Source organism: Streptomyces sp. NPDC001709 (assembly GCF_053596375.1).
Map to the genome: position 1 here is coordinate 1 of NZ_JBSFGB010000026.1, position 114,853 is coordinate 114,853.

91 protein-coding genes, 7 pseudogenes and 1 riboswitch (1 of these 99 cut by a window edge) are annotated in these 114,853 nt (G+C 72.8%); of the genes and pseudogenes, 52 read left to right on the forward strand and 46 right to left on the reverse strand.

Translation table 11 applies throughout. The features are described from left to right. Positions 1-96: 96 nt before the first annotated feature. Together ACWC0C_RS31710 and ACWC0C_RS31715 are read left to right on the forward strand one after the other, a co-directional pair. Entirely contained in the window at positions 97-597 is a 501-nt protein-coding gene (locus ACWC0C_RS31710; RefSeq protein ID WP_450867490.1) for a metallophosphoesterase family protein, read from the forward strand. A 23-nt stretch (positions 598-620) separates the two neighbouring features. Beyond that, positions 621-1,211: a GNAT family N-acetyltransferase gene (locus ACWC0C_RS31715; RefSeq protein WP_450867492.1), complete on the forward strand. Its 591-nt coding sequence runs from the start codon at positions 621-623 to the stop codon at positions 1,209-1,211. Positions 1,212-1,227: 16 nt separating this feature from the next. Here the strand turns inward: ACWC0C_RS31715 and ACWC0C_RS31720 are convergent, their stop codons facing one another. The 7 genes and pseudogenes from ACWC0C_RS31720 to ACWC0C_RS31750 all read right to left on the reverse strand — a co-directional run bounded on the left by ACWC0C_RS31720 (position 1,228) and on the right by ACWC0C_RS31750 (position 9,119). After that, positions 1,228-1,866, reverse strand: a complete 639-nt coding sequence (locus ACWC0C_RS31720; protein ID WP_450867494.1) for an SRPBCC family protein — start codon at positions 1,864-1,866, stop codon at positions 1,228-1,230. 22 nt (positions 1,867-1,888) lie between these two features. Beyond that, entirely contained in the window at positions 1,889-2,992 is a 1,104-nt protein-coding gene (locus ACWC0C_RS31725; RefSeq protein ID WP_450867495.1) for an XdhC family protein, read from the reverse strand. After that, positions 2,985-4,115: pseudogene (locus tag ACWC0C_RS31730) on the reverse strand (vWA domain-containing protein); the annotation flags it as partial. The pseudogene ACWC0C_RS31730 and the gene ACWC0C_RS31725, both read right to left, overlap by 8 nt. Positions 4,116-4,501: 386 nt before the next feature. After that, entirely contained in the window at positions 4,502-5,377 is an 876-nt protein-coding gene (locus ACWC0C_RS31735; protein ID WP_449193988.1) for an AAA family ATPase, read from the reverse strand. A 15-nt stretch (positions 5,378-5,392) separates the two neighbouring features. Beyond that, positions 5,393-6,247, reverse strand: a complete 855-nt coding sequence (locus ACWC0C_RS31740) for an FAD binding domain-containing protein (protein WP_450867496.1) — start codon at positions 6,245-6,247, stop codon at positions 5,393-5,395. Beyond that, positions 6,244-8,607, reverse strand: a complete 2,364-nt coding sequence (locus tag ACWC0C_RS31745) for a xanthine dehydrogenase family protein molybdopterin-binding subunit (protein ID WP_450867497.1) — start codon at positions 8,605-8,607, stop codon at positions 6,244-6,246. The genes ACWC0C_RS31740 and ACWC0C_RS31745 overlap by 4 nt, the downstream gene beginning before the upstream one ends. Continuing rightward, positions 8,604-9,119 carry a (2Fe-2S)-binding protein gene (locus ACWC0C_RS31750; RefSeq protein ID WP_450867499.1) on the reverse strand — a complete coding sequence of 172 codons (516 nt, stop codon included), beginning with the start codon at positions 9,117-9,119 and terminating at the stop codon, positions 8,604-8,606. The genes ACWC0C_RS31745 and ACWC0C_RS31750 overlap by 4 nt, the downstream gene beginning before the upstream one ends. A gap of 261 nt (positions 9,120-9,380) precedes the next feature. Here ACWC0C_RS31750 and ACWC0C_RS31755 point away from each other — a divergent pair. From ACWC0C_RS31755 to ACWC0C_RS31765, 3 genes and pseudogenes are all read left to right on the forward strand, one after another. After that, a pseudogene (locus ACWC0C_RS31755) lies at positions 9,381-10,040 on the forward strand (GTP-binding protein); the annotation flags it as partial. Between the two features lie 966 nt (positions 10,041-11,006). Continuing rightward, a pseudogene (locus ACWC0C_RS31760) lies at positions 11,007-12,347 on the forward strand (GTP-binding protein); the annotation flags it as partial. A gap of 74 nt (positions 12,348-12,421) precedes the next feature. Then, the gene (locus ACWC0C_RS31765) at positions 12,422-14,290 is read left to right on the forward strand and encodes a cellulase family glycosylhydrolase (protein WP_450867500.1); all 1,869 of its coding nucleotides are present in this window, start codon (positions 12,422-12,424) and stop codon (positions 14,288-14,290) included. A 66-nt stretch (positions 14,291-14,356) separates the two neighbouring features. Here ACWC0C_RS31765 and ACWC0C_RS31770 read toward each other — a convergent pair whose 3' ends face one another. Beyond that, on the reverse strand, positions 14,357-15,610 hold the full coding sequence (locus ACWC0C_RS31770) for a YncE family protein (protein WP_450867501.1): 1,254 nt from the start codon (positions 15,608-15,610) through the stop codon (positions 14,357-14,359). Positions 15,611-15,761: 151 nt separating this feature from the next. On the opposite strand from ACWC0C_RS31770, the gene ACWC0C_RS31775 reads away from it, so the two are divergent. After that, positions 15,762-16,421, forward strand: a complete 660-nt coding sequence (locus ACWC0C_RS31775) for a TetR/AcrR family transcriptional regulator (protein WP_449193996.1) — start codon at positions 15,762-15,764, stop codon at positions 16,419-16,421. 255 nt (positions 16,422-16,676) lie between these two features. Beyond that, on the forward strand, positions 16,677-17,702 hold the full coding sequence (locus ACWC0C_RS31780) for an alcohol dehydrogenase (protein WP_450867502.1): 1,026 nt from the start codon (positions 16,677-16,679) through the stop codon (positions 17,700-17,702). A 29-nt stretch (positions 17,703-17,731) separates the two neighbouring features. Here ACWC0C_RS31780 and ACWC0C_RS31785 read toward each other — a convergent pair whose 3' ends face one another. After that, the gene (locus ACWC0C_RS31785; RefSeq protein ID WP_450867621.1) at positions 17,732-18,961 is read right to left on the reverse strand and encodes a glycosyltransferase; all 1,230 of its coding nucleotides are present in this window, start codon (positions 18,959-18,961) and stop codon (positions 17,732-17,734) included. A gap of 218 nt (positions 18,962-19,179) precedes the next feature. On the opposite strand from ACWC0C_RS31785, the gene ACWC0C_RS31790 reads away from it, so the two are divergent. Continuing rightward, positions 19,180-21,150: a ricin-type beta-trefoil lectin domain protein gene (locus tag ACWC0C_RS31790; protein ID WP_450867503.1), complete on the forward strand. Its 1,971-nt coding sequence runs from the start codon at positions 19,180-19,182 to the stop codon at positions 21,148-21,150. A 14-nt stretch (positions 21,151-21,164) separates the two neighbouring features. Here ACWC0C_RS31790 and ACWC0C_RS31795 read toward each other — a convergent pair whose 3' ends face one another. Together ACWC0C_RS31795 and ACWC0C_RS31800 are read right to left on the reverse strand one after the other, a co-directional pair. Beyond that, positions 21,165-22,013: a bifunctional 5,10-methylenetetrahydrofolate dehydrogenase/5,10-methenyltetrahydrofolate cyclohydrolase gene (locus ACWC0C_RS31795; RefSeq protein ID WP_450867504.1), complete on the reverse strand. Its 849-nt coding sequence runs from the start codon at positions 22,011-22,013 to the stop codon at positions 21,165-21,167. Positions 22,014-22,038: 25 nt separating this feature from the next. After that, positions 22,039-22,119: riboswitch (ZMP/ZTP riboswitch) on the reverse strand. Positions 22,120-22,209: 90 nt separating this feature from the next. Then, positions 22,210-23,397, reverse strand: coding sequence for a hypothetical protein (locus ACWC0C_RS31800; protein WP_450867506.1), 1,188 nt, complete (start codon positions 23,395-23,397; stop codon positions 22,210-22,212). 60 nt (positions 23,398-23,457) lie between these two features. On the opposite strand from ACWC0C_RS31800, the gene ACWC0C_RS31805 reads away from it, so the two are divergent. Then, complete coding sequence (locus tag ACWC0C_RS31805) at positions 23,458-24,006, forward strand: MarR family winged helix-turn-helix transcriptional regulator (RefSeq protein WP_449194001.1); 549 nt, start codon at positions 23,458-23,460, stop codon at positions 24,004-24,006. A 49-nt stretch (positions 24,007-24,055) separates the two neighbouring features. Here ACWC0C_RS31805 and ACWC0C_RS31810 read toward each other — a convergent pair whose 3' ends face one another. Continuing rightward, positions 24,056-24,421 (reverse strand): nuclear transport factor 2 family protein, encoded by a 366-nt coding sequence (locus tag ACWC0C_RS31810; RefSeq protein WP_449194002.1) that lies wholly within the window; start codon positions 24,419-24,421, stop codon positions 24,056-24,058. 643 nt (positions 24,422-25,064) lie between these two features. Then, complete coding sequence (locus ACWC0C_RS31815) at positions 25,065-25,856, reverse strand: acyltransferase domain-containing protein (RefSeq protein ID WP_450867508.1); 792 nt, start codon at positions 25,854-25,856, stop codon at positions 25,065-25,067. A gap of 245 nt (positions 25,857-26,101) precedes the next feature. On the opposite strand from ACWC0C_RS31815, the gene ACWC0C_RS31820 reads away from it, so the two are divergent. From ACWC0C_RS31820 to ACWC0C_RS31835, 4 genes and pseudogenes are all read left to right on the forward strand, one after another. After that, positions 26,102-27,190, forward strand: a complete 1,089-nt coding sequence (locus ACWC0C_RS31820; protein ID WP_450867510.1) for an S-(hydroxymethyl)mycothiol dehydrogenase — start codon at positions 26,102-26,104, stop codon at positions 27,188-27,190. Continuing rightward, complete coding sequence (locus ACWC0C_RS31825; RefSeq protein ID WP_449194005.1) at positions 27,190-27,819, forward strand: MBL fold metallo-hydrolase; 630 nt, start codon at positions 27,190-27,192, stop codon at positions 27,817-27,819. Before ACWC0C_RS31820 ends, ACWC0C_RS31825 begins: the two co-directional genes overlap by 1 nt. Before the next feature lie 88 nt (positions 27,820-27,907). After that, positions 27,908-28,822 carry an SDR family oxidoreductase gene (locus ACWC0C_RS31830; protein ID WP_450867512.1) on the forward strand — a complete coding sequence of 305 codons (915 nt, stop codon included), beginning with the start codon at positions 27,908-27,910 and terminating at the stop codon, positions 28,820-28,822. 31 nt (positions 28,823-28,853) lie between these two features. Next, positions 28,854-29,641 (forward strand): annotated as a pseudogene (locus tag ACWC0C_RS31835) (SDR family NAD(P)-dependent oxidoreductase). A 98-nt stretch (positions 29,642-29,739) separates the two neighbouring features. On the opposite strand, the gene ACWC0C_RS31840 reads toward ACWC0C_RS31835, so the two are convergent. After that, on the reverse strand, positions 29,740-30,642 hold the full coding sequence (locus ACWC0C_RS31840) for a LysR family transcriptional regulator (protein WP_450867514.1): 903 nt from the start codon (positions 30,640-30,642) through the stop codon (positions 29,740-29,742). A 70-nt stretch (positions 30,643-30,712) separates the two neighbouring features. Between ACWC0C_RS31840 and ACWC0C_RS31845 the strand changes: the two genes are divergently transcribed. Both ACWC0C_RS31845 and ACWC0C_RS31850 read left to right on the forward strand, forming a co-directional pair. Continuing rightward, on the forward strand, positions 30,713-31,363 hold the full coding sequence (locus tag ACWC0C_RS31845; protein WP_449194009.1) for a maleylpyruvate isomerase family mycothiol-dependent enzyme: 651 nt from the start codon (positions 30,713-30,715) through the stop codon (positions 31,361-31,363). 113 nt (positions 31,364-31,476) lie between these two features. Continuing rightward, entirely contained in the window at positions 31,477-32,172 is a 696-nt protein-coding gene (locus ACWC0C_RS31850; RefSeq protein ID WP_450867516.1) for a L,D-transpeptidase family protein, read from the forward strand. 19 nt (positions 32,173-32,191) lie between these two features. On the opposite strand, the pseudogene ACWC0C_RS31855 reads toward ACWC0C_RS31850, so the two are convergent. Further along, positions 32,192-32,545: pseudogene (locus ACWC0C_RS31855) on the reverse strand (gfo/Idh/MocA family oxidoreductase); the annotation flags it as partial. Positions 32,546-32,548: 3 nt separating this feature from the next. On the opposite strand from ACWC0C_RS31855, the pseudogene ACWC0C_RS31860 reads away from it, so the two are divergent. Together ACWC0C_RS31860 and ACWC0C_RS31865 are read left to right on the forward strand one after the other, a co-directional pair. Further along, positions 32,549-33,358: pseudogene (locus ACWC0C_RS31860) on the forward strand (ROK family protein); the annotation flags it as partial. A 99-nt stretch (positions 33,359-33,457) separates the two neighbouring features. Next, positions 33,458-33,652 carry a hypothetical protein gene (locus ACWC0C_RS31865; RefSeq protein WP_449194012.1) on the forward strand — a complete coding sequence of 65 codons (195 nt, stop codon included), beginning with the start codon at positions 33,458-33,460 and terminating at the stop codon, positions 33,650-33,652. Positions 33,653-33,741: 89 nt separating this feature from the next. Here ACWC0C_RS31865 and ACWC0C_RS31870 read toward each other — a convergent pair whose 3' ends face one another. Further along, the gene (locus tag ACWC0C_RS31870) at positions 33,742-35,127 is read right to left on the reverse strand and encodes a S1 family peptidase (RefSeq protein WP_450867518.1); all 1,386 of its coding nucleotides are present in this window, start codon (positions 35,125-35,127) and stop codon (positions 33,742-33,744) included. Between the two features lie 748 nt (positions 35,128-35,875). Then, a complete protein-coding gene (locus ACWC0C_RS31875; RefSeq protein ID WP_450867519.1) occupies positions 35,876-36,706 on the reverse strand; it encodes an SAM-dependent methyltransferase in 831 nt (276 codons plus the stop codon). A gap of 163 nt (positions 36,707-36,869) precedes the next feature. Here ACWC0C_RS31875 and ACWC0C_RS31880 point away from each other — a divergent pair, with 163 nt between their 5' ends. Together ACWC0C_RS31880 and ACWC0C_RS31885 are read left to right on the forward strand one after the other, a co-directional pair. Continuing rightward, positions 36,870-38,048: a MalY/PatB family protein gene (locus ACWC0C_RS31880; RefSeq protein ID WP_450867520.1), complete on the forward strand. Its 1,179-nt coding sequence runs from the start codon at positions 36,870-36,872 to the stop codon at positions 38,046-38,048. A 43-nt stretch (positions 38,049-38,091) separates the two neighbouring features. After that, complete coding sequence (locus tag ACWC0C_RS31885) at positions 38,092-38,478, forward strand: PPOX class F420-dependent oxidoreductase (RefSeq protein ID WP_450867521.1); 387 nt, start codon at positions 38,092-38,094, stop codon at positions 38,476-38,478. A gap of 21 nt (positions 38,479-38,499) precedes the next feature. Here the strand turns inward: ACWC0C_RS31885 and ACWC0C_RS31890 are convergent, their stop codons facing one another. The 5 genes from ACWC0C_RS31890 to ACWC0C_RS31910 all read right to left on the reverse strand — a co-directional run bounded on the left by ACWC0C_RS31890 (position 38,500) and on the right by ACWC0C_RS31910 (position 45,587). Further along, complete coding sequence (locus tag ACWC0C_RS31890) at positions 38,500-41,259, reverse strand: alpha/beta hydrolase family protein (protein ID WP_450867522.1); 2,760 nt, start codon at positions 41,257-41,259, stop codon at positions 38,500-38,502. Between the two features lie 187 nt (positions 41,260-41,446). After that, positions 41,447-41,866, reverse strand: a complete 420-nt coding sequence (locus ACWC0C_RS31895) for a Zn-ribbon domain-containing OB-fold protein (protein WP_449194018.1) — start codon at positions 41,864-41,866, stop codon at positions 41,447-41,449. A 159-nt stretch (positions 41,867-42,025) separates the two neighbouring features. Further along, positions 42,026-42,763, reverse strand: a complete 738-nt coding sequence (locus tag ACWC0C_RS31900; RefSeq protein ID WP_450867523.1) for a TetR family transcriptional regulator — start codon at positions 42,761-42,763, stop codon at positions 42,026-42,028. 140 nt (positions 42,764-42,903) lie between these two features. Further along, positions 42,904-44,190 (reverse strand): cytochrome P450, encoded by a 1,287-nt coding sequence (locus tag ACWC0C_RS31905; protein ID WP_450867524.1) that lies wholly within the window; start codon positions 44,188-44,190, stop codon positions 42,904-42,906. 47 nt (positions 44,191-44,237) lie between these two features. Continuing rightward, a complete protein-coding gene (locus tag ACWC0C_RS31910; RefSeq protein WP_450867525.1) occupies positions 44,238-45,587 on the reverse strand; it encodes a glutamine synthetase family protein in 1,350 nt (449 codons plus the stop codon). 289 nt (positions 45,588-45,876) lie between these two features. Here ACWC0C_RS31910 and ACWC0C_RS31915 point away from each other — a divergent pair, with 289 nt between their 5' ends. The 10 genes and pseudogenes from ACWC0C_RS31915 to ACWC0C_RS31960 all read left to right on the forward strand — a co-directional run bounded on the left by ACWC0C_RS31915 (position 45,877) and on the right by ACWC0C_RS31960 (position 56,639). Then, positions 45,877-46,065: a ferredoxin gene (locus ACWC0C_RS31915; RefSeq protein WP_450867526.1), complete on the forward strand. Its 189-nt coding sequence runs from the start codon at positions 45,877-45,879 to the stop codon at positions 46,063-46,065. Positions 46,066-46,068: 3 nt separating this feature from the next. Beyond that, positions 46,069-47,277 (forward strand): NAD(P)/FAD-dependent oxidoreductase, encoded by a 1,209-nt coding sequence (locus ACWC0C_RS31920; protein WP_450867528.1) that lies wholly within the window; start codon positions 46,069-46,071, stop codon positions 47,275-47,277. A gap of 12 nt (positions 47,278-47,289) precedes the next feature. After that, positions 47,290-48,102, forward strand: a complete 813-nt coding sequence (locus ACWC0C_RS31925) for an acetoacetate decarboxylase family protein (protein WP_450867530.1) — start codon at positions 47,290-47,292, stop codon at positions 48,100-48,102. 124 nt (positions 48,103-48,226) lie between these two features. Further along, positions 48,227-49,687 (forward strand): aldehyde dehydrogenase, encoded by a 1,461-nt coding sequence (locus ACWC0C_RS31930; protein ID WP_450867531.1) that lies wholly within the window; start codon positions 48,227-48,229, stop codon positions 49,685-49,687. After that, entirely contained in the window at positions 49,680-50,618 is a 939-nt protein-coding gene (locus ACWC0C_RS31935; RefSeq protein WP_450867532.1) for a 3,4-dihydroxyphenylacetate 2,3-dioxygenase, read from the forward strand. The genes ACWC0C_RS31930 and ACWC0C_RS31935 overlap by 8 nt, the downstream gene beginning before the upstream one ends. Before the next feature lie 19 nt (positions 50,619-50,637). Continuing rightward, on the forward strand, positions 50,638-51,483 hold the full coding sequence (locus ACWC0C_RS31940; protein WP_450867534.1) for a fumarylacetoacetate hydrolase family protein: 846 nt from the start codon (positions 50,638-50,640) through the stop codon (positions 51,481-51,483). Between the two features lie 673 nt (positions 51,484-52,156). Continuing rightward, a pseudogene (locus tag ACWC0C_RS31945) lies at positions 52,157-52,744 on the forward strand (TetR/AcrR family transcriptional regulator); the annotation flags it as partial. Between the two features lie 180 nt (positions 52,745-52,924). Next, the gene (locus ACWC0C_RS31950; RefSeq protein WP_450867535.1) at positions 52,925-54,385 is read left to right on the forward strand and encodes an APC family permease; all 1,461 of its coding nucleotides are present in this window, start codon (positions 52,925-52,927) and stop codon (positions 54,383-54,385) included. Between the two features lie 65 nt (positions 54,386-54,450). After that, entirely contained in the window at positions 54,451-55,941 is a 1,491-nt protein-coding gene (locus ACWC0C_RS31955) for an aldehyde dehydrogenase (RefSeq protein ID WP_450867536.1), read from the forward strand. Beyond that, complete coding sequence (locus ACWC0C_RS31960) at positions 55,938-56,639, forward strand: gamma-glutamyl-gamma-aminobutyrate hydrolase family protein (RefSeq protein ID WP_450867537.1); 702 nt, start codon at positions 55,938-55,940, stop codon at positions 56,637-56,639. The genes ACWC0C_RS31955 and ACWC0C_RS31960 overlap by 4 nt, the downstream gene beginning before the upstream one ends. Before the next feature lie 7 nt (positions 56,640-56,646). Here the strand turns inward: ACWC0C_RS31960 and ACWC0C_RS31965 are convergent, their stop codons facing one another. Beyond that, positions 56,647-57,219: a MarR family winged helix-turn-helix transcriptional regulator gene (locus ACWC0C_RS31965; protein ID WP_450867538.1), complete on the reverse strand. Its 573-nt coding sequence runs from the start codon at positions 57,217-57,219 to the stop codon at positions 56,647-56,649. Positions 57,220-57,433: 214 nt separating this feature from the next. Between ACWC0C_RS31965 and ACWC0C_RS31970 the strand changes: the two genes are divergently transcribed. Then, positions 57,434-58,276, forward strand: coding sequence for a hypothetical protein (locus ACWC0C_RS31970; RefSeq protein ID WP_450867539.1), 843 nt, complete (start codon positions 57,434-57,436; stop codon positions 58,274-58,276). On the opposite strand, the gene ACWC0C_RS31975 is transcribed toward ACWC0C_RS31970, so the two are convergent. After that, a complete protein-coding gene (locus ACWC0C_RS31975; RefSeq protein ID WP_450867541.1) occupies positions 58,263-60,680 on the reverse strand; it encodes a polysaccharide lyase 8 family protein in 2,418 nt (805 codons plus the stop codon). The two genes, ACWC0C_RS31970 and ACWC0C_RS31975, sit on opposite strands and share 14 nt — an antisense overlap. Before the next feature lie 150 nt (positions 60,681-60,830). Between ACWC0C_RS31975 and ACWC0C_RS31980 the strand changes: the two genes are divergently transcribed. Then, positions 60,831-61,469 carry a peptidoglycan-binding protein gene (locus ACWC0C_RS31980; RefSeq protein WP_450867542.1) on the forward strand — a complete coding sequence of 213 codons (639 nt, stop codon included), beginning with the start codon at positions 60,831-60,833 and terminating at the stop codon, positions 61,467-61,469. 297 nt (positions 61,470-61,766) lie between these two features. Next, a complete protein-coding gene (locus ACWC0C_RS31985; protein WP_449194258.1) occupies positions 61,767-62,240 on the forward strand; it encodes a flavin reductase family protein in 474 nt (157 codons plus the stop codon). 279 nt (positions 62,241-62,519) lie between these two features. On the opposite strand, the gene ACWC0C_RS31990 is transcribed toward ACWC0C_RS31985, so the two are convergent. The 5 genes from ACWC0C_RS31990 to ACWC0C_RS32010 all read right to left on the reverse strand — a co-directional run bounded on the left by ACWC0C_RS31990 (position 62,520) and on the right by ACWC0C_RS32010 (position 70,623). Next, the gene (locus tag ACWC0C_RS31990) at positions 62,520-64,970 is read right to left on the reverse strand and encodes a SpoIIE family protein phosphatase (RefSeq protein WP_450867544.1); all 2,451 of its coding nucleotides are present in this window, start codon (positions 64,968-64,970) and stop codon (positions 62,520-62,522) included. A 138-nt stretch (positions 64,971-65,108) separates the two neighbouring features. Continuing rightward, the gene (locus ACWC0C_RS31995) at positions 65,109-65,489 is read right to left on the reverse strand and encodes a hypothetical protein (protein ID WP_449194036.1); all 381 of its coding nucleotides are present in this window, start codon (positions 65,487-65,489) and stop codon (positions 65,109-65,111) included. Between the two features lie 350 nt (positions 65,490-65,839). Next, entirely contained in the window at positions 65,840-66,757 is a 918-nt protein-coding gene (locus tag ACWC0C_RS32000) for a MurR/RpiR family transcriptional regulator (RefSeq protein WP_449194037.1), read from the reverse strand. A gap of 78 nt (positions 66,758-66,835) precedes the next feature. Next, on the reverse strand, positions 66,836-68,623 hold the full coding sequence (locus ACWC0C_RS32005) for an ArnT family glycosyltransferase (RefSeq protein WP_450867546.1): 1,788 nt from the start codon (positions 68,621-68,623) through the stop codon (positions 66,836-66,838). 92 nt (positions 68,624-68,715) lie between these two features. Beyond that, on the reverse strand, positions 68,716-70,623 hold the full coding sequence (locus tag ACWC0C_RS32010; protein ID WP_450867547.1) for a phosphatase PAP2 family protein: 1,908 nt from the start codon (positions 70,621-70,623) through the stop codon (positions 68,716-68,718). Between the two features lie 301 nt (positions 70,624-70,924). On the opposite strand from ACWC0C_RS32010, the gene ACWC0C_RS32015 reads away from it, so the two are divergent. Then, a complete protein-coding gene (locus ACWC0C_RS32015; RefSeq protein WP_450867548.1) occupies positions 70,925-72,754 on the forward strand; it encodes a hypothetical protein in 1,830 nt (609 codons plus the stop codon). A 6-nt stretch (positions 72,755-72,760) separates the two neighbouring features. Here the strand turns inward: ACWC0C_RS32015 and ACWC0C_RS32020 are convergent, their stop codons facing one another. Beyond that, positions 72,761-73,423, reverse strand: a complete 663-nt coding sequence (locus tag ACWC0C_RS32020) for a nucleoside/nucleotide kinase family protein (protein ID WP_450867549.1) — start codon at positions 73,421-73,423, stop codon at positions 72,761-72,763. 85 nt (positions 73,424-73,508) lie between these two features. On the opposite strand from ACWC0C_RS32020, the gene ACWC0C_RS32025 reads away from it, so the two are divergent. Both ACWC0C_RS32025 and ACWC0C_RS32030 read left to right on the forward strand, forming a co-directional pair. Then, positions 73,509-74,249 (forward strand): beta-phosphoglucomutase family hydrolase, encoded by a 741-nt coding sequence (locus ACWC0C_RS32025; protein WP_450867550.1) that lies wholly within the window; start codon positions 73,509-73,511, stop codon positions 74,247-74,249. After that, a complete protein-coding gene (locus tag ACWC0C_RS32030) occupies positions 74,246-76,618 on the forward strand; it encodes a glycoside hydrolase family 65 protein (RefSeq protein ID WP_450867551.1) in 2,373 nt (790 codons plus the stop codon). Before ACWC0C_RS32025 ends, ACWC0C_RS32030 begins: the two co-directional genes overlap by 4 nt. Before the next feature lie 20 nt (positions 76,619-76,638). On the opposite strand, the gene ACWC0C_RS32035 is transcribed toward ACWC0C_RS32030, so the two are convergent. Then, a complete protein-coding gene (locus tag ACWC0C_RS32035; protein WP_450867553.1) occupies positions 76,639-77,532 on the reverse strand; it encodes a M48 family metalloprotease in 894 nt (297 codons plus the stop codon). Continuing rightward, positions 77,529-77,912, reverse strand: a complete 384-nt coding sequence (locus ACWC0C_RS32040) for a BlaI/MecI/CopY family transcriptional regulator (RefSeq protein WP_450867554.1) — start codon at positions 77,910-77,912, stop codon at positions 77,529-77,531. Before ACWC0C_RS32040 ends, ACWC0C_RS32035 begins: the two co-directional genes overlap by 4 nt. A 167-nt stretch (positions 77,913-78,079) precedes the next feature. Between ACWC0C_RS32040 and ACWC0C_RS32045 the strand changes: the two genes are divergently transcribed. The 4 genes from ACWC0C_RS32045 to ACWC0C_RS32060 all read left to right on the forward strand — a co-directional run bounded on the left by ACWC0C_RS32045 (position 78,080) and on the right by ACWC0C_RS32060 (position 82,326). After that, positions 78,080-79,564 carry a hypothetical protein gene (locus ACWC0C_RS32045; RefSeq protein ID WP_450867624.1) on the forward strand — a complete coding sequence of 495 codons (1,485 nt, stop codon included), beginning with the start codon at positions 78,080-78,082 and terminating at the stop codon, positions 79,562-79,564. Beyond that, entirely contained in the window at positions 79,561-80,508 is a 948-nt protein-coding gene (locus tag ACWC0C_RS32050) for a lysylphosphatidylglycerol synthase domain-containing protein (RefSeq protein WP_449194046.1), read from the forward strand. The genes ACWC0C_RS32045 and ACWC0C_RS32050 overlap by 4 nt, the downstream gene beginning before the upstream one ends. Before the next feature lie 76 nt (positions 80,509-80,584). Continuing rightward, complete coding sequence (prcB, locus tag ACWC0C_RS32055; protein ID WP_450867556.1) at positions 80,585-81,439, forward strand: proteasome subunit beta; 855 nt, start codon at positions 80,585-80,587, stop codon at positions 81,437-81,439. 59 nt (positions 81,440-81,498) lie between these two features. Further along, the gene (locus tag ACWC0C_RS32060; protein ID WP_450867557.1) at positions 81,499-82,326 is read left to right on the forward strand and encodes a COG4705 family protein; all 828 of its coding nucleotides are present in this window, start codon (positions 81,499-81,501) and stop codon (positions 82,324-82,326) included. Between the two features lie 6 nt (positions 82,327-82,332). Here the strand turns inward: ACWC0C_RS32060 and ACWC0C_RS32065 are convergent, their stop codons facing one another. Genes ACWC0C_RS32065 through ACWC0C_RS32085 form a run of 5 tightly spaced genes read right to left on the reverse strand, consistent with a single transcriptional unit; the run spans position 82,333 to position 86,369 of the window. Beyond that, complete coding sequence (locus ACWC0C_RS32065) at positions 82,333-83,706, reverse strand: sensor histidine kinase (protein WP_450867559.1); 1,374 nt, start codon at positions 83,704-83,706, stop codon at positions 82,333-82,335. Then, a complete protein-coding gene (locus ACWC0C_RS32070) occupies positions 83,703-84,380 on the reverse strand; it encodes a response regulator transcription factor (RefSeq protein WP_450867560.1) in 678 nt (225 codons plus the stop codon). Before ACWC0C_RS32070 ends, ACWC0C_RS32065 begins: the two co-directional genes overlap by 4 nt. Before the next feature lie 26 nt (positions 84,381-84,406). Next, on the reverse strand, positions 84,407-85,090 hold the full coding sequence (locus ACWC0C_RS32075; RefSeq protein ID WP_450867562.1) for a phosphatase PAP2 family protein: 684 nt from the start codon (positions 85,088-85,090) through the stop codon (positions 84,407-84,409). A 5-nt stretch (positions 85,091-85,095) separates the two neighbouring features. After that, positions 85,096-85,707, reverse strand: a complete 612-nt coding sequence (locus ACWC0C_RS32080; protein WP_450867564.1) for a phosphatase PAP2 family protein — start codon at positions 85,705-85,707, stop codon at positions 85,096-85,098. Beyond that, positions 85,704-86,369: a DedA family protein gene (locus ACWC0C_RS32085; RefSeq protein WP_449194052.1), complete on the reverse strand. Its 666-nt coding sequence runs from the start codon at positions 86,367-86,369 to the stop codon at positions 85,704-85,706. The genes ACWC0C_RS32080 and ACWC0C_RS32085 overlap by 4 nt, the downstream gene beginning before the upstream one ends. A gap of 212 nt (positions 86,370-86,581) precedes the next feature. Between ACWC0C_RS32085 and efeU the strand changes: the two genes are divergently transcribed. The 4 genes from efeU (at position 86,582) to ACWC0C_RS32105 (ending at position 91,801) form a co-directional block, all read left to right on the forward strand. Continuing rightward, entirely contained in the window at positions 86,582-88,612 is a 2,031-nt protein-coding gene (gene efeU / locus ACWC0C_RS32090) for an iron uptake transporter permease EfeU (RefSeq protein WP_450867565.1), read from the forward strand. Between the two features lie 56 nt (positions 88,613-88,668). After that, positions 88,669-89,940, forward strand: coding sequence for an iron uptake transporter deferrochelatase/peroxidase subunit (efeB, locus tag ACWC0C_RS32095; RefSeq protein ID WP_450867566.1), 1,272 nt, complete (start codon positions 88,669-88,671; stop codon positions 89,938-89,940). 157 nt (positions 89,941-90,097) lie between these two features. Further along, positions 90,098-91,255, forward strand: a complete 1,158-nt coding sequence (locus ACWC0C_RS32100; protein ID WP_450867567.1) for a HoxN/HupN/NixA family nickel/cobalt transporter — start codon at positions 90,098-90,100, stop codon at positions 91,253-91,255. 69 nt (positions 91,256-91,324) lie between these two features. Continuing rightward, positions 91,325-91,801, forward strand: a complete 477-nt coding sequence (locus tag ACWC0C_RS32105) for a DUF5709 domain-containing protein (protein WP_450867568.1) — start codon at positions 91,325-91,327, stop codon at positions 91,799-91,801. Between the two features lie 102 nt (positions 91,802-91,903). On the opposite strand, the gene sthA is transcribed toward ACWC0C_RS32105, so the two are convergent. Beyond that, complete coding sequence (gene sthA / locus ACWC0C_RS32110) at positions 91,904-93,289, reverse strand: Si-specific NAD(P)(+) transhydrogenase (protein ID WP_450867625.1); 1,386 nt, start codon at positions 93,287-93,289, stop codon at positions 91,904-91,906. 154 nt (positions 93,290-93,443) lie between these two features. Between sthA and ACWC0C_RS32115 the strand changes: the two genes are divergently transcribed. After that, positions 93,444-94,577 carry a molybdopterin-dependent oxidoreductase gene (locus ACWC0C_RS32115; RefSeq protein ID WP_450867626.1) on the forward strand — a complete coding sequence of 378 codons (1,134 nt, stop codon included), beginning with the start codon at positions 93,444-93,446 and terminating at the stop codon, positions 94,575-94,577. Positions 94,578-94,697: 120 nt separating this feature from the next. Here ACWC0C_RS32115 and ACWC0C_RS32120 read toward each other — a convergent pair whose 3' ends face one another. Then, positions 94,698-94,904, reverse strand: coding sequence for a hypothetical protein (locus ACWC0C_RS32120; RefSeq protein ID WP_449194057.1), 207 nt, complete (start codon positions 94,902-94,904; stop codon positions 94,698-94,700). A 153-nt stretch (positions 94,905-95,057) separates the two neighbouring features. Here ACWC0C_RS32120 and ACWC0C_RS32125 point away from each other — a divergent pair, with 153 nt between their 5' ends. Both ACWC0C_RS32125 and ACWC0C_RS32130 read left to right on the forward strand, forming a co-directional pair. Next, positions 95,058-96,899 (forward strand): glycoside hydrolase family 15 protein, encoded by a 1,842-nt coding sequence (locus ACWC0C_RS32125; protein WP_449194058.1) that lies wholly within the window; start codon positions 95,058-95,060, stop codon positions 96,897-96,899. A 90-nt stretch (positions 96,900-96,989) separates the two neighbouring features. Then, positions 96,990-97,223 carry a hypothetical protein gene (locus ACWC0C_RS32130; protein WP_449194059.1) on the forward strand — a complete coding sequence of 78 codons (234 nt, stop codon included), beginning with the start codon at positions 96,990-96,992 and terminating at the stop codon, positions 97,221-97,223. A 93-nt stretch (positions 97,224-97,316) separates the two neighbouring features. On the opposite strand, the gene ACWC0C_RS32135 is transcribed toward ACWC0C_RS32130, so the two are convergent. Both ACWC0C_RS32135 and ACWC0C_RS32140 read right to left on the reverse strand, forming a co-directional pair. Further along, positions 97,317-100,055, reverse strand: a complete 2,739-nt coding sequence (locus ACWC0C_RS32135; RefSeq protein ID WP_450867570.1) for a SpoIIE family protein phosphatase — start codon at positions 100,053-100,055, stop codon at positions 97,317-97,319. Positions 100,056-100,138: 83 nt separating this feature from the next. Beyond that, positions 100,139-102,637: a SpoIIE family protein phosphatase gene (locus ACWC0C_RS32140; RefSeq protein ID WP_450867571.1), complete on the reverse strand. Its 2,499-nt coding sequence runs from the start codon at positions 102,635-102,637 to the stop codon at positions 100,139-100,141. A gap of 117 nt (positions 102,638-102,754) precedes the next feature. On the opposite strand from ACWC0C_RS32140, the gene ACWC0C_RS32145 reads away from it, so the two are divergent. After that, positions 102,755-102,880, forward strand: coding sequence for a hypothetical protein (locus tag ACWC0C_RS32145; RefSeq protein ID WP_450867573.1), 126 nt, complete (start codon positions 102,755-102,757; stop codon positions 102,878-102,880). Positions 102,881-102,920: 40 nt separating this feature from the next. Here ACWC0C_RS32145 and ACWC0C_RS32150 read toward each other — a convergent pair whose 3' ends face one another. Genes ACWC0C_RS32150 through ACWC0C_RS32160 form a run of 3 tightly spaced genes read right to left on the reverse strand, consistent with a single transcriptional unit; the run spans position 102,921 to position 105,184 of the window. Beyond that, entirely contained in the window at positions 102,921-103,640 is a 720-nt protein-coding gene (locus ACWC0C_RS32150) for a 2-phosphosulfolactate phosphatase (protein WP_450867574.1), read from the reverse strand. Positions 103,641-103,669: 29 nt separating this feature from the next. Continuing rightward, a complete protein-coding gene (locus ACWC0C_RS32155) occupies positions 103,670-103,954 on the reverse strand; it encodes a DUF1232 domain-containing protein (RefSeq protein ID WP_450867575.1) in 285 nt (94 codons plus the stop codon). 54 nt (positions 103,955-104,008) lie between these two features. Further along, positions 104,009-105,184 (reverse strand): hypothetical protein, encoded by a 1,176-nt coding sequence (locus tag ACWC0C_RS32160; protein ID WP_450867576.1) that lies wholly within the window; start codon positions 105,182-105,184, stop codon positions 104,009-104,011. 345 nt (positions 105,185-105,529) lie between these two features. On the opposite strand from ACWC0C_RS32160, the gene ACWC0C_RS32165 reads away from it, so the two are divergent. The 3 genes from ACWC0C_RS32165 to ACWC0C_RS32175 all read left to right on the forward strand — a co-directional run bounded on the left by ACWC0C_RS32165 (position 105,530) and on the right by ACWC0C_RS32175 (position 107,615). Further along, entirely contained in the window at positions 105,530-105,925 is a 396-nt protein-coding gene (locus ACWC0C_RS32165) for a PadR family transcriptional regulator (protein WP_449194262.1), read from the forward strand. Next, positions 105,922-106,923 (forward strand): hypothetical protein, encoded by a 1,002-nt coding sequence (locus ACWC0C_RS32170; protein ID WP_450867578.1) that lies wholly within the window; start codon positions 105,922-105,924, stop codon positions 106,921-106,923. The genes ACWC0C_RS32165 and ACWC0C_RS32170 overlap by 4 nt, the downstream gene beginning before the upstream one ends. Before the next feature lie 83 nt (positions 106,924-107,006). After that, on the forward strand, positions 107,007-107,615 hold the full coding sequence (locus ACWC0C_RS32175; RefSeq protein WP_450867579.1) for a hypothetical protein: 609 nt from the start codon (positions 107,007-107,009) through the stop codon (positions 107,613-107,615). Positions 107,616-107,704: 89 nt separating this feature from the next. Here the strand turns inward: ACWC0C_RS32175 and ACWC0C_RS32180 are convergent, their stop codons facing one another. Further along, positions 107,705-109,069: an FAD-dependent oxidoreductase gene (locus tag ACWC0C_RS32180; RefSeq protein WP_450867580.1), complete on the reverse strand. Its 1,365-nt coding sequence runs from the start codon at positions 109,067-109,069 to the stop codon at positions 107,705-107,707. 231 nt (positions 109,070-109,300) lie between these two features. Here ACWC0C_RS32180 and ACWC0C_RS32185 point away from each other — a divergent pair, with 231 nt between their 5' ends. Then, entirely contained in the window at positions 109,301-110,359 is a 1,059-nt protein-coding gene (locus ACWC0C_RS32185) for an NAD-dependent epimerase/dehydratase family protein (protein ID WP_450867582.1), read from the forward strand. A 23-nt stretch (positions 110,360-110,382) separates the two neighbouring features. On the opposite strand, the gene ACWC0C_RS32190 is transcribed toward ACWC0C_RS32185, so the two are convergent. Then, positions 110,383-112,674 carry an NlpC/P60 family protein gene (locus tag ACWC0C_RS32190; protein WP_450867583.1) on the reverse strand — a complete coding sequence of 764 codons (2,292 nt, stop codon included), beginning with the start codon at positions 112,672-112,674 and terminating at the stop codon, positions 110,383-110,385. 370 nt (positions 112,675-113,044) lie between these two features. Between ACWC0C_RS32190 and ACWC0C_RS32195 the strand changes: the two genes are divergently transcribed. Beyond that, positions 113,045-114,853, forward strand: partial view of a DUF1996 domain-containing protein gene (locus ACWC0C_RS32195; RefSeq protein WP_450867628.1) — the 5' portion only. Its footprint extends 165 nt past the window's final position; only the first 1,809 of its 1,974 coding nucleotides appear in the window; its start codon is at positions 113,045-113,047; its stop codon lies off the right edge, out of view.

The following is a 114,853-nucleotide window of genomic DNA, read 5'->3' on the forward strand; positions in this document are numbered from 1 at the left end:
TCGCCTGGCTGATCGAAGATGTCGCGGTCCTCGACTCGAACGGCCGGAAGTGCATCTGCCCCACCGGAACCGTTAGCAACGGATTAGGCTGATCGCGTGCGCCTCCTGCTCATGTCCGACACACACCTGCCGAAACGGGCCAAGCGGCTCCCGGACGCGCTGCTGGCCGAACTGCCGCGCGCGGACGTCGTGTTCCACGCCGGGGACTGGGTCGACACCGCCACCCTGGACCTGCTGGAGAGCCACAGCCGACGGCTCATCGGGGTCTACGGCAACAACGACGGCCCGGAGCTGCGGGCGCGGCTCCCCGAGGTGGCCTACGCCGAACTGGGCGGCCTGCGCTTCGGCGTCGTGCACGAGACCGGCCCCGCCCAGGGCCGCGAGGCCCGCTGCGCCGCCCGCTTCCCCGGCCTCGACGTGCTGGTCTTCGGCCACAGCCACATCCCCTGGGACACCACCGCCCCGACCGGCCTGCGCCTGCTCAACCCCGGCTCACCGACCGACCGGCGCCGCCAGCCCCACTGCACGTACATGACCGCGGTGCTCACCGACGGCGCCCTCACCGATGTGACCCTGCACCGGCTGCCGCAGCGGTAGCGGGGCCGTGGCATCATCCCGGGATGATCAACAGCTCCGGCATACCCGCCGTCGTACCCGCGGGCCGCATGGCTCACCGCACGCAGCCCGTCCTGCGCCTGACGGCCGGCCTGGAACTGCGGCCCTGGCGTGCCGCGGACGCGGGCGCGTTGCTCGCCGCCGGGCAGGATCCGGCCATCTGGCAGTGGAACCTGTTCACCGTCGACGGCCTGGACGAGGCCCGACAGCGGATCGCGCGCATGCACGAGCGGTGGCGGGCGGAGACCGGTGCCGTGTGGGCCGTGGCCCGGCCGGACGGCCCCGCCGTCGGGCTCATCGGGCTCAACGACGTCGACCTCGCGGGTGGCAGCACCGAGCTCGTCTACTGGCTGCTGCCCGAGGCGCGTGGTGGCGGGGTCGCCGTGGAGGCGGTGCGGCGGCTGGGGCGGTGGGCCCTGGACGACCTGGGTCTGCACCGCCTGCGGTTGTGCCACTCCACGGCCAACCCCGCGTCGTGCCGGGTGGCCGAGAAGGCCGGGTACGCGCTGGAGGGCACCCAGCGCAGTGCTCTGCTGCATGCCGATGGCTGGCATGATCAGCATCTGCATGCGCGTGTTCAGGGTGACGTGGGGTGACGTGAGGGCCCGCGGGTCACCGGCGCCGAGTGGAGTGGCGCCCTCGCCGCCGCAGCAGCCGTGTCGTCGCCCATGCCAGTACGGTGACCGCCGCCGCCACGCACGCCGCTCGCTTGGCCACGGGCAGCCCGGCCGTGCGCAGGAGGTCGAGCGGCGCCGGCTCCAGCCCTTCCCACGACTGCGGTTGCTCCTCGGCGGTCGTCACCGGTGTCGGCTCGGCCAGCCTTTCCGCCAGGCACGCCGCGAACTGGCCCACCAACCGGTCGCCCACCTCGGCCAGTACGCCCCGCCCGAATTGAGCCGGGCGGCCGGTCACCGTCAGGTCGGTGTGGACCGACACCGCCGTGCCGGCATCGTGTTCGGCCAGGGTGCCGGTGACCGTCGCCCTGGCCGTGCCCTGCCCCCGGGTCTCCCGGCCGTTCGCCACGAGCACCATCCGGTGGGCCGGCTCGTCCTGCTCCTCGAAGACCGCCGTGCCCCGGTAGGCGACGGTGACCGGGCCGACCTTGACCTTCACCGAGCCGGTCACGGTCTTGCCGTCGTAGTCCTCCACCACCGCGCCCGGCAGACAGGGCGCGACCCGTTCGATGTCGAGGAGTGCGTGCCAGGCGTCGTCGACCGGGACGCGGACCGTGAACTCGTGGTGCAGCTCCATGACGTGCTCCTTACCGGCCTCGTCAGGCGGCGGACGGGTGGATGGCTCCGGCGGTGCCGGTCAGGGGCGCGCCGCTGCCGCCCCAGCGCAGGGCGACGATCTCGGCGGCGACGGAGACGGCGACCTCCTCGGGTGTACGGGCCCCGAGGTCGAGCCCGAGCGGCGAGCGCAGCCGGGACAGCTCCGCCTCGGACAGACCGGCCTCGGTGAGCCGTTCGCGCCGCTCCTCATGGGTGCGCCTGCTGCCCATCGCCCCGATGTAGGCGGCCGGGCGCCGCAGGGCCTCCTCAAGCAGCGGCACGTCGAACTTAGGGTCGTGGGTGAGGACGCAGATCACCGTGCGGTCGTCGGTGACCGTGCCGGCGAGATAGCGGTGCGGCCAGTCCACCACGACCTCGACGGCCGCCGGGAACCGTTTGGGCGTGGCGAAGACCGGGCGGGCGTCGCACACGGTGACCCGGTAGCCGAGGAAGTCGCCGATGCGGGCCACCGCGGCCGCGTAGTCGATCGCGCCGAAGACCAGCATGCGCGGCGGCGGTGCGAACGACTGGAGGAACACGGAGACGGCGTCCTCACGGCGTTCGCCGTGCGGACCGTAGTGCCGCAGGACCGATGCGCCGAGCGCGAGTTCGCCATGCGCGTCGGCGGTGACAGCGGCATCGAGGCCGCTCGCGCCGAGCGTGCCGGTCGCCCGGTCCGGCCAGACGGCGAGCGTGGCGCCGCGCGGCGCGGGTCCGTCCACCACCGTGGCCACGGTCACCGGCTCGCCCGCGGCGACCGACGCGGCGACCGCGCCGAACGCCGGGTCCGTCGCGGGAGTCACCGGCCGTACCAGCAGGGTGATCTCACCGCCGCAGGTGAGCCCGACCGCGAACGCGTCCTCGTCGCTGTACCCGAAGGTCGCAAGGCGCGCCTCGCCGCTCGCCACGACCTCCTGCGCGAGCTCGAACACCGCCCCCTCCACACAGCCCCCGGACACGCTCCCCACCACCTCGTCGTCCGGGCCCACCGCCATCGCGGCACCGGGGCCGCGCGGCGCGCTGCGGCTGACCGCGACGACCATGGCCAGACCGAACGGGAACCCGGCCGCGTGCCAGCGCGCCAGCGCCGGCAGAATCTCACGCACGATCCGCTCCTCTCTCCGGCGCCTCACCGGCCCGGGCGCCGCGCACCACCGCCGCCAGCCGCTCCAGCGCCGCCAGGCTGTGCCCCTCGACGAAGGCGTCCACACTGGGCAGCGCCGCCGCCATCCCCGCGGCCAGCGGGGCGTAACCGGGGCGGGCCTTGCGGGGGTTCGCCCAGACCACCTGGTGGGCGAGGGCGTGCAGCCGCCGCATCTGCTGCCCGAGCAGCTCCGGATCGCCGCGCTCCCAGCCGTCCGAGAGCAGCACCACGATCGCGCCGCGCGCCATTCCGCGCCGGCCCCAGCGGTTGAGGAACTCGCGCACCAGCTCGCCGAGCCGGGTGCCGCCGCGCCAGTCGGGCACGGCCGCGGCCACCGCCTTCATCGCCAAGTCCGGGTCCCCGTACGAGAGTTCACGGGTCACCCGGGTCAGCCGGGTGCCGATGGTGAACACCTCCGTGCGGCCCGCGCGCACCGCCGCGTGCGCGAACCGCAGCAGCGCGTCGGCGTACGGCGCCATCGAGCCGCTCACGTCGACGAGCAGCACCACCCGGCGGGGCCGCTCCACCCGCGCTTGCCGCCGCAGCCGGGCCGGTTCCCCGCCTCGGCGCAGCAACTCCCGTACCGTGCGCCGCGGATCGACCTCGCCGCGCCGGGCGGGCCCGCGCCGCGCCGAGCGACGCGCCTGCCCCCGGAGCGCGAACGCGGCGAGCAGCCGCCGCAGTTGGTCCCGTTCGGTGGCGTCCAGCGCGGCGAAGTCGCGGTGCCGCAGCACCTCGGCCGAGCTGGCGAGCGCGGCGGCCGGAGGTCCGGGTGGTTCGCCCTCCCCCGGCGCACGCGGGCCCGGTGCCGCTTCCCGGGCGACGAGCCGCAGCCGGGGCGGGGGAGCGGTGCGTACCGCGCGCGTGGCGCCCTCGCCGGAGCGCCCGAAGTACGCGGCGAACACCCGCTCGTACCGCTCCAGGTCGTCGTGCCCGCCGCACAGCGTCGCCCGGCCCGCCCAGTACACGTCCGCGCGTACCGCGGGCCGCAGGGCGGCCACGGCACGCAGGAACGCATACAGCCGCTCGGAACTCGCCTCGACCCCGGCCGCCCGCAGCGCCCGCACGAACCCGACCAACACGGCATCCACCGCGAGCGGTACAGCCTCCGCGCCGAGGCGCTCGGCACCGACCCCGAGCCGTTCGGCGTCCGCCGGGGCACACTCGCTGTCCGCTTCGAACGGCGCGGTGTCCGGCGCGGGGCGTTCGCGGTCCGCCCCGAGCGGTTCGGCATCCTGCCCGGGCCGTTCGGCGTCCGCCGGGGGGCGTTCGTTGCCCGCCCCGAGCGCTTCGGCGTTCGTCCCGGGCCGTTCGGCGTCCTTCCCATGCCGTTGGGAATCCTGCCCATGCCGTTGGGCATCCTGCCCGGGCTGTTCGGCATCCTTCCTGGGCCGTTCGGCGTTCTCTTCGTGTCGTACGGCGTCCGGTCCCGGCGGGCGGTGTGCACCGTTGCCGCCCCTGCCCACCGCGCTCACCCGCCCCGGGCCGCGAGGACCGCCGCGAGATCGAGCCCCCGTGCCCGGTCCGTGTCCTCCCGGTACTTCAGCACTGAGCCCAGCGTCGCCACCGCCAGCTCGGCGTCCACCTCGCTCGCCCCGAGCGTGTCCAGGGCCTGGGCCCAGTCCAGGGTCTCGGCCACGCCGGGCGGTTTGAGCAGGTCCGCGCCCCGCAGCGCCTGCACCAGCGCCGTGACCTGTTCGGCCAGCCGCGCCGACACCTCCGGCAACCGGCGCCGCACGATGGCCAGTTCGCGGGCGAAGGAGGGATGGTCGAACCAGTGGTACAGGCACCGACGCTTCAGCGCGTCGTGCACCTCCCGGGTCCGGTTCGAGGTCAGGACGACCACCGGCGGGTCCTCGGCGCGCAGCGTGCCCAGCTCCGGGATCGTGACGGAGTACTCGGACAGCAGCTCCAGCAGGAACGCCTCGAACTCGTCGTCCGCCCGGTCGATCTCGTCGACGAGCAGCACCGACGGCTGGGTCTGCAGGGCGCGCAGCAGCGGCCGGGCGATCAGGAACCGCCGGTCGTACAGCTCGCTCTCCAGCCGGTCCGCGTCCGTCACCCCGGCCGCCTCGGCGGCACGCAGATGCAGCAGCTGGCGCGGGAAGTCCCAGTCGTACAGCGCCTGCGAGGCGTCGATGCCCTCGTGGCACTGCAGCCGGATGAGCGGCGCGCCGAGCGCCTCGGCGAGGGCGGAGGAGAGCGCGGTCTTGCCCACGCCCGCGTCGCCCTCGCAGAACAGCGGCCGGTGCAGTCTCAGGGCCAGGAAGCAGGTGACGGCCAGCCCTTCGTCGACGAGGTACCCCGTCTCCTCCAGGCGGGCCCGCACCTGCTCCGGGTCGTCCATCCCGATGATCGGCGCTCACCCCATTCCGGTCGCGGCCAGCACCGCCCGCCGGGTCAGCACCTGCGCGAGGTGTTCCCGGTACTCCGGTGAGGCGGACACGTCCCGCGTCGGCCGGGTGCCCTCGGCCGCCGCCTCCGCGGCCCGGGCCACGGCCTCGGGGTCTCCCGCACCGGACAGCGCGTCCTCGGCCGCCGCGGCCCGCAGCGGGGTCGAGCCCATGTTGGTCAGCCCGATCCGGGCCTCGGCGATCCGCCCGTCGTCGCGCCGTACCAGCGCCGCGACGCCGACGATCGCCCAGGCCTGGGCGACCCGGTGGAACTTCTCGTAGTGGAAGCCCCAGCCGTCCGTCTTCGGCACCCGTACCTCCACGAGGAGTTCGTCGGGTGCGAGCGCGGACTGGAGGTAGTCGACGAAGAACTCCCGGGCCGGGATCGTGCGCTGGCCGTCCGGCCCGGCGGCGACGAGTTCGGCGTCCAGGGCCAGCACCACCGCGGGCAGGTCCCCGGCGGGATCGGCGTGCGCCAGCGACCCGCCGAGAGTGCCGCGGTGCCGTACGGCGGGGTCGGCGACCGTGGCCGTGGCCTCGGCCAGCAGACCGGCGTGCCGGCGCACCAGCGGGTCGCGGATCACGTCGTGGTGCGTGGTCATCGCGCCGATGACGAGCGCGTCGCCGTCCTCGCGGACCCCGCGCAGCTCCGGGATCCGGCCGACGTCGACGACCAGTTCGGGGAAGGCCAGCCTGAGCCGCAGCAACGGCAGCAGGCTCTGCCCGCCGGCCAGCACCTTCGCCTCCTCGCCCGCGTCGGCGAGCGCGCGCACCGCCTCGTCGACGCTCGCCGGACGGGCGTAGTCGAATGCCGCGGGAATCATGCCGACGCCTCCTTCACCGCTCGCCAGACCCGTTCGGGTGTGCAGGGCATCCGCACGTCGTGCACACCGAGCGGCCTCAGCGCGTCCACGACGGCGTTGACGACGGCGGGTGTCGACGCGATCGTCCCCGCCTCGCCCACGCCCTTGACGCCCAGCGCGTTCGACGACGCCGGTGTCTCGGTCCGGTCGGTCACGAAGTCCGGCAGGTCGGGCGCCGACGGCACGAGGTAGTCGGCCAGGGTGCCGGAGAGCAGGTTGCCCTCGTCGTCGTACACGGCCTCCTCGTACAGCGCCTGCCCGATGCCCTGCGCGATCCCGCCGTGCACCTGCCCCTCGACGATCATCGGGTTGACGACCCGGCCGACGTCGTCGACGCAGACGTACGACCGGATGCGGGTGCGCCCGGTCTCCGTGTCGACCTCGACCGCGCACAGGTGGGTGCCGTGCGGGTAGGAGAAGTTCTCCGGGTCCACGACGTGCTCGGCGTTGATGGTGGGCTCGACGCCATCGGGCAGGTCGTGGTTGGTGAACGTCTCGAAGGCGATCTCCTGGATGGTCTTACGGGCTTCCGGCGAGCCCTTCACGGAGAACACGCCGCCGCTGAACTCCAGGTCCTGCTCGCTCGCCTCCAGCAGGTGGGCGGCGACCTTCCGGGCCTTCTCGACGACGGTCTTCGACGCCCGGTGCACCGCCTCGCCGCCGACGGCCAGCGACCGCGAGCCGTAGGTGTCCATGCCCTGCGGGGCCGCCTTGGTGTCGCCGTGCACCACCTCGACGTCCTCGAAGGGCACGCCGAGCACGTCGGCCGCGATCTGGCTCCAGCAGGTCTCGTGGCCCTGCCCGTGCGGGCTGGTGCCGGTGACCACCTCGACCTTGCCGGTGGGCAGCATGCGGATGCTCGCCGCCTCCCAGCCGCCGGCCCCGTACCTGAGGTCGCGCAGCACCCGGCTCGGCGCCAGTCCGCACATCTCGGTGTACGTCGACACGCCGATGCCCAGCCGCACCGGGTCGCGGCGCTCGTTGCGCTTGTTCTGCTCGGCGCGCAGGTCGTCGTAGCCGAACAGGGCGAGAGCCTTGTCGGTGGCCGCCTCGTAGTTGCCGCTGTCGTAGGTCAGTCCGGCAATCGTGGTGTACGGGAACTCCTCGTGCCGGATCCAGTTGCGGCGTCGCAACTCCACCGGGTCGAGGCCGAGTTCGGCCGCCAGCTCGTCCATGATCCGCTCGATGGCGAAGGTCGCCTCGGGACGTCCGGCGCCGCGGTAGGCGTCGGTGGGCGTACGGGTGGTGAAGACACCGGTGCAGGTGAACTCGTAGGCGTCCATCTTGTAGATCGCCGGGTACATGAAGGCGCCCAGGATCGGGATGCCCGGGGTGACGAGCATCAGGTAGGCGCCCATGTCGGCGAGCAGGCCGACTTTCAGGCCGAGCAGCCTTCCCTCGCGGGTGGCGGCGATCTCGACGTCCTGGATCATGCCGCGGCCGTGGTGGGTGGCGAGGGCGCCCTCGGAGCGGGACTCGGTCCATTTCACCGGCCGGCCGAGCTTGCGGGCGACCGCGAGCGCGAGGGCCTCCTCGCCGTACACCTGGAGCTTGGAGCCGAAGCCGCCGCCCACGTCGGGTGCGATCACCCGGAGCTTCTGCTCGGGGACGCCGGTGACCACCGAGAGCATGACGCGCAGGATGTGCGGGATCTGGGTCGCCGAGTAGACCGTGTACTCGCCGGAGGCGGCGAGCGGGGTGACCACGACCGCCCGCGGCTCCATCGCGTTGGGGATCAGCCGCTGCTGGTGGTAGCGGCGTTTCAGGATCACGTCGGCGCGGTCCCGCACGGACTCGAAACTCTCGCCGGTGGCAAGCGGCCAGGTGTAGCAGCGGTTGGTGCCCTTGCCGGCGTGGACCAGCGGGGCGTCCGGTGCCAGCGCGGTCTCCAGGTCGAGGACCGGGGGCAGCGGGTCGTAGTCGACCTCGATCGCCTCCAGGGCGTCGGCGGCCGCGTACCGGTCCCGGGCCACCACGACCGCCATCGGGTCGCCCGCGTAGCGGACCTCGTCGACGGCGATCGGCGGGTGGTCGGGCAGCACGATGTCCTCGGTGACCGGCCAGGCGCAGGGCAGCGAGCCGAGCCCCTCGGCGAGGTCGGCACCGCTGAACGCCGCGATGACACCGGGGCGTTCGCGGGCGGGGGAGACGTCGACGCGGGTGACGCGGGCGTGGGCCATCGGGCTGCGCAGGATCGCCAGGTGCAGGAGGCCGGCCACCTGGATGTTGTCGGTCCAGTTGGTCTGGCCGGTGATCAGCCGGGCGTCCTCCTTGCGCAGCCGGCGGCGCCCGACCTCGCGTTCGACTGCCTGGTCGGTCATGCCGTGACCTCCGCGCCGACCTGTGGTTCCGGTGCGGGGGCGGCCTGATGGGCCCGCTGTCCGGACGCGGCGAGCACCGCGCGGACGATGTTCTGGTAGCCGGTGCAGCGGCAGAGGTTGCCCTCCAGGGCCTGGCGGACCTCGTCCGGGCCGGGATGCGGGTTCTCGCGGAGCAGGTCGCGCGCCGCCATGATCATGCCCGGGGTGCAGTAGCCGCACTGCAGAGCGTGCTGTTCGTGGAACGCCCGCTGCAGCGCCGTCCACTCGCCGTCCTTCGCGAGCCCCTGGACCGTCGTCACCTCGCACCCGTCCGCCTGGACGGCGAGCACCGAGCAGCTCTTCACGGTCGCCCCGTCCAGGTCGACCGTGCACGCTCCGCAGTTGGAGGTGTCGCAGCCGATGGGGGTGCCGGTGAGGCCGAGGCGGTCGCGCAGGTAGTGGGCCAGGAGGAGACGGGGCTCGACGTCGTCCTCGTACGTCGTGCCGTCCACGTTCACCGAGATGTGGGTCATGTGCCCTCCAGACCATGCGGGAGAGGGTTTTCAGCCAGGGATTTTCAGCCTCCGGACGTGATGTAGGTCACCCTACGACCGCGCTCTGGTCGCGGCGAGTGCTGCGAGGGGCTTTCGTTGAGTGTTAATCCATTGCCGCTCGGTGCCGGGGTCTGCTGCACTGCGCGATACCCGTTGTCACACAGAGAGGACCAGCGATGCGCGCTGCGTGCATGTCCGCCCAGGAAGGAATCCACCCCGTGCCGAAGGACATCACGCTCAGTGCATCTGCTCAATCTCGGAATTCTCGCCCATGTCGACGCCGGTAAGACCAGCCTGACCGAACGGCTGCTGCATACCGCCGGAGTGATCGACGAGATCGGCAGCGTCGACGCCGGCAGCACCGCCACCGACACCCTCGCGCTGGAGCGGCAGCGCGGCATCACCATCAAGTCCGCGGTCGTGTCGTTCCCGCTCGACGGTGTCACCGTCAACCTCATCGACACCCCCGGTCACCCCGACTTCATCGCCGAGGTCGAGCGGGTGCTCGGCGTGCTCGACGGCGCCGTCCTGGTGGTCTCGGCCGTGGAAGGCGTCCAGGCGCAGACGCGGGTGCTGATGCGGACCCTGCGGCGGCTGCGCATCCCCACCCTGGTCTTCGTCAACAAGATCGACCGCCGCGGTGCCCGTGACGACGCCGTCCTCGACCAGATGGCCCGCCGTCTGGCCGTACCGCTCGTCCCGATGGGGAAGGCCGCCGGCCTCGGCACCCGGGCCGCACGCTTCGTGCCCGGCCTCGGCCCGGCCGCGCTCGACGCGCTCGCCGACCACGACGACGACCTGCTCGCCGCCTACCTCGACGGCGGGGTGCCCGACGCCCGCATGCACGCCGCCCTGGCCGCCCAGACCCGGCGCGCGCTGGTCCATCCGGTGTACTTCGGCTCCGCCATCACCGGAGCGGGCGTCCCCGAGCTGATCGCCGGCATCGAACGGCTCCTGCCCACCGCCGACGGCGACCCGGACGGCCCCCTGTCGGCCACGGTCTTCAAGGTCGAACGCGGCCCGGCGGGGGAGAAGGTGGCCTACGCCCGCGTCTTCTCCGGCACCTTGCACGTCCGCGACCGAGTCCCGTTCGGGGTCGGGGAGAGGGACGGGGTCGGGGAGAGGGACGGGGGCGGGGAAGGGCTCGGGGAGGGCACGGTCGCCGATGGCCGGCCACAGGACCGGGCCACCGACGCCCGGGGATCGGAGCGGACTCCCGAGGGGTGTGATCACGGCCGGGCGCGGATCCGGGACGTCGACGGCCGCTCGAAGGACCCCGCTGCCAACCTCCGGTCAAGGGACCGGGCCCCTGACGGCGCCGGGGAGGCCCGGACCACCGACGATCCTGCGCGGGGGCTGGCTGCGGATGACCGTGGGCGAGGTCCGGCCACCGTTGGCCGGGTGCGTGGTCGAGCAGTCGACGGCCCTGCGGCGGGCCGGACGGTCGACGATCGTGGGCGAGGTTCGAGTGGCGACGGTCGGGTGCGTGGTCGGGCTGCCGATGGTCGCGCGGAGGGGTGGGACTCCGAGGTCCGGGGCGCGGGCCGGGTAGCTCACGCTGGTGGGGGTGGTCCTGTGGAGGTCCGGGGTGGCGGTGCGGAAGGTCGGGTAGTTGACGGCCCCGCGGTGGGCCGGACCGCCGAAGGCCGCGCGGAGGGGCGCGGTTCAGGGGCCCGGGGGGCAGGTCGGGTGACCCCCGCTGGTGCGAGTGGTCGTTCGGAGGGTCGGGGAGTCGACGGCCCTGTGGAGGGCCGGACGGTCGACGGTCGTGGGCGAGGTTCGAGTGGCGACGGTCGGGTGCGTGGTCGGGCTGCCGATGGTCGCACGGAGGGGCGGGACTCCGAGGTCCGGGGCGTGGGTCGGGTGGCCCGCTCTGGTGGGGGCGGTCCTGCGGAGGTTCGGGGCGGTCCTGCGGAGAGCCCGGCCGCCGATGGCCGGGTGTGTGAGGGGCGGTCCTGCGGGGGGCGGGGTGTCGGCGGGCCGGTGGAGGGTCGTGGCCCCGGCGGGCGTGCGGCGGCTGTGGAGTCCGGGGGGCGTCGGGATGGTGAGGTCCTCAACCGGGTTTCGGAGGGGCGCGGTGACAGCGGCCGGTCGTCGGGGCGGGTTACCGGGATCAGTGTGTTCGAGCAGGGCGCCGACGTGCGGCGGGACAGTGCCGGCGCTGGGCGGATCGTCAAGGTCTGGGGGCTCGGCGGGATCCGGATCGGGGACGCGCTCGGCGTGCCCCGGGCGGTGTACCGGCACCACTTCGCGCCGCCCACTCTGGAGACCGTCGTCGTCCCCGGCCCCGGCATCGACCGGCGCTCCCTGCACCTCGCGCTCACCCAGCTCGCCGAACAGGACCCGCTCATCGGGGTCCGGCACGACGAGCTGCGCGGGGAGACCTCCGTGTCCCTCTACGGCGAGGTGCAGAAGGAGGTCGTCCAGGCGACCCTCGCCGAGGAGTACGGTCTGCGGGTCACCTTCCGCGAGACGACGACCCTGTGCATCGAACGGCCGGTCGGCACCGGGCACGCCGTGGAGTTCAACAAGAAGGACCCCAACCCCTTCCTGGCCACGGTCGGCCTGCGCGTCGAGCCGGCCCCACCCGGCGCGGGCGTGGAGTTCCGGCTGGAGGTCGAGCTGGGCTCGATGCCGTACGCCTTCTTCAGGGCCGTGGAGGACACCGTCCGCGAGGCACTCGGCCAGGGACTGCACGGCTGGCAGATCCCCGACTGCACGGTGACCATGACCCACTCCGGCTACTCGCCCCGGCAGAGCCACGCCCACCAGGGCTTCGACAAGAGCATGTCGAGCACCGGTTACGACTTCCGGGGCCTGACCCCGCTGGTCCTGACCGAGGCGCTGCGCCGGGCCGGCACCCTGGTGCACGAGCCCCTGCACCGCTTCCGCCTCGAAGCCCCGGCGGACACGCTCGGCGCGCTGCTTCCGGTGCTCGCCCGGCTGGGCGCCGTACCGGAGACCTCCGGCGCGCTCGGCGCGGCCTGCGTGCTGGAGGGCACGGTGCCGGTCGCCCGGGTGCACGAGCTGGAGCAGCGGCTGCCCGGACTCACCCGGGGCGAGGGGGAGTTGGAGACGGTGTTCGACCACTATGCGCCGGTCACCCGGGGCCCGGTCCCGGAGCGGCCGCGTACCGATCACAACCCGCTGAACCGGAAGGAGTACCTGCTGAACGTGATGCGCAGGGTGGCGGACCGGACCGGGTGAGCTGACTGATAGTCAACTTACTTGTGAGTCAGGTGTTATTGACGCTGTCCGGGCCGCGCCGGACTGTGGTGGACATGCCGAATATCCGGGTGCGTCTGCTCGTTGTTCTGGTCGTCCTCTGCGGATTCCTGACGGTGGCGGGCCTGCCGCCCGCCACCGCCGCCGTCCCGGCCCTCCCCGCCGATTCCCTCTGGTTCGACGGCGCCCCGCTCACCGTGCAGGGCGGCCGCTTCACCGATGGCCAGGGGCGTGAGATCGTCCTGCGCGGCTACAACGTCTCCGGTGAGACCAAGCTGGAGGAGCACGGCGGTCTGCCCTTCGCCTCCGTCGCCGACGCCCGTAGGTCCGCGACCGCGCTCCGCGCCCTCGGCGGCGGGAACACGGTCCGCGTCCTGCTCTCCTGGGCGCACGCCGAACCCGTGCGCGGCCAGGTGGACACCGGCTATCTGGCCGCCGTCACCGAGCAGATGCGCGCCTTCCTGGACGCGGGCATCCGCGTCTTCCCGGACTTCCACCAGGACCTGTACTCCCGCTACCTGTTCACCAGCGGCAGCTGGTACACGGGTGACGGCGCCCCCAAGTGGGCTGCGGATGGCGGGAGTTATCCGGCCGAGTCCTGCGGAATCTGTCTCTTCTGGGGTCAGAACATCACCCAGAACGCGGCCGTGCAGAAGGCGCAGTACGACTTCTGGCACAACGCCTACGGCCTCCAGGACGCCTTCCTCACCACCGCCCAGACCACCATGACCTACCTCCAACAGCATCTGAGTGGAGCGGAGTTCGCCGGGATCGCCGGCTTCGACCCGTACAACGAGCCCTACGCGGGTACCTACGATTCCGGGCAGGCCTCCCGCACCTGGGAACGGGGCCTGCTGTGGCCGTTCTACGAGAAGTTCCGCGCCCGCATGGACGCCGCGGGCTGGCAGGACAAACCCGCCTTCGTGGAACCCAACCTCTTCTGGAACGCCAACATCTCCACCCAGAAACAGGAGGGCGGTCTGCTGGACGCGGGCACGCTCGGCCCGCGCTATGTCTTCAACACCCACTTCTACGACCAGAAGGCCATCTCCGGCATCCTGATGTGGGGCAAGGCCGCCGACGGCCAGTACGCCTCCGACTTCGCCACCGTCCGCGACCGGGCCGTGACCGCCGGCACCACGGCCGTGGTCAGCGAGTTCGGCCACCCGCTGTCCGGCACGGTGTCCGACAAGGCGCCGACCGTTCTGAAGGCCATGTACCAGGCGCTCGACTCCCGTGTTCCCGGCGCCAGTTGGTGGACGAACCCGGCAGCCTCCGGCCCGGTGCTCTCCGGCACCCAGTGGCAATGGGACCTCTACAGCGGCCGCCACCACGAGCTGATGAACGGCAACCCCGACAAGGTCCTCACCTCCGGCGACGCCTGGAACGACGAGGACCTCTCCGCCGTGCATCTGGACGACTCCGGGAACGTGACCCCGCGTCAGGACGCCCGCCTGCTGGACCGCCTCTACCCGTGCGCCACGGCCGGTACGACCCTCGCCTTCACCTACGAGGACCGCTCCCGCGACGGCTCGACCACCCTCACGTGGAACCCGGTGCCGTCCTCGCTGCCCAATGTGGCGAAGCTGGTCGGCACCGGCCAGTACGGGCTGCTGGTGTGGCGCTCCGGCGACGGCACCGCGCCCACCGAACTGCACCTGCCGGCGTCCTTCCCCACCGCGTCGACCACCGTGGTCTCCGACCTGGGTACGGCCTACGCCCCGCCCGCCTACACCGGCGCCGCCACCCCGGTCGCCGTCGCCCCCGAGCCGGGCGGTACCGGCAGCCGCCGGTTGCTGCTCACCGACACCGACTCCGGGGCCCCGCATTTCGCGCTGGTGACCAACGGGGCCACGGCGCCCTCGGCCGACCTGCTGAGCGCGGCGAGGTCCGAGCTGGCCGCGTGGGCGGCGGCGCACTTCTGAGGCTCGGTGAGCAGGAGCCGTACGGCCCCCGGGAGGAGTGGGGTCACCCCGGAGACCGTACGGCGCTCAACTCCCGGTCGGGCCCGTCCAGTCGGCCTGGACGTGCCCCAGCCGGACGCGCTGCGGATGGTCGCCGACCGGCACGGACAGCGCCTTCTGACCGGTGGCGAAGTCGATGGCCGTGACCTGGTCGGCGCCGGCCTCGGAGATGATGCAGTCCTTGCCGTCGCCGCTCACGGTCGCCCAGTACGGCGTCGACGCGGTGATCAGCGGGCCGACGTCGAAGGAGGCCCGGTCGACCACGGTGGCGTAGTTGTCCATCGTCCCCGCGACACACAGCTTGGTGCCCTCGGGGTTCATCGAGATGCCGTGGTGGCGGGAGTCCAGCAGCCAGGTGGTGCGGTCCGGGTTCGTCCCCGGGTTCTCCGGCAGCGTCTTCACCCGGGTGATCTTGTCCGTGGCCACGTCGTACTCCAGGAAGCCGTTGAAGAACGACACCTGGAAGTACAGCTTGGACCAGTCCGGCGTGAAGGCGGCGGGCCGGACCGCGTCGGAGAAGTCCTTCAGTCCGACCGCGTCCAGCCGCTGCCGCATGTCGATGGTCCTGACCTGCTTGAACGTAGCCGCGTCGACCACGGTGATGTGGCGGTCGCCCTTGGTCCAGTCCCAGGCCGGGGCGTCGAGGGAGGTGGTCACCTCGCCGATGGACATGTTCCAGATGTACCTGCCGCCGTTCGTGAAGAAGTTCTCGTGCGGCTTGTCGCCGGTGCCGAACTCGCCCAGTTCCTTGCCGGTGTCGATGTCCAGCACCTGCACCTTGTTCGCCGTCGAGGCCGAGACGGCGACGCGGCTGCCGTCGGGCGAGACCGCCATGTGGTCGGCGCGGTAACCGGCCACCGGGAAGCGCCAGTTGACCTTGTCCGTGGCCAGGTCGATGGAGACGACGTCGGCGAAGCTGGGCCGGGAGACGACCACGGACTTTCCGTCGGGCGTGGAGTACATGTCGTCCGCGTACTGGTCGTGTCCCTCGCCGACCTCGTTGCGGATGGACGTGTAGTAGATCCACTTGATCGGGTCGGCGTTGATCTCCGCCAGCCGCTGTGCCTTGTCGGGGATGACGTTGATCCGGCCGACCTTCGCGAAGTCGCCGGAGGACTTGATGACATCGGCGGTGCCGTCCCAGTTGTTGCCGACGAACAGCACCTCGCGCAGGCCGCCGGAGGCGCCGCCCGCGGCGGAGGCGGCGGTCGTCGGGGCGGCGACGGTCAGGGCGAGGGCGGCGGCCACGGAGCACAGGTGCCTGGTTCTGGAGGCAGGCATGACTGCTCTCTTTCCTCGGGGGAGCGTGCGGGGAATCTGAACACGGGCGCATTCACAGTGAACTTACTGCAAAGTAAGGACCGAACCGCCTTCGCGACAAGATGTGTGCACGACAAGATTGGGTGACCGGTGGGCGGACGGAGGGGGAAAGGTGACGGGCAGGCTCAAGGCGCCGACGGGCCGCTACGGCGGCCGGTCCGCCGAGGAACGGCAGGCCGAGCGGCGCCGGCGTTTCCTGGACGCCGCCCTGGAGCTGTTCGGCGGCGCACCCGGCTACCGGGGGACGACGGTCGCCGCGCTGAGCCAGGCCGCCGGCCTGTCGACCCGCCAGTTCTACGAGGAGTTCCGCACCCTGGAGGACGTCCTCGCCGCGCTGCACCTGGAGGTCAACGGCTGGGCCGAACAGGCGGTGCTGGACGCCCTCGCCACGGCGGACGGTCTGCCGCTGGCCGAGCGCGCCGCCGTGCTCTTCCGGGCCTACGCCCGCGACGTCACCTGCGACCCGCGCCGCATCCGCATCGCCTTCGTGGAGATCATCGGCGTCAGCCCCCGCCTGGAGGAGCAGCGCCTGGCCCGCCGGGCCCGCTGGATCGACCTCATCCGCGCCGAAGCGGACGCTGCCGCGTCGCGCGGGGAGGCGGCACCGCGTGACTACCGCCTCGCGGCAACGGCCTTCATCGGCAGCGTCAACGGCCTCCTGCACGACTGGAGCACCGGCTGGGTGGACGCCACGCTGGACGAGGTGGTCGACGAACTGGTGCGCCTGCTCCTCGGCATACTCCGCCCGGAGGACTGGCGCCCACCGACGTGACCCCGCACCCACACCGGCCGATGCCATGACCGCGTGCCCACGACGCCCGCCCTCCGCGTGCCCGCGACGTCCGCACGGCGCGACCGAGGCGTCACGTCGACCGCTTGTCGGCACTACCGAACGCATCGCCCCAGGTCAGCGGTGGGTGGTGTGGCTCGGCGCGCGGGATTGGGGTGGAGCTGGTCTGCTGGTGCGGGGGCCGTCGTACCCGTGCTCCGGAGCGGGGCGGGCACACCGGGAGACGCAGGAGTGCAGATGAGTACTTATCGAGTCGCGCAGGTGCGGGCCGCGGGTGGCCCGTTCGAGCTGGCCGAGCGGGACGTACCGGAGCCCGGGCGCGGCCAGGTGCGGATCGCCGTCGAGGCGTGCGGCATCTGCCACAGCGACGCCATGTTCGTGAACGCCGCGGTGCCGGGCGTGACGTTCCCGGAGGTGCCCGGGCACGAGATCGCCGGGCGCGTCGAAGCGCTCGGGGCGGGCACGCAGGACTGGGGCTATCAGGCCGGTGACCGGGTCGCGGTCGGCTGGTTCGGCGGCAGCTGCGGGCACTGCACGCCCTGCCGGCAGGGCGACTTCATCGTGTGCGTCAACATGAAGACCCCGGGGTGGGCCTACGACGGCGGATTCGCGGAGAAGGTCATCGCGCCCGTCGACGCCCTGGCCCGGATCCCCGACGGGCTCGCGGCGAGTGACGCCGGACCCATGGCCTGCGCGGGCGTGACCACGTACAACGGGCTGCGGCGCAGCTCCGCCCGGCCCGGGGACCTCGTCGGGGTGCTCGGCATCGGCGGACTCGGGCACCTCGGGGTGCAGTACGCGGTGGCGATGGGCTTCGAGACCGTGGCGATCGCCCGCGGCGCGGAGAAGGCCGACTTCGCCAAGCAACTGGGCGCCCATCACTACGTCGACAGCACCTCCGGCACCCCGGTCGCCGAGGCCCTGCAGTCCCTCGGCGGCGCGAGCGTCGTGCTGGCAACGGCCGGGAACTCCGAGGCCATCACCGCCACCGCGGACGGTCTCGCGCCGCGCGGCGAGCTGGTCGTCATCGGCGCGGATGCCGAGCCGATGGGCATCACCCCGTTCCAGCTGATCATGGGCGCCCGGGTCGTGCGCGGCCACCCGTCCGGCACTGCCCAGGACGTGCAGGACACCATGGAGTTCAGCGCCCTGCACGGCATCCGCCCCATGACCGAGACCGTGCCACTGGACCGCGCGGACGAGGCCTACCGGAAGATGCTCTCCGGCAAGGCCCGCTTCCGGATGGTGCTCACCAACGGCTGAATCCCGGCTGGCCGGCTCCGGCGGACGCGTCAGCCGCCGAGCCGGTCCAGTGCCGCCAGTACCGGGGCCGCGCCGTCCTCGTCGCGGATGCGGGCCCCCAGAGCGCGTGCCCGCTCCCGGTACGCCGGCTCACGGGTGGCCCGTACCAGCGCCGAGGCCAGGGCGTCCACGGTCATGCGGCGCAGCGGTACGACGTCCGGGGCGACCCCCAGCGCGACCAGCCGGGCGGACCAGAACCCCGCGTCGAACTGGACCGGCACCGGCACGGCCGGCACCCCGGCGCGCAGCCCCGCCGCGGTCGTCCCCGCGCCCGCGTGGTGAACCACCGCTGCCATCCGTGGGAAGAGCAGCGCGTGCGGCACGTCGCCGATGGTCAGCATGTCGTCGCCGTCGCCCGCGAGCCCGCCCCACCCGCGCTGGATCACCCCGCGCAGCCCGGCCCGCCGCAGCGCCGCGACCACCTGCGCACTCAGCCGGCCGGCGTCCGGCACCGTGGCGCTGCCCAGCCCGACGAACACCGGCGCCGGACCGGAGTCGAGGAACTCCCGCAGAATGCCCGGGAGTTGCGTCTCCGTGTCGTACGGCCACCAGTAGCCGCTCACCGTGAGGCCGGCCCGCCAGTCCCGGGGCCGGGGCACCACGAGGGGGCTGAAGCCGTGCTGCACCGGCCAGTGCCGCCGCTCCCGGGCCCGCCGCGCGGCACCGGCCCGCACCGGAGGCAGCCCGAGCCGGGCGCGCACCCCGGGTACGGTGGCCGCGAAGACGTGCTCCACGGCGAGGCTCACACCGTGACCGGCGAGCCTGTTGGCCGTCCCGCCCCAGCGGCCGCCGCCGAGCACCGCGGGCGCGAACTCCCCCGTGGCGGCGATGGGTTGCAGATACACGCCCATGCTCGGCACCCGCAGTCCCTCGCCGATCGCGTGCCCGAGCGGGGCAAGCGACGCGGACAGCAGCAGGACCTCGGCGTCCCGGGCCGCCGCGAGCAGGTCCTCGGTCATCCGCCCGACCAGCCGTCGTGCCAGATCCACCACCCGCAGCAGCTTCCCGGCGCCGCCGGCACTGCGGTGCAGGCCCCGGCCGCGCGGGGACTCCAGCACCGCCAGGGGGTCGACCGGCAGTGCGTGGAACCGTACGCCGGAGCCCGCCACCAGCGGCTCGAAGCGGGCGTGGGTGACCAGGGTGACCTCGTGCCCGGCCCCGGCGAGCCGGTGCCCCAGTCCGGTGTAGGGGGCCACATCGCCCCGGGATCCCGCCGACATGATCGCAACGCGCACGACGGCCAGTATGTCGGTATTCCGCCCCGCGCGGACCCAACAACCCGGCCACAGCGGCGGGTTCACACCTGTCGCAGCCGTTGACTTGAACCTCGGGCGGCTCTACGGTCGGCGCGCAGTGTGTTCGGTTCACCGATCCATGTTCGAGATACCGATCAGCGATGTCGATCTGCTGGAGTCCCGTTCCGCTCGCGGAGGCGCCGATGTACCCCCCACCCCGTCCGATCGCCGAAGCCGTCGTACACCGGCGTCGCAACGCCGCCGTACGCGCGCTCGTCCTGGCCCTCACCGTGGCCGCCGCCCTGCTCTTCGCCCAGCCTGGTCCGGCCCGCGCGGCGACGGGCCGTCAGATCCCCGTGCCCACCGCGCCGATGGGCTGGGCCTCCTGGAACAGCTTCGCCGCGAAGATCGACTACAGCGTCATCAAGAAGCAGGCCGACGCGTTCGCGGCGGCCGGACTTCCGGACGCCGGATACAAGTACATCAACATCGACGAGGGCTGGTGGCAGGGCACCCGCGACAGCGACGGCAACATCACCGTCGACACCGGTGAGTGGCCCGGCGGCATGAGCGCCATCGCCGACTACATCCACAGCAAGGGCCTGAAGGCCGGCATCTACACCGACGCCGGCAAGAACGGCTGCGGCTACTACTACCCGACCGGCCGCCCGGCCGCCCCGAACACCGGCAGCGAGGGCCACTACGACCAGGACATGCTCCAGTTCTCGAAGTGGGGCTTCGACTTCGTCAAGGTCGACTGGTGCGGCGGCGACGCCGAGGGACTGGACGCGGCGACGACGTACAAGGCGATCAGCTCCGCCGTCGCCAAGGCCGCCGCGACCACCGGCCGCCCGCTCACCCTCTCCGTGTGCAACTGGGGCAAGCAGAACCCCTGGAACTGGGCGCCGGGCCTCGCCCCCATGTGGCGGACCAGCACGGACATCATCTACTACGGCAACGCGCCCTCGCAGACCAGCATGCTGTCCAACTTCGACCAGGCCCTGCACCCCGCCGCCCAGCACACCGGCTCCTACAACGACCCCGACATGCTGATGGTCGGCATGCCCGGCCTCACCGCCGCGCAGAACCGCACCCACATGGCCCTGTGGGCGATCTCCGGCGCCCCGCTGCTGGCCGGCAACGACCTCACCACCATGTCCGGCGAGACGGCGGCGATCCTGAAGAACCCCGACGTCGTCGCCGTCGACCAGGACCCGCGCGGCCTGCAGGGCGTCAAGGTCGCCGAGGACACCACCGGACTCCAGGTCTACGGCAAGGTCCTCTCCGGCACCGGCAACCGGGCCGTCGTCCTGCTCAACCGCACCTCCGCCGCACAGGACATCACCGTCCGCTGGTCCGATCTCGGCCTGACCGGCGCTCCGGCCACCGTGCGTGACCTGTGGGCGCGGCAGGACCTCGGGTCGTACGCCACGAGCTACACCACCCGTGTACCGGCGGGCGGCTCGGTGATGCTCAAGGTGAGCGGCACCGAGACGGCGGGCGGCGATTACAGCGCAACCTCCACCGGCCATTACACGGGCGTGAGCGCCGCGAGCACCGGCCTGAACGTGGTCGACATCGCCTACACCAACACCGGCTCCACGGCGGTCGCCGGCACACTCCAGGTCAACGGGCAGACGGCGACCACGGTCTCCTTCCCGCCGACCGGCTCGGCCCAGGGCACGGTCTCGGTCCAGGCCGATCTCACCAAGGGATCCGCCAACTCCCTCACCCTGACCGGCGGTCCGGCCCTCGGCGCCCTCACCGTCAGACCCGTCCCGGGCACCGACGGCACCCTGCTGGTCGGCAAGCAGTCCGGCCGCTGTGCGGACGTCTACGACAACACGATCACCAACGGTACCCAGGCCGAGCTGTGGGACTGCAACGGCGGAGCCAACCAGGCCTGGACATACACCTCCCGCAAGGAGCTCGTCGTCTACGGCGACAAGTGCCTCGACGCCTACAACCTCGGCACCACCGACGGCACCAAGGTGGTGATCTGGGACTGCAACGGCCAGGACAACCAGAAGTGGACGGCGAACGCCGACGGCAGCCTCACCAACGTCCACGCCGGCCTGTGCCTGGACGCGTACGACGCCGGTACCGGCAACGGCACGTCGCTGGTGCTGTGGAGCTGCAACGGCGGCGCCAACCAGAAGTGGTCCAGGACCTGACCGGGGCTACGTGATCACACGCCGAGCTGCCGGGTGGCGGCCTCGACGGTCTGCTCCAGCAGGGTGGCGATCGTCATGGGTCCGACACCGCCCGGCACCGGCGTGATCAGTGAGGCCCGCTCCACGGCGGAGTCGAAGTCGACATCGCCGACGTTGCCCGGGTTGTAGCCCGCGTCGATCACGACGGCGCCGGGCTTGATGTCCTGACCGCGGATCAGCCGCGGCCGGCCCACGGCGGCGACGACGATGTCCGCCTCGCGTACGGCCGCCGACAGGTCCCGGGTGCGCGAGTGGCAGTACGTGACGGTCGCGTCCCGCGCCAGCAGCAGCATGCCCACCGGCTTGCCGAGGATCGCGCTGCGGCCCACGACCACGGCGCGCTTCCCCGCGGGGTCGACGCCGTACTCGTCCAGCAGCCGCAGGATGCCGCCGGGCGTGCAGGAGACGAAGCCCGGCAGGCCGAAGCTCATCGTGGCGAAGGAGGCGAAGGTGACGCCGTCGACGTCCTTCTCCGGCGCGATCGCCTCGAACGCGGCCCGCTCGTCGAGCGAATCGCCCACCGGGTGCTGGAGCAGAATGCCGTGCACGGCCGCGTCGGCCGACAACTCCCGCAGGGTGCCGACCAGTTCGCCGGTGGAGGTGGTGGCGGGCAGGGCCACGTGCCGGGAGGCGATCCCCGCCTTGCGGCAGCGGTTCTGCTTCATGCGGACATAGGTCACGGACGCCGGATCTGCACCGACGAGCACGGTCGCGAGACAGGGCGCGGTGCCGGTCCGTTCGGTCAGCCCGGCTGCCTTCTTCGCGGTGTCCTCGACGATACGGCGGGCGAGGGCGGTGCCGTCCATGAGACGGGCCTGGGTCATGCTGCACACTCCTGAGCTGGATCGACTCTCTCGCCCAGGCGCGCGGCATCCACCACGGACCGCTCCCCGGTGGTACTCCACCTCAGCGCCAGTCACGGCCCGGGTACAGCCTAACCGAGGGCGCGTATGGCTCTCGGGCCCCGCCCACCGGGGTCGGTGCGGCGGGGCCCGGTGTCATGAGCGAGCCGCGGTGCCGTCAGGCCTGGGCGTCCGGTACGGAGGCCTTCGCGGCCGGGCCTGTGGGGCGTGCGGGTGCCTTCGGGGTCGGGCCTGTCGGGAGGGGGGCCTCCAGGGGCGGTGCCGGCAGGTCCTGCGTGGCGGGGGCAGCCGCCGCCCGGGCCGGGACCGCCGGGGCTGATGGCGCCGCGTCTTGTGAGGCGGGGTTGGGTGTTGCTGTGTCCGGTGCCGCCGGCGCGGATGCCGCTGGGTCCGGCGCGGTCGGCTCCGGTGTTGGTGTGTTCGTTGCGGCCGGGCTTGGTGTCGGTGTGGTCGTTGCTGCCGGGCTTGGTGTCGGCGTGTCCGTCCTGGTCAGGACCGGAGTCGGTGTGTCCGTCCCGGCCGGGCCCGGTGCCGTGGGGTCAGCGCCGGCCAGGAACGCGGCCGCCCCCGCCCGCAGCCGGTCGGCGCCGATGGCCTCCGCCCAGCGGACGATCTCCGTGGCCAGCGCCGCCGCGCCCGCCTCGTCGCCCGTGTCCCGGGCCAGTACCGCGAGCAACAACTGCTGGGAGAGGGTGCCGCGTACGGCGCCGGCCCGGGCGCCGAGCGCGGTGGCCCGCCGCCAGCGCTCCTGGGCCCGCTCGTGGTCGCCGGAGTCGTGGTCCTGGTCCCCGAGGTGCCGCAGCGCCTCGCGGGCCAGCAGATCGTCGGTGCCGTCCTCCCCGGCATGCAGGGCCCGCGCATAGTGCCCGGCGGCGGCCGTACGGTCGGCGAAGTGATTGTCCGCGATCAGCCCGCGGTAGTGCGCCGCCCAGCCCCGGCGCACCTCGTCCGGGGCCGCGTCGTACAGGTCCCGCGCCCGGTCGCGCAGGGCGGCGAGCGCCTCGGGATCCTTGCCCGTAGGGCCGATGTGCAAGGTACCGGCGACGTGGAGCAGCCGGGCGTAGGTGTGTCTGAGCCGGAGGAAGCCGGTGTCCCAGTCGCCGTCCGGGAACTCCCGCTCGGCCGCCTCGATCCGGGCGGCCGCGGTGTCGGTCCCGGCGAACCAGTCCCGGTCCAGGGCGACTTCGGCGCGGGCCCGGACGAGCCGCGCGCGGTCGGCGGGGTCGTCGGCGGTGACCGCGTCCAGGAGCAGCGCGGCCCGCTCCCAGCGGCCTGCGGTGCTCAACTCACGTGCGGCGCGGAGAAGTTGGTCGACATCCACGAAAGCGTGTGCGGCATGTGTCATGTGCGGCAAAGTAATTATCCGAAAAATGATCCACAAGAAAACTACTGCGGGAGGCAGGCAGTGCAGGACTCGGTGGACCGGCATGTGGCCGTCTGGGCGCGTGAGCTGGACTGGCTGGACCCGGTACGGGAGGCCATCGCCGCCCGGCTGATGATCGTCGCCCGGCACGCCTCGCAGGCCCGCCGGGAGGTGCTGGACGCCGACGGCCTGAAGTACTGGCAGTACAAGGTCCTGCTGACGCTGCGCAGGTCGGGGCCGCCGTACGAGTCCAGTCCGTCCCTGCTCGCCGAGCGGCTGGGGCTGACCAGGGGCGCGCTGTCGGCCCGGCTGGGCCCGATCGAGGAGGCGGGTCTGATCGCGCGGACCCACGAGACCGGCGACCGCCGGCGCGTGCGGGTCCGGCTCACCGAGGCCGGCCACGCCGCCTTCGAGGCACACGCGGCAGCGGAGGACGCGGGCGAAGGCGCGCTGCTCTCCGTGCTGACCGAAGCAGAGCGCACGACACTGGCAGACCTGCTGCGGAAGCTGGTGCTCGCCGTCGAGGGCGAGCCCGGGGCAGCCGTCCCAGGCTCGCCCGAGCCGAGAAGGTCCAGGTCAGCCGGGAGGTGACCTGGACCCTCGCGAATCTCCTTCCGGCGCCTGTCATGCCGGCGGGTGCCTACTCGTCCCAGGCCTGGATGATCAACTGGTCGGCTATCTTGCCGTCCCGCAACGTGACCATCGACTCGGCGAGGACCCGGGTGCCGTCCCCGTACTGACAGGACTCGGTGAACGCGGCGTGATCACCCTGCACGACGCACCGGTCCAGCTTGTGTGTCATGTCGCGGCTGTAGATGTCGTCCAGCAACTCGGCGATCTGGCCCCGGCCGCGCAGGACGGTGGGGTGGCTGGGCTGGTGGTTGTGGTCGACGATACGGATCTCCGCGTCGTCGGCGTAGAGCGACAGAAGGGTGTTCCCGGTGTTCCCTTCTATGCCCCGGCGCAGTGTCTCGGTGTCGAAGGCGGAACCTGTCGCGCTGCCCATCGTGACCTCCTTCGGGCGCCTGCGGCCCGGCGGGGCGCGGACCGCGCGAACTCCCACCCTCAGACTCCTCCGGCCCGCCATCCACGGCAAGCGCAGCCCAGGGGCTCCGCCGTGCGCAGGGCACGGGCCCCGCGGGTCCCCGGACAGGTGCGCGCCCTGAGCCGGACGAGCCGCACCCGATCACCGCCCTCGTGGCACCCCTGACGGACGAGCCCGCCAGCCGCCGGCCGTCACGGCCCAAGCCACTCATGCCCGTGGGGGCCGTCCTGGCCGAGGAGCACGCACATGGGGGTCGTCCTGGCGTGGGGCGCCGCGCGTGAGGGTGGTTTCGGCTGTGGGCGCGGACGTGATGGTCGTCCTGGCGGAAGGGCAGGCACATGGGGGCGGTCCTGGCATGGGGCGACGCGCGTGAGGGTGGTCTCGGCCGTGGGCACGCACATGATGGCCGTCCCGGCATGCGGCGACGTACACGAGGGTCGTCCTGGCATGCGGCGACGCACGCGAGGATCGTCCCGGCCACGGACATGGCGGTCGTCCCGGCATACGGCGACGCACATGAGGGCCGTTCCGGCATGCGGCGCCGCACAGGGGGGCGGTACCGGCCCCCGTGCCCGGACTCGGGAATTCCTCCCGGCCGCAGTCCTCAGCCCGGCGTGGCTCCGGGGTCGAGGCTCGGGCCCGAGCGTAGTGCCGCCCAGTCGCGGGACAGGGCGAAAGCCGAGGTCGTGCCGTCCGGAAGGTGGTCCGGGAGGCAGCGCGGGAGCAGGCGGGTGAGCCGGTCTCCAGGGCCCAGTTCCAGCCAGTTGCGGACCCCGTCGTGGTGGAGTATCTCGACGGTCTCCGCGAAGCGCAGCGGCGCACGCCGCACCCAGAACTCCGGCTCGGCGGTCTCGGCGCCCACCGGGCGGGCGGTGACGTCGCAGACGAGCGGGAGACGCGGCGCACGCGGGTGGAGTGTGGCGAGGGTACGGCCGTAGGCGTCGAGGATGCCGTCCAGCCGGGAGGAGTGCGGCGCCGGGTCCGCCGGGCCGTCCAGGAGGCGGGCCAGGGTACCGGCCGCGTGGCAGGCGTCCGCCAGGGAGAAGACGCCCGCGGCGTACGCGGCGGCCATCCGCCCGGCCGCCTGCCCGAACACCACGTCCGGCCGCACCCCCCAGCTGCCCAGCAGCCGGTACTGCGCCACCTGAAGCGCGAAGACCGCCGGCCCGGCGAACGACTCCCGGCCCAGCAGCGCGGCCGTACGCGTGCCGGCGCCGGCGAACATCACGCATTTCAACGGGAGTTCGAGATACGGATCGAGACGCGCGCAGATGTCGTCCAGCGCGTCGGCGAACACCGGGAATGCGTCCAGGAGTTCACGCCCTGTTCCGGGGCGCGGTGCGGCACCGCCCGAGAAAAGGAATGCGGTACGTCCATTGCGGCCTTCGATGGGCATGCCCCCATTGAGGCATGGTCAGGCCGAAGCACACACCAGGCAAACTCATGCACCCTGCAAAAAGATTGCCATCATGGAATGACGTTATTCGATCAAATTCTTACCAGAGGGAGGTGTATTTCTTACGGAGGAATCACGCCCGGCCGGTGGCCGGAAAGATCCGCGGTGCCCGTCGTGGTCCGCCCCGCTGCCGATCGGTCGCGCGTAGGGTCGGCAGCGAAGACAATCGAGGAAGGGGCCAGACCGTGGCGCAGGAAGTACGCGGCGTGATCGCACCGGGGAAGGACGAGCCGGTCCGGGTCGAGACGATCGTGGTGCCGGATCCCGGGCCCGGCGAAGCCGTGGTGCGCGTCCAGGCCTGCGGTGTCTGTCATACCGATCTGCACTACAAGCAGGGTGGCATCTCGGACGACTTCCCCTTCCTGCTCGGTCACGAGGCCGCCGGTGTCGTGGAGTCGGTCGGCGACGGCGTGACCGACGTGGCACCCGGCGACTTCGTCGTCCTCAACTGGCGTGCGGTGTGCGGTGCCTGCCGGGCCTGTCTGCGCGGTCGCCCCTGGTACTGCTTCAACACCCACAACGCCCGGCAGAAGATGACCCTCGCGGCCACCGGGCAGGAGTTGTCCCCGGCCCTCGGCATCGGCGCGTTCGCCGAGAAGACCCTCGTCGCCGCCGGCCAGTGCACCAAGGTCGACCCGGCCGTCTCCCCGGCGGTCGCCGGCCTGCTGGGCTGCGGCGTCATGGCCGGGATCGGCGCCGCGATCAACACCGGTGGCGTCGGCCGCGGTGACTCCGTCGCGGTCATCGGGTGCGGCGGCGTCGGCGACGCGGCCATCGCCGGATCGAACCTCGCCGGCGCGGCGAAGATCATCGCCGTGGACATCGACGACCGCAAGCTGGACAAGGCCCGCACCCTGGGCGCCACCCACACCGTCAACTCCAAGGAGACCGACCCGGTCGAGGCGATCCGCGAGCTGACCGGCGGCTTCGGCGCCGACGTCGTGATCGAGGCGGTCGGCCGCCCGGAGACGTACAAGCAGGCCTTCTACGCCCGCGACCTCGCCGGCACCGTCGTCCTCGTCGGCGTCCCCACGCCCGAGATGAAGCTCGAACTGCCCCTGCTGGACGTCTTCGGCCGCGGCGGCGCCCTGAAATCGAGCTGGTACGGCGACTGCCTGCCCTCCCGCGACTTCCCCATGCTCATCGACCTGCACCTGCAGGGCCGGCTGCCGCTCGACGCGTTCGTCACCGAGACCATCCAGCTCGACGAGGTGGAGAAGGCGTTCGAGCGGATGCACCACGGCGACGTGCTGCGCTCGGTGGTGGTGCTGTGATGACCGTACGCATCGAACGCCTCGTCACCTCCGGGCAGTTCACCCTCGACGGCGGCACCTGGGAGGTCGAGAACAACGTGTGGATCGTCGGCGACGAGCGTGAGGTGATCGTCATCGACGCCGCCCACGACGCCGATGCCATCGCCCGCGCCGTCGACGACCGCCGGCTGATCGCCATCGTGTGCACGCACGCCCACAACGACCACGTCAACGCCGCACCCGAACTCGCCGACCGCACCGGCGCCACCATCTGGCTGCACCCCGACGATCTGCCGCTGTGGAAGACGACCCACCCGCACCGCGACCCCGACCGGCACCTCCTCGACGGCCAGGTCATCGAGGCGGCCGGCGCCGACCTGACCGTGCTCCACACCCCCGGCCACGCCCCCGGCGCCGTCTGCCTCTACGACCCCGCGCTCGCCACCGTCTTCACCGGGGACACCCTCTTCCGGGGCGGCCCGGGCGCCACCGGACGCTCCTACTCCCACTTCCCGACGATCATCGACTCCATCCGGAACAAGCTCCTCACCCTCCCGCCGGAGACCAAGGTCCTCACCGGCCACGGCGACCCCACCACCATCGGCGCGGAAGCACCCCACCTGGACGAGTGGATCAGACGCGGACACTGACACCAGGCCGGCAATCCCGACAGAGGATGTCCGGCTTTCCCGTGACAGTGGACGGCGACAGCAGTTCACAGCACACGGGAGGCCGGACATGTCAGGACCACTCAAGGGCAAGGTGGCGCTGGTCGCGGGTGCGACCCGGGGCGCCGGACGCGGCATCGCCGTGGAGCTCGGCGCGGCCGGCGCCACCGTCTACGTCACCGGCCGCAGCACACGCGAGCGCCGCTCGGAGTACGACCGCCCCGAGACCATCGAGGACACCGCCGACCTCGTCGACGCCGCCGGCGGACACGGCATCGCCGTCGCCACCGACCATCTGGATACCTCCGCCGTACAAGCCCTGGTGGACCGCATCGACGGCGAACAGGGCCGCCTCGACCTCCTCGTCAACGACATCTGGGGCGGCGAGAGACTCTTCGAGTGGGACACACCGGTCTGGGAGCACAACCTCGCGGGCGGCCTCAGACTGCTGCGGCTCGCGGTCGAGACCCATGCCATCACCAGCCACTTCGCGCTGCCGCTCCTGCTGCGCCGGCCCGGCGGCCTGGTCGTGGAAATGACCGACGGCACCGCCGACTACAACCGCGACACCTACCGCGTGAACTTCTTCTACGACCTCGCCAAGGCCTCCGTCCTGCGCATGGCCTTCGCCCTCGGCCACGAGCTCGGCCCGCGTGGCGCCACCGCCGTCGCCCTGACCCCGGGCTGGCTGCGCTCGGAGCTGATGCTCGACGCGTACGGCGTCCGCGAGGACAACTGGCGCGACGCCCTCGCCCGCGCACCGCACTTCGCCATCTCCGAGACCCCGCGCTTCGTCGGCCGCGCCGTCGCCGCGCTGGCCGCAGACCCCGACGTGGCCCGTTTCAACGGGCAGTCGTTGTCCAGCGGCGGGCTCGCCCAGGAGTACGGCTTCACCGACCTCGACGGCAGCCGCCCCGACGCCTGGCGCTACCTGGTCGAGGTGCAGGACGCGGGCAAGCCGGCCGACGTCAGCGGATACCGCTGAAAGGACGCCCGCGGGACCGTACGGTCAGCCCATGACCGATCACACCCGCTTCGCAGGACACGGAGTTCTCGTCACGGGCGCGGCCCGCGGTATCGGCGCCGCCGTCGCGAGGAGGCTCGCCGAGGAGGGTGGGCAGGTCCTGGTCACCGACCAGGACCTGCCCGAGGCCGAGCGGACCGCCGCCGGTCTGCGCCAACAGGGCCTCACCGCCGAGGCGTTGGCGTGCGACATCGCCGACCGCGCCTCGGTGGAGGCGGCCGTCGCCCACGCCGTCGCCGCGTTCGGCTCGCTCGACGTGCTGGTCAACTGCGCCGCCCACTGCACCCGGACGTCCCGCTCTTCGAGGACGACCCCGACGACGCATGGGCCCTCGACCTCGACATCACCCTCACCGGCGCCTACCGCTGCTGCCGCGCCGCCCTGCCCCACCTCGCCGCCTCCGGGCGCGGCGCGATCGTCGGCATCGGCTCCGTCAACGGCCTGCAGGACTTCGGCAACCACGCCTACAGCGCGGCCAAGGCCGGCTTCGGCTCGCTGACCCGCACCCTCGCCGGGCACGCGGCGGCCCGGGGCGTGCGGGTGAACCTCGTGGTGCCGGGCACGGTCCGCACCTCCGCGTGGGAGGGGCGGGAGGACGAACTCGACGCGATCCGCACGCTGTACCCGCTCGGCCGGATCGGCGAGCCCGAGGACATCGCCGCCGCGGTCGCCTTCCTCGCCTCCCGCGACGCCGCCTGGATCACCGGCACCACACTGGTGGTCGACGGCGGACTCACCGCGGTGAACACCGGCTTCCACGCAGCAGCGCGGCACCGGTGAGCAGACGGGAATGTGACGACAGGCCCTAGGGGCGCGGGGAACCGCGCGAGCGACCACGACGTACCCGCACCCGGCCATGGTCAGAGCCCCCACAGCGCTCAGCCGCCCCCGCCCATCCCCTTGCGCAACCGTCCCAGAAGTTCTCCCGCCGCCGGAGTCATCGGCCCTTCCGCGCGCCAGGCGAGGGCCACTCGGCCGCGTGCGCCCGGGGCGTCGACAGGCAAGGTCGTGAGGCCGGTCCGGTGGCCGAGGCCGGGCAGCAGCGCGACCCCCAGGCCGCGAGCCGCCAGCCGGCACAACGCGTCCGGCGTCGCCGCCTCGAACGCGACATGCGGGCGGAAGCCGGCCTCGGCACACAGCCGTTCCAGGACACCGCGCATCCCGGTCCCGTGCGGCAGGCTGATCAGCCGGTGCCCGCGCAGGGCCGTCGGCGGAACGGCGCCGGCACCGTCGAACTCCACGAGCAGGGCATGCCCAGGGACGGCCGCCACGACCAGCGGCTCCTCGATCACCACGTGCAGAGCGACGCCCGGCGGTGGAACCTCCTCCGCGACGCCGACGACCGCGAGATCCAGCTCGCCCCGGCGCAGCGCCGCCAGCATCCGGTCCGAGGTGTCCTCGATGAGGGTGACCTCCACCTGAGGATGCGCGTCGTGGAAGACCGCCAGCTGCCCGGACACATCGAAGGCGTGCGCGAGGGTGCCGGGGACGAGACCGACGGCGACCCGGCCGCGCAGCAGCCCCGTGTACTCCTCCACCGCCTGCCGCACCCCGTCGACGGCCGCGAGCGCCGCCCGCGCATACGGCAGCACGGCCTCACCCACCTCCGTGAGCCGCACCGAGCGGCCCGAGCGGTCCAGCAGCGGCTGGCCCAGCTCCCGCTCCAGCTGCCGTATCTGCGCGCTCAGCCCGGGCTGGGCCAGATGCAGCCGTTCGGCGGCCCGGGTGAACCCGGCCTCCTCCACCACCGTCACGAAGTACCGCAGCTGCCTCAGCTCCATAACGGATCATGCTAGATGCGAGAAGGATCATGTCTTGGACTTCCGGCCGCGGGGTCAACACCCTGGGTGCATGGGGAAAGCAGCACGCAGCACAGCAGACCGGGCCACCCTGGCCACCACCATCGCCGCCGAGCGCCGAGAACTGGCCGATCTCTTCGAGGCGTTGACACCCGAGCAGTGGAACGCGCCCAGTCTGTGCGTGGGCTGGCGGGTGCGGGAGGTCGTGGCGCACATGTCGATGGGGTTCCGCTACCCGACGGCACAGGTACTGGTGGAACTGGTCAAGGCGCGTGGCAGCCTGAACCGGATGACCGACCGGCTCGCCCGCCGAGACACGGCCGCCCACCCGGACGCCGTACTCGCCGGGTTCCTGCGCACCCACGCCCACCACCCCTGGACGCCCCCGGTCGGCGGTCTCGCCGCGGCCCTCGGGCACGACGTCGTGCACGGCCTGGACGTCATCGTCGCCCTGGGACTGGACCGCGCGGTGCCCGAGGACCGGCTGCGGATCCTCCTCGACGCCGTCGACCCGCGGGCCTTCCGGCTCTTCGGTACCGACCTCACCGGCGTACGGCTGTGTGCGGACGACCTCGACTGGTCCTTCGGCTCGGGCGCGCCGCTGTACGGCCGCGGCCAGGACCTGTTGCTGGTCGCCTACGGCCGCAGGCTGCCCGCCGGTCGGCTGCGCGGTGACGAAGTTCACCGTTTCGTCACAGACTGACCGGAAACACAACCCCCACGCCTCCGCGCAGGTCTAGTAGTCCGAGATCGCGGGCATCGCGCAGGGGAGCACCCGGGGCAGGCCCTGGGCGAACAGGGGAGAAGGGGTTGCAGATGGGGGACAAACGCAGACGGGGCGTCGTCGCGCTGGGCGTGACGGGACTGGTGGCGCCGCTCACACTCGCCTTCACCGCGGCACCGGCCCAGGCCGCGAGCTGCACCACGCAGACGGGGCCGTATCAGAAGCAGGTGGAGAAGTTCCTCGGCCGGCCGGTCGACGGCAAGCAGTCCGGGGCCGACTGCCAGGCCATCCAGGCCTTCCAGAACAAGCACGGCATCACGCCCGCCATCGGCTATGCCGGGCCCGTCACCTGGGGCGTGATGGACCTGATGAACAAGCAGAAGGCCGTGGGGAACGACCCCAACAAGGACGGCGCGTGCCCGGTCGACAAGGGCCGGATCGCCTGTGTGAACCTCACGCTCCAGCTGAGCTGGATCCAGGACGGCAAGAAGCTCGTCTACGGACCGGTCCCCGTGCGCACCGGCCGCAAGGGCTACACCACCCGCACCGGCCTGAAGAAGATCTACTGGCGGGACATCGACCACGTCTCGACCGTCTACAACGTGCCGATGCCCTACAGCCAGTTCTTCGACGGCGGCCAGGCCTTCCACTCGGTCAACCTGAGCATGTGGAACCCGCCGGGCTCGCACGGCTGCGTCAACATGACGACCAAGGACGCCAAGGCGTACTGGTCGCTGCTGAGGACGGGCGACGACGTCTTCGTCTACGGCCGCAAGCCGGGCACCTGAGCCGTCGCCGCCCGGGCCGTCACGCCTCCGGCGCGTCCCCGAAGTCGGGGATCGCGAGCCGGACCCCGCCCTGCCGCGCCGACTCGTGCGCGATGATGCCCGGCAGGGTGTAGCGGGCGGCCACCCACGCGTTCACCGAGGGCAGCGAACGAGTGTTGACCGCGGTGACGAAGTCGTCCACGAGGAAGTGATGGCTGCCCTCGTGGCCGTTGTGCAGCCGGTCGAACTCCCAGGGCAGCCTGGAGCGGTCGTGCACCGGCGCCGACCCCGAGGTGAAGGAGGCCCGCAGCTCCGGCGCGATGTGGGCCAGGGACGGATCGCCGGGCGCCGGCGTCGGCTTGGGCTCCAGCAGCTCGCTGATGTCCTTCACCCCGCCACGCACGACCCGGGCGCGGTCGCCGCACTGCTCGCGGAGATGGCCGCCGAGCTGGCCGAGGGCCACCCCGCCCCGGCGGGCATCGGCATCGGCGCCGGCGGCCTGGTGCGCGAGCGTGCCGTGGTCGCGGAGTCGCCGTTCCTCGGCTGGCGGGATGTGCCGCTCGCCACACTGGTCCAGGAGCGCACCGGGCTGCCGGTCGTCGTGGAGAACGACGTGGCCGCCCTGGTCGAAGCCGAGACCTGGTTCGGCGCGGGCCGCGGACTCGACCGCTTCGCCGTCCTGACCATCGGTGCCGGTATCGGCTACGGGCTGGTGCTGGGCGGCAGACGCGTGCCGTTCGCCGAGGACGGCCGCGGCTTCGGCCGGCACTGGATCATCGACCCGCACGGTCCGCTCACCCCCACCGGGGAACGCGGCAGCGCCGTGTCGTTGCTCACCATCCCCGCCATCGAGTACCAGATCCGCGCCGCCACCGGCCGCGACACCACCTACGAGGAGATCCTCGCCGGCGCCACCGCCGGCGAACCCATGGCCGCCCGGGTCGTCCACGAGGCCGCGCGCGCCCTCGGCATCCTGGTCGCACAGATCGCCAACTTCGCGATGCCGCAGAAGATCCTGCTCGCCGGAGAGGGTGTCGGCCTGATGGATGTGGCCGGGAACACGGTCCACGACACCATCCGCGCCCACCGGCATCCGCACGCCGATCCGGTAGGCCTGGAGACGAAGGTCTCCGACTTCCACGACTGGGCGCGCGGCGCCGCCGTGCCGGCGATTCAGGTGCTTGTACTGGGTGAGGGCCGGGTGTGAACTCCCGCCTCACGCTTGACACATTGACGTGATGAGTACCACGTCCGAAATGCCCGTATCACGTGTACTTACTCACAGCGCCTTCACGATGATCGGCATATGCTTCACAGCATGTCCACCACTGTTGAAGCCGCCCCCGAGCGCTCTGCGCGATCGGCCGCGGAGGTCAACGAGGAGATCAGGGCCCTGTGGCGCCGGTCGGGCGGGACACTGACCACCGAGCAGCGCGCGCAGTACCAGCGCCTCGTGATGGAGTGGGCCGCCGCGACCCCAAGGTCGCAGCGGGCGGCCTGACCGACCTCGCGCCCACCGCGCCGCATTCCTCCAGGGCACCCGTGAAAACACGGGTGCCCTTCGTATGTCGGCTGCGGGCCGCGGGCTCGTCAGCCCCAGGTCGCCGAGTAGTACCGCTGATAGGCCTTGCGGTCCTGCTCGGCCCGGATGTAGCGGGTCGCGACCAGGGCGATCAGACTGCCCGCGATCACCAGCAGCCCGGGACCGATGTTCCGGGTGTCCGTCAGCCGCGCCAGCAGCGTCTGCCCCTGGGCCCCCGTCACCGGCGCCGAGGAACCCGGCGAGGCCGCGCTCGGCGCCACCGCGCCCTGTGCCGCCGGGGCGGACGACGCGGGGGAGGGGCCGGCGTTCTGCGCGGCGGCGCCGGCGTTCCGCGCCGACACGATCAGCTTGACGTTCAGCGCCGTCAGCGCCTTCGTCACCGGTTGGAAGAACGTCGTCCCGCCCGTCGTGCAGTCACCGCTGCCGCCCGAGGTGACACCGAGCGCGATCCCGTCGGAGAACATCGGACCGCCGCTGTCGCCGGGTTCGGCACACACGTTGGTCTGGATGAGTCCGGTGACCGTCCCCTCGGGGTAGTTGACGGTCGCGTTCAGCGCGGTGACCTGGCCGTCGTGCAGGCCGCTGGTGCTGCCGCTGCGGAACACCCGCTGCCCGACCGCCGCATCGGCGAGCCCCGTGATCCGCACTCCGTTGCCGCCGCCGATCGCGACGACGTCGGCGCCGTCACCGGCCTTGCCGGAGGCGTACTGCACGAGCGAGAAGTCATTGCCGGGGAAGGTGCTGCTCACCGTCTGGCCGAGCTGCTGGTTGCCCTGGTTGTCGGCGAACCAGGTGGATCCCGTGGGACCGCAGTGACCGGCCGTGAGGATGAAGTCTCTCTGCCCGTTGGTCACATTGAACCCCGCCGAGCAGCGGCCGCCGGTCGACAGGATCGGCTGGGCGCCGTTCAGCCGCGTGGTGAACGTGCCCTTCGTACGCTCCATCCGCACGAAGCCCCCGATCCTCGCGGCGACTTGGCTCATCCGGGACCAGTCGCCTGCGGAGACCGTGCTGTCCGCGCTCACCACGACCCGGTTGGTCCGGTAGTCCACCGCCCACGCCGTGCCCGCCACACGCGGTGCCGAACGCAGCGTGGCCGTCGCCGACTTGAGCTCGTTCATGCTGTGCGACACGACCTTCGCCTCGGCCCCCGCGCGCCGGACCTCCCGCGCCGCCGCCTGGTCGGTCACCGCCACGACCGGCCGCCCGTCGGCACCGATCCAGTTGCCCGCCGTGCGCCCCGTGCCGAGCCGCGTCACCAGCGCGGCGCCGGTGTCCCCCGCGCCGGCGGCCTTGGAGAGCGGTCTTGCGGCAGCCGGAGGTGACTCGCTCGCCATGGCCGCCTGGGTGACCATCACGCCGCCCAGGAGGAGTCCGCCGACCGCCGCCAGGCGTGTCACCCGCCTGACGATCCGTCGTCGTACGTGCCGCATGTAAGGGCTCCCGAAGCCGAACCGAACGCACACCGCCCGAACCGGCGGCGCGAGACCCTCGGGTCGTAGAGGGCCCACACGTCCATACGCGGCTCGGGGCCGCGGCGTTCAGCGACAGCGGTGATCTCGACCGGCCGGGGGTCGGGGCCTTGTGGGTGTCTTGGGCCGGGGCTTGGTTCTCGTGGGTGTCTTGCGCTGGGGTCTGGGTCTTGTGGGTGTCTTGGGCTGGGGCTTGGTTCTCGTGGGTCTCGTGAGCCGGGGTCCGGTTCTCGTGGGTCTCGTGAGCCGGGGTCCGGTTCTCGTGGGTCTCGTCCGCCGGGTCTCGGTTCTGGCGGGACCCTGTCCGCGCGGATCCCGGTTCTGGCGGGACCCTGCCCGCCCGGCCCTGGGTCTCGCGGGATCTCGCTCGCCCGGACCTGGCTCTCGTGGGTGCCGTCCGCCGGGACCCGGGTCTTACAGGTCCCTCCCGCCGGGACCCGAGGTCCCGCGGGATCCCGTCCGCGCGGACCTGGTTCTGGTGGGACCCTGCCCGCCCGGACCCGGTTCTGGTGGGACCCTGCCCGCCCGGCCCCGGCTCTGGCGGGACCCCGCCCGCGCGGACCCGCTCTGGCGGGATCCCGCCCCGCGCGGACCTGCTCTCGCGGGACCCCGCCCGTGCTCAGTTCTTGGGGGCCTCCGGTCCGGGCTCAGCTCTTGCGGGGGCCTCCGGGGCCGGGCTCAGTTCTTGCGGGGGCCTCCGGGGCCGGGCTCAGTTCTTGCGGGCCACCCCGCCGAACATCGCGACCTCCTCCGGCTCGCCCCCGTGATCGTGTTCCGGGCGCCAGCGCGAGCAGGACACGACCCCCGGTTCCAGCAGCTCCAGACCGTCGAAGAACCGGGCCACGTTTTCGGGCGTGCGCTGGGTCAGCTTGGGGGTGCCATGCTCGTTCCAGAACTTCACCGCCTCGTCCACGTCCGGCATGGACGGGTGGGTGACGGTGTGCGACAGCACCAGATGGCTGCCCGCCGGCAGCCGCTCCGTCAACCGCCGTACCAGACCGTACGGGTCCTCGTCGTCGCCGATGAAGATGACCACGCCGAGCAGCATCAGCGCCACCGGCTCGCTGAAGTCCAGTGTCTTCGCGGCGTGTTCGAGGATCGCGTCGACGTTGCGCAGATCCTGGTCCAGATAGTCGGTACGGCCCTCCGGCGTGCTCGTCAGCAGGGCACGCGCGTGCGCCAGGACCAGCGGGTCGTTGTCGACGTACACGATCCGTGACTCGGGCGCGATGCGCTGGGCCACCTCGTGCGTGTTGTCGGCGGTGGGCAGCCCGGTGCCGATGTCCAGGAACTGCCGGATGCCCACCTCACCGGCCAGATGGCGCACCGCGCGGCCGAGGAACAGCCGGTCGGCGCGGGCGTACTCCCCGATACCCGGGTGCAGTCGGCGAATCTGGTCGCCGGCCGCCCGGTCGACCTCGTAGTTGTCCTTGCCGCCGAGCCAGTAGTTCCAGATCCGGGCGGTGTGCGGCTGGCCGGTGTTGATGCGGGCGCGCAGCGACACCGCCACGTCGTCGGTGGCTGCCGGGTTGTCGGTCACGTGGGTCAGCTCCTGGATACGGGTGAATGCCTGATGCGGATGAATGCCCGATGAGGGTGATGCACCGTTCAAGACGCAATCTAGACGCCCGAGTTGATCTCCGCCGCCCGTCCCGGCGTTTCCGCTCGTTCCCGCACCCCCACGGCCTCTTATGGTGAGCCCCATGACCAGCATCCCGCACACCGCTCCCGGCGAACCCGACCCGCTGCGCGCCCTCGGCCTGGAGCAGCTGCGCCGTCGTACGAGCATGAAGTGGCGCACCTACCCCGAGGACGTGCTGCCCTTGTGGGTGGCCGAGATGGACGTGCCCCTCGCTCCAGCCGTGGTCCGTGCCGTCACCGACGCGCTCGCCCTCGGCGATACCGGCTACCCCGCCGGCACCGCCTACGCCGAGGCGCTGGCCGCGTTCGCCGCCGCACGCTGGAGCTGGGACGGGCTCGCCGTCGAGCGCACCGCGATCGTTCCGGACGTGATGCTCGGAGTGGTCGAAATGCTCAAACTGGTCACCGGGCCCGGCGATCCGGTGATCGTCAATCCGCCCGTGTACCAGCCGTTCTTCCAGTTCATCACGCACATGGACCGCCGGGTGGCCGAGGCCCCGCTCGGCGCCGACCTCCGGATCGACATGGCCGCGCTGGAGGAGGCGTTCCGGGAGGCGACCGCCGGCCGCGGCCGCGCCGCCTACCTGCTGTGCAGCCCGCACAACCCCACCGGCACCGTCCACACCGCCGCTGAACTGGCCGCCGTCGCCGCCCTCGCCGAGCGGTACGGCGTCCGGGTCGTCGCGGACGAGATCCACGCCCCGCTCGTCGCCCCCGGCGCCACCTTCGTGCCGTACCTGAGCGTGCCCGGCGCCGAGAACGGCCTGTCCCTGATGTCGGCCTCCAAGGGCTGGAACCTGGCCGGTATCAAGGCCGCCCTCGCCCTGGCCGGACCCAAGGCCGCCACCGACCTCGACCATCTCCCGGAGGAGGTCGGCCACGGACCCAGCCACGTCGGCGTCATCGCCCACACCGCCGCCCTGCGCGATGCCACCGGCTGGCTGGACGCCCTGCTGGCCGGTCTGGAGGCCAACCGGAGCCTGCTCGCCGACCTGCTCGCCGAACACCTGCCCGGCGTCCGCGCGTACCCAGCCGAGGCCACCTATCTGGCCTGGCTCGACTGCCGCGCCCTCGGCCTCGGCGACGACCCCGCGCAGATCTTCCTCGACCGCGGCCGGGTCGCCCTGAGCTCGGGCCCGCTCTTCGGCACCGGCGGCGCGGGGCACGTACGCCTGAACCTGGCGACCTCCCCAGGGATCCTCACCGAGGGGGTACGGCGCATGGCGGCGGCCCTGGGATGACCGGGCAGGGCCCGTGAGCCGCCGGCCTCCTACACTGCCGGGCATGGACGACACGCGGCTGGACCGGCTCGGCTCCGGCAAGTACCTGCTGGTGACCAGCTACCGCAAGAACGGCACCCCGGTCCCCACCCCGGTGTGGGTGGTCCGGGACGGTGACACCCTCGGTGTCTGGACGGCCGCCGACAGCTTCAAGGTCAAGCGGATCCGGCGCCGTGCCGACGTCCTCGTCGGCCCCTGCGACCTGCGCGGCAACCCCACCGGCGACCCGCTGCCGGCCACCGCGCGGATCACCGACGCCGCCACCACCGCCCGCTACCGGAACCTCATCGCCCGCAAGTACGGCATCCTCGGCCGCCTCACCCTGCTGGGCAGCCGGATGCGGCGCGGCCTGGACGGAACGGTCGGGATCCGGGTGACCCTCGCCGAATGAGGGCCACCCGGAACCGGTGCGCTAGGACGCGTCCAGCACCGAACCGGACAGCACCAGCCCGTCGGACCTCGGCTCGCCGGTGTTCATGTCCACCTGCTGGAACCGCACCGACTCGGCCGGCTCCCGCACGCCGTCCTTGACCGTGGGCACGGTGATGTCCACGCTCGTCCGCCCCGCCTGGATCTCCACCCACAGGTAGATGCCGGCCTTGGACAGCGGACGCTCCGGGTCGGGCTTCGCCCCGGCGGTCTCCTGCAGCCAGCGCGCCGAGACGTCCTTGGTGGACAGCTCCGGCCCGGTGCCCGGCACCACCGTGAACATCGCGTTCATGTCCACGTCGACCGCCTCCGACAGGGACAGCCGCCAGGTCAGCGACTTCCCCTCGGAGACCCGGTCGGCGACCGGCGTGACGGTCATCGCAGGCGCCGGATCGTCGTCGTGGACCGTGATCCCGCCACGGTAGGAGCCGACGACCGCACCGCGGACCGCCTTGACCAGGACGTCGTGCGACACGTCCAGGCCGTAGCGCGTGTTGCCCTTCACCTCGACCGGCACGTCGATGTCGTGACCGCCCGGACGCACCGTCACCAGCCGCTCCGCGGCCTTCCCCGTGGCCGGGTCCATGACATACACCCGGACCTGTCCGCTGCCGTGGCCCGTCACCCGCACCGGAACACGGTAGGTGCGCACACCCGAGTCGCCCTCGTTCACCGTCATACGGCCGACGTCCACGCGGGGCAGCGCGGCCGCCCGCGCGGCCGGGGTACCGGGACGCCAGCCCCACGCGTCCATCAGCCAGGCCTGCCCGGACGCCGAACGCGGCGTCAGCTCGAGGGACTTGACCGAGCCGAGCGAGAACCCGGCGCGAGTGGCCGCCGCCAGCGGCACCCGGAACTCGCGCGCCCAGTACGACGCGGTCCGCCCGCTGCCGGGCAGCCCGTCGGCACGGATCCGGCCCAGCTTCGCCGTACGGCCGCTTGTGTCGGTGAGGGACACGTCGAGCTGCGTGCCCTTGGAGTTCGGCGGCACGAACAGCCGCAGCGTCAGCGCCTTGGAGCCCGACAGCGACACCGGCTGCCGGACGCTCACCCGCGCGGGCGTGCCGGCGCGGGTCCAGCGCAGCGCGATCGCCTGCCGGCCGGTCTCCCGGCCGGCTTCCCACTGCGCGAAGTGCGGCGACGCTCCCGCCGCACGCTGCCCCAGACAGGCCTTGCCCGGGCTGGGGTTGACCGCGTCGCACAGCCGGGCGCCGGTCACCGACACCCCGCCGTCGGGCAGGAACCCGGCGCCCCGGCGCGCGCCGACGGCATGGCTGAGGACCCGTGCCGGGTCCGCCGACGGAGCCCGCCGCCCGGAGCCGTCCAGCAGCGGTCGCACCCGGTCGTCCCCGCCCACGAACAGCCGCGCGGCGGCCGCGATGTACGTCGACCCGGCCCGGTGCTGCTGGTCGGCCGTGAGCCGGGTCGCAGCGTGCTTGTTGCACACGGCGTCCGGGTGCCGCGGGTCGTCGGAGAAGTCGTCCTCGGAAGGCGCCGCCGACTGCCCCGGCGTCCACTCGGAGTTGAAGAAGTTGTGGTCGGCGCCGATGACGTACACGGCACTGTGCAGCGCGCTGCCGTTGCTGACCGCGCGGGTGCCGTCGACGTACACCTCGCCCTGCAGGTCGGAGACGTCACCGTCGCAGCCGGGCAGGATCGTCACCGAGGGCACGTCGGGCACCGGGTTCTGACCGAAGACGGTGGGGCCGATGAGGACCATGCCCCGGATGGTCCAGCGGACCGGGCCGTGATAGCCGTCCTGGTCGGCGGGCGGCGGATAGAGACTGTCCAGGGCCGCCCGGTTGACGCCCTCGCCGCCCCGGGAGTGCCCGACGAGCAGCACGCGGGACAGGTCGGCACGCGGTGACCGGCGTACGGCCGGCGGTGCGGTCTCCGGGTGCGCGGCCCAGTCGGCCCAGCGGGCCAGGTGCTGCCGTACCAGTGAGGAGCGGGCCTCGGCGCCGCCGTCCTCGGCCGCGAAGTCCTGGCCGTTGATGCCGTTGGCGGAGATCGAGACGGTCACATAGCCCTGCGAGGCCAGGAGCCGCTGGTCGCGCAGGTAACCGCGGTGGCTCGGCACGGGCTTCGTACCGGCCTTGCACGGCCACTCGCCGGTGATGTCCTGGCCCTGGTAGCAGGTGTAGTGGCGGCCGTGCAGGAACAGCGCGAGCGGGCGCCTGCCGGACGCGTCGACGGGGGCGACGACCACCCCGCGCATCTCCACGGGAGCGGGGAAGCCCGGCAGCTTGACCGACTTGAGGTCGTACTCGCCGGTCCTGGTCCGGTACGGGCCGGCCTTGCCGGGATCGACCTCGTTCGCCGGCAGCGGGGCCGGCGGCCGGGCCGCGGAGGTGGTCCCGGTGGCGTTCGGCTGGTCCAGCCGCCGTCCGCCGGACCACACTTGGAGCCCGTGCAGCTCACCGGCCCGCTGTCCGTCCAGCGGCAGCCGGAAGGTGTGCCCGTCCGCGCCGGGCCGTGGCACCCCCAACAGGTGCTCGCCCGAACGGAATTCGACCCGCGCGTCGCCCATCGGCACCGGCCGGTCCGACCGCCACACCAGCTGCGGCTCCGACCGCCCGCCGGCGATCCGCCAGCCCGGCGGCAGCGGAGTACCGCCCTCCCGGGCGGCCGATATGCCTTCCTGTAAGCGTGGTTGAGCCTGTGCGACTGCCGCCCCTGGGGATGCTCCCGCCACCGCGAGCAACGCGGCGGCGGTCACCCATATGCGCCGGGCACGGACCACTTTCTCCTCCTCCAGCCCCGACCTCGGGCGTCCCGGCCGTCCCGGGCGCCCCTCGATCCCGGAGGACGGAAGGCGCGGTCCATGGGTTGCCTGTGCAGGAGAAGTGAACGATCACATGGGTGATCAGCGCATTGTCCGGCGCTCGCGTCAGCCGTCCTGTGCCGCTCGCGTCAGCCGTCTCGTGCCGTCAGGTCCAGGCGCTGCGGTACGACTCGTCCAGCAGCTGGAAGACCGGTTCGCCCCGCACCGGGTCCTGGGTGGTGGACAGCCGGACCCGGTCGCCGCTGTGGATGCCGACCGGCGGGCCCATGACCCGGCCCCGCACGACGAACCCCTCGGCCATCTCCACCAGCGAGACATTGCGCGCCGCGGGCGTGTTGCGGTGCACCACGGTGGAGTGCCGGACCGTCCCGACGCCCTCGCTGCGCTCCGTGCGCAGCTCGCTGCCCTGGCACACCGGACACAGCAGCCGGTGGTACATCGCGGTGCCGCACCAGGTGCACCGCTGGAAGTGGATGGCGTCCCTGGAGTCCACGGAGACGGGATCGAGCACACCCGCCGCGGAGCCGGCCGCCGGATACGAGGCGTTTGCTGAGTGGTGGTACACGCTGGTCAACTCCCTGCGCTCGGCCGGAATCCCGCGTGTCCGGCGCGCACCGGGCACACGCGTGCGCGGCGGCCGTGCCACCGTGCACGGCGACAGAGTATGGCACTCAGTGTCACTCGTAAAGGCACTCCGTACCCCCAATTTATGGCCAGGGGTGCGTCAGCCGCGGCCGAGTGCCGCCTCCAGCTCCTGCACCACCCGCCACAGCGGGGCGTCCCGGCGGGAGACGAGCACGATCACGTCGTCGGGATGGCCGGCCCCTGTCAGGCCCACGGGGGTGGGTGCCGCCGCCGCGGGCTCGGCGCTGCGCCCGAACGTCGTCTGCACATATCCGAGTGCGTGATCCACCGCCGCGCCCGCGTCGCCCAGGCCGTCCGAACGCAGCCAGAAGCGCAGGGCGTTGTTGTGTGCGGCGACGACCGCCGCCGCGATGACGTCCGCCCGCAGCGTCCCGTCGGGCCGGCCCGCGAACCGGGCGCGCAGATACTCGGCGAGTGCGCGCTCGTAGCGCCAGACCACCGACAGCTCGTAGGCCCGCAGGCCCGGCACCTGCTTGGTGAGGCGGTAGCGCTGCACGGAGAACGTCGGGTTCTCCGCGTACATCCCCAGCACCAGCCGGGCCGCGTCGCACACCCGCCGCACCGGTTCGTGCTCCTCGGCGCTCGCCGCGAGGAAGGCGGTCATGTCGGCCAGGCAGCGCTCGTGGTCGGGGAAGACCACATCCTCTTTCGAGGGGAAATAACGGAAGAACGAACGCCGGCCGACCCCGGCCAGGGCCACGATGTCGTCCACGGTGGTCTGCTCGTACCCGCGTTCCAGGAAGAGCCGGAAGGCCGCCGCGACGAGGGCCTCCCGCATCGGCGGCTTCGCGGTCGGCGCGGCGCTGCTGGAGCTCATGAAGGGGAACGTAGCACCCGGACGGGTCCACTGACACTCAGTGCAGCGCGAGTGGGCTCTCGGGGGAACTGAGTGCTGTGCGAGCGTGCGGACGACACGGTCCGTACCGAGCCCGCCTCGGACTGTGACGTTTCCCGCCCTCAAGCCAGGGTGACCTCGACCGGCAGCCTCTTGATGCCGTTGACGAAGTTCGAGCGGACACGGGGGACCTCACCGGTCAGACGGATGTCCGCGAGGCGCGGGATCAGCTCCTCGAACATGATCCGGATCTCGGTGCGGGCCAGCAGATTGCCCAGGCACAGGTGCGGGCTGCCCTTGCCGAAGGTGACGTGGTCGTTGTGCCGGCGGGCCACGTCGAAGTCGTACGGATTGACGAAGACCTCCTCGTCGCGGTTGCCGGAGGCGTACCACATGACGACCTTGTCGCCCTCCTTGATCCGCTTGCCGCCCAGCTCGACGTCGCGGGTCGCGGTACGGCGGAAGTGGTAGACCGGGGAGGCCCAGCGCAGGAACTCCTCCACGGCCGTGGGGATCAGGGACGGGTCCTCCTGGAGGCGGGCCAGCTGCTCGGGGTGCTGGAGCAGGGCCAGCATGGAGTGGGTGATGGTGTGCCGGGTCGTCTCGTTGCCGGCCACGACCAGCAGCAGGAAGTAGTTGTCGAAGTCCCGCGCGGACAGCGGGACGCCGTCGCGCGGGGTGGTGTTGACCAGCCGCGACACCAGGTCCGTGCCGTTGCCGCCGCGCCGCTGCCGGGCCAGCTCCCGCCCGTAGGCGAAGACTTCGAGCGAGGCCGGGGAGCGGAACGGCAGGTCCCGGTACTCCTCGCTCTCCTCGCTGTGCAGCAGCACGTCCGCGTAGTCCGGGTCGGTGTTGCCGATGATGCGGTTGCCCCAGTCGATGAGCTGCTGGTTGTCCTGCGGCGGCACGTCCAGCAGCCGGGCGAGGACGTTGATCGGGAAGTCGGCCGACACCTCCTTGGCGAAGTCGAAACGGCCCTTCGCCAGAGCCGCGTCCAGCGTCTTCGCGGTCAGACCGCGCAGGAAGTCGCCGTAGCTGTTGATCACGCTCGCCCCGAACTGCCGCTGGATCACGCTGCGCAGCGCCCGGTGCCGTACGCCGTCCAGCTCCAGGATGGAGGCCCGCTTCTTGATCTGGTCGTCGTCCAGCTCCTCCAGGTTGACGAACCGCGTCGAGGTGAACGTCTCCGCGTCCCGGTCGACACGGGCGATGTCCGCGTGCCGGGTGACCGCCCAGAAGCCGGAGTTGGGTGCCTGCTCCGGCTGCCAGTGCACGGGGTCCTGGTGGCGCAGGGTGTGGAACATCCGCCACGGGGTGACCCCGTCGGTGAAGTTGTCGAGGTCGGCGAGGTCGACGTCCCCGAGGGGCATCGGCTCGTGCGCGGCCGCGGTGGGGGTCTCGGTGGTCATGGGGTGGCTCCTGGGCGTCACGTGGGGTGTCGATGGGGCTGGCCGGGTCACAGGTGGTAGGCGTACTCGGTGAACTCCCAGTCGGTGACGAACCGTTGGAAGCGCTCGACCTCGTCGCGCTTGTAGGAGAGGAAGGAGGCGGTGAAGTCCTTGCCGAGGATCTCGGTCAGGGCGGTGTCCGCCTCCAGCGCGTCCAGCGCGGCGGACAGGGTCGTCGGCAGCATGGCCGACCTGGCGGTGTCGTAGCCGTAGCCCTCCAACGGGGCCGGGGGCGCCTCGCCGGCCAGCACACCCAGCAGGGCGGCGGCGATCGTGCCGGCGATCGCGAGGTACGGGTTGGCGCTCGCGTCGCCGAGCCGCAGCTCCATGCGGGCGCCGCTGCCGCGCTCCGGTGGGATGCGCACCATGGCACTGCGGTTGTCCAGCCCCCAGTCGATCAGCCAGGGCGCGAGGGTGTCCGGGCCGAAGCGCTTGTACGAGTTCACCGTGGGGTTGAGCAGCGCGGCCAGGGCCGGGGCGTGCGCGAGGACGCCGGCCACGGCGTGGCGCGCGGTGGGGGAGAGGCCGTACGGCCCCGCCGGGTCGTCGAAGGCGTTGCGGCCCTCGGCGTCGTCGCACGACAGGTGCAGGTGGAAACCGGAGCCGCCGCAGTCGTTGAACGGCTTGGCCATGAAGGTGGCCAGCCGGCCCTCGCGGCGGGCCAGCTCCTTGACCGCGGCCTTGAAACGGAAGGCGCGGTCGGCGGCCGACAGGGCCGCGGAGTGGACCAGGTTGATCTCGAACTGGCCGGCGTCGAACTCGTGGTTCCCGCTGAGCACGCCGATGTTCAGGTCGCGCACCTGGCGCAGGGTGCGCAACAGGTGGTTGTCGGGGTCGGCGCGCAGTCCGGCGGTGTAGACGACACCCGGTTCCCGGGCGTACCGGCGCCAGCCGCCGCCGGGGGCCGGTTCGCACAGGTAGTACTCCAGCTCCGGTCCGACGATCGGCCGCAGCCCGTGCTCGCGGCAGCGCCCCAGGACCGTGCGCAGCAGGTCGCGGGGTGACTCGGGGGCCGGTGACCCGGTGGCCGGGTCCACCACCTCCGCGAGACAGGAGGCGACGCCCGGCTCCCACGGCAGCGCGGTCAGCGTGTCGAGATCCGGCCGTACGGCGATGTCGGGCAGCCCCGCGTCCAGGCCACCGCTGACCGGGACGACGTCCCCTTGCGGACTGGTGTGGTAGACGGCCCGGCAGAAGGCCAGCCCGTGCTGCATGGCCCGGGGCAGTTCCCCGACCAGGACGTCGCGAGCCCGCTCGGTGCCGATCAGATCGGGATAGGTCACCCGGACGACATCGATGCCGTCGGCGGCGAGCCGGTCCATGTGGCGGCGGACTTCCTGCTGGTCATGAGCGCTCACCGGGGTCTCCTGCGGCGGATAGGGGCACCTCGGTCCCGGACGGCGCCCGGCTCGTTGTTTGACGCCAAACGGTAGGGAGCGCTGTGCCGTACCGCAAGGTTTCGGCAGCAAGAATTTATCCATCCGGATAGGTATTGACCCGGGGGTGGTGGCTGCCTACCTTGTTTGAAGCCAAACGAGTTCCGGGGGCGGTCACCGCCCCCGGTTGGCCGGGGCCCTTCCTGAGCCGGTCGGGCCCCACTTCGCCCCTCTTCGCTCCGCGACGCCCTCACCCTCAGGAGGACCGGCCATGCAGGTCGTCGTCGACATGAACAAGTGCCAGGACCACGGCCAGTGCGTCTTCGCGGCACCCGACGTCTTCCGGCTCGACGCCGACGGGCGCCTCGCCTATGTCGCCGACCCCGACGACGCCCTGCGCGACGAGGTCGAGGCGGCGGCCGACGTCTGCCCGCTCCAGGCCATCCGGATCGAGGACTGACCGATGAGCGGTCGTATCGTCGTCGCCGGCGCCTCCATGGCCGGTCTGCGCGCCGCCGAACAGCTGCGCGCGGCCGGCTGGACCGGCACGATCACGGTGGTCGGGGACGAACCCCACATGCCGTACAACCGGCCCCCGCTCTCCAAGGACGTCCTGGCGGGCCGGGCCCCCTTCGAGTCGCTCGCCTTCCGGCCCCGCGCGAGCGTGTCCGACGTGGAGTGGCGCCTGGGCCGCAGGGTCGCCGCGGCCCGCCTCGCCGAGCGGGCCGTCCAGCTCGACGGCGGCGAGGTGCTCTCCTACGACGGACTGGTCGCCGCCACGGGCATGCGGCCCCGCCGCCTCGGCTGCCCCGGACCACTCGCCGGCCGCCACACCGTGCGCACCCTCGCCGACGCCCAGGGCCTGCGCGAGGCACTGACCCGTCCCGGCGCCCGGGTGGTCGTGGTCGGCGCCGGTTTCATCGGCTGCGAGGTCGCGGCCACCGCCGTCGGACTGGGCGTCGCCGAGGTCACCGTCGTCGATCCGCTGCCGCTGCCCATGGTCGGCCCGCTCGGGGAACTGCTCGCCCGGGCGCTGCTCGAGCGGCACGCGGCGCGCGGGGTGCGGTTCCGGCTCGGCACCGGGGTGCAGGCTTTCGCGGGTGATCGGACGGTCACCGAAGTGATCCTGGACGACGGTTCGGTCATCAGGGCGGACGTGGTGGTCGAATCGGTCGGTTCGATCGCCAACACCGAGTGGCTGGACGGCAACGGACTCGACCTGACCGACGGCGTCCGCACGGACGAACTGTTGCGGGCCGGCGGCCGCGCCGAGGTGGTCGCGGTGGGCGACGTCGCCCGCTTCCCCAACGCCCGCTACGACGGTGCCCCCCGCCGGGTCGAGCACTGGTCCATCCCCACGGACACCGCCAAGCACGCGGCGAGGACCCTCGTCGCCCATCTCCTCGGCCAGGACGCCGAGTTGGCGCCCTTCGCACCCCTGCCCACCTTCTGGAGCGACCAGCACGACTTCCGGCTGCAGTCCTTCGGCGCGCCCGCGCTCGGCAGGGACGACGTGCGGATCCTCGACGGCGAGCCGGACGGTGACGTGGTCGCCGGCTACCACTCGGCCGGCCGCCTGACCGGCGTCGTCGCCCTCGGCGGCCCGGCCGCCGCGTCCGCCGCCGCCCGGTACCGCGCCGAACTGCTCAGGCAGCCCGCCCTTACCGCCTAAGGAACCCCCGCCATGACCAGTGTCCGTGGTTACTTCCATCCCAAGACGGCGAGCGGCGCCTCGTCGCTGATCCCCGCGCCGCCATGGCGCTACTCGGGGGACCTGCTCACCGTCGAATACCGCACGGATCCCTCGCGGGTGCGGGAACTGCTGCCCGAACCCTTGGAGCCGGCGGATGAGGATCCCGGTGCGGTTGCGCTCATCTGGGCCGACTGGCAGTCGTGTTCGGCGTCGGGGGAGGAACTCCTGGACCCCGTGCGCTCCCAGTACAAGGAGGCGTTCGCGGTAGTTCGCTGCAAGTACCGCGGCCAGACGTACTCGCGATGCGTCTATATCTGGGTCGACAAGGACTTCGCGATCGCCCGCGGGCTGCACCAGGGATATCCGAAGAAGCTCGGCTCCATCCACCAGACGCGGCCGCACCCGTACGGGCCCGCTCCGCGGATCGAGGCGGGGGCGCGGTTCGGGGCGACGCTCGCGGCTGCCGACCGGCGGTTGGCGCAGGCCGTGGTCACCTTGCGGGAGCCGTCGGAGACCAACGGGTTCGTCAACGGGCATCCCATGGTCCATCACCGCTGGCTGCCCTCGATCGAGAAGGGCAAGGGGCTCGTGCTGGACGAGTTGATCGAGTCGGGGGCGGCCTCCTTCGAGGGAGGTCGGCCATGGGTCGGCGACGCGGAGTTGGAGTTGTTCGAGGCGCCGACGGAGGAGCTGGCGCGGCTGGAGGTCCGGGAGCCGATCGCCGCGTACTACCGGCAGGTGGGCGTCGTGTGGGACGGCGGACGTTTGTTGGAGTCCGGCACGTCGGGAGCGTCGGCCGAGTGAGGTCGTCGTCGGCCTGTGGGTCGTCGTGGGCTGGTCGCGCCCCGCGGCGCAGCCGCACATCGATACAGCCCCGCACCACTTCGGGGCGCTGCCCCACCCCCCTCGTCTCAATGGGAGCCCTCTCATGACCGACAAGATCACCGTCGCCGGCGTCTCCGTCGACACCCGGCACTGGATCGGAGGCGAGCGCGTTGCCTCCGCCTCTGCCTTCACCGATCACTCGCCCATCGACGGAACAGCCCTCGGCGACATCGCCCGCGGTGGCCCCGCCGAGGCCGACGCCGCCGTCGCCGCCGCCAAGGCCGCCTTCCCGGCCTGGGCCGCCACCCCCCGCGCCGAACGCGCCCGCATCCTGCACGCCATCGCCGACGGCGTCGAGAAGCGGCTCGAAGAACTGGCGATCGTCGAGACCACCGACAACGGCGCACTCCTGCGCTCCCACCGCCGTGGCGTCATGCCCCGCGTGGCCCACAACTTCCGTTTCTTCGCCGACTGGTTGCTCCGGCTGGACCACGAGGACTTCGAGACCCGCGGGCACACCAACCACGTCAGCTGGGACCCGGCAGGGCCCTGTGTGCTGATCACGCCGTGGAACTCCCCGCTGATGCTGGCCACCTGGAAGGTCGCCCCGGCCCTCGCCGCCGGCAACAGCGTGGTCCTCAAGCCCGCCGAGTGGTCGCCGCTGACCGCCTCCCTGCTCGCCGACATCGCGGCCGAGGCGGGACTGCCCGCCGGCGTGCTGAACGTCGTACAGGGCTACGGCGCCGAGATCGGGGACGCCCTCACCTCGCACCCGGACGTGCGCCGGATCAGTTTTACGGGATCGGTGCCGACCGCCCGCCGTATCGCCGCCTCGGCCGCCGCGAACCTGACCCCGCTCAGCCTCGAACTCGGCGGGAAATCACCCCTGTTGGTGTTCGCCGATGCCGACCTGGACCTCGCTGTGGACCTCGCGGTGGAGCAGTACGACAACGCCGGGCAGGTCTGCCTCGCGGCCACCCGGATCCTCGTCGAGGAGTCCCTCGCGGGGGAGTTCACCCGGCGGTTCGTGGCGAAGGCGAGCGCGCTCGTCCAGGGCGACCCGCGAGACGAGGGCACCGACATCGGGCCGAACATCCACCCGCGCCAGCTGGAGAAGATCGACGGATTCGTGCGGCGGGCGGTCGCCGCCGGGGCCCGCGCGGTCATCGGCGGGCACCGCGAGGACGGCCAGTACTACGCGCCGACCCTGCTCACCGACGTCGCCCAGGACTCGGAGATCGTCCAGGAGGAGGTCTTCGGGCCCGTCCTGACCCTCCAGACCTTCGCCACCGAGGAGGAGGCCGTCCGCCTCGCCAACGACACCCGCTTCGGGCTGGCCGCCACCGTCGCCACCGGCGACCGCGAGCGCGCCGAACGCGTCACCGCCCAGCTGGTCGCGGGCACCGTCTGGGTGAACTGCTTCTTCGTCCGCGATCTGCAGGCACCCTTCGGCGGCTCCCGCCTCTCCGGCGTCGGCCGCGAGGGCGGCACCTGGAGCTTCGACTTCTACTGCGACCTGAAGAACACCGTCACCGCCCCGAGGGGATGGAAGGACCATGGGTGAGATCGTCGGGGCGGGCCTGCTCGCCCACGTCCCCACCATCGTGCTGCCCGAGGCCGAACGCCTGGCACTGAACGAGGGCAAGGAGATCACCCTCGTCACCGGCCTGAGGCAACTACGCGAGGATGTCTTCGAACACGACCACTACGACACCGTCGTCGTCCTCGACTCGCACTGGGCCACGACCGTCGAGTTCGTCGTCACCGCCCAGGCGCGCCGGGCGGGCCTGTTCACCTCCGAGGAGCTGCCGCGCGGCATGTGCCGCATGCCGTACGACTTCCCCGGCGACCCCGAACTCGCCCACAACATCGCGTCGTTCGCCGACGAGCACGGTACCTGGATCACCGCGATCGACGACCCGTACCTGCCGATCTACTACGCCACCATCAACCTCTGGAAGTTCCTCGGCGAGGGCCTTCCCGGCAAGCGGTGGGTGACCATCGGCGTCTGCCAGACCGGAGACATGGAGGACCACCTCCGGCTCGGCCGCGCACTCGCCGACGGCATCGCCGCCACCCCGGGCCGCCGGGTGCTGCTGATCGCCTCCGGCGCCCTCTCGCACACCTTCTGGCCGCTGCGCGAGCTGCGCGACCACGAGTCCGGCGACCCGGTGCACATCTTCACCCCTCAGGCGCGCGCGGCAGACGAGGAGCGCATCGCCTGGTTCAAGGAGGGCCGCCACGACAAGGTCCTCGGCACCATGGACGAGTTCTGGAAGGTCAAGCCGGAGGCGAAGTTCTTCCACTACCTGATGATGGCCGGGGCCCTCGGCGAGCAGGCCTGCACCGCCAGGGGCCGCCAGTACGGCGCGTACGAGAACTCCGTCGGCACCGGACAGGCGCACCTCTGGTTCGACCGCCCGGCCGACGGCTGGACCGGCACCGGCCTGCCCGCCGCCGCCCCGTCCCCGCGCACTCCGCACAGCCGCGCCTAGCCGTATCGAGGAGCCCCTCATGCCCGAATACCGCCGCATCCTGCTCGACGGAGCACCCGTCCAGGTCACCGTCGACGGCGAGGAACTCGTGGCCCCGGACGGCCGCCGCGTCAAGATCGAGAACGCCCGGCACCTCCCGCCGGCCGTCCCCTCCAAGATCATCGCCGTCCACCTCAACCACCGCAGCCGGGTGGAGGAGTTCCGGATCGAACTGCCCGACACCCCGACCTACTTCCACAAGCCGACCTCCTCGCTCAACTCCCACCGGGGCGCGATCGTCCGGCCCGAGGGCTGCAAGTGGCTCAACTACGAGGGCGAAGTGGCCATCGTGATCGGGCGGACCGCGCGGAACATCTCCCCGGCCGAGGCCGGGGAGTACATCGGGGGCTACACGATCGCCAACGACTACGGCCTGCACGACTTCCGCGACACCGACGCGGGCTCCATGCTCCGGGTCAAGGGCTCCGACACGCTCTGCCCGCTCGGCCCGGGCCTGGTCACCGACTGGGACTTCCACGGCAAGCGGCTGCGGACCCACGTCAACGGCGAGGTCGTACAGGACGGCTCGACCGACGAGATGAAGTGGGACATGCACTACCTCGTCGCCGACATCGCCCGCACGATCACCCTCCACCCCGGAGACGTGCTGCTGTCCGGCACCCCCGCCAACTCGCGGCCCGTCCGGCCCGGCGACGTCGTGGAGGTGGAGGTGGAAGGGCTCGGCCGGCTCACCAACCACATCGTCACCGGACCGACCCCGATCCGGACCGACGTCGGCGCGCAGCCCACCGAGTCCGAGGAGGTGCTGTCCACCGCCCTCGGCGGCGACTGGGAGTTCCGGGGGATCCGGGCCCCACGCCGGTGAAGCACGGACCCGCGCCGCGAGGCCGGCGGGTAGGGTCGCCGCCATGACCGACTCCGCCGAGCCCCCGCAGGCAGCGCCCGAGCCCGCACGGGCCGACGCTCCCCAGGCCTCGCAGGCCGGCGCGCCCCAGGCCTCGCAGGGCGCCGCCTCTCCCGACGGCGGGCTGGGCGACGCGCACGGTGCTTTTGCGGACTGTGTGGGGGGTGACGCTTCTCGGGCTTTGGGGGGCGGTGCTCCTTTCGACGGTGGGCGGGGTGATGCTCCTGCGGTCGCGCGCGGTGCTTTTCCGGATCATGTGAGGGGTAACGCTTCTCAGGCTCTGCGGGGCGGCGCGCCTTACGACCGGGGGTGGGGTGACGCTCCTGGGGCCGCGCACGGCCCCTCTCACGGCCGCGCGCGGGGTCACGCGCACGACCGCGCGGCTGGCATTCCCAAGGCCTCGCGAGGCGGCGCTCACGACCGAGCGCAGGAGGAGACTTCGGGGACCACGCAGGCCGAGAGTCCCGGTACCGCACAGGAGGAGACTCCGGGGACCACGCAGGCCCAGAGCCTCGGTACCGCGCAAGCCAAGGCTCCCGGTACCCCGCAGGCCAAGGCTCCCGGGACCCCGCAAGCTGAGGCCTCCGGTACCCCGCAGGACGGCGTCTCCGAGGGTGCGCGGGGACGTCGGCCGCGGCCCCACAAGCGGCTCGGCTACGGCGAGGGCCGTGAGGCTCTGCTCAGGGCCGCCGTGCGGGTCGTCGGGCGTCGTGGGCTGCGGCATCTGACCTATCGGGCCGTCGCCGAGGAGGCGGGGGTCACCCACGGGCTGGTCGTGCACCACTTCGGTTCCCGGGACGCGCTGATCGAGGAGTCCCTCGCCCACGCGATCCGCGTCAGCCTCAGCAGCAGCCTGCTGGAGCCCGGCACCGGCCGGCCCGAGGACTTCGTCAGCGGTCTGACGGACATGGTGGAGGAGGACGCGGACGGGCAGGCGTACCAGTACGAGCTGCTGCTGGAGGCCCGTCGCCGCCCGGAGCTGCTGCCGCAGGTCAGGGGGCTCTACGAGGAGTACTTCGGCGCCTCGTGGCGCGAGCTGGACCGGATACTGCCCAAGGGCGTGAGCCCGGCCTTCAACCGGCTGGTCTTCGCCGCCCTCGACGGTCTCGTCCTGCACCAGCTGACCGGCATCGCCGACCGCGCGGACACCGAGGCCGCCCTCGCCGAGCTGCGCTCCCTCCTGCGCGACCTGGGCGCGCGCCCGCCCGCCGACCACGACTGAGCGTGCCCGGCACGACAGCCCCCGTCGCGGCCGTGGCGGGGGTTCGTCGTGTGATCCCACAGTCCCCGTCCGGCCCGTGAATTCCCTGCCGTGACCCCTTGCCATGTGGATAGTTCCGGCTCACCATGAGGCAACTCGTTTGGCTCAAAACGAAACCTCTCCCCTCAGCAGGTGATCCGAGTGGACAGTCAGACGGTCGACGTACGCCCCCGGGCCGGAGAGGCCCCCCAGCCCGCAGGAACCCTCAAGCGCGACGCCCTGGGAGTCCTGGGCATCCTGTTCTTCGTCCTCTCCGCCCAGGCGCCGCTCACCGGCATCGCGGGCGCCGTCCCGATCGCCGTAGCCCTCGGCAACGGCCCCGGCGCCCCGGCCGCCTACGCCGTCGCAGGCGCGGTGATCCTGCTCTTCTCGGTGGGTTTCGTGGCCATGGGCCGGCACGTGGTGAACGCGGGCGCCTTCTACACGTACATCGGCAAGGGCCTGGGCCGGACCACCGGCAGCGGCAGCGCCGCCGTCGCCCTGTTCGCCTACTGCACGGTCCAGGCCGCGATGTACGGCCTGTACGGCTACACGGTGGCCGGCCTGGTCGAGCACCACACCGGCATGCACGCGGCCTGGTGGGTCTGGGCCCTGATGACCATGGCCGTCGTCCAGGTGCTGGGCGCCGCCGGCATCGAGCTCGGCGCCAAGGTGCTCGCCGTGTTCGTGCTCGCCGAGTTCGGCATCCTGCTCGCCTTCGCCCTGGTCACCCTGTTCAAGGGCGGCGGCCCCGAGGGCCTCGGCGTCACCGGCACCTTCTCGCCGAGCGCGGTCCTGCAGGGCGCCCCGGGCGTGGCCCTGATGTTCGCCGTCGCGTCGATGTTCGGCTTCGAGGCCACTGCGATCTACGGCGAGGAGGCCCGCGAGCCCCACCGGACTGTCCCCCGGGCGACCTATCTGTCGGTCGCCGTGGTCACCGGCTTCTTCGCCTTCACCTCGTGGATGCTCGTCTCCTCCTACGGCGCCTCCAAGGTCGCCGGGGCCGCGGGAAAGGCGCTGGCCGGCGGTGACTCCACGGTGTTCGTCTTCGCGCCCATCGCGCACCTCTTCGGCGGCTGGGCGAACGACGTGCTGCCCGTCCTGCTCGGCACCTCCCTCTTCGCCGGCGTCCTCGCCTTCCACAACTCCGCCAACCGCTACCTGTTCTCCCTCAGCCGCGAGGGCCTGCTGCCCGGCCGGCTGCGCTCCCTCAACCGGCGCCAGTCGCCCTGGGCGGCCGGCGTCGTACAGACGGCGATCGCGGTGCTGCTGGTGATCCCGTTCGCCCTCGCGGACAAGGACCCCGTCCTGACCCTCTTCTCCTGGTTCAGCGGCGTCGGCGTCCTCGCCTGCATGCTGCTGTACTTCCTGACCTCCCTCTCCGTGATCGTCTTCTTCCGCCGCGAGCGCCTCGACACCCGCCGCTGGAACACCCTGGTCGCCCCCGCGCTCGGCGCCCTCGGCATCGCCGCCGTGATCTGGGTGATCCTCGCGAACCTCACGACCCTCATCGGCGGTGACGCCACCACCGCGACCTGGCTCGCCGCCACCGTCCCCGCGGTACTGCTCCTCGGCGCCGCAACCGCGCGCCTGGTCCGCCCCCGGACCGCCGCCGACCGCTGACGCACCATCGCCGGGCCCGGCCCCTGCGCGGCGGCCGGGCTCCCCTATCCCTGGACAGGAACACCATGCTGGACGTCACCCATGACGAACTGCTGCGCCGGGCCAAGGCACTCGCCCTGCCGGTACAGCACCACATCGACGGGACGGGCGAACCCGGGGGAGGGCGGACCTTCGCGGTCGTCTCGCCCCGCGACGGACAGACCCTCGCCGACGTCGCCGACGCGGGGCAGGCCGAGGTCGACCACGCCGTCGCTGCCGCCCGCCGCGCCTTCGACTCCGGCCCCTGGCCGCGGCTCGCCCCCGCCGAACGCGGCCGCGTCCTGCTGCGCATCGCCGAACTCCTCGAAGAACAGCGGGAACAGCTCGCCCTCACCATCACCCTGGAGATGGGCAAGCCGATCACCGACGCCCATGACATCGAACTGCGCGCCGCCATCCGCACGTTCCGCTGGTACGGCCAGCTCGCCGACAAGCTCACCGACGAGTCCCCGCACACCGCCCCCGACGCCCTCGCCCTCGTCACCCGCGAACCTGCGGGTGTGGTCGGCGCGGTCGTCCCCTGGAACTTCCCGCTCACGCTGGCCGGCTGGAAGGTGGCACCGGCACTCGCGGCCGGCTGCACCGTCGTACTGAAGCCGTCCGAGTCGTCGCCGCTGTCGGCGCTGCTGCTGGGCCGGATCGGCACGGAGGCCGGACTGCCGCCGGGCGTGCTCAACGTCGTCACCGGCGACGGCCCCACCGCCGGCCGCGCCATCGGCCTGCACCCGGACGTCGACGTCCTCGCCTTCACCGGCTCCACCGCGGTCGGCCGGCACTTCCTGCGCTACTCCGCCGACTCCAACCTCAAGCGGGTCTGGCTCGAACTCGGCGGCAAATCACCCAACATCATCCTGCCCGACGCCCCCGACCTGGACCGGGCCGCCGCGACGGCCGCCTGGGGCATCTTCTTCAACCAGGGCGAGATGTGCACGGCGCCCTCCCGGCTCCTCGTGCACTCCTCGATCGCCGAGCGCGTCACCGAGGCGATCGTCCGCCGCGCCCGCGAACTCCGCGTCGGCGACCCGCTCGACCCGGCCACCGAGATGGGCGCCCTCGTCGGCGCGGCCCACCTCGACCGCGTCCTGGACCACATCGCCACCGCCGACGCCGAAGGCGCCCGGCTGCGCACCGGCGGCACCCGCACCCTCACCGGTACCGGTGGCAGCTACCTCAGCCCGACCGTCTTCGACCGGGTGGGCCCCGCCATGCGGATCGCCCGCGAGGAGATCTTCGGACCGGTGCTCGCCGTCCTGCCCTTCGACGACCTCGACGAGGCGGTACGGCTCGCCAACGCCACCGAGTACGGCCTCGCCGCCGGCCTGTGGACCTCCGACCTCACCACCGCCCACCGGGTCTCCCGCGCGCTCAAGGCGGGCACGGTGTGGGTCAACTGCTACGAGGAGGGCGACCTGACCGTCCCGTTCGGCGGCATGAAGCAGTCCGGCAACGGCCGCGACAAGTCCGCGCACGCCCTGGAGAAGTACACCGAGCTCAAGACGACCTGGATCCAGCTGTGACCCGCCCGCTGATCGCGATCCCCGCCCGCTTCTGCGCCACCACCTCCGCCCTCCGGTACGCCGCCGAGGTCACCGCCCGCGCCCTGATCGAGGCCGTCTGGCGGGCCGGCGGCGAACCCGCGAGCATCCACCCGGCCGACACCGGCACCGCCGCCCGGCTCGCCCGTTTCGACGGCGTCCTGCTCCCCGGCGGCGGCGACCTCGCCCCGCACCGCTACGGAGCCACCACCACCCACCACAGCGTGTACGACGTCGACGAGGTCCAGGACACCTTCGACCTGCAAGTCGCCCGCGCCTGCCTGGACTCGGCCGTTCCGCTGCTGGCCGTCTGCCGGGGCATGCAGGTCGTCAACGTGGCCCTCGGCGGCACCCTGGAGCAGGACATGGGCGGTCCCGACCGCGAACACCGCCATCGCGTGCACCCGGTACGGATCCGGCCCGGCACCCTGCTCGAACAGGCCGCCGGCGCCGAGAAGGCGGACGTCTCCTGCTACCACCACCAGCGCGTCGAACGCCTGGGCCACGGCCTGACCGCCACCGCCACCGCCGCCGACGGCACGGTGGAGGGCCTCGAACTCCCTGGTGCGCGAGGGTGGTTCACGGCCGTGCAGTGGCACCCCGAGGACACGGCAGGGGAAGACTCCGCCCAGCAGGGCCTGTTCGACGCGCTGGTGCGCGCCGCACGCGACCGCCGCTGACGGTCTGTCAGGTACGGGCGCGCCGCCCACTGCGCCGGGGCGCCGGCTCGGCGCCGCCGAGCAGGTCCCGGCGGCGCTCCTCGCCGTGCTCCTCCACCTGGAGGACGACCCGCCGCAGCCCCTCCGCGAGGCTGTGGCACTCGGCGTCGCTCAGCCGCGCGGTGACGAACGCCTCCTCCTCGTTGAACTCCGGGAACACCCGCCGCATCAGGTCCTCGCCCTTGTCGGTGAGGCTCAGCAGCACCAGGCGGCCGTCGTCCGGATGCCCGGCCCGGCGCAGCAGCCCGCGCGACTCCAGGGTGCGCGCGACCCCGGTGAGCGTGCCCTTGGAGATCCCGGCCTCCTCGGCGACATGCCGGGTCTCCGACTCGCCCCACACCCACACCACCCACAGCACGACGAACGCCGTCCAGGTCAGGTCCGAGCCGCGCAGCACCGAGTTCTCCAGGTGCTGCCGAACCGCCGAGGCGGCCCGGTAGATATTGGCCACGGCGGCCATCTGCGCGCGGCGGATCGGGACGCCGCCGAGCTTGGCGGAGGCGAGCCGTTCGGCTTCGGTGATGGATCGCTGGCCGGGCACGGGCGCTCCTCGGGTCGCTGAGCGTGACTCCCGCGGCCGGTGCCGCGCCACGGGAGATCGTTCGGGATCAAATTGTACGAGGGTCCAGGCCGGGGACGGGGGCGGCAGCGCTCCGGCGTAACCTTTCTGCAGCCGCTGCCGATCTGCACGGCTGCCGACCCGGCCGCACCCCGACCCGCTGCCGCCGCGGCCGCACCGCCCGAGGAGACCCCGTATGCCCTCCGCCCGCCCCCGCCTGCTCTACGTGACCGACCTGGCGTACGAGGCCCGCGGGCGCCGCTACTGCGACGAGGACATCTTCCTCACCTCCCGGCTCCGCGCCCGCTTCGACCTCGCCCTGTGTCATCCCCTGGACGCCGCCGCGCTGATGGACGGCTTCGACGCGGTGGTCGTCCGCAACAGCGGGCCCGTCCTCGACCACCAGCGCGCGTACGACGCGTTCCGCGAGCGAGCGCTCGCCACGGGGGCGCGGGTGTACAACCCGCTCACCGGCAAGGCGGACATGGTGGGCAAGCAGTATCTGCTCGACCTGAGCGCCGCCGGCTTCCCCGTCATCCCGACGGTCGGCCGCGCCGCGGACCTGCACCTGCTGCCGACCGCCGGCCGTTACGTGGTCAAGCCCATGCTCGGCGCCGACTCCCTCGGCCTGCGGATCGTCCCCGCCGGCCAGGTGGCCGCGCTCGCCACCGGCGACGTCCTGATCCAGCCCTGCGTCGACTTCGCACACGAGGTGTCCTTCTACTTCGTCGACGACGACTTCCAGTACGCCCTGTACGCACCCGACCCCGAGCGCCGCTGGGAGCTGAGGCCCTATGCGGCCACCGCCGCCGACCTGGAGTTCGCCCGGCGTTTCATCGACTGGAACGACCTCGGCCACGGCATCCAGCGCGTCGACGCCTGCCGTACCCGCGACGGTGGCCTGCTGCTGGTCGAACTGGAGGACCTGAACCCCTACCTGTCCCTCGAGGCCCTCCCGGAGGAGGCCAGGGACGCCTTCGTCGCCGCGTTCACGGCGTCCCTGGCCCGATTCGCGCAGGGGGCGCTCAGCCCAGCCTGACGATGACCCGCTGGGTGGCCCCCGCCGTGCCGGTGAGGTCGCCGAAGGCCAGCGTCAGCGTGGAGCCGGTGGCCGCCGAGGCGAGCGTGGCCGGCGCGGATGTGACCGCGTCGACCGCCCGCCGCCAGGTCAGGGTGAGACTCGTGCGCATGCGCATCGGATCGCTCACCGCGATCACGGCGGTGCCGTCGGCCTTCTCGCTGATCATCACGGAGCACGGATCGCTCGCGGTGAGCGTTCCGACCGTTCCGCCCAACCAGAAGTTCACCCCGGTGAAGCCGAGCGAGGCCACGAAGACGCCCTGCCGGCTGTCGGTGTTGGCGAGCACGGTCAGCCACTTCGTGTCCGCCGCCCGGGCCTGCGTACGGGCCGCGGTGGCGCCCGGCAGCAGGAGGTAGGCGTACGTCGCGTTCGCCGGGTCGATGCCGTGGTCGACGTACACCGTCAGGTACTTGCGGTTCAGGACGGTGGCCGAGCCGCCCTTGTTGATCGTGCTCCAGCTGCCGTCGCGGGCGTCGCGCAGTGCGCGCACCGTCGCCCCGCCGGGGAAGACATAGCCCCCGTGCCCCCCGATGTGCGCCCACTTCGCGTCCGTGAGCGTCGCCGACCAGGGGTAGGCGGCGGGCTGGACCGTGGCGTCGACGGTGAAGGGGGCGCCGCCGGTGGGGCCGAGGTTGCGGTTCTCGACGGTCGTCTCCACGGCCGTGCCGTCGGTACAGGTGATGCCCGCGCCGAGGCAGACGATCGTGTCGTCCAGGAAGAACCACGACTTCTTCGCCGCCAGTGTCGACTGCAGGCCCTTGAGGTGCTGCCCGACGGCGGCCCGCTGTCCGTCCGTCGTCCCGCCCACCCATGTCACGTCCGGCTTCGCGGCGCCCCAGTCGCCGCCGGCCGCGTCGGCCAGCGCCTTGCGCGAGACGGTCGTACCGGGCAGCCGGTAAGGGTCGACGGTGGGCCAGAAGGCATCGCTGTACTGGCCGTTGGCGAAGCTGTCGCCCCACCAGTAGAGCATCCCGGACCCGGTGTGCCAGCCGCGCAGATTCTCCCCGTTGCCGGTCTCGTAGTACGTGATCCTCTGGTCCGCCATGCTCAGCGCGGCCGCCCAGCCGGGTCTGCGGTGCGTGGCCCGCCCCATGGAGGGGAACAGCCGGTGCCCGGCCGGCTCGGCCGCCGCCGTCACCGCGCCGTCGTCCTGAACCCCCTGGAGCCGGGCCAGATGCGCCAGGCTCAGCACCGGGTCGGCGAGCGGCGGGCTGTAGTAGTCGCGCTGCATCCAGCCCTTCACCAGAGCACGCCAGCGGGCGTTCTCCGCCGTGCTCGCGCCCCGCCCGAGCAGCACGATCGACGCCAGGATCGGATGGCCGCGCAGATGGTCGTCCTGCTGGATGTGCTTCGGGTCCGCCGCCGAGAGCCCGCGGCTGATCGCCCGGCCCGCCACGCCGTCCATCACCAGGCCGTTGTGGAGGAACGGCGCCCAGGCGTGCTCCACCGCGTCGAACACGATCTGCCGGTTCGGGTCCGTCACCTCCCAGCCGGACCCCGCCAGCAACGCGAACAGCAGGCCCAGCCCGCCCAGCATGACCGAGCCGTACGAGCCGGTGTACGGCACCGTGGTGTGCTGGATGAACGAGCCGTCGGCGTACAGACCGTCGCCGGAGGTGACGTACGGGAACACGGGGGAGAGGGCGTCACGGGCCAGCGCCACCTTGGCCGCGCTCGCCCCGACGACACCGCGCAGCGCCAGCACCCGGCACAGATCGACCCGGTTGGCGCCCGTGCTCGTCCCGCTGTAGCTCGCCACGGCCGAGTCGGGCACGAAGTGGTCGACGGCGGCGAGGTAGCGGGCGATCCGCGCGGCCGACAGGGCGTCGTACATCAGCACACAGATGTCCAGCAGCGCCTGCGGGGCGCCGATCTGCCAGCTGTACCAGTTGCCGTACCAGGTCTGGTCCGCGTTGTAGACGTCGTCGTGGAGGTGGTCCAAGCCGGTGAGGATCGCGTCCCGCAGATCCGCGTCGCCGGTCAGGCCGGTACCGGGCTGGCAGTAGGCCTGCGCGAGCGTGCTCAGGCGGGTGTAACTGGTGTTCATCCTGCCCGAGTAGCCGACCGACTCCTGGTCGGTGTCCGGATCCGGATCGGCGTAGACCAGGTCGGGCCACAGGGAGCCGGCTGCGGGGGCCATCGTGGCCCGGTACTGGTTCGCCGTCGTGCCCAGGTCGGCGAGTCGGCCCTTGAACGGTTCGGCGGTGGGGTCGAACCCCTCACCGAGGATCAGGGTGCGCCACTTCGCCCGGAGCGTCGCGAACTCGTCCGACGCCGCGGCCGCCCGGGTGCCGAGACCCAGGGCGACAGCGGTTCCCGAACAGACGGCCAGAAACCCACGGCGTGACCAAGGAGTCATCATGGCGGCGCTTTCTAGCACGCGCTTTCTCAAACCCTCAATACCTCTTACCGAGTTTCGCGTTTCGAACGCTTGAGAGGGGGCGCCGGTCGCGCTGAACGGCGGCACCCCCGTCGTCGTATCTGAGCACGGGGACGACGGAAGGAGAGCCAGGTGCCGATACCGCCCGATCCCGAACAGCCGCGCTCCGGGCCGGTCCTGGAACCCATCCGGGTGCTGCGGCCCCGCCGTTTCGACGCCCTCGCGGAGCTGATGCGCGAGATGGAGACCGTCCCCGCGCAGACGGCGCACACCGACGAGGCGGAGACGCAGGAACTGCCGCCGGTACCGCCGCCCCGCACCACCGCGTACCTGCGCAAGGCTGCCGTCGCCGGGGCCGTGGCGGCCGCCGCTCTGCTCGGCTTCGGCTGCGCTCTGCTGCTCCCCGGCCGCCAGCAGGCCGCCGCGGCCCCGGCGCCGCACCGTCCGGCGACCACCGCCCCGCCCGCCACCACACCGGCACCGACCCCCACCGCATCCCTCGCACCCCCCGCCACCACCGACCCCGACGGCCCCGGCACCCTCCGCCAGGGCGACACCGGCCCCGAGGTCACCCAACTGCAGAAACGCCTGCTGCGCGTCCCCGACGTCTACCGCGGCGGCTCCACCAGCGGCACGTACGACGCCGACCTGACCGCGGCCGTGGCCCGGTTCCAGCTCTGGTACGGCATCAGCGGGGACGAGACCGGCGTCTACGGCAACGACACGCGCCGCGCGCTGGAGTCACGGACTAGCCTCGGCGACGATTCATGACCGACACGCGGGGAACACCGGGAAGCGGCGAGGGCCGTCCCGGCCCTCCCGGCGTGCCCCGAGGCCGGGCCGGGCCTGGGCGGCGGACGGGAGCGCGGTGCCATGACGGATGCGGACGGTACGGCGAGGATGACGGGCTCGGGTGGTGTGGCGAGTATGGCGGGCTCGGGTGGTGAGGCGGGGACGACGGGACCAGGAGGTGTGGTCGGTATGACGGACCTCGACGGCGCGCAGAGCGCGCCCAGTACGGCGGGAGTCGGCCCGGAGGCCGGTGTGGGTGTCGGCCGCGAGGCCGGCATGGACCGCTTCTTCGGTCGGCTGAACCCCGACATGTGCGTGGTCACAGCCGTGGCCGACGGTGAGCGGGCCGGGTGCCTGGTCGGCTTCGCCTCGCAGTGCTCGGTCCGGCCGCCCCGGCTCGCCGTGTGGCTGTCCAAGGCCAACCACACCTATCGCGTCGCGCGGGCCGCGCACCACCTCACCGTCCACCTGCTCACCCGCGACCAACGGGCCCTCGCGGAGCTGTTCGGTGGCGAGACCGGCGACGAGACCGACAAGTTCGCCGGCCTGGAGTGGACGGAGGAGGACGGCGGGGCGGTGGTCCTGCGGGACGCGGCGGCCTGGTTCGTCGGCGCCATCCTGCACCGCACCGACGGCGGCGACCACGTCGGCTTCGTCCTCCACCCGGTGCGCTGGGGCGAGGGGCGCGCCGGGGCGCTGCTGCGGCTGTCCGACGCGGGCGGCATCAAGGCCGGTCACCCCCTGGAGTGAGCTGGTTCGGACGCCGGGCAACACCGCGCGAGAGTCATTGCCAAGGTGGTGCTCCGGCCTCATCATGGGCGGTCCGCGGCCGACGGCCGCGCGGTCCGTCGCACCACGAACGAAAGCCAGCCCGATGACCGGCTCCCGCATCCCGGGCCTGCTCGCGCCCGCCGTGTTCCTGCTGGCCCTGATCGTCGGCGTGTGCTGGTACTGGAGACACCGGGACGACGACGACTGATCCGGGCCCGGCCGCCGGACCGTCACCACGTGCCCGCGCGCCGCCGAGCCCTACAGGGCCATGCCCGCCGTGCCCGCCGTCTCTGTCGTCTCCGTCGCGTCCGCCCCGCCCCGCGGCATCCTGATGTCCAGCACGCACACGTCGTCCCGCCGCTCGTCCGCGAGCATCGTGGCGAGCAGCGCGTCCACGGAGCCGTAGTCGCCGCGGCCGTGCACACGCACCGCCTCGGCGAGCCGGTCCAAGCCCGTGTCCAGGCTCTCGCCGGGGCGCTCGACCAAGCCGTCGGTGTACAGCAGCAGCCGGTCCCCGGGCTCCAGGCGGAGTTCCGCCGACGCGAAGACCGGGGTCGCGCTCGCGCCGAGCAGCATGCCGTCGGGCCGGTCGAGGTAGCGCACCTCGCCGTGGCGCACGAGCAGCGGGGGCAGGTGACCTGCCTGCGCCCAGGCGAGGACCTGCCGGTCGGGGTCGTAGCGGCCGATCACGAGGGTGGCGGTGGTCTGGGGGTCGCGCGAGTGCAGCAGGAGGAAGTTGAGCTGTGCCAGCGCCCTGGTCAGCGAGGAGCCCGTGGTGACCATGCCCTTGGCGGTGAAGCGGAGCTGGGCCATCGTGGCCACGGCGTCGACGCCGTGGCCCGCCACGTCACCGACCACGAACAGCGCGTCGTCGTCGGGCAGTTCGATGGCGCTGAACCAGTCGCCGCCCACATGGATGCCGGACTGCGCGGGCAGGTACGCGACCTCGACGCGCAGCCCGGCGAGCAGCACCGGTTTGCTCGGCAGCGGCAGCAGGGCGTGCTGCAACCGGGCGGCCAGGGCCCGCTCGGCCTGCAGGATCCCGCGCTGCAGCAGCATCGCCCGCTCGCTCTCCACCAGCGCCAGTTCGGCGCTGCGCTGCGGGGTGAGGTCCTGGACGAAGCCGTGCACCTCGACGGTGGTGCCGTCCTGTGCCGTGACGGCCTCCGCGACCAGCCGCAGATGGCGGACGCCCTCGGTCCTCTGGATGCGGAAGGGCACATCGAACGGCCGGGCGTGGCGCATCAGTTCGGCGATCGCGTGGGTCAGCGGACCCGCGTCCTCCGGCACTGCCAGGTCCGGCAGCCGTTCCAGGGCGAGCGGCTGCTGCGCGGGGGCCCGGCCGAGCACGGCGTACGTCTGCGCGGACCAGGAGGTCTCCTGGGTGAGCAGGTTCCACTTGGCCCAGCCGAGGTTGCCGAGCCGCTGCACATCGGCCAGGCGCTGTTCCTGCCGGTCCGCGGGGTCCTGCCGCAGCCAGGTGACCAGCAGGCCCCCGCGCAGCGGGGCGGCCCGTACCGAGTAGGTGGCGGTCACGGGCACCTCGCCCACCACGTCCTGGTGGACGAACGGCTCGCTCTCGAACGGCACCCCGGTCTCCACGGCCTGAAGGCAGCCCTGCCACAGTGGCTCGTCCGCGACCCACGGACAACACTCCAGGAGCTGCCCGCCGGTCATCTCCCGGCCGGTCCGGCCGAATGCGTCGACCGCCTCCGAGGAGGCGGCGTCGATGCGGTAGTCCGCCACCTCGCCGGAGGCGGCGCGCAGCGGGGTCAGCAGGACCGCCGCGCCCGGCAGCGCGTCGAACACCGCCTGCACGGTCTCGGCGGCGCCTTCGCCGGTGCGTTCGCGGGGTGGATCGAAGGCGCGCAGCCGGCCCGCGCAGAGCCGGGCCACGGCCCGCAGCAGCTCCCGTTCGCGCGGCGCGAACGGCCCGTCGCGCCGGCGCAGCACGCCCAGCGCGACGCGCGCGGTGTCCGCGGCCGGCACGGGCAGCCAGGCCCGGCTGGGCCAGCGCTCCGGCGGATCCCCGAGCAGCAGATACCGGTCGCGGTTCGTGGCCGGGTCCTCCAGCCACCGCGGCTCGCCGGACCGCAGGGCGTCCAGCGCGGCCACCTGGGTGACCGGGGGGAGATGCCGCCACTGCGCGGCGAGGGTCGCGTCGAGGCCGGCGTGCCCGATCAGTTCGAGCCCGCCCTCGGGGAGTTGCTCGTACAGCAGCACGGCGTCGGCGTCCGCCTGCGGCGCGAGGTGGTCCAGCAGGCATCGGGCCAGCTCGTGCGGTGTGCCGACACAGACCAGGTCCCGGCCGATGTGCCCGAGTATGCGTGCGAGTTCCACCGTGCCGGTCTGGGCGGCCTCCCAGGAACCGGCGGCCGGCGGTTCGGCGGGGACCGGCCGGGTGCCGGGCGGCTGCTCCTGCGGCGGCGGCAGGGCGCCCAGGGTGAGCCAGCACTGTTCGAGGAGCGTGCGGTTGCCGTCCTCGGCGCGCCGTACCAGCTCCGCGTGCGCGGCTTCCGGTGTACAGCCTGTGACGGCCATCAGCACGCCTTTGGCCCGCTCCAGGACCGCCGAGGTCGCGGCGAGATCCCGCAGCCGTTCCAGCTCCGCGCGCTGCCGGGCCACGACCTTGGCCAACGCCGCCACATCGGAGCCGGCGGGGTCCACCGGGTGCGCGCGTTCGCTCGTCACGCGACGAGCATGGCACATACGGGGCCGTTCGCTCGCGCGTCTGCCGGTCCGGCTCCATACCAGCTGCTCACGGGCTTCGTACGACCGCCCGACGGGACCCGCGAGCCGTCCGGACGAGGGGGAAGGCGGTGCGGTGCCGTGCCGCCGGCCGGCGGATCAGCGGGCCGGGCCGCGTCCGGCCAGGGCCTCGCTGACCGCGCGGACGCTGCGGGCGATGTGCTGCAGCTGCATGACCTCGGCGGCATACAGCTTGATCGTGTGCTCGATGACCGACTCGGGCAGTCCGAGCATCGGCAGCTCCGCCCGCGCGGTCTGCAGCGCCGTCCGGGCCACCCGTATCTCCTGCTGGACCTGCAGCTGGGCGTGCCGGGCGAGCAGAACGGGGTGGCGGATGAGGGCCGGATAGCTGGCGTAGCGCGCGGGGATCAGCTCGCGCAGCCACTTGGCCGCCGAGCGTTCCCAGTCGTACGAGCCCGGGGTCTTGACCTGGCAGGGCCAGTCGGGGCTGATACGCGTGCTGGTCAAGGTCATGATCATCGCTTCCGGTGTGCGGCGTCGTGAGGGTGTCCGACGGGGTGCGGGGCGGCCCCGGCCTAGGGGATGGCCGGGGCCGCCACGGGCGCGTCGCGCAGACGGCGCGCCCCGGTACACCCCGGGCGCCGACGTGGGTAGGAGACGGCGGCTGGGGGTGTCCGTGCGGAGGCCCCGGGCGTCGGGGGCCGGCGCCGCGCGGAGACGTGCGTACGCATGGGCGGTCCGTCGGCTTTCTCGGGGCGGTGGTGCGAGCAGTATTTATATATGCCGTGCGCTTTGCAAGCCGTATGAAAACATTCATGCGCGCTTGGTGGCGGATCATCCCCTGATCGTCCCCGCATGGGTGGACCGGATCAGTCCTTCTGGAAGAAGTGGTGCTGGTCGGAGAGCTGTTCGTACTTCTCCAGGCGGGCCTGGGTGCGCTCCGGATCGGCGTCGGTCATGGCCTGCAGCAGCGCGGCGGCCATCACCCCGGGTGCGGCGTAGGAATCGAAGACCAGGCGGGAGCCGGTGCCGGTGGCGAAGGTGACGTCGGCCTCGTCGGCCAGCGGCCCGAGCGCGAGGTCGGTCACCAGGGCGACCTTCAGACCGGCGCCGCGCGCCACCCGGACGGCCTGGATCGTCTCCTGGGAGTGCCGGGGCATGGCGAAGGCGAGCACCCAGGTGCCGCCGGCCTCACGGCACTGCATCAGCGTGTCGTAGGCCACACTGCCGCCCCGGGTGACCAGCCGCACATCGGGGTGGATCCGGCGGGCGGCGTAGCCGAAGTACTCGGCCAGCGACTCCGAGATCCTGAGGCCCAGCACGGTCAGCGGGGTGGAGCGGGACAGCTCGCGGCCGATCCGGATGATCTGGTCGGGATCGGCGAAGTCGCGCCGCAGGTTCTCCAGGTTCTCGATCTCGGCGTCCACGGCCGCCTGCAGCTCGTTGGCCCGGTTCTCCTCGCCAGGACCGCCGGCCAGGCTGCTCAGCGCGATCGACTGGAGCTTCTCGCGCAGCGCGGGATAGCCGCTGAAGCCGACGGCGCCGGCGAAGCGGGTGACCGAGGGCTGGCTGACGCCGACCCGGTCGGCCAGCTCCGTGATGGACAGGAACGCGGCCTCGGTGATGTGCTCGATCAGGTACTGGGCGATGCGGCGCTGCCCCGGCGACAGACGAGGGCCGTCGAAGAGTTCCCTCAGCCGGGAGGTCGGGGAGGCCTCGGCCGTGGGCACGGTCTTGCCGGACGTGATCGCTGAAGCCTGTGCGCGCGCCTGCTGCGGCGAGGGCACGGGTCCGCCTCCTTTGTCTGCCACAAGCACTCAACATAGCTCACCCACCGTCATGACCAGGGGGTTGAGCAGGAGGTTTCAGCGCCGGAAGAGGCTGATCGAATGGCCCACTTCGCCGACCGGCCGGCTGCTGCCGACCAGCTCGGCGAGCCGTCCGCGTGCCTTGGCGAGGGCGGAGTCCGACACTACCAGCAGCCCGTGCACCCGATCCGCCGGAACGGTGCGCGGATCGGCGGCGCGGATGCCGTAGTACGACGGCACCCCGCTGCCCTTGTACACCAGCCACACCCGCTCGCCCGGATACCGCTGCCGGAGCCGGTCGGCGAGCCGGCCCAGGTCCTGCCCCCAGTCCACGTTGGAGTCGTGCAGCAGCCGATGGGTGCGGGCGGGGCCGCCGAAGGCCTCGTTGGAGTACGGCAGGTAGTACGGGAACGTCCGCAGCGAACTCACGGCCGTGAACAGCACCAGTACGGCCGTCGCGGCGGCCGTCCAGCGCCGGCCGGGCCGGGGCACACAGGCGGCCGCTACCGCGAGGAACATCGGCACGAACAGCGCGTACCTCGTCCCGAAGTCCCGCGATCCCGTCATCGCCGCCGCGAGCAGCAGCGCGGGCGGCAGCAGCAGGTACGGCGCCGCGGGCCGCAGCCGCCGTACCGCGAGGACCGCCACGGCACCGGCCGCACCCAGCGCCAGCAGCCCGAGCGGCGTCTTCACCAGCAGGGCGGCGGGCAGGTAGTACCAGAGCGTCCCGGTGTACAGGTGCCCGAACAGATACCCCTGCCACGGATACCGCTCCAGCCCGAACTGCACCCGCATTCCCGCCCGGTAGGCCTCGGGCACCGGCAACAGATCCACCAGCCGGCCATGCAGTCCGTGCAGGGCCGGGACGGGCTCGGCGGGCGAGAACCGCAGCCGCGGATCGACGGCCAGATACGCACCCCACACGACGGCGACCGCCACCAGCCCCACGAGAACCGCCCCGGCGAGCGCCGCCCACGCCTTCCGGCGCCGGCTGCCGACCGGGCCCGCGAGCGCGGACAGTACGTGCCGCCCCCGGCCCGCACTCGCGTCCGGCCGCCCCCGGACCGTATGCGCGTCCGCCTCCCCCGTCCGTGGCGTCTGCCGCCCCCACCCCCCGGCAAGGGCCGATACCGCGGCCAGCCCCATCAGTACCGGGACCGCCGGCAGGGTGTTCATCTTGGTTGCGACGGCCGCCCCGAGGGCCGCTCCGGCGAGCGGGAGGCAGGGCAGGGGGCGCCGGCGTGCGCGCCACGTCAGCCAGGCCGAGGTCAGTACGAAGCCGGCCGCCGGCATGTCCAGGGTGGCCAGGGAGCCATGTGCGATCAGGTCGGGCGAGACGGTGTACAGCGCGAGCGTCACGAGACCGCCCACCGTGCCCGTCAGTTCACGGGCGAACGCGAAGGCGACCAGCCCGAACAGCAGCGTCAGCGCGATCACCGGCAGCCGAGCCCACAGCATCACACGCCAGGGGTCGTTGCCGGATTCGTACAGCAGATGCCGGCCCACGTCCCCTTGCGTGCCGGTGTACGACGGGTCGTAGTGCGGGTCGGCCACCGCCACACCGGCCGCGATCAGCAGTTTGCCGAGCGGTGGGTGCTCGGGGTTGTAGCGGATCCGGTGCTCGTGCAGGTAGTCGACCGCCGTCGCGACGTACACCGGCTCGTCGATCGTCGGGGTCTGCTGGACGGCCGTGGTGATCATCGCCGCGGCCATCTGGGCGAGCAGCAGCGCCACCAGAAGGGGCACCAGGCGGCGCCGGTGCCGGTGCACCCCGGCGAACGGGCCGGCCGGTGCCCCGGCGGGAGCCGGCCGGCTGAGGACCAGGTGCTGTTCGCGCGCCATCATCCGCCCCGCGGTGGCACCGGCCGAGGGGCGACGGGAACGGTCGTGGGCCTGATCATGGCCCTACTGTCGCACCGCTCCCGCCGCCCGCGGCGTCACCGCTTCACGAGTCGTACCGACAGACCTTCTGCCGTGTACACGGGTACGGCCCGCAGCAGGCCGGAGTTCACCTCGATCCGGGCGAACCGGCCGCGCAGCCGGGGCACGTCGACGACCGGCAGGGTGCTGCCCTCGGCCGGCGGCCGCTCGGTGTCCAGCCGCAGCGACAGCACCGCCGTATCGCCCAGCACGGCCAGGTGCCGGGCCGTCAGCGGTGCCTTGCCGCCCGCGCGCAGGGTGACCTGGAGCGCGCCCGCGTCCTGGGCGTACGCGCCGCGCACCCGCAGCCGCCCGGCCACCCGCAGCGTGCCGTCCGTGACCCGCACGTCCCCGTGGCCGAGGGCGTCCGCGCAGCCGGCGACCAGCGTGCCCTCGGTCACCACCGTCCCGCCCGTGTAGCGGTTGCGGCCGGTCAGCGTCAGGGCGCCGGTGCCGCGCTTGGTCAGACCGCCGCGCCCGTCGATGTCGTTGCGCCAGGCGTCGGCGGCCGAGAACCCGTCGGCCTCCGCGTCCAGCGTGACGCTGACGTCGGAGTCGAAGGCGCCGTACCCGTCCGCCGCGGCGAACAGGTTCAGCCGGCCCCACTGCTCGAAGCCGTCGAGGAGCACATACCCGGAGGGCAGCCCGGTGGTGCGCAGCACCTCGCGGCGCTGATCCGCCGTCAAGTACGGCAGCCGGGTCTCCAGCAGCACCTCCGCGCCCTTCGGCACGGTCAGCGGCAGCTCGCGGCCCTGCCGGGTGAGCACATAGGTCAGCCGGGGCCGGACCGCACGCGCGTTGGCCTCCCGGTCGGCGTACGGGTCGGTGCCGGCGTGCGCGCAGTCGTACAGCGTGTCGGCGGTGCCGCCGGTCCGTTCGGTGAAGTAGGCCAGGGCCTGGGCGCGGGCGGCGGCCTTCAGTCCGGCGTTGGCCGGGTCGGCGAGTGTGGCCGCGGCGAGCGCGGTGGCCATGATCCGGCCGCCGATGACGTCCACGGGGTGGTGCATGCCCGCCACGATGCGGGTGTGGCTCAGCTCGAAGGCGCGGGTCACCAGCTCCTGGAAGCGCTCGGGCACGGCGTGGGCGTAGGCCAGCGCGGCCAGGTGGAAGGCGTTCGTGTGACCGCTCGGGAAGCCGCCGTCGTCGGCCGGGGAGGTGCCGCGCTGGCGCAGCAGCTGCGGCGCGACCACGACCTCGGAGGCGTACACCGGGAAGCCGAACGCGTCCGTCCTGCCGGTGTCGACGACCTCGCTGTCCTCGGTCAGGCGCCACGGACGCGGGTACTGGCAGGCGTACTTGGCGGGGTTTGCGGAGGCGTACGGGCCGCGCACGGTGTCGACCAGCTCGGCGACCTTGCCGAGCGCCGAGTCGTGGGCGCCGGCACCGAGCGCCGAGCCCGCCGGGGCGTCCGCGGGCACCGCGTCGCTGACGGTGGTCGCGGGCGTGCCGTCGGGTGCGCTCGTGATCGACGTGACCGCCTTCGCGCCCGCCCTGTAGAGGTCGGCGAGCGGGCCGAGACCGGCGATCATCGCGTAGCTCTGGTGCTGGCGGTCGTAGACGAACGCCTCCTTGGCCTGCTCGTCGGTGCGCCGCGCCGTGCCCCGGGCGCAGTAGCGCAGGTCGGCGCGCAGCACCTCCGGGCGCAGCGGGGCGCCGGTGTTCCAGGCGGAGCCGGTCTTCCACACCTGGGTGAAGCCGCCGAGGATGCGGACCACCGCGTTGGTCTCGGGCGTGAGGTTCGGCAGAACGTTGCTCTTGTAATCGTCCACGAACGCGGCCGGCGCGGTCGCGGCCTTCGCGTCGGCCGCCGGCAGCCAGGCGGCGACGGCCGGAGCGGCGAGCACGCCCGCCGACGCGGCCAGCGAGGTCTTGAGGAAACCGCGCCGGTCCGGCACGGAGGAGGGGTGCCCGGCAGATGACGGCATGCCTGTGCCTCTCAGGAGTGGTCCACGGCAACGCCCGGCGGGATGTGCCGACTTGTGCGGTCCCGTGGAGCAGCGGGGAGAAGAAGTTGAATGGCTGAATATCTAGGGCGGGGGTGTGTCCCGTCGGGGAGGCCCGGGTGATCTCCGGATGGTCGGCGGGTGAACGCGGGGCGCGCGGCGCACAGAATCGGCCTCGGTCTCACAGGAACGAACGTGCGGCCTGCCGGAAGAGACTGGTGGAAGGTCTTCCGGGGGAGGCTGCCGGAAGGCCTGGCACCACCGGAACGAAGGGCTGAACCGCGTGCGACTGCCCTACCAACGCGGCCCGCTGCACGACCTGCCGGACGCCCCCCGGGCGTACGACGCTGTCCTCGCCGACATCACCGAGCAGGCCCTCGCCCGCATCACCCCCGAGGGCAACCTCGAACACCCCGCCGCACATGACGACATCGGCGACACCTCCCTCGGCGTCACCTCGCTGCTCGCCCTCGCCTGGCAGCGCGGCAAGGACCCCCGGCTGCCGGAGGCGGTCCGCCGCAGCCTCGCCTTCCATCTGCGCGAGCGCGTCTACACCGAGGACAACCCCGGCTACCCGAACCTCAAGGCCGTCAACTCCGGTCTGCCGTACGCCCGTTACGTGCTCCGGGCGGGCGCCCATCCGATCGGCGACTGGCCCAGCACGGTCTGGGCGCTGCTCCAGGCGGCCAACGTCCTCGACGCGGCCGACGGCCTCCTGGACGACGCACAGCGGGCACAGCTGAGGCGGACGGCCCACGGATACTGGCGCTGGCTCACCGAGGCCACCTTCTTCAACCCGCAGGCGGCCGGCAACCAGGCCATCGGCTGTGTGGTCGGCGGCCTGATGCTCGCCCGCCACCTCCCCACGGATGAGGCCGCATCGGTCCGCTCCCGCGCCCTTGCCCTGTACGCCGACGGGATCCGCGCCCACCGGGTCCGCGACCGGGACGCCCTGCTGCCGCCCGAGCACGGTGGCGCCTACGACAACAACTACGGCCCGATCTCCCTGTCCTTCCTGGCCCAGGCCCACCGGGTCAGCGGAGCGGAGGTCTTCGCCGAGGACGGCGACACCCTCGCCCGCTACATCGACGCCCGCCTGACCTCCGGCGGCTACGACCAGGGCGGTCCCCGCTACAGCGAACAGCACTCCGGCTTCGAATCCGTCCTGGGCCTGCGCTACTTCAGCGCGCGCATCGGCTCCGACCTGGGCCGCTACCGGGGCGACACCCGGTGGGGCCGGCACGCGGTCCAGCGCGACGGCCGCATCGACGGGCACTTCGCGTTCATGCTGGTCTGGCAGATCCAGGACACCACCCGCTGGCACCGCACCCCGTCCGCCGTACCCGTCCGGCACCAACTGCGCCTGGGGTCGGTCTCGGTGGCCTTCGACAGCCGGATGACCCCCTCCCTGATCGAGGCCGCCGGAACCTACTACCTGCCTGCGGCCGTGCGCCGCCAGCACGGGTTCGGGCCGGTCACGGACGGCTTCCTGCTGTGCCGCCCGATGGGCGAGCCCCGGGTCCGGGACGTGCGCGCCGGCGGGCTCGCGGCGAAGCTGGTGACCAAGCCGGTCGTCGGCCGCGACCACGTCCTGCGCCATGTGCGCTCGCTGTACGTCACCGACGGCACGAGCCTGTGGGTGACGGTCGCGGTCGAGCGGCTCGACGGGGCGCCGTACCTGCTGTCCGGGCTGCCGTACGCCGCCGACGACGGCGACCGGGTGCGCCGTACCGCCGACGGGGAGGTCGCCTCGGCCGGCGGCCTGCGGCTCACGCACCCCACGGACACCGGGCCCGACCACTTCGACGCGCGCGCCGAACTCACCCAGGAACAGGCGGCGTTCGCGCTCGCGGCGGATCCGCGTGGTTACGGCGATCCCGACGAGGGCTGGCGGCACCTGGTGTCCTCCAGCGCGTTCGAGGCCGGGCCCGCACCGGGCGCACCGGAGGGGCTGCACGTCTTCGCGGTGCGGTACGGGCCGGGCGGGGCGTTCGCGCCGGTGTGCGAGGAAGGCACGGACGGGCTCACCGTACGCACGGAGGCGTTCACCGCGGTCGTCGGCGCGGTGGCGGGAGACAGCCGTGGGGAGCCGTCCCTCACCCTCCACCGCTGAGCGTCGTCAGCGCTCGGGGAACACCGGCGTCGGCAGGGCGCCGACCGGCACCACCAGGTCCGCCCTGTATCGCGTCTGCGCCACCAGGTCGGCATTGCGCTGGTCCGTGCCCCGTACCCAGGCCACCGCTGTCTCGTGGTCCTTGCCGAACTCCTCGTGCCGGGCGATCAGCCGGCGGATCCGCTCGTCCTCGTCCATAGCGCAGAACCACACCTCGTCCAGGCAGGGCCGGACCCGGGCCCACGAACCCTCCGTCAGCAGCAGGTAGTTGCCCTCGGTCACCACCAGCCGGGCGGCCGGGGGCACCGGGATCGCGCCCGCGAGCGGCTGCTCCAGCACCCGCTCGAACCCGGGCGCGTACACCACGTCGTCGGTGTCCTCGTGCAGCCGCCGCAGCAGCGCCGCGTACCCGGCCGCGTCGAAGGTGTCCGGGGCGCCCTTGCGGTCGCGGCGGCCGAGCCGGTCCAGCTCGGCGTCGGCGAGATGGAAGCCGTCCATGGGCACATGCGCGGCCCAGGGCGGCCCGTCGGCGTTCAGGGCCCGCACCAGGCGCTCGGCGAGGGTGCTCTTGCCCGCACCGGGGCTGCCCGTGATGCCGAGCACGGCACGGCGGCCGTCCCGGACGAGGCCACGGGCACGGTCGAGGAGGTCGTCGAAGGTCAGCGGCACACGGCAGAGTGTGTCACCTGGGATTCGCGCACTGTGTGGCGTGTGCCACTCAATGGACCGCGCCCCATGGGGAACAGTGCTGGGTATGACTCAGCTCGGTCTGCCCGACGGAATCCAGGCCTGTCTGTTCGATCTCGACGGGGTCGTCACCAAGACGGCCGTCGTGCACGCGGCCGCCTGGAAGGAGACCTTCGACGCGTTCCTGCGGGACTACGCGGGGGAGCGGGGGCGGCCGTTTGACGCGGTCGCCGAATACGACGAGTACGTGGACGGCCGCCCCCGCGCCGACGGCGTCCGCGCCTTCCTCGACTCGCGCGGCATCCAGCTGCCCGAGGGCACCCCCGAGGACCCACCGGAGGCACGAACCGTGCACGGCCTCGGCAACCGCAAGAACGTCCGGCTGCTGGAGCGGATCCGCACCGGCGGCGTGGAGGCCTACGAGGGCACCCTGCGCTATCTGGAGGCGGTCCGCGCCGAGGGGCTGCGCACGGCGATCGTCTCCTCCAGCGCCAACTGCAGGGATGTGCTCCGCGCCGTCGGCGCCGAGTACTTCTTCGACGTACGGATCGACGGCGTGGTCGCCGCCGAACGGCACCTGCCGGGCAAGCCGCACCCCGACACCTTCCTCGCCGCCGCCCGCGACCTGGGCGTCGATCCGGCACGGGCGGCCGTCTTCGAGGACGCGCTGGCCGGCATGGAGGCGGGCCGCGCGGGCGGCTTCGGGTGCGTCGTCGGCGTGGACCGTGTGGGCCAGACCGAGGCGCTGTACGCCCATGGCGCGACCATGGTGGTGAAGGACCTCGCCGAGCTGGGAGGAAAGCAGTGATCACCGACCGGTCGTACAGTGTGGAGCCGTGGGCCGTACGGGAGACCGCCCTCGACCTCGGCGTGCTCGCCCAGAGCGAGTCGGTGTTCGCGCTGTCCAACGGGCACGTCGGCTGGCGCGGCAACCTCGACGAGGGGGAACCGCACGGCCTGCCCGGCAGCTACCTCAACGGCGTGCACGAGGTGCACCCGCTGCCGTACGCGGAGGCGGGTTACGGCTACCCGGAGTCGGGCCAGACGGTCATCAACGTCACCAACGGCAAGATCCTCAGGCTGCTGGTGGACGACGAGCCGTTCGACCTGCGCTACGGCCGGCTCGTCGCCCACGAGCGGATCCTGGACCTGCGCCGCGGGGTGCTGGAGCGGACCTGCGAGTGGACCTCCCCGGCGGGCTCCACGGTCCGGGTGCGCTCGACCCGGCTGGTGTCGCTGACCCAGCGCGCGGTGGCCGCGGTGGCGTACGAGGTGGAGGCCGTCGGCAGCCGCAGCCGGGTGGTGATCCAGTCCGAGCTGGTCGCCAACGAGTCCCTGCCCGAGTCCAACGGCGACCCGCGCGCGGCCATGGCGCTCCAGTCGCCGCTGGAGCAGGAGGACCACTTCTCCTCCGGCAGCCGGCTGCGGCTGGTGCACCGCACCCGGCGCAGTGGCCTCAGGGTGGCCGTGGCCGCCGACCACGTCGTGAGCGGCCCCGAGCGCACCACCACACGCAGCGAGAGCGGCAGCGACGTGGCCCGGCTGACGGTCACCTCGGTGCTGGAGCCGGGGCAGACGCTGCGGGTGGAGAAGCTGGTCGCCCACGGCTGGTCCGGCACCCGCTCGCTGCCCGCGATGGCCGACCAGGTCGACGCCGCGCTCGCCGCCGCCGCGCACGACGGCTGGCAGGGTCTGCTCGCGGACCAGCGGGCCTGCCTGGACGACTTCTGGGCCCGCGCGGACGTCGAGGTGGAGGGCGACGAGGAGGTCCAGCAGGCGGTCCGCTTCGCCCTGTTCCACGTGCTGCAGGCGGGCAGCCGCGCCGAGCAGCGCGCCATCCCGGCCAAGGGCCTGACCGGCTCCGGCTACGACGGGCACGCCTTCTGGGACACCGAGATGTTCGTGCTGCCCGTGCTCACCCACACCGCGCCCGCGGCCGTCGCCGAGGCGCTGCGCTGGCGGTACAACACCCTGGACGAGGCGCGTGAGCGGGCGGCCCAGCTGGGGCTCGGCGGGGCCGCGTTCCCCTGGCGGACCATCGCGGGACCGGAGGGTTCGGCGTACTGGCCGGCCGGCACCGCCGCCTTCCACGTCAACGCCGGCATAGCCGACGCCGTCGTCCGGTACGTCGAGGCCACCGGCGACACCGAGTTCGAGCGCGAGGCCGGCGTGGAACTGCTGGTGGAGACGGCCCGGCTGTGGCGCTCGCTGGGCCACCACGACGCGCACGGCGTCTTCCACATCGACGGCGTCACCGGACCCGACGAGTACAGCGCGGTCGCCGACGACAACACGTACACCAACCTCATGGCCAGGCAGAACCTGCTCGCCGCGGCCGACAGCGCCGAACGCCATCCGCGCGAGGCGGCGCGGCTCGGCGTGGACGAGGAGGAGAGCGCGGCCTGGCGGGACGCCGCCGAGGCCATGTGCATCCCCTACAACGACGAACTCCGCGTCCACGAGCAGCACGCCGGGTTCACCCGCTACCAGCGCTGGGACTTCGCCGGCACCCGCCCCGAGCAGTACCCGCTGCTGCTGCACTTCCCGTACTTCGACCTCTACCGCAAGCAGGTCGTCAAGCAGGCCGACCTGGTGCTGGCCATGTACACCTGCGGCGACTTCTTCGACACGGGACACGGCACGGAGGGCCAGGAAGGCGCGGAGCAGGTCGCCCGGAACTTCGCCTACTACGAGCCGCTGACCGTACGGGACTCCTCCCTGTCGGCGTGCTGCCAGGCCGTCATCGCCGCCCAGGCCGGCCATCTGGACCTCGCCTACGCCTACACCACCGAGGCGGCCCTGATGGATCTGCAGGACCTGGAGCACAACACCCGCGACGGGCTGCACATCGCCTCGCTGGCCGGTACGTGGATGGCGCTGGTGGCGGGCTTCGGCGGGATGCGCCGGGACGGCGAGCGGCTGCGGTTCGCCCCGCGCCTGCCTGACCGGCTGAGCCGGCTCGCCTTCAACGTCGAGTTCCGCGGCCGGCGGCTGCGCGTGGACATCGGCGCGGACAAGGCGACGTACGCGCTGCTGGACGGGCCGCCGCTGACTCTGCTGCACCATGGGGAGCGCCTCACCGTGCACACCGACGAGTCGGCCGTGCGGGCCGTGCCGCCGGTGGTCCGGCGCCCCGCCCCTGAGCAGCCGCTGCATCGGGCCCCGAACGGGGGCTGACGAACGCTGAGTTGCGCGGCTCAGTTCAGCGCGCCGGACAGCTGCCGCAGCAAGTCGCCCGTCGCGTCGGCGGCGAGCAGGGCGGCAAGGGTGCCCAGGAGGAGGACGGCCGCCGCGGCGGGCCACAGGCGCGGCGGCGGGCTGGTCTGCAGGGCCGCGATACGGCGGGTGACGGCCCGGTCGGTGAAGTGCAGGGCGCAGGCGGTGCGGCCCCGGCCGGCGGTGAGCGCGGCTCGCGCCAGTGCCCGGGCGGTTGTCCGCCGGTCGCCGACCGCCGACGCCGCCTGCTCGTCCGCCCAGCGCTCCACCAGAAACGTGACCGCCGTACGCACCGGATCCAGCAGGGGGTCGGCCGCCGCCGCGAGCGTCGCCGCCGTGACCAGCGGGCCGTGCCGGTGCGTGAGATGGGCGCGCTCGTGCGCGAGCAGCACGCGCCGCTCGGCGGGGGCGAGAGCGCTCAGCATGGCCGAGGTGACCAGGATCCGGCCGGGCCGACCCGGGATCGCGAAGGCCTGCGGCACCTCGGAGGCGGCGACGATCAGCTCGGTGTCCGCCGGATGCCCCGAGCACAGCCGCCGCAGAAGCCGCCGCGCGCACCGCTCGGCCCGGACCGCCCGGTACACCCGAAGGGCGATCACCACCAGCGCCAGACAGGCCGCGAACCCGATCACCTCGGGCACCGGATCCGTGACCGTACGCCCGTCCTCCCGGGCCTCGCGGATCACCGGCGGCGCGTCCCCGAGCAGTGCCGTGGCCAGCAGGACCAGCGACCAGGTCGTGGCCGCGGCGGTCAGCACGGCGGCCGAGGTCAGCACGCGCGCGGCGAGTGCCGGAGCGACCCGCCGGGCGATCAGCGGCCCGACCACCGACAGCAGCAGGGACAGCACCAGCGGGCTGTACACGTCGAACCTCATGCGCCGCCTCCGGCCAGCAACTCGCGCAGCGCCCGCTCCTCCTCGGGGCTGAGCCCGGTCACGAACTGCTGGAGCGCGGCGATCGGGTCGGGACCCCGGTCCAGGGCCTGGTGCATCGCCTCGGCGGTCAGCTCGGCGGCGTTCTTCGCCGGCCGGTACGCGCCGCGCCGCCCGTCGGCGTCGCGCAGCACCAGCCCCTTGTCGTAGAGGCGTTTGAGGATGGTGTGCACCGTGTTGTAGGCGAGTGCGCCGTCGATCTCGGCCTGGATCTCCGCCGGGGTCAGCGGCCGCTCGGTGGCCCAGAGGGCGGCCAGCACCTCGCTCTCCAGCTCACCGGCGCTGCGCCGTTCCGCCCTGCCGCGGGACCCTGTGCCAGCCATGCCCCAACCTTACAGCGCGTAGTGCCATCGGCCGGATGGCCCCATCCTCCCCGCACCGGGCAGGGATTCGGGGTAGTTTGACGGTGTTTTCGCCCGACTCCCGTCGTCGGCCCTACAGGTTGTAGGGTGGCAAGGGCCTCCGCATGCCGCGGGGCAGAGGGGTGATGATGGCCGGCAGCGCGCATGCCACATTCGCCGGAATCCGGCGCTCGCGCCCACAGCGCACGCCCGACGGCACCCGGCCGGTCCGTACCACCGCACCGCTCGCGGCCGTCGCCGCCGCCTTCACCCTGGCCCAGCTGCTCCTCGTCCGGCCCGGATTGGGCCTCGGCTGGGACGAGACGGTGTACGTCAGCCAGGTCAGCGCCCACGCTCCGGCGGCCTTCTTCAGCGCACCCCGCGCCCGGGGCGTCTCCCTGCTCGTCGCGCCCGTCGCCTCCTGGTCGTCCTCCACGGCACTGCTGCGGAGCTACCTCGCGGTCCTGTCCGGCCTCGCCCTGTTCCTGGCCCTGCTCGCGTGGCGCTTCCTGTTCCCGGCCCGCGTCCTCGCCCTCGCCGGCGCCCTCTTCGCCTCCCTGTGGGTGACCCTGTTCTACGGCCCGCAGGCCATGCCCAACTACTGGGTCGCCGTGGGCGCCCTGGCCGCCGTCGGCTGCTTCCTGCGGGTCCGCGGCGGCGCCGGGCGCTCGCCATGGTGGGGTCTGGCGGCCGGCACCGCGCTCATGGCCTGGATGCGGCCCATGGACGCCGTCTGGGCCGTCCTGCCGTTCCTCGCCCTCGGCCTCGCCCGCCGCCACTGGCGGGCCCTCGCGGCCCTGCTCGCCGGGCTCGCGGCCGGCGCCGCCGAGTGGGTGATCGAGGCGTACGCCGGCTACGGCGGTCTGCTGCGCCGGCTGTCCGAAAGCTCGGCGATCCAGGGCGGCCTCGGCTGGCACCTCGCCGTCGTCGACCAGCTGCGCGGTCTCGGCGGCCGGGCACTGTGCCGGCCCTGCACCGGCGAGCTGCCCAACCCCGTGGTCGCCGTCTGGTGGTTCGTCCTGCCCCCGCTCGCCGTGCTCGGTCTCGCCGTCGCCGCCCACGCCTGGCGTACGGCGGCCACGCTGCTGCCGCTCGCCTGCGCGGCCACCGCCGCCTTCCCCTACCTCTTCATGATCGGCTACGCGGCTCCGCGCTTCCTGCTGCCGGTCTACGCCCTGCTCGCGCTCCCGGTCGCCGACGCCCTGTGGTACCTCGTCACCGCGCCGCGCCGACCCTGGCGCCCGGTCGTCGCGACGCTGGTCTGCCTCGGGCTCGCGGCCCACCTCGCGGTGCAGCTCGCGATCCTGGTGCACACGGTGGACGGCGCCACCGCACAACGCACCGGCTGGTCCCGCACGACCGTCGTCCTGCACCGGCTCGGCGTCCGCCCGCCCTGTCTGCTCACCGGCGGCGACGCCATCCCCCTCGCGTTCTACGCCGGCTGCGCCTCGGCCTCGACCGCCGGGCACAACACCAACACCACCGAGAGGGGCATCGCCCGCACCGCCCGGCGGATTCCGGTCGCCGTACTCGTGTCCGCCGGCTCCCGGCCGCCCGGATACGCCCGCGACTGGCCGGCCGAGCCCTTCGACGGCGGGCGGCTGTACTACTCCGTGCCGGGGAGCCGCCGATGACGTCACCGGCCGAACTCACCGCCTCCCTCGGCCGGCGCCGCGCCTACTGGCACGCCGGCTTCCTGTGCGCCGTCCTCCTCGGCGCGGTGTACCTGGCCCGCCGGCACTGGGCCGTGGTGGAGAGCGGCGCCGGGCGGCTGGCCGGCGCCGACCAGGGCTGGCTGCTGCTCGGCGCGACGGCGGCCCTGTGCACCTGGGCGGCCTCCGCGCTCGCCCAGCAGGGCGCGGTCGTACGACGGCTGCCCGGACCCCGGCTGGTCGCCGCCCAGTTCGCCGCCTCGGCCGCCAACCACCTGCTGCCCGCCGGGCTCGGCGCCGGCGCGGTGAACCTGCGGTTCCTGATGCGCTGCGGACTGCCCGCCGGCCGCTCGGCCAGCGCCCTCGCCGTCAAGGCCACCGCCGGGGCGGCCGTCCGCCTGGCGCTGATCGCGCTGCTCGCCCCGGCCTGCCCGGGCCTGCTGCACCCGCCGCACCTCACCCCGACAACGCTCGCCGTCGCCCTGGGCACACTCCTCCTGCTCGCGGCCCTGCCGGCGACCCCCTGGTGGGCGCGCTGCCGCCGGGCCCTGTCGGCCGTGCTGGCGGACCTGCGCGCCCTGCACGGCTGCCCGGCGCGAGCGGCGGCCCTGTGGGGCGGCTCGCTCGCCTTCGCCGGGCTGCACTGCCTGGTCCTCATCGCCGTCACCCAGGCGATCGAACTGCCGCTGCCCCCGCTCCAGGTGGCCTTGCTGTACCTCGCTGCCAGCAGCGCCGCCGCCCTGCTGCCCACCCCCGGCGGCCTCGGCTCCCTGGACGCGGCGCTCGCCCTCGCCCTCACCGTCTCCGGTGCCCCCGGCGCGGCCGCCGCCTCCGCCGTGCTCGGCTACCGGCTGCTGACCGTGTGGCTGCCGCTGCTTCCCGGCCTGCTGGTACTCGGGGTGCTGGTGCGACGCAAAGCACTGTGAGGGAGGGGGAGTTTCCCGCGCGCCCGCCGCAGGTAGGAGTCGGATGTCGCGTGCCACCACACGAGGGGGAGAAGCCATGTCCGGGAACGACACAGCGGGGCTGCCGAGCGAGGCGTTCTTCATACCGGGAACGTCGTCCTTCACCGAGTTCCTGGCCGCCCACCGCCCCCGCCTGCTGCCCACCGCACCCTCGTCGCCCGCCCGCGCGGGGACGGCCTGCGACCGGTTTCCGCACGGCACCACCGTTCTCGCCCTCACCTACCGCGACGGCGTGCTGATCGCCGGCGACCGCCGGGCCACCATGGGCAACCTCATCGCCCAGCGCGACCTGGAGAAGGTGCACCCCGCCGACGACTTCACGGCCGTCGCCTTCGCCGGCACCGTGGGCCTCGCCGTCGAGATGGTGCGGCTCTACCAGGTCGAGCTCACGCACTACGAGAAGATCGAGGGCATCCCGATGACCCTGGCCGGCAAGGCGACCCGGCTCGCGGCCATGATCCGGCAGAACCTCGCCCAGGCCATGCAGGGCCTCGCCGTCGTCCCGCTGCTCGCCGGGTACGACCTCACCGCGCCCGGCGGCGGACGCGGCCGCATCTGGGGCTTCGACGCGGCAGGCGGCCTGTACGAGAAGTACGACTTCCACGCCGAGGGCTCCGGCTCGCCGTACGCCCGGGGCGCCCTGAAGAAGCTCTACCGGCCGGACCTCACCCGGCGCGAGGCCGCCCTCACCGCGCTCCAGGCGCTCTACGACGCGGCGGACGACGACTCGGCCACCGGCGGCCCCGACCTGCACCGCCGTATCTTCCCCGTCGTCAGTGTCATCACGGCGGACGGCTTCGAGCGGCTGCCGGAGGCGGAGACCGAGGAGCTGAGCCGGGAGATGGTCGGGCAGCGCGCCGCCCGCCCGGACGGACCACACGCCACGCCCTGACCCAGGGCGGCGGCGGGCGCTCAGGATGCGTTCAGGTTCCGCTTGGCACCGTCGGCACCATGACATCAGAGACCTCTCCGACCACGGTGGCCGCCACCGGCATCACCGCGCCCGGCCGCCGTGTCCGCTGGAACAAGGTGCCCGAAGTCACCGTCTACTTCTGGGTGATCAAGGTGCTGTGCACGACGGTCGGTGAGACCGCCGCCGACCTGCTGAACGAGAAGGCCGGCCTAGGCCTGACCGGAGTGTCGCTGCTGATGAGCGCGCTCCTCGCGGTCGTGCTCGTGGTGCAGTTCCGCACCAAGGCCTACCGCGCCGGCGTGTACTGGCTCGCCGTCGCGCTGATCAGCGTCGTCGGCACCCTGGTCAGCGACAACCTCACCGACAACATGGGCGTGGCGCTGGAGACCACCACGACCGTCTTCACGACCGCCCTGGTGATCGTCTTCGCCGCCTGGTACCGCACCGAGCGCACCTTGTCGATCCACCACATCGACACCACCCGCCGCGAGGCCTTCTACTGGCTCGCCGTCCTGTTCACCTTCGCGCTCGGCACCTCGGCCGGCGACCTGGTCGCCGAGAAGATGGACCTCGGCTACTGGATCTCCGCCGTGCTGTTCGCCGCCGCCATCGCCGCGGTCGCCATCGCCCGGTTCGCGCTCGGTCTCAACGCCGTGTGGAGCTTCTGGATCGCCTACATCCTCACCCGGCCGCTCGGCGCCTCCGTCGGCGACTACCTCTCCCAGCCCACCGGCGACGGCGGCCTGGGCCTGGGCACCGTGGTGACCAGCGCCCTGTTCCTCGCCGTCATCCTGGGCCTGGTCGTCTTCCTGATCGTCACCCGCAAGGACGTCTCCGAGCAGCGGCCGGCCGAGCAGGCCGTCTGACGTTGCTCATCCGGCGGGCAGGGTGACCACGAACCGCGCCCCGGGCCCGTGCCCGGGGTCGTGGGACACCTCGCCGCCGGCGGAGCGGGCCAGGCGCCGGGCGAGCGACAGCCCCAGGCCCGCCCCGCCGTGCCCGTCACCGGGATCGGCCCGCTTGCCGGGCTGGAAGAGCAGGTCCGTGAAGGCCGTTGGCACGCCCGGCCCGTCGTCCGTCACCTCGACCCGTATCCCTCCGTCCGACCGGCACGCGCTCAGCGTGACCGTCGTACGGGCGTAGCGCACGGCGTTGGCCAGCAGCGGGCTGACGATCCGTTCGAGGAGCGAGGGCTGCACCCCGGCCGTGAGCGGCCCCGGGCCGTCCGCTACGACGACCCGCACCGGATCCGGGGCGTCCACGCAAGCGGACAGGCGACGCAACACCGTCGGCACGTCCGCGGTGCCGGGCGCCGTCGGCACACCCTCGCGGGCCTCGTCCAGCAGGGTGTCGCACATTCTGCGCATCGACTGCGCGGCCTCCGCCATGACCTCGTGGGAGGCGCGGGTCTCGGCGTCGGAGCGGGGCCTTGCGCCCCACCAGTCCAGTTCGGCCACGATCCGGCTCAGCGGGGTGCGCAGTTCGTGGGACAGCTCGCCGGTCAGCTGCCGCTCGTGGCGCAGCACCGCCCGGATCCGGTCCAGCAGGGAGTCCAGCGAATCGCCGAGCGCGGCCAGTTCGGCCGGCCGGCCACGGCCCGCGAAGCGCTCCTGCGACCCCACGGCGCTCCACTGCGTCGCCTGGTCCGTCATCGTGCGCACCGGCCGCAGCGCCCGGCCCACCGCCAGCCGGGTCAGCGCATAGGTGCAGGCGAGCATCACCGCGTCCAGCGCGAACGAGCCCAGCATCAGCGTCTCGGCCGAACTCCGGTACGGCCCGAGGTCCAGGGCCGTGACGACGGTGGCCCGAGCCGCCGCACCGGGCACCGGCTCCGCGCACAGCCGTATCGCATCCGGGCCGTGCACCGTGGCACAGCCGGGCCGGCCGCGCGCGGCCAGGGCGTCGGCGGCCCGCGTGAGGGCGCCGGCGCCGGTCGGCGGCCGTTCCAGCAGTCTGCCGCCCGTGTAGATCCAGGCATTGGTGTCCAGGAGCCGGTCGCCGGAGGTCTCCAGCACCCGCACCCGGCCGCGCCGGGTGTCGACAGTCGTGGCGACGGCCGCCGCCCGGGTGCGCAGCTCGTCGTCCGCCTCCCGCTGGAGGCGGTGGCGGACCACGGTGTTGAAGGCGACGGTGAGGATCACCATCAGCAGCGCGGCGGTGGTCAGCGCGACCAGGGAGAGCCGGCCGCGCAGGGTGCGGGGCGCGAGCCGGACGAACAGCGCCGGGGTGCGTGCGAAGAGGCTCATGTCAGGCGGTGGCCGATCCCGCGTGCGGTGGCGATGGTCCGCTCGCTGCCCGCCGTGCGCAGCTTGCGCCGCAGCCGGGTCAGGTACTGGTCCAGCGTGTTGTCGCTGACCTGCGCTCCCTCCGGCCAGCCCGCGCGGACCAGATCGCGGCGGCGCACCAGCTCCCCGCCGGCCGCCGTGAGCGCCGCCAGCAGCCGGAACTCCGTCGGGGTGAGATCGACGCGCCTGCCCTGCACGGTGGCGCTGTGCCGGACCGCGTCCAGCACCAGCCCGTCCGCGACGGCGGACGCGGCCGTGGGCGCGGCCGGGGGCGCGGCCCGGCGCAGGGCGGCGCGCAGCCGTGCGGCCAGCTCGGCGAGGTGGAACGGCTTGGGCAGATAGTCGTCGCCGCCGGCCGAGAAGCCCGACAGCCGGTCCGTGATCCCGTGCCGGGCCGTCAGGAAGACGACCGGGGCGAGGAAGCCGCCCGCGCGCATTGCCTGGCAGACGTCGCGGCCGTCCGCGTCGGGCAGGCCGATGTCCAGCACGACGGCGGACACGTCCGGTGTCGCCAGCCGCAGGGCGGTGGCGCCGTCGCCGGCGCAGACCGTGTCGAAGTCCTCGTCGTGCAGACCACGGCGCAGCACGTCACGCAGGGCGGGATCGTCCTCGACGATGAGGATCCTGGGGCGCATGTCTCTCCACCGGCCGGCCGGCCGTGTCACTCGGGGGGTGAGGTGCCCGGCTCCGGGGCACGGGGAACGTATCGCCCGGGCAGCCACCGGGCCGCCGCGCAGACGAAGACACCGAGCCAGCCGACGGCGAACAGCCAGCCGCCGAGCACGTCGGTGAACCAGTGCACGCCCAGGAAGACACGGGTCAGCCCGACCCCCGCCCCCCAGCACGCGACCAGCAGGCACAGCACGGTCCGGCCCTTCGGGGCGCGCAGACACAGGCCCAGGATCAGCAGCCCGGCCGTCAGCGCGGCCGTGGTGGTGTGCCCCGAGGGGAACGACCAGCCGGAGGCGTGTGTCTGCCAGCCGTCATGCGGCGGCCGGGCCCGGCGGACCAGGTCCATCAGGCCGTAGCGGGCGGCCTGGCCGGCCCCGAGGCAGGCCACGCCCAGCAGCGCGGCCACCAGCCGCTGCCGCGCGGTGCGGCCGGCGATCAGCCCGGCCAGGACCACCAGGACGTACGGCACGACGCCCGTGCCCGTGCTGGTCAGTCCGCGGGCCACCGCCACCGCCATCGGCGGGCGGTGACCGACGGACCAGGACAGCAGCCCCTGGTCCAGGTAGAGCGGGCCGCCCTGGTCGCTCACCACCACCGCGGCCAGCACGGCGAACGCCATCCAGGCGCCCAGGGCCACCATGCCCGCCGGGTCGGCGAGGCCTCTGGGCCTCATGCGACTCATGCGGTTCCGGACATCAGCATCGGGCGGATCCAGGTCCCGGACAGCCGGCCCGCCAGGCCCTTCGGCCACCGCCGCAGGCCGGTCATCGCCAGGAAGCCGACCAGCCCGCCGACGACCGCCCCCGCGACGACGTCGTGCGGGTAGTGCACCCCGACCCAGACCCGGGAGGCCGCCATGGCGAGCGCGCACACCGACGCCACGGCCCCCAGCCGCCGGGAGACGAAGAACAGGGCGACCGCCGCGGCGAAGGCGACCGCGGTGTGATTGCTCGGGAACGACCAGTCGCCCCGCGCGGGACACGCCTCCAGTGTGCGGAAGGCCAGGCCCCGGCACGGCCGGTCCTCGGCCACCAGTGGCTTCACCGCGCTGTTCACGGCGAACGCCACGACCACCGCCACCGGCACGGTCAGCGCCGTAAAGGCCGCGGTCGCCCCGTCCCGGCGGGCCCGCCACCAGCCCACGATCATGAGCAGCGCGAACACCGCCAGGCCGTACGCCGACCACACGGCGATCGTGCCGTCCAGCCAGCCGGGGGAGTGGTGGGCGAGGTCCACCACGTCTATGTAGAGCGGCCCGTCGACGTGCGAGGCGGAGAGCGTGTCCGTCATCCGCCGGCCTCCTCCTTGGCCGCCTTCCGGGAGCGCAGCACCTCGGCGGCGAGCGGGAGGAGGGAGACGGCGACGATCAGCGCGATCACCGGCAGCAGGTACTTGTCGACGTTCGGGATCGAGGAGCCCAGCGCGTAACCGCCGAGCGTGAGACCGAGGCTCCACACGAGCCCGCCCGCCACCTGCCAGAGGGTGAAGGTCCGGGCGGGGACACCGAGCGCGCCCGCCATCGGGTTCAGCACCGTGCGCACCACCGGGACGAAGCGGGCCAGCACGATCGCCTTCGCGTGGCCGTACCGCTCCAGCAGCTCCTCGGCGCGCTGCGCGCCCTCGCGCAGTTTCGCCGACCGGGTGCGGGCCAGCAGCGTGCCGCCCGCCTTGCGGCCGAGCACGAATCCGCACTGCGAGCCGGCCAGGGCGCCGACGGCCGCCGCGACGAGCAGCGGTCCGAGCGACAGGTGCACCCCGCGGTCGGACGTGCCCGTGCACAGCAGGCCCGCCGTGAACAGCAGGGAGTCACCGGGCAGGAAGAACCCGATCAGCAGGCCCGTCTCCGCGAAGAGCACCACGCCGACGCCGAGCACGCCGAAGGCGGCGAGCAGGGAGTGGGCGTCGAGCACGTTGACCGCGAGCTGCGACGCCAGGTGGGGGGAAGCGGCCATCGCCGTACGCCCTTTCCATCGAGTTCCTCGACCAGATCCGACTACACATTTGTAGACGGTCTATCGGCCTGTAGACGAACGGAGAGTGGCGTTCGTTCCCGGCCTTTACCTGTCCATTGCCGCTTTGTGACCGGCTGACTACATGGACGTAGCCATGATGGTCCGCGAAGGTAAGGCATGCCTTCACTAACTAGCAGGGAGGGCAGCAGGGCATGTGGGACGACGCGTTTCCGAGTTTCCTGATCGGACTGAGGGAGGGACTCGAAGCCGGACTCATCGTCTCCATCCTGGTCGCCACCCTCGTCCGGGCCGAGGCACGCTCGCGTCTGCCCCAGGTGTGGACGGGCGTGCTGGCCGCCGTCGCCGTCGCCATGAGCTTCGGCGCGGTGCTCACCTTCACCGCCGCGTCCATGCCGCAGACCGCCCAGGAGGCGTTCGGCGGCACCCTCAGTGTGATCGCCGTCGCGTTCGTCACCGCCATGGTGTTCTGGATGCGCCGCTCGGCCCGCAGCCTCTCCGGCGAGCTGAAGGAGAAGGTGACCGGCGCGCTCGCCATGGGCTCCGGCGTGCTGATCCTCACCTCCTTCCTCGCGGTCGGACGTGAGGGCCTGGAGACGGCCCTGTTCCTGTGGACCACCGCGCGGGCGGCCGGCGAGTCGGCCGGACCGCTGACCGGCGCCGGCATCGGCCTGGTCCTCGCGACGCTCCTGTGCTGGGGCCTGTACCGGCGGGTCCTGAAGATCAACCTGACGAAGTTCTTCACCGCCACCGGCGCAGTCCTGATCGTCATCGCGGCCGGCGTCCTCGGCTACGGCCTGCGCGACCTCCAGGAGGGCGGCGTACTGCCCGGGAAGGCGGCCTACGCGGTCGACCTCGCGAGCAGCGTCGACGCCGGCTCCTGGTACAGCACCCTGATCCAGGGCGTCTTCAACCTCACCCCGACCATGACCTGGTTCCAGGTGGTGGCCTACGGCGCCTACCTGGCCGTCGTGATGACCCTGTTCGTGCGCGGCGTACGGGCCACGGGCCCGAAGCCGGCGAAGGAACACCCCGCCCGCGAGCCGAAGGCCGGGCGGTCGGAGCGGCGCCGTCCCGTCTGGGTGGTGCCGGCCGCCGTGGTCGCCGTACCCGCCGTGATCGCCGGACTCGTCGTCGCCCTCTCCCGGCCCAAGCCCGCCGGCGACCAGACCGTCGCCGTCTCCGAGACCGAGTGCGGCAAGGGCTTCACCGCGCCCAAGCCGGGCCGCCAGACCTTCCAGATGCAGAACACCGGCGGCAAGACGTCCGAGGTGTACCTGATCGACCCGTCGACCAGCGCGGTCTACGGCGAGATCGAGGGCCTGGCCCCCGGCACCACCCGCGACCTCGTCGCCACCGTCGCCGGCGGCACCTACGCCTGGCGCTGTGTCCCCACCGGCGGCAAGGCCGTCACCTCCAAGTCGGTGACCGTGAGCGGCGGCGGCGCGGCCAAGCCGGTCGTCCCCGTCTCCGAACAGGACCTCGCCGCCCCCCTGAAGGCGTACAAGACGTACGTCGAGCAGGGGCTGGACACCCTCGTCGCCCAGACCCACACCCTGGACGACGACATCGAGCACGGCCACCTGGACAAGGCCCGCACCGACTGGCTCACCGCCCACCGCACCTATGCCTCCCTCGGCGCCGCCTACGGCACCTTCGAGGACTTCGACCAGAAGATCGACGGCCGCGCCGACGGACTGCCCGACGGCGAGAAGGACAAGGACTTCACCGGCTTCCTCCGCCTCGAGTACGGCCTGTGGCACGGCCAGTCCGCGGGGGACCTGACCGCCCCCGCCCGGCAGCTCGCGACGGACGCCGCAGGGCTGCGCAAGGCCTTCCCGAGCCAGGACTTCGACCCCGGCGACCTGCCGCTGCGCGCCCACGAGATCCTGGAGAACACCCTCCAGTTCGAGCTGACCGGCGACACCGACGAGGGCAGCGGCACGAACCTCGCCACCGCCGACGCCAACCTCGCCGGCACCCGCGAACTGCTCACCGTCCTCAAGCCGCTGCTCACCAGCCGTGCGCCCCAGCTGCTCCCGACGGTCGACGCGGACATCGCGCGCGTGCAGAAGCTCCTGGACGCGGCTCACGACGGCGACCACTGGACCCCCGCCGACCAGCTCTCCGCGAGTGACCGGCAGCGACTGAACGGTGCCACCGGGCAGCTGCTGGAAGACCTCGCCCCCGTCCCGGACCTGCTCGAGATCCGGAAGTCCGCCTGATGACCGAAGCCCGCCCGACGAAGTCCGCGCACCCGCACCCCGAAGGGAACCCCGCGATGTCCACTGCCGAACCGTCGGCCTGCCCCGTCGGCCCCGCCCGCCGCTCCTTCGTGCGGACCGCCCTCGGTGCCGGTGCCGCCGGAGCGGTCCTGGCCGGCGGCGGCTTCGCCCTCGGCGAGAGCGGTGGCACCGCGCAGGCCCAGCCCGCGGGCGCCGACAGCACCGCCAAGGTCCCCTTCCACGGGGCCCACCAGGCCGGCATCATCACCCCGGCACCGGCCGCCGCCACCTTCGTCTCGCTCGACGTCATAGCCGACGACCGCAAGGGCCTGACCGATCTGCTGAAGACCATCACCGAGCGGGCCCGGTTCCTCACCTCCGGCGGCAGCCCCACCGACCTCGGTGTCGGCGCGCCTCCCTCCGACAACGGCATCCTCGGCCCCGAGGTCCCCTCCGACGGCCTCACCGTCACCGTCGGCGTCGGCGCCTCCCTCTTCGACGACCGCTACGGCCTCGCCGAGGCCAGGCCCGCCCGGCTCACCCCGATGCGGACCTTCCCCAACGACAACCTGAACGCGGCCGAGTGCCACGGCGACCTGTCCCTGCAGATCTGCGCCCAGAGCACGGACACCGTGCTGCACGCCCTGCGCGACATCGCCCGGCACACCCGCGGCGCCATGCAGATCAAGTGGCGCATCGACGGCTTCCAGAACGCCCCGCGCCCCACCGGCGCCCAGCGCAACCTGCTCGGCTTCAAGGACGGCATCGCCAACCCGGACGTCACCTCCGCGCGCGAGACCGACAAGCTGATCTGGGTCGGCGCGGGCCAGGGCGAGCCGGCCTGGACCACGGGCGGCAGCTACCAGGTCATCCGGATCATCCGGATGCTGGTCGAGTTCTGGGACCGGGTCTCGCTCACCGAGCAGGAGAAGATGTTCGGCCGCCGCAAGGACACCGGCGCCCCGCTCGACGGCGCCAAGGAGACCGACATCCCCCAGTACGCCAAGGACCCGCACGGCACCGTGATCCCCGTGGACGCCCACATCCGGCTCGCCAACCCGCGCAAGGCGGAGACCGACAGCTCCCGCATCCTGCGCCGCGGCTACAACTACGACCGGGGCGTGGACAACGTCGGCAACCTCGACATGGGCCTGGTGTTCTGCTGCTACAACCAGGACGTCAAGCGCCAGTTCGAGGCCGTGCAGACCCGGCTGATCGACGAGCCGCTGGTGGACTACATCTCCCCCACGGGCGGCGGCTACTTCTTCGCCCTGCCCGGTGTCCGGGACGGCAAGGACTGGCTGGGCAGCGGGATGCTGTCGGCCTGACCGGTCTTCCGCGCCAGGGTCCGGCCTTTCCCATTTCTTTCCCCTGTCCGCGGGAAAGGCCTGCCACCCGTTGTTGCACATGAATTGCAACTACGGGAAGATGGCGCGGGGCTGCGCAGCGCAGCCGTACCGCACGACCGAAGGACAGACCCTCCCGATGACGGCCGCTCCTGGTTCCGCTCCGTCCCTCCCCGCCCAGGCCGACGCCAAGCGCTCGGCCTGGCACCGTGTCCGGGCCTCCATGACACGCCAGGAGTGGATCAGGGTCGGCGGTATGGCCGCCTTCGTGCTCGCCCTGCACATCATCGGCTGGGGCACCCTGGTCGGCATCATCGCGCCACAGCACTTCAGCGTGGGAACCCAGTCCTTCGGCATCGGCATCGGCGTGACCGCCTACACCCTCGGCATGCGGCACGCCTTCGACGCCGACCACATCGCGGCGATCGACAACACCACGCGCAAACTGATGGGTCAGGGTCGGCGCCCGCTGTCGGTGGGCTTCTGGTTCTCCCTCGGCCACTCCAGCATCGTCTTCGGCCTGGCCCTGCTGCTCTCGCTCGGCATGAAGAGCCTGGCCGCACCGGTCCGCGACGACAACTCGCATCTGCACGAGGTGACGGGCCTGATCGGTACGACGGTCTCCGGCACCTTCCTCTACCTGATCGCAGGCATCAACCTCGTCATCCTCGTCGGCATCTGGAAGGTGTTCCGGCAGATGCGCTCCGGTGCCTACGACGAGGCGGCCCTGGAAAACCAGCTGAACAACCGCGGCTTCATGAACCGCCTGCTCGGCCGGGTCACCGGCTCGATCAGCAAGCCGTGGCAGATGTACCCGCTGGGCCTGTTGTTCGGCCTCGGCTTCGACACCGCGACGGAGATCGCCCTGCTGGTCCTGGCCGGTTCCGGCGCCGCCTCGGGCCTGCCCTGGTACGCGATCCTCTGCCTGCCCGTCCTCTTCGCGGCCGGCATGTCCCTGCTGGACACCATCGACGGCTCGTTCATGAACTTCGCCTACGAGTGGGCGTTCTCCAAGCCGGTCCGCAAGGTCTACTACAACCTCACCATCACCGGTCTGTCCGTCGCCGTCGCCCTCATCATCGGCACGGTCGAACTCCTCGGCCTCCTCGCCGACAAGCTCGGCCTCCACGGCGCCTTCTGGGACTGGATCTCCGGCCTCGACCTCAACACCGTCGGCTTCGTCATCGTCGGCCTCTTCTTCGCCACCTGGGCGATCGCCCTGCTGGTGTGGAAGGCGGGCCGTATCGAGGAGAAGTGGACGAAGGGGCTGGCCGCGGCCGAGCAGTCAGGGTCCTGACCGGGGGTTGGCCGACCGCTTCGGGGAAACGCGGACCGGGACCGCCCGCGAGCCGACAGGGAGGCGACCATGAGCGACCAGCCGTCCGAGCAGACCCCGATGGCGGACGACGCCTACCAGCCCACCGGAACCAACGAGGAACAGGAGGACGCCGGTCCCCTGGACCTCCAGGACGCGGTCGACGAACGCACCTACGACGACGTCCTCGACGAGGGCTACTCCCCGCCGGAGCGCCCCCTGGGCGTCACCAAGCAGGGCACCACCGCGGGCGAGCAGCACGCGGGGGAGACCCTGGACGAACGCCTCGCCCAGGAGACCCCGGACGTGACCGCACCACCGGGCGACGACATCGGCGACCTGCCCGGCGGCGAGGGCGAGCCGGTGGATGCCGAGGTGGGCGAGAGGCGGGCGGGCCGCCTGGTCGCCCCGGACGAGGGCGCGCACACGAACACCACCAAGGAGGAGGTCGCGCGGGACGTGGGCGTCGACGGTGGGGCGGCGGGCGCCGAGGAAGCAGCGGTGCATGTGGTGGGCGAGGAAACCTGAGCCCGGCAGCTGACGGGCCTGGTCCGACTCAGGGGCGCGGGGAACTGCGCGGGCAACCACAGACCACCCGCACCCGGCACCGGAACGGAACCCCGAACGGCGCTAGTCCAATCGGTCGATCTGGCGAAGCCGGTTCGTCGCATCCAGCGCGGCGACCTTGTAGGACTCGGCCAGCGTCGGGTAGTTGAACACCGCGTTGACCAGATAGTCCACCGTCCCCCCGCACCCCATCACCGACTGCCCGATGTGGATCAACTCCGTCGCGCCGGACCCGAAGCAGTGCACCCCCAGCAACGTGCGGTCCACAGGAGAGACCAACAGCTTCAGCATCCCGTGCGAGTCCCCGATGATCTGCCCGCGGGCCAGCTCCCGGTACCGGGCCACGCCCACCTCGAACGGCACCCGGTCCTCGGTCAGCTGGTCCTCGGTCCGCCCGACGAAGCTGATCTCGGGGATGGTGTAGATCCCGATCGGCTGCAGCTGGTGCATCCGCCCGGCCGGCTCCCCGCACGCGTGGTACGCAGCCGCACGGCCCTGCTCCATCGAGGTCGCCGCGAGCGCGGGAAAGCCGATGACGTCGCCGACGGCGTAGATGTGCGGCACCTCGGTGCGGTAGTTCTCGTCCACCTCGATGCGGCCCCGCGCGTCCGCCGCCAGCCCGGCCCTGCCGAGGTCGAGGTCATCGGTGAGGCCCTGCCGGCCCGCCGAGTACATCACCGTGTCCGCCGGGATCTTCTTGCCGCTCTCCAGCACGGTGAGCGTGCCCCGCGGATGGCGTTCGACGGCGGCGACGGTCTCGCCGAACCGGAAGGTGACGGCCAGGTCGCGCAGGTGGTACTTGAGCGACTCCACGATCTCCACGTCGCACAGGTCCAGCATCCCGGGACGCTTCTCCACGACGGTCACCTTGCTGCCCAGCGCGGCGAACATGGAGGCGTACTCCATGCCGATGACACCCGCGCCGACGATCACCATGGACCGCGGCACCCGCTCCAGTGAGAGCACGTTGTCGGAGTCCATGATCGTCCGCCCGTCGAACTCGACCGTGTCCGGGCGGGCCGGCCTGGTCCCGGTGGCGATGACGATGTGCCCGGCACTCAAGCGCCGTTCCCGCCCGGAGGCCTCGGACAGCGCGACGGTGTGCGGATCGGCGAAGCGGGCCGTGCCGGAGTAAACGGTCACCTGGTTGCGGGTGAGCTGGCTGCGGACGACATCCACCTCACGGCCCACGACGTGCTGGGTGCGCGCGGTCAGATCGGCGACGGTGATGTCGTCCTTCAGCCGGTAGCTCTGCCCGTACAGATCGCGCTGGGTGAGACCGGTCAGATACAGCACCGCCTCGCGCAGGGTCTTGGAGGGGATCGTTCCGGTGTGCAGGGAGACCCCGCCGAGCATGTCGGGGCGGTCGACGACGGCGACCCGGCGGCCCAGCTTGGCCGCGGCGATGGCGGCCTTCTGACCACCGGGTCCGGATCCGATGACGAGCATGTCGAAGTCGAAGTCGGGCACCCTCGGGAGTCTGTCAGTCCACCGGCCCGCTCCGGAAGGGATCGCCATGGCCGAAATCCCCCGAGCCGCCCGGGAGTTGCCGTCGTCCTCCGCTCTCCTCGCCGCGCCCGTGTCCCGGGAGGACAATGACGCCATGGGTCAGCGTCCCGGCGACCTGAGTGCCCCCGCCCGGCTGGCCGGTCCCGACGAGGGGATCGGCGCCGACGAACTCGCGCTCGCCACCCGCAACCACGGCCTGCCCCTGGAGGCCCTGCGGCACGACGTCACCCCGCCCGGACTGCACTACGTCCTCACGCACTACGACATCCCGTACGTGCCCAGCGCCGGTGCCTGGCGGCTGACCGTCGACGGACACGTGCGCACCCCGCTCGACCTGTCCCTCGCCGACCTGCTGTCCTTCCCGCAGGTCACCACCCGGGTCACACTGGAGTGCGCGGGCAACGGCAGGGCCCTGCTCACCCCCCGGCCGGTCAGCCAGCCCTGGCTGGTCGAGGCGGTCGGCACCGCCGACTGGACCGGCGTACCGCTGCGGCTGCTGCTCGCCGAGGCGGGCGCGGACCCGGCCGCCGTGGACGTCGTCTTCACCGGCGCCGACCACGGTGTCGAGCGCGGAGTCGAACAGGACTACCAGCGCGCCCTGCCCTTGGCCGTGGCCGCGGGCGACGACCCCCAGGTGCTGGTCGCCACCGCCATGAACGGCGCGCCGCTGCCGCCGCAGCACGGCCGGCCGCTGCGGCTGATCGTGCCCGGCTGGTACGGCATGACTCACGTCAAGTGGCTGCGCTCGGTCACGGTGAGCGACGCACCCTTCACGGGGTTCCAGCAGTCGGTCGCCTACCGGATCCGGCGCACCGCCGACGAGCGGGGCGAGCCGGTCACCCGGATCGCGCCGCGCGCGTTGCTGGTGCCGCCCGGGTTTCCCGACTTCATGTCCCGTACGCGGGTGGTGCGGCCGGGGCCGGTGCGGCTCTTCGGCCGTGCATGGTCCGGGCACGCGCCCGTGACCTCGGTGGAGGTCAGCACGGATGGCGGCGCCTCCTGGGCGCGGGCCGTTGTCGACCCCGTCCTGGATGGGCACCGGTGGGCGTGGCGGAGCTGGCACCACACCTGGACCGCGACGCCCGGGGAGCACGCGGTGGGGGCGCGCGCGAGCGACTCCGTCGGGCGTACCCAGCCCCTTGAGCAGTGCTGGAACCGAGGTGGGTTCGCCAACAACGCCGTGTGCTGGGTGAGGGTGGTGTGCACGCCGGGCGCCTCCGGGCCGTAGGGCCTCGTGCCGTCCGGCGGGCGCGGGGTCCTGTGCGGTTGCTCGCGCAGTTCCCCGCGCCCCTTCAGGCGGGCTGCCCCGCCCCCGTTGAAATGGAGCCCTTGCTTTCCCCGGACCGCCCTACGGCATCAGCCTCTCGATGGCTGTCGGGCCCTCCTTCTCCATCTTGCGGCGTGCCCAGTCGAGGTTCTTCGGGGTGACGTCCCTGCCCGCCGCCAGCACCAGGTCCTCCGGGGTGATGTCCCGCGAGGGGGCGGAGTGGAGCAGGGCGTCCGGGGTGCAGTGGTCGTCGGACGACCGGGACTCGTCGGGTGTGGTTGTCGACATGATGCCTCCTCCTCGGTCCGGATGACCGCATCCGTGCCGGTGCCGCCGAACGGGGCACACTCTCACCATTCCCCGCAGCGCCTTCCCACGCCACCGGAGAGCACTCGCTCCTAAGCTGGAAAACATCTCGCACCGCTCACCGGGAGGCCGCCGATGGCCGAGACCCCGTTTCCCGAGGACGCCCGCCCCAGCTCCCGCTACCTGCCGATCGCCGAGCACGGACTCATCGGCGACCTGCGCAGTGTGGCCCTGGTCGGCACGAACGGCACGATCGACTGGTACTGCTGTCCGTCCTTCGACTCCCCGAGCGTCTTCGCGGCCATCCTCGACGCCGAGCGCGGCGGCAGCTTCGAGCTGGCCGCCACCGTACCCGCGCGTACCAAGCAGTTCTACTTCCCCGACACCAACGTGCTGATCACCCGGTTCTTCACCGAGGACGGCGTCGGCGAGGTGCAGGACTTCATGCCCGTCACCTCGGACGGCGTGGGGGAGGCGGGCCGGCACCGGCTGATCCGGCGGGTGGTGTGCGTCCGCGGCACGGTGCCCTTCCGGGTGCTGGTCGCCCCGCGGTTCGATTACGGCGCGTCCCCGCACACCCTGCGCACCGTCGACGGCGTCGTCGTCTTCGACTGCGCCGAGCGGTCCCTGGCGCTGACCTCCACCGTCGACCTGGAGTGCGACGCCCGGGACGCGCGCGCCGACTTCAAGCTCGGCGAGGGCGAGACCGCGGTGTTCGCCCTCGACCAGGTCGGCGACGAGGTGGCTCCCCGCGGCTGCGCCCGCGCCGAGGCCGAGCACGAGTTCAACGCCACGGTCGCCTACTGGCGGCGCTGGCTGCACCAGTCCCGCTACCGCGGCCGCTGGCGCGAGATGGTGCACCGCTCCGCCCTCACCCTGAAGCTGCTCACCTATGCCCCCACCGGCGCCATCGTCGCCGCCCCCACCACCAGCCTGCCCGAGCAGCTCGGCGGGGAGCGCAACTGGGACTACCGCTATGTGTGGGTGCGTGACGCCGCCTTCGCCGTCTACGCGCTGCTGCGGCTCGGCTTCGCCGGCGAGGCCGAGGCCTTCATGGGCTTCCTGACCACGCACGTCAGCCCCTGCGACGGCGACGAGACCGCGCCGCCGCTCCAGATCATGTACGGCATCGACGGCCGCTCCGATCTGCCCGAGCGGGTGCTGCCGCATCTTGAGGGACATCTGGGCTCCGCCCCGGTCCGGGTCGGCAACGCCGCTGCCGACCAGCTCCAGCTGGACATCTACGGCGCCCTCATCGACTCGATCTACCTGTACGACAAGTGGGCCCAGCCGATCTCCAGCGGCCAGTGGGACGACGTGTGCCGGCTGGTCGACTGGGTGTGCGCGCACTGGGACCAGCCCGACGAGGGCGTGTGGGAGACCCGCGGCGGCCGCAAGAACTTCACGTACTCGCGGCTGATGTGCTGGGTCGCGATCGAGCGGGCCATCCGGCTCGCCAACCGGCGCGGGCTCCCCGCCGACCTGCCCCACTGGCGGCAGGCCCGCGACACGATCTACCGGCGGATCATGGACCGCGGCTGGTCCGAGCGGCGCGGCGCCTTCGTGCAGTACGAGGGCAGCGACGTCCTGGACGCCTCCCTGCTGATGATGCCGCTCGGCAAGTTCGTCGCACCCACCGACCCCAGGTGGCTGTCCACCCTGGACGCCCTCACCGAGGACCTGGTCTCCGACTCCCTGGTCTACCGCTACGATCCGCAGGCCAGTCCGGACGGATTGCGCGGCGACGAGGGCACCTTCTCCATCTGCTCCTTCTGGTACGTCGAGGCCCTGGTGCGGGCCGGGCGGCTCGACGAGGCCCGGCTGGCCTTCGAGAAGATGCTCACCTACGCCAACCACCTCGGCCTGTACGCGGAGGAGATCGGCCGCACCGGCGAGCAACAGGGCAACTTCCCGCAGGCGTTCACGCATCTGTCCCTGATCAGCGCCGCGTTCAACCTCGACCGGGCCCTCGGCTGACCGACGGGCGTGTGTCCGCAGGTCGCCCGGGTACCCGGGAGTCTGTCGTAAGGAGAACGACACAGGGTCGACAGAAGGAGGAGACCCCGGATGACCAGCACCAGCGAGACCGGTGGCGTCACCGGTACGCGCGACAAGAACTACGACCTGATCTGGTACGTCGAGGCGTGTCTGGACAACGCCCTGCGCCTGGAGACGTACATCCAGGACGCCGAACGCGACAAGGACACCGAGCTCGCGGACCTGTTCCACAAGGCCCAGTCCGACAGTCGCAAGGGCGCCGAGATGGGCAAGCAGCTGCTGCGCTCGCGGCTGAGCGCCTGACCGCCTCCTCCGCTCGGGGGCTCAGGCGCACCGGGAACCCGGCACGGGCCCGGCGTCCGCCGGGCCCGCGTGCAGAACCCCGGGGCGACAGGGTCAGGGCAGTGGCTGTGCCGCCCAGATGATCTTGCCGTTGGGGGTGTACCGGGTGCCCCAGCGCTCGGCGAGCTGAGCGACCAGGAACAGGCCCCGGCCGCCCTCGTCGGTGGTCGCCGCGTACCGCAGATGCGGCGACGTCGTGCTGCGGTCGGAGACCTCGCAGATCAGCGTGCGGTCGCGGAGCAGCCGAACGCCGATCGGGCCACGGCCGTAGCGGATGGCGTTGGTGACCAGCTCGCTCAGGATCAGCTCCGTGGTGAAGTCCAGCTCCTCCAGGCCCCAGTCGGCGAGCCGCCGGGTCACCGCGGACCTCACCTGGGACACCGCCGCCGGGTCGGACGGCACCTGCCACTCGGCGACCCGGTCGGCCCCCAGCACCCTCGTGCGGGCGACGATCAGCGCGACGTCGTCGTTCGGCCGGGCCGGCAGCCGGTCCAGCACGGCGCGGCAGGTCTCCTCCGGCGAGCCGCCCGGCGTGCCGCGCAGGGCATCGCTCAGCAGATCGAGACCCACGTCGATGTCCCGCTCGCGGTCCTCCACGAGCCCGTCGGTGTACAGCACCAGCCGGCTGCCCTCGGCCAGCTCCAGGTCCGCCGTCTCGAACGGCAGCCCGCCAAGACCCAGCGGCGGCCCCGCCGGCACCTCCGGGAAGTCCACCCGGCCGTCGGGGTGCACCAGCGCGGGCGGCGGATGGCCGGCCCGGGCCACCGTGCAGTGCCGCGAGACCGGGTCGTAGACCGCGTACAGGCAGGTCGCCCCGGTGATCGCGGCGGCGCCGTCCGCCGCGGTCTCGTCCTGGTCGATCCGGCCCACCAACTCGTCCAGCAGACCGAGGAGTTCATCGGGCGGCAGGTCCAGCGCGGAGAAGTTGTGCACCGCCGTGCGCAGCCGGCCCATGGTGGCCGCGGCGTGCAGCCCGTGTCCCACCACGTCCCCCACCACCAGCGCCACCCGGGATCCGGACAGCGGCAGTACGTCGAACCAGTCGCCGCCCACCCCGGCCTGCGCCGGCAGATAGCGGTAGGCGATCTCCAGCGCGCCCTGTTCGGGCAGCGAACGCGGCAGCAGACTGCGCTGCAGGGTGACCGCCATGCTGTGCTCGCGCGTGTACCGGCGGGCGTTGTCGATGGACACCGCCGCCCGCGCGACCAGCTCCTCGGCGAGGGCCAGCTCCTCGGCGTCGAACGGCTGCGGCTTCTCCGCACGCCAGAAGTTCGCCACCCCCAGCACCAGGCTGCCCGCGCGCAGCGGCACGGTGATCAGCGAGTGGATGCCGTACGCCACGACCTGGTCGGTGCGCTCCAGGTCCTGCGCGCGCCAGCCGGGTGCGTCGCGCAACCGGGGCACCAGGACCGACTGCCCCGTGGTCAGGCTGCGCGCCTGCGGAGAGGTGGCCACGAACCGGATCCGCTCGCCGACCGGGTACAGCGGGGAGTCCTCGCGGATACCGGCGCAGGAGGCGCGGCGCAGCGAAGTGCCCGGCTTCGGCTCCTCGCCGTGCAGGACCGCGTCGAACAGGTCCACGGTCGCGAAGTCCGCGAACCGGGGCACCGCGAGCCCCGCCAGCTCCTCCGCGGTACGGCTCACGTCCAGGCTGGTGCCGATGCCCACCCCGGCGTCGTACAGCATGTTCAGCCGCTCACGCGCCACCTCCGCACGCCCCGACAGGGCACGCAGCTCCGTGGAGTCGCGCAGCGTGGTGACACTGCCGGCCGGGCCGCCGCGCAGATCGGTGGGGCGCTGGTTGATCGCCAGCAGCCGGTCCTTGACCAGGTGCACCTCGTCCGTCGCCACCCGGCCCGAGGCCAGCAGCGCCGCCGTCTCGTCGTCCAGGCCCAGCTCCAGCACGCTGCGCCGCTCGGCGTCCTCAGGCAGGTCCAGCAGCCGGTGCGCCTCGTCGTTGGCCAGCAGCAGCCGGCCGCCGTCGCCGACGATCAGCACACCCTCCCGGACCGCGTGCAGCACCGCGTCGTGGTGCTCGTACATCCGCGTCATCTCGTACGGTCCGAGGCCGTGGGTCTGGCGCAGCAGCCGTCTGCTGACCAGGGCCGTCCCCGCCGTGGCCAGCGCGAGCGCCGCCGCTGCCGCCGCGAGGAGCAGGGGCAGCTGCTGGGCGGCGGCCCCGCCCACGTGCGCGGTGGTGATCCCCGCCGACACCAGGCCCACCACCTTGCCGCCCGAGTCCTTCACCGGCACCACGACCTGCACCAACGGCCCTATCGTGCCGTTGACATGCTCGGTGACCGTGCCCCCGGCCAGCGCCGGGGCGATCGTGCCGACGAACTTCTTGCCGATGCGGTCGGGTTTGGGATGCGTATAACGGATGCCGTCGGTATTCATCACGACGATGAAGTCCACCCCGGTCGCCTTGCGCGCCGCCTCCGCGCGCGGCTGCAGCAGGGCGGTGGGATCCGCAGCGCGCAGCGCGGCGACCGTGCCGGGCGCGTTCGCGAACGTCTCGGCGACGGCGAGGGAGCGGTTCTGGGCCTCCAGATCGCTGTCGCGCCGCACCTGCAGCACCTGCGCCACCACCGCCGAGACGACCAGCAGCAGCACGATCACCACTTGCAGGACGAACACCTGTCCGGCGACGCTGCGCCCGGTCACCGCCGCCCGCAGCATCCCGGGCCCACTGCCGTCGCCGCCCGGCCCCTGCGGCCGCGGGCCCTGCGCCGTGCGTGGGTGCCCGAAGGAACGGGGCGGCCGAGTCGCGGGCCGGCCGGACAGTCGCACCATGTGACCATGTCTACACTGCCGGGCCCCGTCCGGCGAGACCATCTGCCGAGGTGACGGCCACCGATCGGAGCGGCGCGGTCCGGTCACCGGTGTCGTACCGGGGTGGAGCGGCGGGCGGCGAGCAGCAGAGCCACGTCGTCGGGGCGGTCGGTGGAGTGCCGGGCGCTGGCGGTGAGCCGGTCGGCGACCCCGGCCAGCGACCGCCCGCTCCGGCGCCCGGAGCCGGCCCCGGCCCGGCCGAGCGCCATCCGCAGCGCGTCGATGCCGTCGTCGATGTCCGCGCCGGGCCGCTCCACCAACCCGTCCGTGTACAGGGCGAGGATCGCGTCCGGCTCCAGCAGCAGCTCGGTCACCGGGTACCGGGCGTGCGGGTCCACCCCGAGGACGACACCGCCGGGGACGTCCAGCAGCCGGGTCCGCCCGTCGGGGGAGCGCAGCAGCGGCGGCGGATGCCCCGCCCGGGCGATCCGGGCACGCCCCGTCGCGGGGTCCAGCCGCAGATAGCAGCAGCTGGCGAACTGACCGGGGTCGAGGCCGATCAGCAGGTGGTTGGTGCCGCTCATCACCTCGTCGGGGGGCCGGTCGCCCAGCGCGAACGCCCGCACGGCGCTGCGCAGCTGACCCATGGTGGCCGCCGCCTGCACCCCGTGCCCCTGCACATCACCGATCACCAGCGCCAGCCCGTCCCCCGCCTCGACCACGTCGTACCAGTCACCGCCCACGTCCATGCCCTGCGTGCCCGGCAGATACCGGCCCGCGGTCTCCACCTGCGGATGGGTCGACAGCCGATGGGGCAGCAGAGCCTGCTGCAGGCCGCGGGCGAGCGCCGCCTCGCTGTCGTAGCGCTGCGCCCGCTCCATGGCGTGCGCGATCAGCCCGGCCAGCGCGGTGAGCACGGTCCGCTCCTCGGTGCTGAAACCGCGCGAGCCGTCGAAGCCGAGGATGCACGAGCCGACCGGCCGGCCGGAGGCGATCAGCGGCAGGAAGGCCCGGGCGCCCTCGTCGGCGTCCAGCGGCATGCCCGGATACGCGGCCGCCATCTGCTGCATCGACTCGAAGAACAGCGGCCGGCCCGTCGTCAGGCACTCCACACCGGGCAGGTGCGCATCGAGGCTGACCCCCTCGAACGGGGCGAGGAACCCCTGCGGGAAGCCGCTCTCCCAGGCGAGATAGAAATGCCGCTCCTGGAGCAGATAGATGGCGAGGCACCGGCCGCCGAACGCGGGCAGCAGCTCCTGCACGACCACCGCCGACACCTGCCGGGCGGTCACCGCGTCCGTCAGCGCGATCGCCAGGGCGATCGGCCGGTACAGCGGCGTCATCGAGTGCCCGGCCGTCACCGTCTCCTCCGCGACATGCGCCTCCACGACCGGCTCGAGGGGCGTGTCCACGCGGCTGGCCGGGACGAGCGTGCAGGTCAGCAGGTCTTCGCCGGGATGCACCGACACAGCGAGCCAGTCGCCCGCACCGGGCTCGCCGGCCGGCCGGCGCACATGGAAGTGCACCGGATCCGGGGCCAGCAGCGCGCAGCGCAGATGGTCGTCGCACGGCGCACCGGTCAGCCACGGCAGCGCCTCCCACAGCGGCCGCCCGAGCAGCCACTCCCGGTCCCGGCCGACGAGCCGGGCCGCCGACTCGTTGACGTACACGATCAGCCCCAGCCGGTCCAGGCAGAACACGCCCTGCGGCAGCAGATCTGCCGCACCGTCCGCGAACGCCGGACCCGGGTCGAACACCACCCCGTCCACCCGCTCCACGCCCCCGTCCCCGGCGGCCGGCCATACGTCCAGCAGCCGCGGTCTGCCGTCCCGGGCCCGCAGGCTCAGCGGAGCGGCCGGCGGCCTCCCGGCGGCCGTTTCGTGCAGCGCGGCCAGGATCCGGTGTGCGTCATGCGGGGCCACGGCGTCCGCGAGCGCCTTGTCCGTCCCCTCGAAGTCGCCGGGGCCGAGCCCGAGGAGGGTGTACAGCCGGTCGTCCACGCGTACGGCGCAGGTCACGGGATCCCAGCCGAACCGGGCGACGGCGGCCTGCGTGGGCCGGCTCGCCGGCGGCCGGACGCACAACGGCTCGCCGTCCCAGACGACCGCGCTCGGGTCGCCGTCGGCGAGTGCGAGCAGCTCGGCGCCCAGCCCTTCGGCCAGCCGGACGAGCACTTCCCGGTCCAGCAGCTCGTCCACGGTGTCCGCCACGGCCGGGCGCAGCACCGTGAGCACGCCCAGCGGCTCGCTGTCGCCCGGCACCGGCACGTGCACCGACCCGAACGGGAAGGGCAGGCTCGCCGCGAACTGCGGATACCGGCGCACCGTCTCGGTGGCGTTCGCCAGCAGCACCGGTACGCCGAGACGGTAGGCGTCGGCGACCGGGAAGGGGCGGTCGACGTGCAGGCGCCACCAGGGCCGGAACAGCGGACCGGGCAGCCCCGCGAGCACCGCGAGGCGCAGCAGGCCGGGGCTGCCGGAGCGCAGATACACGCCCGCCACCCGGCCGCCCGCCGCACCGAGCGCGCCGGTCGAGGTGTCGGCCAGCAGCGCGGCCAGCCGGGCCCGCGTACGGACCAGCTGCTCGCCACCGCTCCCAGCCATCGCCCCTACCTCGTCCCGTGCGCCTTCGGGTGATGACACAGCAAGAATGCGCCCGGAGGGCCGTGCGACGCACCTGGGAGGGGCGGAGAACCGGGGGAGCGCCGGAGAGGCGGGGCCGTGGGACGCACCCCCGGACCCACCCGGCTCGCCGCCCCAACGGCAGCGGCGGCCGCGTTCACGGCGCCGGCGGTGCTGCTGGGCACGCTGCACGCGGGCGGTGTCCGCCGCCGGGGTGCGGGGTGACTGAGCGGGTTGGGCGTGCCGGTGCCGTACGGAGGGTGACTCAGCGGGGCGCGCGGGCCGGTGCCGGTGCCGAGTACCCGCTGTCCACCGGGCGCAGGACCAGGTGGCCGTCCACCCGGGCGGCCGCCATGGCGAAGGGGAAGGTGTCCGCCTCCAGACACATCGGCACGTCCTCGGGGTGGATACCGGCCCAGCCGCGCCGCACTCCCTCGGTGAGACGCGCGGCGGCGTCGGAGCGCCCGGCCCGTTCGACGTACGGAGCCGGGTCGGTGCCGGCCGCGCGGACGCGGTCCGCGATGTACTCGGCGCAGGCGAGATCCTCCTCGGCCCGGCCGCCGTCTCCGGTGACGACGAAGGTCACCGTCTGCGGACGGGCCCGCCGCAGCAGCTCGGCGGTCGCGCCGGCCACGACGAAGCTCGCGCACAGCAGCAGCCCGGCGTCCGCCACGGCCAGCGCGCCGGCCGTCCCGGCGGTGGTCTTCTGCACGACGGTACGGCCCCGTACGTCCAGCGAACGCAGTCGGGCGGGCGAGTTGGCCAGATCGAACCCCGGCACCGGCGGGCCGTCCTGGAAGGCCAGCCAGCCCGGATGCCGGGCCTTCAGATCCAGGGCTTCGCGCTGCGTACCGGCGAAGACGATCCGCTCGGCACCGCGCCGGAACGCCCACGCGGCCACGGTGAACGCGCGCATGACGTCGACGACCACGGCCACGTCCGGGGCCGTCGGGGTATCGGGTATACCGGTGAACTCGGTCCGCATCGCTCCATGGTGCGGCCTGCGGGGGCCGTTCAGGGCTCGGTCGGATCCGGCGGCAGCGGCCGCGCGGCACGCAGGCTGCGCAGCGCGAACAGCAGGACGGCGATGTCGTCCAGGTAGACGGGGTCGGGCAGCAGGTCGGCCGGAAGCAGCAGATAGGCGACCGCGCCCCAGAACACCCAGCGCGGGCCAGTCGGCAGCCCGGCCCGCAGCAGCGTGCGCCGGGCGCGCACCAGCCGCACCAGCAGGCCCAGGGCGACCGCGAGCAGCACCGCCGCGACGACGGCGCCGATCACCAGCAAGGTGGTGGAATCCATCCGGCCTCCATCCGGCCTCCATCCGGGCTCCATCCGGCCCCCGTCCGGGCTCTACTACGACGACCGGTCCGTTCCGTCGGCGCTCTGAGCACCGTCGCTCCCCGCCGCGGGCGCCTGCTGTCGCCGGCCCTTGGGCGTGAACTTCAGCCGCTCGAACGTCCGCGACAGCTGCTGCAGCGCGCCCGGCGTCTGCGACCCGGGCCGCTGCTGCGGCAGGCCGGACGCGGGAGCGGGGACGTCACGGTAGGCGGCCAGGGCCTCCAGGGCCTGCTCGGCGGCCTGCTTGTACAGGTCACGGGACTTGGTCATCGCCTCCAGCGCCTCGGCGTACCTGGCGACCAGCTGCCGTTCGCGCTCCAGCTCCTCCTGGAGGGTCATCAGGGTCCAGTTGTCCCGCAGGTCGGCCAGCGCCTCCTCCACCTCCCGCGGCAGCGGACGGGGCAGGGCGACGAAGTGACGCAGGGCCGCGAGCAGTTCGGCGGGCTCGGAACCGTCCAGGAAGACGCTGCGCACGCTGTGCTCCCGGCCGTCGTAGCCCTCCGGAGCAGGTTCCGGAGGCAGCAGCACCGCTCCGCCGCGCGGCACCTCGACGCCGAGGTCCTTCAGCGCCCAGTTGACGGCACGGAACTGGTGCGGCGCGGCCCGGTGCTCCACCATCCGGTGCCTGAGGCCCGGCGGCAGCAGCCGCGCCAGGGGCAGCCGGCCCTGCTCGTCCGGGGTCATCGCCTCGTGCACGACGACGTTGACGCACCACGCCTCGCGCGCCGCGTCCCGCAGTCTGCGCCGCATCTCCTTGTCGTCGGCGGGCAGCGCGTTGACCTGCCGCAAGCGCAGCCCGGCGACCGTGGCGTGGTGATCCCAGGAGCCGTCCTCGCCGGCGCCGCCCTCGGGCCAGAACAGCGTCGCGGGCGAGGGCCAGGCCTCGTCCCAGGCGCGCTCCGCCTCCGCGACGAGCCGCCACTCATGCTCCTGCGGCCGGCCCTCGCGCGCCACGAGGGTGAGCCGGGCCCGCACGGTCACCGTGCCGCCGGCCCGCCAGCGCGCCTCGAAGACCCGACGCGTCGAGTCCTCGGGTACGGCGGGCTCGGCGAAGTCGTCGATGTCCCCGCTCTCTTTGTGCCGGCGCAGTGTGCGACGGACGACCTCCTCGGGGACGGGGCCGGTGTGGCGGCCACGGGTCGCCCAGAGGGTCTGCGGGAAGGTGGCGCGGTCGGCGGCGGAGTTCGACATGGGCCAATCTGCTGATGGGGGCAGGTGCACCTTCCAGTATCACCGCTCGCCCGGGCGTCCCGTGGTCCGGGGCCGGGAGGTGGCGCGTGGCGGCGCCCGTACGCCCCCGCGCACGGGACGCGCGCCGTCCACCCGGGGCGCGCGGGGCACGCGTCGGGTGGCCCCGGTTCACATGTGGTCGCGCCCTCGTACGCCGCCCACAATGGTCCGGCGAACGGGGTCCGCTCATCCATCCGCTTAGGGGCGGACCCCGTTCACCCCGCAGGCGTGTGAGGGCGAGGTCCTCACTGCGCGCTCGATATATATCGGCGGCCGATATATCCTGGCCGTATGACAGCAAAGGGCATGACCCGACAGGCGTTCTTCGTCCTGACGGCGCTCGCCGACCAGCCTCGGCACGGTTACGGCATCCTGCGCGAGATAGAGGAACTGTCCGGCGGAGAGATCCAGCTGCGCGTCGGCACGCTGTACGGAGTGCTGGACCGGCTCACCGCGGACGGCCTGATCGTGCTGGACCGGGAAGAGGTCCAGCAGGGCCGGCTGCGCCGCTACTACCGGCTCACGGACGACGGAGTGGCGGCCCTGGACGCGGAGGCCGAGCGGATGGCCGCCGGTGCCGGGGCGGCCAAGCGGCGCATCGCCGAGGGCCGCCGGGCCGGCGCCCCCGCCCGCCCCGCCGCCGCAGGCCAGGCCGGACTCGAACCCCCCACCGCACCCGGACTCGCGGGAGGCTACGCATGACCACGCTGCTGGAGGCCCGCTACCGCACCGTTCTGCGCCTGCTGCCCGCCTATTACCGGCGCGAACGGGAGGAGGAGATGGTCGAGACGTACCTGGGCGATCTCGACCGCGACGCACAGGACCAGAGCCGGCCCACGCTCGGCGAGGTGGCGAGCATCGCCGCCCTGGCGGTGCGCAGCCGCCTCGGCGCCGCCGGTGCGCCGCGTCCCTATGTCCTGCTCGGATCGGGCGCCCGGCTGTTCGCGCTGGCCTCCGTCCTGCTCCTGGCGGCCTCCGCCGTCGTCGAGCCGGTCCTGCAGATGACCTGGTCGTTCACCCGGGGCGGTGCGGAACGGCGGCTGTTCCTCTCGGACTTCACCGGCCACGGGATCCTCTCCGGGACGGTCGCGGTGGCCCTGTGGATCCTGCCGCTCGGCTGGACGGTCGCCTACTTCGCCCTCCTGTACGACCGCCGCCGCCTCGCCCGGATCGGCGCGGTGGTGGCCGCGCTGCCCAGCCTGTGGCCGCTGCTGCGCGCGCTGACGGGGGAGATGATCATCTCGGAGCCGGCGTTCGTCGTGACGCTGGCGCTTCTCGCCTGGCTGCCCGCCCTCGCGCTGTGCGCCGCCCACCACCGTGACGCACCACCGGCCCGGCTGCCCGCCGGGACTCCCGGTCTGGTCTTCATGGCGGCCTGCGTGGTGACGGGCGCGTCCCAGGTGCTGCTGCCCCCCGCCTCCGATCTGGTGTGGGGACCGGCCAACGGCTTCGTCGTCGGTGCCCTCGGCTGGCTGCTGTGGCGCGCCCGCCGCACCGACGGGGTCGCGCCCGGCGGCGCCCTCGCCCTCGCCGTGCTCGGCCTGCTCCTCCTGGCGGTGCGGATCGCGGCCCTCTACCCGTGGCTCGGGCTGCCCGAAGCCGCGTGGTACACCGGCGGTGCCCTCGCCCAGACCGCCGTGCTCGCCCTGCTGACCGTGGTCCTCATGGTGGCCGGCCGTCGAGAGCTCGCGCCACGCTGAGCCGCCGCCTCGACCAGCTGCGGCGGCGGGTCCGCCCCTCGCTGTACGCGGCCCGCGGAGCCCTGCCCGTCAAGGAACCCAGCGTGCGTCAACGCCGGCCGGCCGGGCAGCTGCCGCCCGCCGAGGCACACGAGGAGTACGTCCGCGTCCTCACCGTGTGGGCCGCCTCGCCGGGTGAACTCCCGGCCGGTCTCGCCCGCCGCATCCGGGCCTGCGCCCGCGTTGCAGGCTCGGCACGGCCGAGGACGCCAGCGTGCTGGGACACGTCCTCGGCGCCGCGCGCGGCAAGGCGGTCCCGACGCCCTGGCGGCGTGATGCGCCGGCCCATGTCCGCCGAACTCTTCGAGATCGTCGCCCGGTTCGCGCCCCGCCTGCGGGCCGCGGGTACCCCGGTGCGCATCCCTGAGGGCGCCACTACCGAGCCGGCCACGCTGCTCGACCGGCCCACAGCCACCGCCCTGGACGGTATCGAGGAGGCGCTGGCACGCCTGACCGTCTTCAGCGGCGACCGCGCGGTGGCCGCCGCACAGGCCGTCCTCGTCGGCGAGGAGACCGTGCGCTCGGCGAAGCCCCCTGGAGGTACCCCATCTGCCGTTGGAGGGCGGCAAGTTGGCCGGCCATCCGGCCTCGCGGGCCGGGAAGGGCCTGTACGGCCCGTTCGTCCGCCTGCTGCCGCCGGTGCCGCTGCATGAACTGTTCGCGCGTGCGGCCGCCACGGCGTGAACGGAGCGAGGGGCCGGCGCTATGGCACCGGCCCCTCTGAGCCCCGGGGATCGCGGACTTACGCCCCGCTCTCCCGCAGCATGTCCTCGCGCTCGACGAGCTTCACGCGCTCACGGCCCTGCGGCTCGCCCAGGGCGCGCTCGGCGGCGTCCAGCTTGTACCAGCCCTCCCAGGTGGTGAAGCGGACCTCGCGCTCGGCGAGGAAGGCGTCCACGGCCTCCGGGGCGGGCGAGGCCGGGGTGTGCAGCCTGCCGTTCGCGTAGTCGTCCAGCAGGTTGGCGACGGTCTCGTTGGCGTCGCCCTTGGTGTGGCCGATCAGACCGACGGGGCCGCGCCGGATCCAGCCGGTGACGTACGTGGACTGCAGCGGGGCGCCGCCCTCCTCGATGACCCGGCCGCCCTCGTCCGGGACGGTGCCCGAGTCGATGTCCCAGGGAAGCTTGGGCAGCTTCTCGGAGAGGTAGCCGACCGCGCGGTAGACCGCGGTGACGTCCCAGTCCTTGAACTCGCCGGTGCCCTTGACGTTGCCGGTGCCGTCGAGGGCGGTGCGCTCCGTGCGCAGGCCGACGACCCTGCCGTCCTCGCCGAGGATCTCCGTGGGGGACTCGAAGAAGTGCAGGAACAGCTTGTGCGGCCGGTCGCCGGCATCGCGGATCGCCCAGTTCTCCAGGGTCTTGGCGACCATGTCGGCCTGCTTGTTGCCGCGCCGGGTCTCGATCGAGCCCTCGTCGTAGTCGATGTCCTCGGGGTCGACGATGACCTCGATGTTCGGCGAGTGGTCCAGCTCGCGCAGCTCCATCGGGCTGAACTTGGCCTGGGCGGGGCCGCGGCGGCCGAAGACGTGTATCTCCAGGGCCTTGTTGGCCTTCAGGCCGTCGTAGACGTTCGGCGGGATCTCGGTCGGCAGCAGCTCGTCCGCGGTCTTCGCGAGGATGCGGGCCACGTCCAGCGCGACGTTGCCGACGCCGAGCACGGCGACCTTCTCGGCCTCGAGCGGCCAGGTGCGCGGCACGTCCGGGTGGCCGTCGTACCAGGAGACGAAGTCGGCGGCGCCGTAGGAGCCGTCCAGGTCGATGCCCGGGATCGACAGCTCGCGGTCGGCCATCGCGCCGGTGGAGAAGATCACCGCGTCGTAGAAGGCACGCAGGTCGTCCAGGCTGATGTCGGTCGGGTAGTCGACGTTGCCGAACAGACGGATCTGCGGCTTGTCGAGGACCTGGTGAAGGGCGGTGATGATGCCCTTGATGCGCGGGTGGTCGGGGGCGACGCCGTACCGGATCAGGCCGAACGGGGCGGGCATCCGCTCGAAGAGGTCGATGGACACGCCGGGTTCGGCGGCCACCTCGGACTTGAGCAGGGCGTCGGCGGCGTAGATCCCGGCGGGGCCGGCTCCGACGATGGCTACCCGCAGGGGGCGCGGCATGATCAGGTTCCCTTCGAGCGTGAATGGGCGACTCGATCGGGAAGCCTAAACTAAGGCAGACCTAAGTTGGTACGCGGGTCCGGTCTATGACCCCATAAGAGGATCTTATGACCTCCCCAGTGACCTTTTATGGAACGTCCTGTGGTCCGGGGTGTTCCCCTGGGGCGGCTGGAGACCGACCCTGTCCTCGGACGGGAGAAAGCTCGGACGGGAGGCAAGGGGAGGGCGAGGGTGGGCGGACACACGGGGACGACGGTGGCGGTGACGGGCGCCAGCGGTTTCGTCGGCAGCCATCTCGTACGACGGCTGCTGGAGCGCGGCTACCGGGTCCACGCCACCATACGCAACAGGGCCGACGCGCCGAAGGCCCGCCCGCTGTGGGAGCTGCAGGAAGCGTTCCCCGGCCGGCTGGAGCTGTTCGAGGCCGACCTGCTGAGGGACGGCACCTTCGACGCCGCGTTCCGCGACTGCGCGGTCGTCTTCCATGTGGCCTCGCCGTTTCTGATGCCGGAGCGGATCACGGACGGCCGGCGGGACGTCGTGGACCCGGCACTGCTGGGCACCCACAATGTACTGGCGGCGATCGAGCGGACCCCGGAGGTCCGGACCCTCGTGTTCACCTCGACGGTGGGCGCGATCTTCGGTGACTACGCCGACGTCCTGGCGATGGACGGCCAGGTGCTGTCCGAGCGCTACTTCAACACCACCAGCACCGTGGAGAACAACCCCTACCACTACGCCAAGACCCTGGCGGAACGCGCCGCGTGGGAGGCCGAGGCGGCGCAGGACCGCTGGCGCATGGTGTCGGTCAACCCCGGGCTGATCCTGGGGCCTTCGTTCACGCCCGCGTCCGACTCCGGCAGCCTCTTCCTGCTCGACGAGCTGTTCAAGGGCTACTTCTGCTACGGCGCCCCGGACTTCAGCTTCACCACGGCGGACGTCCGGGACGTGGCCGACGCCCACATCGCCGCCGCCGAGAACCCGGCGGCGAAAGGGCGTTACATCGTGGCCGCCGAGACCATGACGTCGTTCCAGGAGATGGCCCGCGTCGTCCTCGCCCGCCACCCCCGTGACCTCCGGCTGCCGCGCACCAGGCTTCCGCACTGGCCGGTGCGCATCCTGGGCCCCTCCTTCGGCCTCACCCAGGACTACATCCGCAAGCACCTCGGCATCCGCTTCCGCGTCGACAACAGCCGCAGCATCCACGAACTGGGCCTCACCTACCGCCCGTTGGAGGAGACCCTGCTCGACCACTACGCGAGCCGGCGCGCATACCGGCGCCACGACTGACGCTCGGCTCTCCTCCCGTCCGCTCAGGCGGGCCGCACGATCCGGTGGATCGCCGACTCCCCGGCGCCGTAGATCGACTCCTCGCGTATCGACGACCCCGGGCCCGGCGCGTGCACCATCATGCCGCCACCGACATGGAGACCCACGTGCCGGTCGTCGTCGAAGAAGAGGACGAGATCACCGGGCTCGAGCCCGGCGAGCGTGACCGGGGCACCGGCGAGCGCCTGCTGGTGCGCGGCCCGTGGCAGGGTGACCCCGGCGGCCTTCCAGGCGGCCTGGGTGAGGCTGGAGCAGTCGTACGAGTCCGGCCCGGTCGCACCCCACACACACGGCTTCCCGATCTGCGCCCGGGCGAACGCGATGGCCTTGGCGGCCCGCGACTCGGGCACGGGCGTGAGCGAACCGGTGTCGGCGACGGCGGTCACGCCGGCGGGCCAGGCTTCCACGGCCGGCATCCCGGACACCACCGCACCGGTCGCCGCCGACTGCGGCTGCTGCCACTGACCGGTTCCGGGGCCCGCGGCGGCCTGCACGGGAGCGGGCTGTGCGGGCGTGATGGGTGCGGGCGGTGGGCCCGGGGCGGTCGCGGGCGGCATGGGCGTGACGGCTGTGGGTGCTGCGGCCGTCGTGATGGGCGAGGCGGGCATGGCCGGGACGGGCACGGATGGTACGGCTGGGGTGACGGGTGAGGTCGGCGTGACCGCGACTGCCGAGGGCGGTACGGCTGTGGTGACCGGTGAGGTCGGCATGGTCGCGACGGCCATGGGCGGTGCGGCGGCTACGCCGGGCGCGGGTGGTGCGGCCGTGACGGGCATGGGCGGTGCGGCCGTGACGGTCTCGGGCGGTGGCGTCGTGACGGCCATGGGCTGAACGGTCGCGGCAGATGCGACGAGTTGGGCGGTGTACCGGGAGATCACGTCGCTCGCGGCGGCGAGCTTGCGCTGGTTGTTCGCCTTGGACACGGTGGGGGAGGGCCGGCCCGGCACGGCGGTGCCGGGAAGTGCCCTCGCTCCCTGAACCGGGGCGCCCTCGGTGGCGGACGGTGCTGCCACCGGGAGGGCGGACGTCTCGACGGCACCAAGGCCCACCGGATCGGCCGGGGTGAGACTGATCGGCTCCACCGGTGTGAGGCCGCGGGGAGCCGCTGGGGCGAAGCCGAGGGGAGCCGCTGGGGTGAGGCTGCCGGGATTCGCCGGTGTGAAGCCGAGGGGATCCGCTGGTGCGGGGCTGACCGGATTCGTCGGTGTGAGGCTGCCGGGATTCACTGTGGCGAGGCCGAGGGGATCCGCCGGTGCGAGGCCGACGGGATCCGCCGGTGCCAGGCTGCCGGGATTCGCTGGTCCGGGGCTGCCGGGATTCACTGTGGCGAGGCCGAGGGGGTCCGCTGGGGCGAGGCCGACGGGATCCGCCGGTGCGGGGTTGACCGGATTCGCCGGTGTGAGGGTGACGGGATTCGCTGTGGCGAGGCCGAGGGGATCCGCCGGTGTGAGGCTGCCGGGATTCGCTGGGGCCGGGCTGACCGGATTCGTCGGAGCGAGGCCGACGGGATTCGCCGGAGCGAAGCCGACCGGCTCCATCGGGGCGAGACCGAACGGATCTGTCGGGGCGAGACCGAACGGATCTGTCGGGGCGAGACCGACCGGATCCGTCGGGGCGAGACCAGGCTCCGTCGGCGCGAGGCCGACCGGTGCTGCCCAGGGCTCGGTGCCTGCCAGGGCCGCTGGGCCGGGCAGTGCCGGTTGCGTGCCGCTTCCGTCTGGCGCACCCTCTCCGCTCGGACCGGCGAACCCCCCATCCCCACTGGGCAGTTCGGGGCGCCGTGGGCTGGGCAGTGCCGCGCGTCCGCTTTCGCGGGCGGCCCGGGCCAGGCTTTCCGGGTCCGTCGCCCGCCCGGCCGTCAGCTCGGCCACCACGCGGTCGACGGCCCGCTCCAGGGCCTCGGGGCGGCGAGCGGACGGACCCCGGCCCAGGGCGTCCGGTGCGGCGCCCGGCAGGCCGCGGCCCATCCGGTCCCCGGAGCGTCCCGGAGCCGCCGGGCGGTCGGGGAGCCGGTCGGCGGGCAGTGCGGCGGGGACGGTCGGGCCGAGTTTGGCGCGTGCCACGTCGAACCACTGCCGGGCGACCTCGTCGAGTGCGGGATCAGGCCGCCGGCCCGACCGCTTGGCCAGCGGAACGCCCCGCGAGCGCGTCACCGAGGCCATGGCCCGGGTCGCGTTGTAGTTCCCGGTCTCGTTCTCGGCCCGGTCGTAGAGGGAGTCGATCCGCTGTCGGACCTCGTCCCGCTGTGCAACCTCGTCCCGGCTCTCCGGCGCCATGGAAGACACGCTCCTTCCTTGCCCCGCAGGGCAGTTGGGCCGTCTCGTCCGGACTCCGTCGAGTACCGGGCGGCCTCGCGTCAACCTAGCCAACGTGTGTACCTCGTGTGAAGGTTGAGGCGTGAAATGTCCGATACGTATTTGTGATGTTCGTGGCTACGTTCGAAGGGGAAAAGGAGGCGTCCGCATTTTCCTGTGAGATCCCGGTGAATTCGAGATTCCGTTGAACACATCGGTGCCGCCCTCCGTATGAAGCCGGGGAGCTCCATGCCCGACCGGTGCACAGACAACACAGGGGACGACCTTGGTACGCAACAAGCGCAGACGCCCGACCCGCGCACGACGCACGACCCTCGCAGCGGTCGCCCTGATGCTGGGCGGAGGCGGCCTCGTCGTGGCGAACGTCTACGCCTCGGCGAGCGAGGGCTGGGGCGACGGATCCGCCACGAACGGAACCGGACACGTCCTCTCCGCGGGCATGGCCACGATCGACTGCCCCGACCTCGGCAGCCGGCTGACCGCGGTACCGGACGGGGCCCGAACCGACGTGGACCGCGAACTCGCCCTGCTCGACCGGCAGACGGCGACGGCCTACCGTCAGCTCCAGCAGTCCGGGCAGGGCGCCGGCCAGAACACCGGCTCCGTCGACGACACGATCATGAACCCGCTGAAGGAACAGCGCGCCGCGGCGATCGGTCGGATAGCCGACGCCATCGGCCGGGCGGGGGAGCGCCCGCAGGGCCTGGACGCCCTGGCCGCCTGCACCCTGCGCCCCGGCACCGACGGCACGGGCACGGCCACGGGCACCGGCGGCCAGGCCACCGCCACCGCCACCGGCGACGGTACGCAAGCCACCGCCACCCCCAGCCAGGGTGGGCAGCAGAATGGCGCCGGCCAGGGCGGCAACGGACCTGTGGTCTCCGACTACGCGGACATCACCTCCGTACAGCCCGATGTGCCCCACCCGCCCCAGCAGGCGGACGCCTCGCGCGGCAGCTTCACCTCCGCCTGCGGTGTCAACGCGAACGGCCTGTTCAACTCCGACAACGTCATCGTCGCTCCCGGCGTCTCCAACGGCGCCCACCACTTCCACGACTATGTCGGCAACCAGGGCAACAACGCCTTCGCGAGCGACGACGACCTGGCGAAGGCCGGGACGAGCTGTGTCGACCAGGGTGACAAGTCCTCCTACTACTGGCCGGTGCTGCGCCTGCAGAACGGCACCCAGGAACGCGACGCCGGATCCCCGGGCGGCGGTACGGAGGGCAACGCGGGCCAGATCGTCACACCCAAGCTGGTCACGCTGACCTTCGTGGGCAACCCGCGCGGCAAGGTCACCGCCATGCCCCGCCTGCTGCGCATCATCACCGGCGACGCCAAGGCCTTCGTGAACGGGCCCGGCAACGCCAACGCGTCCTGGAGCTGCACCGGTTACGAGGACCGGCAGCTGAAGGACAAGTACCCGATCTGCCCGCCGGGCAGCGACGTGGTGCGCAGCTTCCGGTTCCAGAGCTGCTGGGACGGCCGCAACATCGACAGCGCCAACCACCGTACCCACGTGGCCTTCACCGCCCCCGACGGCTCCTGCCCGGCCGGCTTCAGCGCCATTCCGCAGCTGGTCCAGCGCATCGTCTACGACGTCAAGGCGCCGAGCCTCCAGGACGGCGGCCGTACGGTCCCGCTCTTCGCCGTCGACTCCTTCCCCGAGCAACTGCACAAGCCCGTCACCGACCACGGCGACTTCATCAACGTCTTCGACGAGGGCCTGATGCGCGAGATGGTCGACTGCATCAACTCCGGCCGCACCTGCGGCCGGGGCAGCGACGATTCCGGTACGACGCCGGCGCCCACGGCGAGTTCCGGCTCCGGTACGACGGCCACCCCGGGCGACGACACGACGGAGCAGCCCGGCGACACCGCCACCGCCACCTCCGGACCGGCACCTTCGGCTTCCCGGCCCGCCGAGGAACCGAGGACCGACGCGACGATCACACCGGGCCGCACCACCAAGCAGCACCACACCACCGGACCGGACCACACCACCGGGCCGGACCGCACGAGCAGCCCGGACCGCACGACCAAGCCGGATCGCACGACCAAGCCGGACCGTCCCTCCCGGCAGGGCAAGCCCACCCAATCGGCACCGCCCACGCCCACCCAGTCCGCACCCGCCCAGGCC

Coding starts and splice junctions, on each gene's coding strand:
- ACWC0C_RS31715 (WP_450867492.1), top strand. CDS start 621: ATGATCAACAGCTCCGGCATACCCGCCGTCGTACCCGCGGGCCGCATG.
- ACWC0C_RS31720 (WP_450867494.1), bottom strand. CDS start 1,866: ATGGAGCTGCACCACGAGTTCACGGTCCGCGTCCCGGTCGACGACGCC.
- ACWC0C_RS31735 (WP_449193988.1), bottom strand. CDS start 5,377: ATGGACGACCCGGAGCAGGTGCGGGCCCGCCTGGAGGAGACGGGGTAC.
- ACWC0C_RS31740 (WP_450867496.1), bottom strand. CDS start 6,247: ATGATTCCCGCGGCATTCGACTACGCCCGTCCGGCGAGCGTCGACGAG.
- ACWC0C_RS31745 (WP_450867497.1), bottom strand. CDS start 8,607: ATGACCGACCAGGCAGTCGAACGCGAGGTCGGGCGCCGCCGGCTGCGC.
- ACWC0C_RS31750 (WP_450867499.1), bottom strand. CDS start 9,119: ATGACCCACATCTCGGTGAACGTGGACGGCACGACGTACGAGGACGAC.
- ACWC0C_RS31765 (WP_450867500.1), top strand. CDS start 12,422: ATGCCGAATATCCGGGTGCGTCTGCTCGTTGTTCTGGTCGTCCTCTGC.
- ACWC0C_RS31770 (WP_450867501.1), bottom strand. CDS start 15,610: ATGCCTGCCTCCAGAACCAGGCACCTGTGCTCCGTGGCCGCCGCCCTC.
- ACWC0C_RS31780 (WP_450867502.1), top strand. CDS start 16,677: ATGAGTACTTATCGAGTCGCGCAGGTGCGGGCCGCGGGTGGCCCGTTC.
- ACWC0C_RS31785 (WP_450867621.1), bottom strand. CDS start 18,961: ATGTCGGCGGGATCCCGGGGCGATGTGGCCCCCTACACCGGACTGGGG.
- ACWC0C_RS31790 (WP_450867503.1), top strand. CDS start 19,180: ATGTACCCCCCACCCCGTCCGATCGCCGAAGCCGTCGTACACCGGCGT.
- ACWC0C_RS31795 (WP_450867504.1), bottom strand. CDS start 22,013: ATGACCCAGGCCCGTCTCATGGACGGCACCGCCCTCGCCCGCCGTATC.
- ACWC0C_RS31800 (WP_450867506.1), bottom strand. CDS start 23,397: ATGACACATGCCGCACACGCTTTCGTGGATGTCGACCAACTTCTCCGC.
- ACWC0C_RS31810 (WP_449194002.1), bottom strand. CDS start 24,421: ATGGGCAGCGCGACAGGTTCCGCCTTCGACACCGAGACACTGCGCCGG.
- ACWC0C_RS31815 (WP_450867508.1), bottom strand. CDS start 25,856: ATGCCCATCGAAGGCCGCAATGGACGTACCGCATTCCTTTTCTCGGGC.
- ACWC0C_RS31825 (WP_449194005.1), top strand. CDS start 27,190: ATGACCGTACGCATCGAACGCCTCGTCACCTCCGGGCAGTTCACCCTC.
- ACWC0C_RS31830 (WP_450867512.1), top strand. CDS start 27,908: ATGTCAGGACCACTCAAGGGCAAGGTGGCGCTGGTCGCGGGTGCGACC.
- ACWC0C_RS31840 (WP_450867514.1), bottom strand. CDS start 30,642: ATGGAGCTGAGGCAGCTGCGGTACTTCGTGACGGTGGTGGAGGAGGCC.
- ACWC0C_RS31845 (WP_449194009.1), top strand. CDS start 30,713: ATGGGGAAAGCAGCACGCAGCACAGCAGACCGGGCCACCCTGGCCACC.
- ACWC0C_RS31850 (WP_450867516.1), top strand. CDS start 31,477: ATGGGGGACAAACGCAGACGGGGCGTCGTCGCGCTGGGCGTGACGGGA.
- ACWC0C_RS31865 (WP_449194012.1), top strand. CDS start 33,458: ATGCTTCACAGCATGTCCACCACTGTTGAAGCCGCCCCCGAGCGCTCT.
- ACWC0C_RS31870 (WP_450867518.1), bottom strand. CDS start 35,127: ATGCGGCACGTACGACGACGGATCGTCAGGCGGGTGACACGCCTGGCG.
- ACWC0C_RS31880 (WP_450867520.1), top strand. CDS start 36,870: ATGACCAGCATCCCGCACACCGCTCCCGGCGAACCCGACCCGCTGCGC.
- ACWC0C_RS31885 (WP_450867521.1), top strand. CDS start 38,092: ATGGACGACACGCGGCTGGACCGGCTCGGCTCCGGCAAGTACCTGCTG.
- ACWC0C_RS31900 (WP_450867523.1), bottom strand. CDS start 42,763: ATGAGCTCCAGCAGCGCCGCGCCGACCGCGAAGCCGCCGATGCGGGAG.
- ACWC0C_RS31905 (WP_450867524.1), bottom strand. CDS start 44,190: ATGACCACCGAGACCCCCACCGCGGCCGCGCACGAGCCGATGCCCCTC.
- ACWC0C_RS31915 (WP_450867526.1), top strand. CDS start 45,877: ATGCAGGTCGTCGTCGACATGAACAAGTGCCAGGACCACGGCCAGTGC.
- ACWC0C_RS31920 (WP_450867528.1), top strand. CDS start 46,069: ATGAGCGGTCGTATCGTCGTCGCCGGCGCCTCCATGGCCGGTCTGCGC.
- ACWC0C_RS31925 (WP_450867530.1), top strand. CDS start 47,290: ATGACCAGTGTCCGTGGTTACTTCCATCCCAAGACGGCGAGCGGCGCC.
- ACWC0C_RS31930 (WP_450867531.1), top strand. CDS start 48,227: ATGACCGACAAGATCACCGTCGCCGGCGTCTCCGTCGACACCCGGCAC.
- ACWC0C_RS31935 (WP_450867532.1), top strand. CDS start 49,680: ATGGGTGAGATCGTCGGGGCGGGCCTGCTCGCCCACGTCCCCACCATC.
- ACWC0C_RS31940 (WP_450867534.1), top strand. CDS start 50,638: ATGCCCGAATACCGCCGCATCCTGCTCGACGGAGCACCCGTCCAGGTC.
- ACWC0C_RS31955 (WP_450867536.1), top strand. CDS start 54,451: ATGCTGGACGTCACCCATGACGAACTGCTGCGCCGGGCCAAGGCACTC.
- ACWC0C_RS31970 (WP_450867539.1), top strand. CDS start 57,434: ATGCCCTCCGCCCGCCCCCGCCTGCTCTACGTGACCGACCTGGCGTAC.
- ACWC0C_RS31975 (WP_450867541.1), bottom strand. CDS start 60,680: ATGATGACTCCTTGGTCACGCCGTGGGTTTCTGGCCGTCTGTTCGGGA.
- ACWC0C_RS31985 (WP_449194258.1), top strand. CDS start 61,767: ATGGACCGCTTCTTCGGTCGGCTGAACCCCGACATGTGCGTGGTCACA.
- ACWC0C_RS31990 (WP_450867544.1), bottom strand. CDS start 64,970: ATGTGCCATGCTCGTCGCGTGACGAGCGAACGCGCGCACCCGGTGGAC.
- ACWC0C_RS31995 (WP_449194036.1), bottom strand. CDS start 65,489: ATGATCATGACCTTGACCAGCACGCGTATCAGCCCCGACTGGCCCTGC.
- ACWC0C_RS32005 (WP_450867546.1), bottom strand. CDS start 68,623: ATGATGGCGCGCGAACAGCACCTGGTCCTCAGCCGGCCGGCTCCCGCC.
- ACWC0C_RS32010 (WP_450867547.1), bottom strand. CDS start 70,623: ATGCCGTCATCTGCCGGGCACCCCTCCTCCGTGCCGGACCGGCGCGGT.
- ACWC0C_RS32025 (WP_450867550.1), top strand. CDS start 73,509: ATGACTCAGCTCGGTCTGCCCGACGGAATCCAGGCCTGTCTGTTCGAT.
- ACWC0C_RS32035 (WP_450867553.1), bottom strand. CDS start 77,532: ATGAGGTTCGACGTGTACAGCCCGCTGGTGCTGTCCCTGCTGCTGTCG.
- ACWC0C_RS32040 (WP_450867554.1), bottom strand. CDS start 77,912: ATGGCTGGCACAGGGTCCCGCGGCAGGGCGGAACGGCGCAGCGCCGGT.
- ACWC0C_RS32045 (WP_450867624.1), top strand. CDS start 78,080: ATGGCCGGCAGCGCGCATGCCACATTCGCCGGAATCCGGCGCTCGCGC.
- ACWC0C_RS32050 (WP_449194046.1), top strand. CDS start 79,561: ATGACGTCACCGGCCGAACTCACCGCCTCCCTCGGCCGGCGCCGCGCC.
- prcB (WP_450867556.1), top strand. CDS start 80,585: ATGTCCGGGAACGACACAGCGGGGCTGCCGAGCGAGGCGTTCTTCATA.
- ACWC0C_RS32060 (WP_450867557.1), top strand. CDS start 81,499: ATGACATCAGAGACCTCTCCGACCACGGTGGCCGCCACCGGCATCACC.
- ACWC0C_RS32065 (WP_450867559.1), bottom strand. CDS start 83,706: ATGAGCCTCTTCGCACGCACCCCGGCGCTGTTCGTCCGGCTCGCGCCC.
- ACWC0C_RS32070 (WP_450867560.1), bottom strand. CDS start 84,380: ATGCGCCCCAGGATCCTCATCGTCGAGGACGATCCCGCCCTGCGTGAC.
- ACWC0C_RS32075 (WP_450867562.1), bottom strand. CDS start 85,090: ATGAGGCCCAGAGGCCTCGCCGACCCGGCGGGCATGGTGGCCCTGGGC.
- ACWC0C_RS32080 (WP_450867564.1), bottom strand. CDS start 85,707: ATGACGGACACGCTCTCCGCCTCGCACGTCGACGGGCCGCTCTACATA.
- ACWC0C_RS32085 (WP_449194052.1), bottom strand. CDS start 86,369: ATGGCCGCTTCCCCCCACCTGGCGTCGCAGCTCGCGGTCAACGTGCTC.
- efeU (WP_450867565.1), top strand. CDS start 86,582: ATGTGGGACGACGCGTTTCCGAGTTTCCTGATCGGACTGAGGGAGGGA.
- efeB (WP_450867566.1), top strand. CDS start 88,669: ATGTCCACTGCCGAACCGTCGGCCTGCCCCGTCGGCCCCGCCCGCCGC.
- ACWC0C_RS32100 (WP_450867567.1), top strand. CDS start 90,098: ATGACGGCCGCTCCTGGTTCCGCTCCGTCCCTCCCCGCCCAGGCCGAC.
- ACWC0C_RS32105 (WP_450867568.1), top strand. CDS start 91,325: ATGAGCGACCAGCCGTCCGAGCAGACCCCGATGGCGGACGACGCCTAC.
- sthA (WP_450867625.1), bottom strand. CDS start 93,289: ATGCTCGTCATCGGATCCGGACCCGGTGGTCAGAAGGCCGCCATCGCC.
- ACWC0C_RS32115 (WP_450867626.1), top strand. CDS start 93,444: ATGGGTCAGCGTCCCGGCGACCTGAGTGCCCCCGCCCGGCTGGCCGGT.
- ACWC0C_RS32120 (WP_449194057.1), bottom strand. CDS start 94,904: ATGTCGACAACCACACCCGACGAGTCCCGGTCGTCCGACGACCACTGC.
- ACWC0C_RS32125 (WP_449194058.1), top strand. CDS start 95,058: ATGGCCGAGACCCCGTTTCCCGAGGACGCCCGCCCCAGCTCCCGCTAC.
- ACWC0C_RS32130 (WP_449194059.1), top strand. CDS start 96,990: ATGACCAGCACCAGCGAGACCGGTGGCGTCACCGGTACGCGCGACAAG.
- ACWC0C_RS32135 (WP_450867570.1), bottom strand. CDS start 100,055: ATGGTGCGACTGTCCGGCCGGCCCGCGACTCGGCCGCCCCGTTCCTTC.
- ACWC0C_RS32140 (WP_450867571.1), bottom strand. CDS start 102,637: ATGGCTGGGAGCGGTGGCGAGCAGCTGGTCCGTACGCGGGCCCGGCTG.
- ACWC0C_RS32150 (WP_450867574.1), bottom strand. CDS start 103,640: ATGCGGACCGAGTTCACCGGTATACCCGATACCCCGACGGCCCCGGAC.
- ACWC0C_RS32155 (WP_450867575.1), bottom strand. CDS start 103,954: ATGGATTCCACCACCTTGCTGGTGATCGGCGCCGTCGTCGCGGCGGTG.
- ACWC0C_RS32160 (WP_450867576.1), bottom strand. CDS start 105,184: ATGTCGAACTCCGCCGCCGACCGCGCCACCTTCCCGCAGACCCTCTGG.
- ACWC0C_RS32165 (WP_449194262.1), top strand. CDS start 105,530: ATGACCCGACAGGCGTTCTTCGTCCTGACGGCGCTCGCCGACCAGCCT.
- ACWC0C_RS32170 (WP_450867578.1), top strand. CDS start 105,922: ATGACCACGCTGCTGGAGGCCCGCTACCGCACCGTTCTGCGCCTGCTG.
- ACWC0C_RS32180 (WP_450867580.1), bottom strand. CDS start 109,069: ATGCCGCGCCCCCTGCGGGTAGCCATCGTCGGAGCCGGCCCCGCCGGG.
- ACWC0C_RS32190 (WP_450867583.1), bottom strand. CDS start 112,674: ATGGCGCCGGAGAGCCGGGACGAGGTTGCACAGCGGGACGAGGTCCGA.